The following is a 115343-nucleotide window of genomic DNA, read 5'->3' as shown; positions in this document are numbered from 1 at the left end:
ATCCTGCACCGCCTTTTGCTCGGCGCGGATAGCGTGGTTCGCCTGATTCACATACTCGCGGATGTATTGCGCGTTAAGATGCTGCTCCCCGTCGAAACGCGAGAGAATGGCATTGCGCGCAAGCGCCGCGGCGACGTCGCCACCCGGCAGGCCGGCGATCCCGTCGCACACCACGAAGCAGGCGGAGCGTTCGCCGATGGTCTCTCCGGTCTGATCCTGGTTGCTGGCGCGCTCGCCCTGTCTGGAGAGTGAGGCCGTGCTGATATTCATTCTTCTTCCGATCCGCTTTGTGAGTCTTTGTACTGATTCACTTCCATGTCATAAGCGTGCAGGAAGGCTTCGCCGAACAGGGTATGGAAATCGTCCTCGATTTCACCGGCGGTATCGCTGTAATGACGCACAAAGTAATCCCACAGCGCGGCTTTGCGGCTCGCCGGCAGCGCCAGACGAGAGATAGCGCCGTCGCGCTTCGCCTCTTCTTCCAGCTGCTCCGGGTTAAAGGATTGCAGCATGGCGGCGATGATGGCGCGGATACCGGCTATCATCCCAAGCTGGTGGGCCTGGAGATCGATAAGCGCGTCGCGCACCGATTTTTTCGGCGGCATAAAGCCCGGCATACGGGTGCCGAACATCTGCATCAGCACGGTTTTACCCGACGGCAGCAGTTTGAACGGGTTGTTCGCGTCATCCAGCACCATCGTCATGTCGGCTTTCACGCCGCGCTTGAGGATCGAGCGCGAGGAGAGCAGCGCCACGGTGCCCTGCGAGAACATGCTGAGCATCTGGCCGAGCTGGCGCATATTGTCGCGGTCGAACTGCGGCGTCGGTTGCAGCTCGCCAAGGCCCATGCCTTCCAGCAGCGCCTCCAGCAGCTCGCCGTTCAGCACGTCGCCGTTAGACGCCGTCGGCACGCCGCCCTGGCTGGTCGGCGACTGCACCGGGTCGATACGCAGGCGGCCTTTTGGCGTCTGCGCGGCGCTGCGCACCACCGTCTGCGGCGTCGGCAGTGTAATACCGGCGTAATCCTGCACGTCCGGCGGCGTCGGCTGCACTTCCACGCGCGTGACCGGATCTTCCGGCACTTCTTCCGGGAACAGCGGCGAACCGGCGAGCGAGGCCAGATCCAGCGAATCGTCGGCGTTCGGCGCGAGCGGCGAGGTCGTCATCTCCGGCTGCGGTTTTTCCGGCTGCGGTTTTTCTTGTGAAGCCTGCGGTTTAACCGGTTCAGCGTCCGGTTGCGCGGACGGCGGCGGCGTCAATGGCGCGGCGCCTGCGTTAAGCTCATCCGGCGGCGTCAGCGGCACGGCGCCGCCCATCATCAGGCCGAGCGGATCGTCGCTGCGGCTCTGTACCGGCGTGGAGCCCACGCCGCCAAACAGCGCCAGCGGATCGAGCTCTTCTTCATTCTCTTTATGCGGCGCCTGCGGCTTCGCGGCCTGACGGTTGTCAGACGGCGGCACCAGCGTGGTCGGCGTCACATCGTTGAAAATGCTGTCTTTATCGAACGGCGTGTCGTCTTTAAACAGGCTGTCCGGGTTGACCCTTTCATTGCCGAACAGCGGCTCGTTGCCGCCGCTCTGGAAGTGCGCCAGCGGATCTTCCGGGTTGCGATCCACCTCTTTCGGGGCGTTGAACGGGTTAAACGGCTGCGCTTCCGGCGTTTTCGGGCGGGCGCTCTGGGTCTGCCCCTGGCTGATGCTGTCGGAGATAGAAAACTCCTGCATCAGGCTGTCCCAGATTTCGGTCGGCACCGCCGTCGGCGCGTTGTCCTGCGCGTCGGCTTTCTGCGGCTGCTGCGATTGCGGTTGCGCAGGCTGCGGCGCCTGAGGCTGCTGCGGCGCAACGTGCGGTTTCGGCGCGGCCATCGCGATGACCGGCTGCGCGCTCAGCGCCAGATCGCTGACCTGAATGCGGTAGTCGTCAATGCCCAGCACGTCGCCGTCCTGTAGCTCAACCTGACGGCCGCGCTCCAGCGGAATATCGTTCAGCACGACGCGGGTGACGTTGCCGCGGTTGGTAATGCGGCACTCGCCGTCGGCGGAGATATGGACAATCGCCTGCAGGCGGGAAATCGTTCTTTCGTTATCCGGCAGTACCAGATTGTTATCCGTACCACGGCCAATCGTGCCGCCCGGCGGGTAGAAGTCACAGCTGCTCTGAGGAGGCTGGTGGCCGGGCTTGTTGGTAGTAATCGTGAATCGCATAGCGTATTCCTGCCTGGGGTTATTAGCGCTCAAACGTCGTGGGTCTTATCAGACGTCCGACGTTTGCGTGCTAAGGAACAGAGCCGCGCCTGCGCGCTGCCCGTGACTGCCTGTCGTGGTGCCTCGCGCCTCACAACCGGACGAGATTATTCTATTGATAAGATGTATGTAAGCGCTATTAACATCATCGCTGCGCATAAACATAGTTGCTGTCGCGCCTGGCTGTGGGACATGTTTTATCTTTTGCCGCAAAGGCTGAAACGTAGGGCGAGTAAGCGAAGCGCACCCGCCTTAACTCACCGCGCCTGCTGTGCTGCGGATTTCTGATACAGCGCCGTAATCTCCGGGCTATGCGCAATCAGCGAGCATTTCAGCACCCGGTAATCGCTTTTCGCTGTGCCGCCCGCGGGCGTTTTCAGCGCCTGGGTGATAAGCGTATCCGCTTCATTGAACGCCTCAACCGGTAACTCGCTCGCCTCCAGCCAGGCAGCGGCGCTGGCGTTGGCGTCCTCTTTCAGCGCGGCGCTGTCGGCGATGTAGCCCATGCAGCGGTTCTGTACCCACTCGGTAAAAATCTGCGGCTGCGTGAATTCGCTGACGGATGCCAGCGGTTGCGCCAGCGCGGCGTGGAAAGACAACGCGAAAACCGTGAAAGCGGCGATACGTGTTTTTAACATGATGAATTTTCTCGCAGCCCGCTTACTGGTCCGGCTGATTTTTATAACGGCGTATGAGCGCGTCCAGTTCGTGGCTGTGCATGAAATCAATGCATTTCGCGAGCGTCATCGGCTCGCCCGACTGGCTACCATACGTTTTCTCAAGAAAGGTTTTACCAAGCGCAATGACCGCCGTATGCGCCTCAAGCGAATAATCCCCGAACTCCAGATAGCCTCTCGCTGCGGCCGCCGCGTCGTTTTTCACTTCTTCAGACTGATAGCCCTGCGCAATACAGGTGCTCAGGGCGTAATTTCTTAGATACTCTTCCGGGCTGTATGTGGTGGTGCGGGCTAACGCCTGCGACACGAACAACCCTGTAAAAATAAATGCCACACAGAACTGCTTCACCATCCCTGATCCCTGAAAAGGTAAAGTGAGCCCTTGCGGGCTCACTATGATTACGCTTCTTTGTTTTCTTTGATGTTCCAGCCAGCGCTGGTTTCTGCGCCTTTACCGCCGGTCGCAGTCTGCTCCCAGTACTGCTGTTTCACTTTCGCAGCCTGGAATGCATAAGTAACGCCAACGGTGTCGCCGTTATCAGCACCGGTGTACTGAACGGAAGTCACCAGCACATCTTCCAGAGTGATACGGGTGTATTCCACCTGCTGGCCGCCCGCTTTGCAGACAGACAGCTCAACTTTGGTCAGGTGCTTACCGCTGGAGCAGTGCTTCAGGATAGCGGTGGTGGATTTGTCGATCAGCGCGTTAACGTGCAGATCGTTGAAATTCACTTTACCGGCACCGCCGCCGCCGCCCACGCTCATATTACCCGGCTGGGATGCGCCCCAGGAAAAAGAGGTGATGTCGGTCCAGCCGGTGTGGTTAGAATCTTTAGATTCGCCGGTTACACCGTCTACTTTCAGGAACATATCAATAGCCATAATATTTACTCTTCGTTAATGACGATTATTGCTTTCGAAAAAGCGCTTAATATGGCAAACAGGAAAGCATGGGGCTGAATAAAACCATCCATATTTTACCTCTGCCTCTCAGCCTGACAGCATGTTTATTCCGTCAGGCGATCTCAGCAGCCCGCCCGAAGCGAGCCGCTAAAATAGGTGATTAATTACTGCTGATATAACGGTCTTATTTGTCAGCTTTATTGCGACAAGGGAAATAATACTTAAGCGCTTCGAGCATCAGGACACTGGCTTTCTCTTTAAGCCGTTCTGGCGGTAATTTTTCAAAATAACCGTATGTCCATTCTCGAAGCGTTGATGGCATCGTTATTTTACTTTTGCACCATCCCATCCCTTCCGTCGCATCAAACAGGCCCAGCAAATAGATCTGCGCCTGTAGCGAGGCTTCTTCATCGGCCCTGTCATTCCAGGCGCTTAAGAGTTGTTCGCCTGTCACGTTGCCTCTGTCTGGATCGAAACGGTTTTTTTGGCTCTCATCGGGTTCGATAACCCAGATACCCGCCAGCGCGGGTGCGCTTAACAGCGCTACGCTCAGTAATGACGCCCGAAAAAAAGAACGTTTCATGAATTTCCTTATTCGTTATTTCCTGAAAGATCCGAGGCGATTTAATCGCTCTACCATGAGGGGTTGTCTTGTGCCCATGTATGGCGAGAGTCACCAACCAGAGCTTCTTTACTTAACTGTTCCAGCGCCTGACTGTGATAAAGACGTAAACAATTAAGCGTAACGCCCTTAATGGGACGTCCTGCTAATGCCTCCGTAGAAAAACCATTTTGCTGATCGCGATATTTCAGGATGAGCGCATTGACCTTTTCATTTCCCGTGTCGATGTCTAAAGGTATCCATTGCATTAAGGCATAAGCACTGAAGCCCGCATCGGTACTAAAAGCGCTGTCGTCAGTGGAAACCTGCGCCAGGCAGCGAGCCAGCACCATGTCTTTAAAGACCTGCTTATAAGGTAAGACTTTGATAAACGCAGCCGGATCCTGCGGCTGCGCCTGAATGCTGAGCGCCGCAGTGAGACCTGCGGCGAGACATAATACTTTCTGAATTAAAGACATATTCCGTCCCTGGAACGTACCGGGCCAGCGGCCCGGCCATTATTTATTACGCCTCATTGCTCTTCAGCGACGGCAGTTTGGAGACCAGACGCAGAGAAACGGTCAGGCCTTCCAGCTGGTAGTGCGGACGCAGGAAGAACTTGGCGGCGTAGTAGCCCGGGTTGTCCTCGATCTCCTGAACCTGCACCTCGGCCGCGGCCAGCGGCTTGCGGGATTTGGTTTCCTGAGAGGAGTTCGCCGGGTCGCCGTCCACATAGTTCATCACCCAGTCGTTCAGCCAGCGTTCCATTTCGTCGCGCTCGCGGAAAGAACCGATCTTGTCGCGAACGATGCACTTGAGGTAGTGCGCGAAACGGCAGCAGGCGAACAGGTACGGCAGGCGGGCTGCCAGACGGGCGTTCGCGGTGGCGTCCGGATCGTGGTATTCCGCCGGTTTTTGCAGCGACTGCGCGCCGATGAAGGCGGCGAAGTCGGAGTTTTTACGGTGGATCAGCGGCATAAAGCCGTTTTTCGCCAGTTCCGCTTCGCGACGGTCGCTGATGGCGATTTCGGTCGGGCATTTCATGTCCACGCCGCCGTCGTCGCTCGGGAAGGTGTGACACGGCAGGTTTTCTACCGCGCCGCCCGATTCCACGCCGCGAATGGAGGTGCACCAGCCGTACTCTTTAAAGGAACGGTTGATGTTGGCCGCCATCGCATAGGCCGCGTTGGACCAGTTGTAGTTGCTGTGGTTCGCGCCGTCGGTCTCTTCTTCGAAGTCGAAGCTGTCCACCGGGTTGGTGCGAATGCCATACGGCAGGCGCGACAGGAAGCGCGGCATGACGAGGCCCAGATAACGCGCATCTTCCGACTCGCGCAGGCTGCGCCAGGCGGCGTACTCGGTGTTCTGGAAGATTTTGGTCAGGTCGCGCGGGTTCGCCAGCTCCTGCCAGGATTCCATCTGCATCACGCTCGGCGCGGTGCCGGTGATGAACGGGCAGTGCGCCGCCGCGCCGATGCGCGCCATTTCGCTCAGCAGTTCAACATCCTGCGGGCTGTGGTCGAAGTAATAGTCGCCCACCAGGCAGCCGAACGGCTCGCCGCCGAACTGGCCATACTCTTCTTCGTAGATTTTCTTGAAGATCGGGCTCTGGTCCCAGCCCACGCCCTTAAAGCGTTTCAGGGTGCGGCCCAGCTCCTGCTTGGAGATGCTCATAAAGCGGATTTTCAGCATCTCGTCGGTTTCAGTGTTGTTGACCAGATAGTTCAGGCCACGCCAGGCGCTTTCCAGCTTCTGGAACTCGTCGTGGTGAATAATCTGGTTAACCTGCTGAGACAGCTTCTCGTCGATACCGGCAATCAGGTTCTGAATGGTGCGGTAGGTGTCGTTTGAGAAGGTGACGGTGTTTTCCAGCGCCTGCTGAGCCAGGGTTTTTACCGCGTTTTCGACGGCCGAACGCGCCTGGTCGGTTTTCGGGCGAAACTCTTTGCTGAGCAGCGCGCTGAATTCGTCCTGGCTGAACGCCTGCTGCGACTGCAGCTCTTGTTGCTGAGAAGAATTGCTCATCGATTACTCCTCGTTACCTTTCGTGCCATCGTCATTTTTCGGCATCTGGCTCAGTGATTTGAGCAGCGTCGGATCCTGAAGCACTTTCGCGATAAGCTCTTCGGCGCCGTTTTTACCGTCCATGTAGGTCAGCAGGTTAGAAAGTTGAGTACGGGCTTCCAGCAGCTTGTTCAGCGGCTCGACCTTACGCGCGACGGCGTCCGGCAGGAAGTCGTCCATGCTGTCGAACGTCAGATCGATACTCAGTTTGCCTTCGCCGGTCAGGGTGTTGTCCACCTGGAACGCCACGCGCGGCTTGAGCGCTTTCATACGCTCGTCGAAGTTATCGATATCAATCTCAAGGAATTTACGTTCGTCCACCGCAGGCTGCGGATCGACCGGCTTCCCGACCAGGTCGGCAAACACGCCCATCACAAACGGAAGCTGAATTTTGCGTTCCGCGCCGTAGATTTCCACGTCGTACTCGATCTGCACGCGCGGCGCGCGGTTACGGGCGATAAATTTCTGCCCACTGTTACTCATTGGCATGATGTTCTCCATCGAAGATGCGCGGTGAATTTCGGGCGGCGGGCCTCATGCCTGTCGCCGTAAAGGGGAACGCCGTTATTCCCGGCGTCCGATAATGTTTTCCACCTGATGCACGCTGTCAGGCGCCAGGTCGCGAATAAGATCCATGAAATTCATTTCAATCAGTCGCTGCACGCGCTCAATCATCAGCGGCGCGGGGTGGCTCGGCTCATGCCGGGCAAAATATTGCTTCACTTTCTCAAGCATTAACTGGGCGTCGTCGCGCGTTTGTAACTGCACGTTGCGCCAGTCGGTTTCCACCACGCGCGCCGGGGCGCTGGTCGTCGTGGCGGCAGGCGCGTCATCGGTCTGCGCCTGCGGGTCTTGCACATCCTGCGGCGCCTGGGTTTCGCCGCTCTGGCAGGCCAGCGCCACAATGCTGGTCAGCTTCTGGAGCTGCTCCATCTCCGGCACGCCGCTCTCACCGAGGTGGTTAACCAGAATGGTGCGGATCGTTTCCAGCCGCGTGTGGATCTGGACTATCGCCTCGATGCCCGGCTGATCGCCGCGCGCGAGTTCATCCACCAGCCGCGGGCGACCGCCCGGATAACCCGGACATTCGCTTTTGCTGTTGTCGAGCAACGACTGCGCGTCGCGCAGCGTAATTTCATCGCCGTTGCTGCGCAGCAGCGTGGCGGCGCGCAGCGTGCCGGTCAGGGCGGATTTATCGCCAAGGCCCGCCAGCGCGTTAATACGGTAGAACGGATCTTTTTCGCCGTACTCTTCCAGCAACGGATAGAGCGGCTCCCAGTAGCGCGTCAGCGCTTCCTGAATCAGCAGCAGCCCGTCGGCATAGCCCGGCAGGCCGCGGCGTTTGGCCCATGCGTGGGTTAGCGCCAGCATGACGCGCAGATCTTTGGTGCGCTCAAGCAGCGACAGGGCCAGCTTTTCAACTTTAGTCCAGTCCGCCGGCTCTGCCGGAATAATGGTGTCGCCGAACTGCTGTTCCGCCTTGCCCTGGCTTGCCTGTTCCATCGCCTGGTAATCGGCGTCGTACTCCAGGTTTTCGCCGCACGGCTGCTCCGGGCTCACCGGAGTAAGAAGGGTTTCAATATCCATCGAACTGCCTTATTCGAACATGGGCGGGTAGAGCCCGTGGCGACCCGGACGCGCACCGCCCGCCGGATCAAACAACAGCGAAAAGAGCTGCCCGGTAAAATTGCCGCTGTGCACATGCGTGTAGAGCGGATAGCCGTCGCTGCGATTAGTCCACCAGAAGCTGGTCTGACGCTGCGGTTCGAAGCACTCTGCCGCCTGACGCCAGCTCAGCGTCACTGGCGTCTCCTGATAACCAATCACATCCAGAATTTCCGAGCGATTCTCCGGCGCCGGCAGCGCGGGCGACGGAATGGCTAACACCGCCTGGTCGAGCTGTTCGGCGGAGAAGGCGTTGCGCACCGCGTGGTGCAGCACGCGACCGAGCTGCTGATACCAGTCTTCGGCCATCGCCAGATGCTGCGGCGTCCACTCGGCGGGGCTGAACGCCACCGTCGCGAGGAGCGGATACTGACGCCCTACGCTGTCGCGCCCTGGCATCAGGCAGCCCATCTGCACCTGCTGACTGCCGAGCATCGGGGGCACCACAAAATTCCAGACCGGCGCGCTGGCAAACTGCCGGTTGCCCGTCTCGCGCTGTTCATCCTCTTTCTGCCAGTTCAGCAGCCCCACCTGAAACCAGTGTGACCACTGGCGTTGCAGGGCATCGGGAAAACGGCGCTGGAGAAAGTCGCCGGCACTGGGCAGTTTCCCGTACCAGCTAATCGCAGGGTAATGACTCATTATCCGTTCCTTGCGGTTAAGGGCATGCGAAGCCAGGGAGCTGGAATGGGTTGCGGATACTGTTCGGCGTGAATTCCAGCGTCACGCTATGTCCGTCAACCGAAAACGTCGCCTGGCGGCTCAGGCTTCCTGCACCCGGCGCAATGCGGGCGCGATCGAAAAAGCGGTTCAGCGCCCAGGCGCCGTTGGTCACCAGCGTCGAGGTGGTGCCGTTGGCAAGCCCGAGCTGCATACGCACCTGATTCGTGCCGCCGCTGCCCGGCCAGCTCATCAGCTGGACCGCCTGCGGGCCGTGGCTGTAACGCAGAAGCTGACCGTCAACGTCGAGCGACAGCGTCAGGATGTCGTTATCCATTCGCACGGTGCGCACCGTCACGCGATAAGACGGCGTGGTCGCGCCGTTGGCGAAGAACGCGTCGCGAATGTATTGCGCCTGCTGGAACGGACGCAGCACCCCTTCGCTGCCCGGCAGCGTTTTCCCGTCGATGCCTGGCGTAAAGCGCCAGCGCTGCTGGGTGGTGTCGACTTTGTTAGTCAGGTTATCGCGAAAGAAACTGTCCATCAGCCCGGTGCCCGGCGCGAACATACGCGCCAGATCGTCCGGCGTCACTTCGCTGCTGGCGGAGCGCACCAGCGGATAACGGCCCGCGATCGCCTGGCGGCAGAAGCTGCCGACTTCCACGCTGATACGCTTACGGACGTTTTCCAGCTCACGCTGCTGGGTGTCGCTGCTCGCCCCTACCGCCATGCGGCTGAACATATTTTGCAGCCCGCCCGGCAGACGCCCGGCGCTCGCCTGTAAGCGGCTGATCGCCTCGCCCCCCGGCGGCGGCATACCGCTGTTGGCGGCATCCTGCACGGCGGTCAGGTAACGGTAGAGTTCATCGATTTGCTTGATGAAGTCATCAAACACGATAGCTTTGCCGCCTTTCTCCAGCGGCTGCGCCAGTTCGATGATAGGCGCGTAGTGATCGGTCACCACTTGTTCCGGCGTCTGCGGCGCGGCGGCGGCCGTGGTCGCCCCGCTTTCGCGGTCGCTGAACAGCGCTTCCAGCGTGCGGGTCGCGCGGTTGCCCTGCTCTTTCGCCTGCGCTTCGCCCGCCTGCGGCTCGGCGCGGGAGAGCGTCAGCACCTGGCTTAAGTTCATCACCAGACGGCGCAGCGGCGAGTTGCTGCTGGAGAGCACGCGGGCCGTGTTGATGCGCTGGTTCAGATCGGCGCTGTTGTTAAGCTGAATATCCGCCAGGTAGCTGTCCCACTGGCTGATAAAGTCACGCATATAGAGCTGGCGGACCGCGTTGTCCGTCTGCGTTTTATCTTCCTGCGCGGTGGTCAGCCCCAGCACCCATGCATCGTCGTCATGCAGCGAAGCCGTGACGTTATCAATCTGGCCGTTGAAGCTTTCCCAGTAGCCTTTCGGGGTGTAGAGCCCCGGCACGCCGTCGCTGACCGGCTTGCCGCTTTTGCGCGAAAAGACCAGTTCGCTCTGCGGGCCGCCAAGCGTGGCGAGCGACACCGGCTTTAAGTTTTCGTCGCGCTCCAGCAACCGTTTGAGGCGGCCATAGACGCGCAGCGACAGCGGCTTCTGGTTGATCATCGCCTGCTGGCGGCTAATCAGCGATTCGTCTTTGGCATACGGCGAGGTCTGGATTTGCGGCTCCAGCAGTTGCGTCAGGTGCCATTCGAGCTGGTTAAGCTGCGCCTGGGTGACGTTCTGCGGCAGGTTGCGCTCAAGATTGAGCATCACCCAGGAGTGCAGGAATTTGCCGTCGTAGTGCTTCGGCTGGTAAAGCATCTGGTACGCCTTCAGCGCTTCGTAGCTGTATTCCACGTCGCTGCCGTTGTCGTTGCGCACCCAGCCGGTGATGAGCTGCGCCACGGCGGGCATCAGCATCTCCTGGAGCGCTTTCTGGTAGAGCGCCTGCGAGGCGTCGTTGACGTCATCGCCGCGATAAAGCCCCATGCGATACGTTACCGGCGGCGAGTTCAGGTCAAACGCTTTACTCTTCGGCAGCTCCACCAGGCTGTTAAAGAACGGCAGCATGCTGAAGAGATCGCGCCCGGTGGTGGTTTGCAGCGCTTTGCTCTGGCGCTCGACGCCCGGCACTTTCCCTTCCACTTCCGCCAGGTAGTCTTTGTTATTGCCATAGCTCGTCAGCCACAGGCCGCCTAACACCAGTAACAGCGCTATCAGCGCCGCGTAGCCAGACCACAGCACCGCGCGGTTGCGCAGCTCCCACCAGCGGTTCTGCCCGGCGATGCCCGCTTCCTGGAAAATCACGTTCTGGAGCAGGTTTTTAATAAAGAAGCTCTGTCCTTTGCCGCCGGGGATCGGCGCCTCTTTGCTGACCGAATCCCAGTTGTCGCCCTCTTTGCCGCCTGACGGCAGCGACAGCGCGCGGTTGAGTTCGCCCATCACGCGGTCGAACGGCAGCCCTTCCTGGGTGCCGCTCGCGAGATAAATCCCGCGCGGCGAGAATTCGGTTTCAAAGTTAGAGCGGGCGAAGACGGTACTGAGGTAATCCGCGAGCAGCGGACGCAGCGCCGCAAACTCCTGCGGGAACAGATAACACTCGGCGCGCGCTTTCGGGTCGCTCTCCGCGAGCAGGGTATCCGGCAGGCCCGCGTCCAGACGCTGCTGGAGCAGCGCGAATTCCTGGGTAAACGCGCCTAAAAGGTCGAAATCGGCCTGTTTTGAGCGATCCCACGGGAACGTGAAGCCCCAGATCTGGTCGCGCTGCGCTTTATCGAAGCGCCCGAAGTAAGAACGAAAGCCTTTCAGCAGGTCGGCTTTGGTGACCAGCACATAGACCGGGAAGCGGATACCGAGCTGCTCATGCAGCTCGCCAAGACGCTGACGCAGGTTAACGGCCTGCTGTTGCGTCGCTTCCGGCGACTGGGTCAGCAGGTCAGAGACGCTGATAGTGATGATCACGCCGTTAATCGGCTGGCGGCGGCGGTATTTACGCAGCAAATCGACAAAGCTTAACCATTCACCGGCGTCCTGCGCCTGTTCGCTCTCCTGCGTGGTGTAACGCCCGGCAGTATCGAGCAGCACCGCTTCGTTGGTGAACCACCAGTCGCAGTTGCGGGTGCCGCCGATGCCGCGCAGCGCGGTTTTGCCAAAGCGATCCGCCAGCGGGAATTGCAGGCCGGAGTTAACCAGCGCCGTCGTTTTACCGGAGCCCGGCGCGCCGATAATCACATACCAGGGAAGCTGATAGAGATACTGCGTGCTGAAGCGCTGCGTCCACTGGCCGCGCTGGCCTGGCGCGTTGAAGTGCGCTTTTTTGAGGATCTGCGCGGCTTCGTCGAAACGGTCCGCCAGCACCTGATCGTCATTGCCGAGGCGCTTGAAGTCGCCGCCCTCTTCCGCTGGCTTGCCCTCGTTGAGTTTGTCCATCAGCTTGCGGTTCAGCCAGGCGTTGTAGAGCCGCGGCACGATGTGGCTATGTACCCAAATCAGGTAGATAAGCGCAATGCTGATGATACGGTTGGTTTCCGACTCCAGCGGGCGGCTGTCGACGATAGACAGCAGGGGCCCTATCATCCAGACGACCGCCGACAGCGCGGTAACGCCCATGAACCCCCACAAGATGCGGTTGGTCACTATTGAAAGGAGAATATTCAGCATCCTTAGTTTCCTTGCGGCAATCCGTTCAGCTCGGCCAGAGTGTTATCCGGCGACACCAGCAGAGTTATCTCTACACGGCGGTTGCGGGCGCGGTTTTCCGGCGTATTGTTCGGAGCGATAGGGTCCATCTCGCCACGGCCCTGCGCTCTGACGCGGCTCGGGTCGGCGAGGTGCGCCTGGAGCATTTTCTGTACCGATTCGGCGCGCGAGAGCGACAGCTCGTAGTTAGAAGCGAAACGCGCGCTGCGGATAGGCACGTTGTCGCTGTAGCCCACCACGAGGATTTTGCCGCTGACGTTGTTCATCGCCTGCGCCACGCGGTCGATAACCGGTTCATAACGGTCACGCACTACGGTCGAAGCGGACGCGAACAGGCCGTCGCCTTTCAGAATCACCACGCTGCGGTCGGCTTCGTCGCGCACCGCCACCAGACCGGCTTCAATCTCCGGACGCAGGAAACCGCGCAGGTTAAGCACTGGCGCCACTTCGCGCGCGGGCTGCTGAACGGTGACTTCCGGCAGCGGCGTCTGGTAAATCTTCGCCAGCACCGGGCTGGTGTTATCGCCAAGCCGCCAGTTGAGAATGATAAAGAACAGACACGCCAGGAAACCGGCCAGCGCCACGCAGGCCCACAGCGGCACCACAGGACGCCAGAGCTTGCGCAGCACCGGCTGATCTTCCGGGTGCGGCGAGAGCGGCGGCGGGTAGCTGCCGCGCACGCTGCGAATCATCTGCCACAGGCGCTGTTTGATGGTCTCAAGCTGCGTGCGGCCGTTGTCCATGACGCGATAGCGCCCTTCGAAGCCGAGCAGCAGGCAGTAGTTGATCATCTCCAGCAGAAAGATGTGCTCGCGCGGGTTTTGCGACAGCCGCGCCAGCAGCTGGAAGAATTTCTCGCCGCCCCAGGTTTCGTTGTGGAACGTCACCAGCAGACCACTGCCGGACCAGACGCCACGGCTGCCCCACGGCGTGAGCGCTGCCGCTTCATCGAGCGCCGTACACAGGCAGTAGCGCGCGCCGACGATCACTTCGTAAGGCAGCGCCGCCTGCTGGCAGCGCACTTCAAAGCGGCGGATCTCATCGATCAGACGCTGGCGCAGCCCGGCCTGATCTTCATGCGAAACAGAATGACGAATCTGCGGGATCGCGTTAAGCAGCGGGTTGGCCGCCGCGACCAGCGGATTGTTACTGCTGGCGCCGGAAAGAATGGCATCGCTGCCGGTGGCTTGTGGTTCCATAGTGAGCGCTCGTCGTGTTATTCATTCGTACTGCGAATGGCCCAAAACTCCATATCAAGGCCCGGGAATTCACCGGCGAGATGCAGCGCGAACGCGCCGGATTTTTCCATCTCTTTCCAGAGTTCGCCGCCCTTTTCCAGTTCGAAATAGCTGTAGCCGGCATGCCACGGGATCTGCGGCGGCGCAACCGGCATGGCGCGCAGCACCATACCCGGCAGTTGCAGCTGCACCAGATCGCGAATTTTGGTGACCGGCGCGACTTTCATCTGCGCCGGGAAGTGCGTTTGCAGCGCCTCGCCCGGCACGTTGGCTTTGACCGCCAGCACGAAACCGAACTCGCGCACCATGTTGCTTTCCGGCACGGTGGCGACGTTAAGCCCGTGCGAACGCTCGGTGAGCGGCAGCTGAATGGCGCTTTCTTCCATCACCAGCGACAGGCCCTGGCGCAGCATCAGCGTCAGTTTGCCAAAGCAGCCCGCCAGGTTGTCATGGTCGTAAACCGGCAGCGTCGCATCCGGCGCGCGCTGCGCCGTCCAGGTGGTGAGCTCGCAGGCGAACGCCAGCCAGTCGCGCCACAGGGTTTCCGGGTGCAGCAACGGCAGCGTTTTTAAATGCGTGACGTGGCCCAGATGATGGTTAATCAGCGACAGCAGCATGAACTCCACCATCTCGGAGGTATTAAACCGGCCCGGCTGGCGCAGACGCTGACTGATTTGCTGGCTGCGCTGGCCGAGCAGGCCATGCAGATCGTTGAGCATGCTGTAGAGCGGCCCGCTGTTGATGGCGTTAAGCATCGGCGGAATGTAGCTGGTGTCGAGGCGCACCTGGTTGTCGTTGCGCTTTTCGATGACCTGCGCGACGCCAATGGCGGTCCACTCGGCGGTCAGTTCGCTCTCCAGCATCAGCTTGAGACGCAGGCGGCCGAACTGCACCGTCGCCGCGCCCACCGCCAGCGCGTTGTCGTCTTCCACCTCTTCTTCAAAGGTGGCGTAGCGGGCGAGCGAATCGGCCGCCTCGCTGAAAACCACTTCTTCGCGTCCGGCGCGGCGGGCGGGCAGCGCCAGCACCACGCGCTCGTGCGTGAGGTTATCTGGGATGGCGAGCGGCGCCGGGCCGTGGCGGGCGTCGCGGAAAGAGAACGGCGTGCCGTCCGGCAGCAGACCGCTGGCGTAGCTCAGCGCCACGCGTCCCTGACGCAGCATCGCCTCGTCAAATTCCAGATCGAGAAATCCCCAGAGATACGGACGCTGCAACGAACCCCATTCGCGGATGTGATGTTGCAGGAAACTTTCCGCACGCTGGAAGTGGTGCGGACGCAGGAACATCCCTTCGGTCCAGACCACTTTTTCTGCTTTGTTCATACTGGTGTCCTGTAAGGGCGCTGATTATTCGTTGATGACGCGGATCCCGTTGACGTCAAGAAACACTTTCGCCTCAAGTTCGTCGGATGACCATTTCCAGAATTTGTAAATACTGGAGTCCGTGGGTGCGGGGAGCGGGAGCGAGATTCGCCACTTCTTGCCGTCCAGCGCCTGATATTCCGCCATCACGCCGATGTAGCGCGCGTCAAGCGAGCTCTGGCCGCTGAGGGTTTTATCCAGCTGGCCTGGCATCAGGAAGAACTCGTCGCTGTTGAGCAGGTTGGCTCCCAGCACGGTCTGAGCATTGTTTTGCAGCGAAAAGAAATCGGCAGACATAAAGTCGGCATCGGATTTCAAAAGCAGCACCCGGACTTTCAGCGGGGCGGAATTATTAATTTGCGGGTGAGCCTGAAAATGCAGGCTGTACTGGGAAGGAACGCTGCGTGAAGACGATAAGCAGCCGCTCAGTAAGGTGAGAGCGGCAATCAAAAACGCCAGGAAGCCCTGGCGTAAAACGGTACGGTTTTTCATGAGGTGTGGCTCATTGAATCAGGATTAATCAATAACCCAGGTTCCGCTTTTGGTGTTTTTACAGGCTTTGCTATTGCCATCCACCGTCACGCAGTTGGCTTTGGCTGCTTTACGGCGCAGTTTCGGGATCTGTTTATTGACGGTCGCGTCATAAAGATCGCTTTTCACTGCCGCGCGCAGCGGAACATAACCAATCAGTTGCTCTTCGCCCTGATCGGCCAGCGCCAGCCAATGGCCTTCAACCTGGCCCAGTACGTTATAGGTCTTGCCAGTTTCCAGTTGACGAACGACTTTGCCGCCGAAATCAGGGCGGGTCATGACCGACGCCGGGTACATCGCGCGGTACTCTTCGTTAACAGGCTCGAACTCTTTAGGCGGAGTCACCGCGTGGCGGTGGGTGAGCGTGACGCCATTAACCACACTGGTCACGATAGTGTCATCCGTAACGGCAGGAGGCGGCGCTTTACAACCCGCTACGCCTAACACAAACAGCAGGGCTAATACGATTCGCATATTCATCGATGGTTTCCGTTGCAAATATATTCTGTATACAAAGAAATAACGGCTTCTGGATTCAGGCTATGACTAAAAAGTTGTCATTGCCAGTGAAGATTATGCCATTTCGGTGAAGGAATTTCATTTTCTTCAGAGATAGCTACCGCACGGGCTTTACCGAAGTAAACCCGGACGTTTTACGCATATTTCTGAGGCAGAGCGAGAAAATTCTACATAACCCTGATGACAATTCAACACCAGGTCTGGCGGGCATTCTGGTGAAAACAGCTGCCTGTTTAATTCAATAGCGCATTTTTAGGAATTTTCCGCCCTTCAGCGCACGAAATAATCGGGCAAAGAATAAATATATCGAATCGAAATTATTTGTTTTGATTATATTAAGCGATTGATTTACAAGTAAAAGTAACAGCATTGCGTAACGCTTTATGAGGGGGGCATGGGGAGAGAAAGCGGGCCGGGAATGTCTTAGGATTAATCTGAAAACACATTATTAAGAAGGCGTGAATATATGAAGCTACCATATTTAGTGGGTGCGGAAATTCACGCTAAAAAACACACTGCAGGATCTTAAGTAAAATTTCATTAAATAATGATGACAGCAAATAGTGCTAATGCATTTGCGTTTTCCCAAAAACCTATTTGCCTGGAAAGCATAAATGCAGTTGATTGCGCTTTTTTGTCATCAGATTTTCCTTACAAACAGTGCGAAATATGTCGTGCATGTCGCTTTTTTACCCTGCCTTTCGCTACGGATGTGAATATTATTACGCGTGATTATTCCGGAAGGGTCAGGTCGGCTTTGCGTATAACGCTTATGAGGCAGGGATGAAAAAAAACCCCGCCGGGGCGAGGTTTTTTTCAGTTACTGTTGCGGTTGGTAGCCGCAAAGCACACTGTGTTACGTCAACAGGGTAACTATACGATGAAATGCGCGCACCCGCAATTGGCGCGCGGCGCAGCAGTGGCTTTTAATCAGTATGGTCCAGCTCTCCCTTTCTTGTCCAGAAAATACTGTTCATTTATACAGTGTTTATCTATAATGATGTTGCTGTCACAGCGTGCGATACGGGGCCGCATTTAAACGGGCGCAATAAAGAGTCCTGGCTGAAACGGGTGGTGCCGTCAGTGCCTTAACCCCGAGAGAGCACACTGTGTTACGCCAACAAAACAACTGGCAACAGGCAGCGGAGAGGTACGCCAGTTGGTGCTCCTTTTACCAGAGGAGACGCGTATGAGCGGAGTGGATTTGTTTATCCTTATCCTGAAACTCATTGTTGCAGTCCTGCAACTGCTTGATGCTGTCCTGAAGTTCCTTCGGTAACTCAGGTTCAGGCCGCACCAAAGAGGGGCGGGCAACCGCCCCTCTTTAACACGGTACATCCACCAGGAGGGAACGATGTCAGGAATCATCTCTATCAGGTCTGTCACCCCGGTCGGCATCGATTTTGACCGGCTGCGTGAAGAGAGTCAGGCGCTCGGCTTCACTATGCTGGACCGGCTCGCCGTCCACTGGATGGACGGCAGCAATGCCTTCTCCGCCCCCGGCGAACAGCTGCTCGGCGCATTTCTTGGCGACGCGCTGGTCGGCGTCGGCGGGCTGAACCGCGACCCGTTTGATACCCATCCTCGCGCCGGACGCGTGCGCCATCTTTATGTCAGCCATGCGGTACGCCGCGTCGGCGTCGGCAATCAGCTGCTGGTGACGCTTGCCCATCACGCCCACAGCGCTTTCGATTATCTTAATATCCGCGCGCCGGAATCCGCCTTCAGCTTTTATTTACAGGCTGGTTTTCTGCCGATGGATCACCCGCATATCACGCACCGGCTGACGCTGCCGTCTGCGGCCTGAGGCGCGTCGCGGCTTCCCGCCGTGGCGTCATTCACCGTGGCAATAAATCTTTCCGATAAGTGTCCGTAAAAGCTGCCTGCCATGAATCGCGATGCCGTGACAGTTGACTGGATAATCCCCGCGTATGCGGTATATTTCTCTCGCATTTAATATCCATACAGAGATATATCCTGTTTCCTTCACCTGTGCATATCGAATAACCATGATGAGAATGTTCGCTAACCGTCATTTGTTAATGATGTTGATCCTGCTTGTCGCCGTCGGGCAGATGGCGCAGACGATTTATATTCCGGCCATCGCTGATATCGCGCTGGAGATGAACGTCCGTGAAGGCGCGGTGCAGAGCGTGATGGCGGCGTATCTGCTTACCTACGGCGTGTCGCAACTGATTTACGGGCCGATTTCCGACCGCATCGGACGCCGCCCGGTCATCCTTACAGGGCTTTTGATTTTTATCCTGGCGACGCTGGTGGCGCTGGAGGCGCAAAGCCTGCCGGTGCTGATCGCAGCCGGTTGTTTACAGGGGATGGGCACCGGCGTGGGCGGCGTGATGGCGCGGACCCTGCCGCGCGATCTCTATGAAGGCCCGGCGCTGCGCCAGGCGAACAGCCTGCTGAATATGGGGATTCTGGTGAGCCCGCTGGTGGCGCCGCTGCTCGGTGGTCTGCTGGATACGCTCTGGGGCTGGCGCGCCTGCTTCGCGTTTCTGCTCACGCTTGCCGTCGTGGTCACGTTTTGCATGTTCCGCTGGATGCCGGAAACGCGCCCGGTACAGGCGCAGCGCCCTCGCCTGCTGGCGAGCTACAAACTGCTGTTCGGCACCGCCAGCTTTAACTGCTATCTGATTATGCTGGTTGCCGCGCTCGCGGGCGTGGCGGTATTCGAAGCCTGCTCCGGCGTGCTGATGGGCGCCGGGCTTGGGCTGAGCAGCCTCGCGGTGAGCGTGCTGTTTATTCTGCCGATCCCGGCGGCGTTCTTCGGCGCCTGGTTTGCGGGGCGCACGCATAAGCGCTTCACCACACTGATGTGGCAGGCGGTGTTGAGTTGCCTCTCCGCGGGCGTGCTGATGTGGCTGCCGGGGTGGCTTGGCATCATGAATATCTGGACGCTGATTATTCCCGCCGCGCTCTTTTTCTTCGGCGCCGGGATGCTGTTCCCGCTCGCCACCAGCGGCGCGATGGAGCCGTTCCCGTTCCTCGCAGGCACCGCCGGCGCGCTGGTGGGCGGCCTGCAAAACTGCGGGTCCGGGCTGCTGGCGTGGTCATCCGCGCTGCTGCCGCAAAACGGGCAGTTTAGCCTCGGGATGCTGATGACGGCGATGGGTGTGCTGATGCTGGCGTGCTGGCTGCCGCTGGCGCACCGTGAGCGGATGCCGGAGCAGACGATTTAACGCGAGCATGCCCCGGCGCGCTGTCAGGGGCGCAGGTCGGGTTCATCATCGCATCCAGCAGGGCGGCCTGCGCGGGTCGCCAGGCGCCCTCTTCCCCGTCGTAAAACTGACTGGCGGCATTCAGCGCATACGGAATGCCCGCCTTTTTCAGCTCGCAGGCCATAAAACTGGCGAAGGCGAGCGTCGCCGCCGACGGCGTGGTTTTCACCGTCTGCGCTGCCGACCAGCCTCCCACCCAACTGACGTGACCGGTTTTCTGCTGCCAGCGTCGGGCGCTGTTAATGCGCTCGCGGATCGCCGCTTTTTCCGCCGCGGTGCCGGACGTCCACGGGTATTTGCCATTCGCGCGCAGCGGCCCCCACGGGAAAATATGCCACTGGGCCAGCACGTAATGGCTGCTCTGGGGCGGCAGTTTCAGCGTCGGGAGATCTTCCGGCACGGCGCGAAAGCGTGGCGCGATAAATATCATCCGTTGCGCATCCACATGGTGAATGGTTTTGATCGCGTCGCCATACAGCCGGTTGAGCAGCTGCGGGTTGTGGTTGAGCTTGTCGGCAGGCTCATAAATCAGATCGAACCCCAGCAACGGATGTTCGCTGCCAAAGTAGTTCGCCACGGCGCTCCACCAGGCCACCACTTTCGCGGCGTTCTGCGCGCTTGGGTCTGCCTTAAACGCGTCGGCCTGATAAGAAATAATCGGGATGATGTCGTAGCGCTCGCAGGCTTCGACGATTTTGCGCAAATGGATCAGGCGCTCTTCGGTGGCGTCGCTCGCCACCCGCACCCGCACGTGGCGAATGCCGCGCTGCTGAAAATCGCGTACCGCCAGCGGATCGAACTCGCGGATGCCGCGCTCGGTGCGCGCCCAGTCGACATCCATGCCGACACCCAGCTGCGCGCTGTAGCGCTGGGCCGTCAGCGGCTCGCCGTCGCTTGCAGGCGGCGCGGCATGGGCGGAGGTAAAAAGCAGCAGGAAAGCGAGGGGGAGCAGCGTTTTCATGGCGACCGTATCGGGAACAGGAATCAGGAATATGTAGCACGGATCCGCGCAGGCCGGGTAGTCTGCGGATGTGTTATTCGGAAAGCAACTGCATCAGCGCATGGAGATGCGTCACCACAAAGAGCAGCGCCAGCGCGCAGACGGCCAGCGCAATCGCCAGTTTCGCCCGCACCTGACCGGGCGCAGAAAAATCCTCGTGCACCAGCGCGGTCAGGTGGCGTTTGCGGGCATAGACGTAAATCATCCCGGCCACCGCCGTAAGACACCCCAGCGCCAGCCAGATAAGCAGACCCGCATTATTCCACGCATGGCGCAGCGCCAGGGCCAGCAGCGCGCCGTAGCCAAGCAGCGTGCGAACCCACGCAAGCGACGTGCGCTCCGGTTGCAGGCCCGGATCGCGCGGATTACCCGGCATAAAACACCACCAGCATGACTGCCAGCGCCACCACGACCAGCACGCCGCTGATAAACGCCAGCATGCGGGTATAGGGCAGCTCCGCTTTCAGGCGCATCGCCTTTTCGTTGCGCAACCAGCGCAGATAACCGTAAATGGCGAGCGCCCCCGCGAAGAAACAGAGCAGCAGCGATACGGCCTCGCGTACCACCGGCGTGGCGAAATCCGGCGCCAGCTGATCGAGCCCGACGCCCGCGGCCAGAAACCCCAGCGCGGTGCGCACCCACGCCAGAAACGTGCGTTCGTTGGCCAGCGAAAAGCGATAGTCCGGCGCCTCGCCGAGACGGGAAATTTTCATGACGGCTCCCTGTTTTACCTGTGCACGCTCAGCATAACGTAAAACGGGCGTCGCAGAGGAGCAGAAGCGGCGCGACCGGCACCGTGATGATGCCGGTCGGTAAGGCGGGGCGTAACGTTAGTGCAGTTCCGGCCAGTAGTCTTTGTTAGCCTCAATCAGATCGTCGAGAATCGCTTTCGCGACCGACGCGCTGGGAACGGTTTTCGACAGCGTGATCGCCTGCCACAGTTTCTGCCGTGAGCGCTGCTCCCAGGCGTCCACCACCAGTTTCTCCACGGCCACCTGCTGGCTCATCAGCCCTTTCTGGAAATGCGGAATATCACCGACCGTTAGCGGCTCCGGCCCGTTTTTACCGACCAGGCACGGGATCTCGACCATCGCATCGGCGTCAAAGTTATGGATAGCGCCGTTATTCGGCACAATCAGCAACATGCGCGCCTGGGTGTTAAAGGCGATAGCGGTCGCCAGATCGACGATATACGAGGCGTGTTCGTCTATCTCCAGCTCGCCTGCCGACGAGTGGCCTGCGGTGATAATGGCGCGGCACGCGTCGAACACCTGTTTTTCGCGATGCTCCATGACTTCGTTGGCGCGGGTGTGCGTCGGGTTGGAATGCGCCACGACGTAATCCGGAAAGAGATAGTATTTCAGGTAGGTGTTCGGCATGGTGTCCGGATCCAGCGCCTGCACATCTTTCGCTTTCGCGAAGGTGTCGTTCCAGCTCGCTTCGGTATGCGCGTCCTCTGAAGGCGGTACATAGCCATGCTGCGCCACATACTCGCGCAGCCTCGGCATCAGATCGTTGCCGTCCAGGTCTTCAATCGATGTCCACCAGCCAAAGTGGTTGAGACCGTAGTAGCGCACGCGCATCTCTTTGCGGCTGTCCAGACCGACGATTTTCGCCATCCGCCCTTCAATGCCAATCGGCATATCGCAGATGTTGAGAATTCTGGCATTCGGGCGCAGGCGACGGGTGGCTTCCGCCACAATCGCCGCCGGGTTGGAGTAGTTCAGCATCCAGGCGTTCGGCGAATATTGCTCCATATAATCCACCAGCTCCAGCACGCCGCCGATAGAGCGCATCCCGTAGGCGATCCCGCCCGGGCCGCAGGTCTCCTGGCCGACCACGCCATGACGCAGCGGAATTTTTTCATCCTGTTCGCGCATCGGGTATTTGCCGACGCGAATATGCGCCATCACAAAATCCACGTCGGTGAAGGCCGTTTGCGGGTCCGTGGTGTAGGTAAACTCGATCTCCGGCGCCTGCTCCTTCAGCAGGATTTTGCACGCTTCGGCGATGATCTCCTGACGCGCGCCGTCGTTGTCATAGAATTTCAGCGCGCGCAGCGGGAAGCGATCGCGGTTAGCCAGCAGCATCAGAACAATGCCGGGCGTAAAGGTGCTGCCGCCGCCTGCGATGACAACTGAGAATTTTTTCATGATACAGCCTCCGTCATGGGGGATAGTGGGTTCGTGGAAGGGGTTTTCATCAGCGATTCAAGCTGGTCGCGCACCTGAGGAACGTGCAGGCCGACAATCACCTGGATGCCATTGCCGCGACGCACCACGCCGTGGGCGCCAAGGGCTTTGAAGGCGTCGTCGCTCTGGGTTTGCGCCATGTCGATGAGCGTGATGCGCAACCGGGTGGCGCAGTTATTGATGCTTTCGATGTTTTCCGCGCCGCCGAGCGCCTGAAGGAAACCAGCGGCCTGACCGGCAGCGGAGTGCGCCGCCGCCGTGGTCTGCCCGCGCGCGGCGCGGTAATCGGCTTTGCTGTAGAGCTTGATGTCGCTCTCGGCGCGGCCGGGCGTTTTGAGGTCGAAGCGCAGGATAAGCGCTCTGAAGACGATGAAGTAGAGCGCGGTAAATCCGCAGCCGATGCCAATTTGGGTGAACACCATCCCGGCATGGTTATGGAACATCGGGATCCAGTTCTGCGGCAGGAATTGGTCAAGCAGGCCGCCGCCCATGTTGCCCACGACGCCGAAGACATACATCAGCGTCGCCATGGTGGCCGCCAGCACCGCGTGCACCGCGAACAGCAGCGGAGAAATAAACAGGAAGGTGAACTCCAGCGGTTCGGTGATGCCCACCAGCACCGCCGTTAATGTCGCCGGGATCAACAGCCCCGCCACTTTGACGCGGTTTTCCGGCGCGGCGGTGTAACAGAGCGCCAGCGCGATGCCCACCGAGCCGAACACTTTCGAGTTGCCGTGGAGCGCAAAGCCGCCTTCCGGGAACAGCGATTTGAGCGGCGCCGTGCTCTGGCTGAATTCCTGCAAATGCTGCGCCCAGTAGACCTGAATGCCGCCTTCCACCGCCGCCGGGCCGAAGATAAACGGGCCGTAGACGAAGTGGTGCAGCCCGGTAGGGATAAGAATGCGCTCAAGGAAGGTGTAGACCCAGACGCCGAGCGCCCCGGCGGAGCGTAAAAACGCCTGTAGTGACTCAATGCCCATCTGCACTTTCGGCCAGCCCAGCAGCGTGAGCCAGGCGCAGGGGATCATCACAAAGAACGCGATAATCACCACAAACGAGGTGCCCTGAAAAATACCAAGAAAGACCGGTAACGATTTTTCGTAATAACGGTTATGAATGGCCGTCACGAGCCCGGAGATAACAATCGCGCCGATAATGCTGGTATCCAGCGTTTTAATGCCGGCAATGAGCGTTAACCCGCTGCCCGCGACAGGGTCGGCCGCGAAATTCACGCCAAAGAAATGACCCCAGGTCATGCCCATCGCGTTAATAAAGTAGTTCCAGGTCAGAAAGCTGATGAGCACAGCCAGGCAGGCCCGGCCCTGCGCCTGACGCGCCAGGCCAATCGGCAAGCCGACCGCGAAAATCAGCGGCATATTACGAAACACCGCCCAGCCGCCCTCTTCGATAATATGAATAATCTGTGCGAAGAGGTTATCGGGCGCGGTTAATGCCTCGCCCACAAACAGCGGATTTTGCAGCATGATGGCAAGGCCGACGACCATCCCGGCGAAAGGGAATAACAACACCGGGGTAAACATGGCGCCGCCAAATCGTTGTATTTGACTGAGCATTTTTACATCCTCATGTAACAACCTGTAGGGTTTGAGGCCTTAATGATTTTCTGGTGGCCTGGAGTGAGCATAAAAACTAACCCTGCCGCGAACATGGCGCGCCGCTGCGATCCGTGATCGCATTCATGGTTTTAATTTGGGCACTCAGGTCTACTTTCTCTGTTAAATCTGGACATCTTCAGGGGCTATCTCCCCGCTAACAGGCGTAAAGAGGTCTACAGGTGATCTACAAATCCATTGCCGAAAGGCTGCGTCTGCGCCTGAATTCATCGGACTACCACATCGGCAGCCCGCTGCCGGGCGAAAAAGCGCTGGCGCAGGAGTTTGGCGTGGCGCGCATGACGATTCGCAAAGCGGTCGATTTACTGGTGGACTGGGGGCTGGTGGTGCGCCGTCATGGCAGCGGCACCTATGTGGCGCGCAAAGACGTGCACCACGAAACCACCAGCCTGACGGGGCTGGCTGAGGTGCTGCGTCAGCAAGGGAAAGACGTGCACAGCAAGGTGTTGCAGTTTGAAGTGATGCCCGCGCCGCCCGCCATCGCCAGCCAGTTGCGCATCCAGATAAACGAACGCATCTACTTCTCGCGCCGGGTGCGTTATGTCGAGGGCAAGCCGCTGATGCTAGAAGACAGCTATATGCCGGTGAAGCTGTTCCGCACCCTGTCGCTGGCGCATCTGGAGGGCTCGAAGTTTGATTACATCGAGAAGGAGTGCGGCATTACCATCAGCGGCAACTATGAAAGCCTGACGCCGGTGCTGGCGGATAAACAGCTGGCGGCGATGATGAACGTGCAGGAGCAGACGCCGCTGTTGCGCATTACGTCGCTCTCCTACAGCGATAACGGCGAGTTTCTCAATTACTCGGTGATGTTCCGCAATACCAGCGACTATCAGGTGGATTACCACCTGCATCGCGTTCGCCCGCCGGTATTGTGATGATCGGACGGTTACGCATAAAAAAAGGCCCCGCTGTGGGGGCCTTTTCATGAGATGCCGTTACTGATTTTCGGTTTCGCTGTGGCTCAGCGCCGGGCGTTCGCCTTCGATGACGCGCTCGTCATCCTGGGCGCGCGGCTGGCCGATGGCGATACGCTGCGGGGCCAGCGCCTCCGGAATGTTGCGCACCAGATCGATGTGCAGCAGGCCGTTGGTGAAGGTCGCGCCGGAGACTTCCATATGCTCAGCCAGCGTGAAGCTCAGGCTGAAGGGCTGAATAACCAGTCCCTGATGGAGCCATTTCGGTTCGTTTTCCGGTTTCACCGGCGTGCCTTTCACGCGCAGCACGGTGTTTTCCAGCTCAATTTCCAGATCTTCCTGACGGAAACCGGCTAACGCAAGGGTAATGCGATAGTGGTTGTCGTCGCTTTTTTCGATGTTATAGGGCGGGAAGCTCTGGCTTTCAGCGGTGTTCATCAGCGCGTTGGCCAGTTTGTCAAAACCGATCCACTGACGGAAAAACGGGGATAAATCATAGTTACGCATAGTATCTCTCCTTCTTTGAAGCGAGTGAAAACGCCAGTACGTTAACTGGCTGTGCTCCCGTTCGGCGAGCACGGAACGACAAATGTGGGCCGCCGCGGCGACCCGGCGAAATTAGTTACCGATTTCGATACGGCGCGGTTTTTTGGCTTCCGGGATCACGCGCTCAAGCTCAATGTAGAGCAGGCCGTTCACCAGATTTGCGCCACGCACGAAGATATTTTCGGCCAGCTGGAATTTGCGCTCGAAGTTGCGCTCGGCGATACCCTGATACAGGTAGGTACGCTCTTTCTGATCCGGCGCGTGGGAGCCTTTCACCACCAGCAGGTTGTCCTGGGCGGTAATATCCAGCTCGCTTTCCGCAAAGCCTGCCACGGCAATGGCGATACGGTAGTGGTTTTCATCTACCAGCTCGACGTTGTACGGAGGGTAGCCGCCGTTGCTCTGGCTCTGGTTGTTCTCAAGCAGATTAAAAAGACGGTCAAAACCGATGGCGGAACGATACAGCGGGGATAAATCAAAGTTACGCATACATACTCCTGAAATCAGCGAGGTTTAACATCGCCCTCCTTAAAGGACAGGCGGCTGTGGCGGAAGGCCCGTTCGGCATCCTCCCTGCGACCACGATCCAAAAATGGGTGCGGCCCGACGCTTTTCAAGGGCCAATATCGGCCTTTTTTTGTCGATTTACATTTCTTTGCGTAGACTGGGAGTAACAGCATCTTATGCTAAACTGCGAGCGCTGCCACAGGACGGCAAAGGCGCGCTATTCATTCTGATTCAGGGGCGTTATATCTCATGACTGACGCCTGCGATGCGACGACATAACAGAAGAATGAAAATGAACAATACTCTCGGGAAAGTGATTTTTTGCGGCAGCGCGTTGCTGCTTGGCGGCTGTTCCAGCGTCATGTCGCACACCGGCGGCGGCGAGCAGGGGTATTATCCCGGCACGCGCGCCAGCGCGACAATGCTCGCCGATGACGACACCAGCTGGGGGCTGAAGCCGCTGGTGGCGCTCGATCTCCCCTTTACGGCGATAGCGGATACGCTGCTTATCCCGTGGGACGCCTTCCGTACCGATAAATCGGTGAAATCACGGGTGGAAGAGAGCGAAAAGAAGTCCTTCGCCATTAACGCCGTGATCCCTCCCGCGCCCTGATTACCGCCCGGTTTCCGTCATCCAGAGCTGGCGGAAACCGTCAGTCTCCTGCATCCAGGCGATGCGTTTTCCATCCGGTGATATCACTACGGCATCCGCTGAAATCGCCGCCGTTTGCGGCGGCGTGAGCGGCGTTATCTCGCCCGTCTGAGCGTCGCACAGCACAATCCGGTTGCCCTGCATAAACCCCAGCGCCTCGCCCGACGGGTGCCAGCTAAACGCCGATGCCACGCCCTGCGCGCCCTGCGTCACCTGACGCGCCTCGCCGCCCGCAGGCGAAATGAGCCACAGTTGCGCCACGCCGTTATCATCGTTCATCAAAAAGGCGATTTCCGTACCCTGCGGATTGCTGCGCACCCAGTGGCGCGGCGTGGCGGCAAGCCCAGGGAAGCGGCGATCGTGCGTGAAGGTCAGACGGCGCTGCATGACGCCCGCGGGCGGCGAGGGCATAGCATCTGGCGTGCCTTCGAGCGGCGCGTCGCCGGGCGTTTTCCACGCGGCCTCGTCTTGCGGTAAATCGACGATAAACAGCTCCGGCGCTTTCACGCCTGCCTGCGTCAGCGTATCGCCGATAAACGCCAGCGCGCGGCGCTGCCGCGTGCCGTCGGCGTTCTGATAACCGTCAAGGCCGACCCAACCCTCTTCATACGCGCGGTTGATCTCATCGCTGCCGGGGCGCGGTGCGGGCGTGGTGCGGCTTACCAGCGCGCACCAGCGGCTGCCTGCGTATTCGCGCGGATGCGTGCAGGGCGGCGTGACCGGGCCGAACGGCAGCGCCACGCCGACGTTACGCAAATCGAGCGCCGGATCGCGCTCATGCAGGACGTGATCGTTGTAGGTGAAGCTCAGCCAGGCGCCGTCCGGGCTAAAGACATGCACATGGCTGCCGCCGCGCAGCGCGCCGGGCGTAAACGGCGGCGTGATATCCATCGCATCGAGATTCTCTGCCGCGCCGTTTTCCACCACCACGCCGCGGCGGTGATGAAAATCGTAGCGCCAGGTGTCGTCCGGGTTCTCCGGGCCGTGAATGAAAACATACTGCTCCGCCACAGGGCTCACCGTCACCACGCCCACGTGCGCGCCGTCGGGCGCACGGTAGATAACCTCCACCTCGCCGGTCCCGACATTGACGCGCTCAATGGTTTTGCCGGTAAACGACGCGCCGGAGGGGCGCACATCAAACGCCAGCCACTGGCTGTCGGGCGTCCAGACGTTAATATTGGTGAGCTGATGGTGACGCGGGGCGAACGTGAGCTGTTTCATCAAGAGAAAACCCTGAAGCCAAAGAGGGCCTCAGGGTAAAAGATTCCGCGGAAAAAGCCTATCAGGGAACCGGCGTAATCAGCGGCTCGCCTGTACACCAGGCGTTGACGTTCTCCAGCACCAGCCGCGACATCTCGCGCCGCGTCTCCCACGTGGCGCTCGCCATATGCGGCGTGATGACGACGTTGTCGCGCTGTTGCAGCGCCGCGGGCACGTTCGGCTCATCCGTGAAAACATCCAGCCCGGCGCCGGCAATCGCGCCACTCTCCAGGGCCGCAATCAGCGCCGCTTCATCCACCACGCTGCCGCGCGCGATGTTAATCAGTATGCCCTGCGGCCCGAGCGCCTCCAGCACGGCGGCATTGACCACGCCGCGCGTCGCATCGCCGCCTGGCGCGCAGAGCACCAGGAAATCGCTCTCCTGCGCGAGCTGCTGTAAATCTGGTACAAAGCGGTACGGTAGCGCGCTGTGCGGCTGGCGGCCGGTATAAGAGATAGCCATATCAAACGCCTGCGCGCGGCGGGCGATGGCCTGCCCGATACGCCCCATGCCGAAAATACCAAGCCGCGCGCCGGAGACTTTCCGCGTCCACGTAAAACCGCCCTGCTGCCAGCCGCCCTGCTCGATAAACTTTTGCGCGGCGACAATACGGCGCGACGTGGCGAGCATCAGGCCAATGGCGAGATCGGCCACGTCATCCGTCAGCACGCCCGGCGTATGGGTCACGGCGATACCGCGCTCCCGCGCCGCCGCGACGTCCACGCCGTCATAACCGACGCCGAACACCGCAATCAACGAAAGCGCCGGTAGCTGCGCGATAAACGCCCGCGTCACCACCGCTTCGCCGTTGGTGACCAGCGCCGTGATGTCGCCTGCAATCGCCACGAAGTCGGCGTCAGACATCTGCGAAAATTCACGCAGATCGTAGCGCTCGCACAGTTCAGCCGTCAGCGCATCCGGCAGGTACGCGTGTTTCAGCACAATCGGTTTCATCGGGACTCCTGTTTAAGTGAGGCGGACGGTCCAGCTACGCCGGGGCGCGCCGGGCGCGAGACCAGCACGCCAATAATGCCGCCCAGGATCAGCGCCACGGCCACGATCAGCAGCCCGTAGTGGTAGCTGTCCGTCGCGTCTTTGATTTTGCCGAGCACCGGCGGCAGGCCGAGCCCAACGAAATTCGCCACGGTGTTGATAAACGCGATAGAGGCGGCAGCGGCCACGCCCGCGAGTTTTTCGGTGGTGACGGCCCAGAAGATCGGCGTGAGGGCGAAGTTAAAGCCCACCGTCAGCACCAGCAGCCCGTAGGCCACCAGCAGGTTGCTGGACCAGATAGCGATGGCCAGCGACACGCCGGAGAGGATCAGCGGCAGGCCGAGATGCCAGGAGCGCTCCTTCGTGGTGTCGGAGTGGCGACCGTTGAGATACATAAACACGCAGGCGGCGATAAATGGCACCGCAGAGAGCAGGCTCACGACGATGTTGCTCTGATCGCTCGCCATGCTTTTGATGATGAGCGGCAGAAACAGCGTAATGCCGATAGACCCAAACGCCTGGAGGAACCAGACCAGACTCAGCAGCAGCACGGTTTTGTTTTTCAGCGCGCTCAGCCAGCTGTGGTTATTACCGACTTCCACGCCCGCGTTGTCGCGCGCCAGCTGCGCCTTCAGCCAGCCTTTTTGTTCCGTCGATAGCCAGGGGGCGTGGTCCGGCGTCTGCGGCAGTCGCCACAGCACCATAATGCCGAGCACTATCGCCGGAATGCCCTCAATGGCGAACAGCCAGCGCCAGCCTGCGATATCGGCGATGCCGTGCATGTTCAGAATAGAGCCGGAGATCGGCAGGCCGATGATCGACGCCATTACCGAGCCCATGTAAAAGAACGACATCGCCCGCGCGCGGTTACTCTTCGGGAACCAGCAGGAGATGTAATAGATGATGCCCGGCGTAAAGCCCGCCTCCGCCATGCCCAGCAAAAAGCGCATGACGTAGAGCTGCGTTGGCGTCTGCACCAGCGACATCCCGGCGCTGACGATGCCCCAGGTGATCATGATGCGGGCTATCCAGATGCGAGCGCCCACCTTCGTCATGATGACGTTGCTCGGGATTTCAAAAATGATGTAGGAGATGTAGAACATCCCGACGCCGAGGCCATACATGCTGGCGCTCAGGCCGAGATCGGCGTTCATTTGCAGCGCCGCGATGGAGATGTTGGTTTTATCGAGGTTCGCGACAAAGTAGCAGAGGATGATAAACGGGATTATCTTCACGTTAAGCTGCCGCAGGGTGGTCGAGTACAGATCGGTATGCATAGCAGAACCCTCTTTTCCTGCCGTGGCAAACCCGGCAGGTTTATGGTTGTTATATGTTGATACGTAACGCGCGCCGGTGACCGGCGGCGCGTTATCTGCGCATTCCGTCGCAGGCGTCCCTGCCTTCCGTGACGGCCTCAGCCGACGCGTTTCACCTCCCCGACCAGCAGGATGTAAGAGAGCGCGCCGATGAGCGCCACGACCGAGATGTACACCAGCGCCGGGCCAAAGCCGTAATCCTGCGCCAGATAACCAATCACCAGCGGCACCGTGATACCGCCCAGCCCGCCGACGAAGTTAAACATGCCGCCGGTGAGGCCAATCAGCCGCATCGGGGCCAGCGATGACACCAGCGACCAGGTGATCGACGCAAAGCCATTACCGAAGAATGCGAGCGCCATCAGCACCACAATCCACGTCGGATCGTTGGTGTAATTCGCGCCCATAATGCAGGTGGAGATCAGCAGACCGCAGATAATCGGCAGCTTACGCGCCACGCCAAGCGAATAGCCTTTACGCACCAGACGGTCCGCCACCCAGCCGGAGAGCAGCACGCCGAAGAACGCGGCGAGGAACGGCACGGTGGTCATAAAGCCCGCTTTCAGCGCCGTGATGCCTTTCTCCTGGGTGAGATAGTTCGGGAACCAGGTCAGGAAGAACCAGAGCGTGGAGGTGACCGCAAACTGGCCGAGATAGACGCCAATCAGTTTGCGATGGAACACCAGCTTCCAGTCGGCGCGGGAGAGCGGCTGGCGCTCGGCTTTGGCAGCGGGCGCGTCGCCGTCCACCAGGCCGCCGCCGTCGCGGATGTAATCGAGCTCCGCCTGGCTGATGCCTTTGGTGAGCCGCGGCGGCTGATACACCTTAAACCAGACGAGCGACCAGATAATCCCGATGCCGCCGGTGACGATAAATACCCAGTGCCAGCTTAAAAGCTCCTGGATCCAGATAAGCAGCGGCGTGAGAAACGCGAGCCCGACGAACTGCCCGGAGGTGTAAAACCCGACCGCCGAGGCGCGTTCCTGCTCCGGGAACCAGCTGGTCACCATGCGGTTGTTGGTCGGGAACGCGGGCGCTTCGAAGATGCCGGTGATGGCGCGCAGGCCAATCAGGGACATCAGCCCGGTTGCGAAGCCCTGAAACAGCGTCGCCACCGACCAGCCGAAAATAGCGATGAAATAGGTCAGCCGCGAGCCCATGCGGTCGAGAAACCAGCCGCCGGGGATCTGGCAGAGCGTATAGAGCCAGGCGAAGGCGGAAAAGACGTAGCCCATTTCCGCTTTGCTGATGCCAAACTCCTCCTGAATATGCGCCGACGCGACGGCTAAATTGGCGCGGTCGACATAACAAATCACCACGGTAATAAAGATCATCGCCAGCGTCAGATAACGACGACGCCCCGGTTTTGCAGCAGTTACAGAAATATCCATAACGTTCTGTCTCCAGAATTAAGGCATAGCGAGGCCGCTCACCATGCCCTGTAAAATACAGAGGGTGTGTTTTTATATTCGGGTATACTGCCCGGCGAGCCGGGCTAATCTTCATTTAATCAATACGCGAAAATAATTTTCGCAAAAGCCGGAATTACATTGTCCTGAATAGTTCGTGTTCCACGAGAAGCCAATGTGCGCAACGCGCTAAATACTTCGCCTTGTGGGAAGGCGGCAAGTTAACGAATCCCCGGGAGCTTACTAAAGAAGTGACCGGGGTTAGGAAGCGCAGCCAACGCCCCCACAGCGCGAAATATGACGGACATTACCATTCGGCGACAGAGCCGTCAGGATACCGCCACAACGGATTGCGCCAGTCCGCGCACGCCTGACTGCGCGCTATCACCTGTTCTTCGTCGATCTCCACGCCAAGCCCTGGCTTCATCAACGGCTGGAAGTAACCGCCTTCCATTTTGAAATCATCTTTATTTTTAACAAAATCAAGCAGCTCGGCGCCCTGGTTATAGTGGATGCCCATGCTTTGCTCCTGGAACACCGCATTGCGCGAGATGAAATCGATATGCAGACAGGCCGCCAGCGCGATAGGCCCCAGCGGGCAGTGCGGCGCAAGGCCGACGTCATACGCCTCCGCCATCGCGGCGATTTTCGCGCACTCGGTAATGCCGCCAGCATGCGATAAATCGGGTTGCAGAATCGCCAGCCCGCCCGCTTCCAGCACGCGTTTAAATTCAAAGCGTGAGAACATACGCTCGCCCGCCGCAATAGGAATATGCGTTTGTGCGGCGAGACGCGGATAATATTCCGCCTGCTCGGCTAATACCGGCTCCTCAATAAATAACGGGCGGTACGGCTCCAGCTCTTTAATTAATATTTTCGCCATCGGCGCGCTGACGCGACCGTGAAAATCGAGGCCAAACTCGATATCACTGCCAAATTCTTCACGGATCTGCGCCACGGTATTCACCGCCGCGTCGACTTTACGCGAATCATCAATAATGCCTAACTCTTCGCAGCCGTTTAATTTAAACGTATCAAAACCTATCTGGCGCAGCGTTTTAATACCGGCGATAACGTCTACCGGACGGTCGCCGCCAACCCAGCTGTACGCTTTGATTTTATCGCGCACCAGACCGCCCATTAACTGCCACACCGGCGCGTTCAGCACTTTGCCTTTAATATCCCACAGCGCCTGGTCGATACCGGCGATAGCGCTCATCAGGATCGGGCCGCCGCGGTAAAAGCCGCCGCGATACATCACCTGCCACAGGTCGTTGATGCGCGCCGGATCCTGGCCAATCAGGTATTCGCCCAGCTCATGCACCGCCGCCTCGACCGTCCGCGCCCGGCCTTCAATGACCGGCTCGCCCCAGCCCACCACGCCTTCGTCAGTTTCAATCTTCAGAAACATCCAGCGGGGGGGTAAACGGTATGTCGTTAGTTTGGTTATTTTCATTGCACTGCCTCCCGATACGCCTTCACAAATGCTTTCGCCTGCGCGACCGTGCGCTCAACCGGCTGTCCGGCGCGATAGAGATCGCTGCCAAGCCCGGCGCCGGTGCAGCCCGCTTTCAGCCACACCGCCAGGTTCTCCGGCGTGACGCCGCCGACCGCAAACACCGGGATCTCCGGCGGCAGTACGGCTTTTAATGCTTTGATGTAATCGGGGCCGAAGGCGGCGGACGGGAAGATTTTCAGCGCCTGCGCGCCCGCCTCGATGGCGTTGAACGCCTCGGTCGCCGTGGCGCAGCCAGGGCAGACGGTCATGCCGTAGCTCACCGCGCGCCTGATAACCTCCGGCTGAATATTGGGTGTGACGATAAGCTTGCTGCCCATCTCTGCCAGTTCATCCACCTGCTCCGGCTTTAACACCGTGCCTGCGCCAATCAGCGCGCGATCGCCAAACGCCCTGACCATCGCGGCGATACTGGTGCGCCACTGCGGCGAATTAAGCGGGATTTCCACCGCGTCGAACCCGGCGTCGATGACCGCCGCAACGTGATCGTGCGCCTCGTCGGGCGTGATGCCGCGTAGGATGGCGATGAGCGGAAGTTTATTCTGCCACTGCATGAGCGAGACTCCTTATGCCTGTCTGAAATGCGCGGTCGCCTTCAAGCGCCCGGGCCGTATATCCCAGCAGCGACAGGGCGCGCTGGTAACGGCTGGCAAGCGAAGGGCTGGCGACCAGCGTGAGAGGGGGCGTGCGGCCTGGCTGCCAGTGGCGAAGCTGACTTGCCACTTCATTGCCAATCAGCAACCCGGAAAGAAATTCGGCGACGTGTTCGCGGGCAAGGCTTCCCAGCACATGGGCGGCGCGAACTTCAAACAGGCGGGTCAGCGGCGCGTCGGTTTCCGCGCCCTGTTCAAGGCCTGCGGCAAAGGCGTCGGCGTCCGGCTGCTGCTCAGGCAGGCCCGCGCCAATCAATGAATGGGTTAACAAAAGATGGTGTAGCTCGCCGGTCATCACCGTGCGGAAATCATTTACCTGCCGCGCGTCCGCCTGTACCCATTTGCAGTGCGTGCCGGGCATGATGTAGAGCGGCGCGGGGGCCAGCTCGCGGGCGCCGAGCAACTGGGTTTCTTCGCCGCGCATAACATTGCGGTTATCGTCCCGGCTCACGCACAGACCAGGGATAATAAAGACGCGTTCCGCCACCGTGGTGAGCTGGCTGCCGATTTCGGCAAAACGGGCCGGGCACGGCAGATAAGGGGCGATTTTCCAGCCTGCGTTGCTGCCGACCATGCCCGCCATGACCACGGGCGTGGCGTCATCGCGCCAGCCTTCGGTCACCTGCGCTAACACCGCTTCGGGGGTTCTGCCGTTGAGGCGGGTGACGCCCGCCTCCGATTGCCTGCTTTCCAGGCACTGCGCATCCTGGTAAAGCCAGGCGCGCAGATTGGTGGAACCCCAGTCGATAGCGATGTAGCGAGATGTCATGTGATTTCCTTAAGCCTTTTTGTCGAGCTGGCAATCATCGTTAATGCCGCCTGCTCCGCCGCCTCGCCGTCCTGATGCCGTATCGCATCGAACAACGCTTTATGCTCCTGGAGCGTTTTCGGCATGTTGGCCTCATCGCCCATCCAGGTACGCTCGAACACAGCCCGCTGCAGGGAACTGATCGCTACGCTGAGCTGTTGCAGCACCGGGTTATGCACCGCCTCCAGCACCGCTTCGTGATAACGGATGTCCGCCTCGTTGAAGGCGTCGCGATCCTGGTTGTTGGCAATCATGTCATTCAGCGCCGCCTCAATACGCGCCAGATCGCTTGAGGTGGCGCGCTCTGCCGCCCAACGGGCGATAGCGGGCTCAACCAGATTGCGCACTTCGCTCATCGAGGCAATCAGGCGCGGATCGTCGTCATGTTCCAGCACCCACTGGAGCACCTCGGTATCGAGGTAGTTCCACTGATTACGGGGCGCGACAAACGCGCCGCGATAACGCTTCATCTCAATAAGCCGCTTCGCCATCAGCGAGCGATACACTTCGCGAATGATGTTGCGCGAGGTTTCAAACTCCTCGCACAGATCCGCTTCAGCGGGCAGTGCCGCGCCCGGTACATATTTCCCGCCAACAATCTGGCGGCCCAGCGTCACAATGATGCGATCGGTTTTGGTCATGTTATGGGTTCCTTTCACGCGAGGTTTCTTCGCTTACTTTACCCTGACCGCCGATTTTCGCCGCATTTTTGAAGTACAACCGTGACGCGGGTGGCCGTGCTGATGGGTTTAATGTAGTACAATCAATATTAGTTGTACTACAATTTAGATCACAAAAACGACAAAAGGATATATCGGGAGAACGCGCAGGGTGTGATTCATCAGGTAGAGAGATGGATGCTAAAAAGACGTGATTTACGGGAAAACGTTACTCAAAAGGCGTGAAAATTCAGCAAAATGCCCGTAGGTTTTCGTTAGTCTGACGCAGGATGGACGATTTATAATGGCGGCGGCGCTTGAGGCTTTTTGCCTCATGCTGTCGGCAGAAATGCAGTGATGGTGAGGCAGAAAGAAGAAAGCCCCGAAGGTAATTTATTCAATTAACCAACGAGGCCCACTGATGCATAGACACCATCAGCGTAGCCTCTTACCCGCCGAAAGGCAAGGAGAAGAAGGCCATGAAACTGCTGCGAAGCACCCTGTTCTGGTGTGTATTAATGATATGTATAACGTTGTTAATGTTCACATTTCTGACGCGTCATTCGCTGTGCGAACTGAGGCTGAAGGACGGGCAAAGGGAGTTTGCTGCGTTTCTGGCTTACGAATCCGGTAAGTAGCAACCTGTCGGGCGGGGGCAACCCCGCTCTTTCAGGCGAGGCGAGGCTGAAGATGGCTTTGCAGCCGAAAGCGCCTTTCTGACGCGCCGCCTGTAACGGGCGGCGCGTCAACATTCCCGCTTAACGCAGGGCGAATTTCTCAATCGCGTACGCGACGCCATCTTCCAGGTTTGAACGGGTCACAAAATTAGCCGCTTCTTTTGCCGCATCAATGGCGTTTTCCATCGCCACGCCAACGCCCGCATATTCCAGCATCGCAATATCGTTTTCCTGATCGCCTATCGCCATCACTTCTTCCGGCTGGATGTTTAACACCTCCGCCAGTGATTTCACGCCGGTGCCTTTGGTGACGCGCTTATCAAGGATCTCCAGGAAATAAGGCGCGCTTTTCAGCACGGTATATTTCTCTTTGACGTCCTGCGGGATGCGCGTAATGGCTTTATCAAGGATTTCCGGCTCGTCGATCATCATCACCTTCAGGAAGGTCATGTCCGGGTCCATTTTCTCCGCCTCGCAGAACACCAGCGGAATGGTGGCGACAAAAGATTCATGCACGGTATAGCGGCTGATGTCGCGGTTCGCGGTATAGAGCGTGGTGCGATCGAGCGCGTGGAAGTGCGAACCCACCTCGCGCGAAAGCTGCTCCAGATAACGGTAGTCGTCATAACTGAGCGGGGTTTGCGCCACGGTGCTGCCGTCGCTCGCCTTTTGCACCAGCGCGCCGTTATAGGTGATGCAGTAGTCGCCCGGTTTATCCATATGCAACTCGCGCAGATAACTCTCTACGCCTGCAAACGGACGGCCGGTCGTCAGCACCACGTTAATGCCCTGTTCGCGGGCCGCGGCGATGGCGTTTTTCACGCCGGGTGAAATGGTGTGATCGGGCAGCAGTAATGTGCCATCCATGTCGATTGCAATAAGTTTGATAGCCATGAGTTCCCCTGCATAAATGAGTCTTTTCGCATGCTAACGCGATTGTGCTCAAAACACAGTAGCAGTCGGGGCGAGAAAAGGGGATGGATCCGCAGGGAAAATGCCGGTTAATGCGCCCGTGGCGAAGGGAAGGACAATGCGGTTACCGGGGTAGCAAGGGCGAGTGGCGGGTGCGCTTCGCTTACCCGCCCTACATTAGGTGGCGCTATAAATGATAAAAGGCGGGTAAGCGAAGCGCTACCCGCCATAACGGCCATCAGATATCGATATTCGCCGCTTTCAGGGCATTTTCTTCAATAAAGGCGCGACGCGGTTCAACGGCATCACCCATCAGCGTGGTAAAGAGCTGATCGGCCGCAATCGCGTCTTTTACCGTCACGCGCAGCATACGGCGGCTTTCCGGATCCATCGTGGTTTCCCACAGCTGCTCCGGGTTCATCTCGCCAAGACCTTTATAACGCTGAATAGACAGACCGCGACGGGATTCTTTCACCAGCCAGTCCAGCGCCTGCTCGAAGCTTGCCACCGGCTGACGGCGTTCGCCGCGCTCGATAAACGCGTCTTCTTCAATCAAACCGCGCAGCTTCTCGCCGAGCGTGCAGAGACGACGGTATTCGCCGCCGGTTACGAATTCGTGGTCAAGCACGTAATCGGTGTCGACGCCATGCGTACGCACGCGAACTACTGGCTCGAAACGATGTGTTTCCGCGTTTTCACGAATATCGTATTTCCAGACGCTGCCATGCTGCTCGTTTTCATTGAGCGTGGTGATAAGCGCAGAGACCCAACGGGTGACGTTCGCTTCATCGGCCAGCATCTCTTCGGACAGCGTCGGCTGGTAGATAAGCTCCTTCAGCAGCGCGCGCGGGTAGCGGCGCTCCATACGGTTGATCATCTTCTGCGCGCCGTTGTACTCAGACACCAGTTTTTCCAGCGCTTCGCCGGCGATGGCAGGCGCGCTGGCATTCGCATGCAGCGTCGCGCCGTCCAGCGCGATAGAGATCTGATACTGATCCATCGCTTCGTCGTCTTTAATGTACTGTTCCTGCTTGCCTTTTTTCACTTTATAGAGCGGCGGCTGGGCGATATAGACATGGCCGCGCTCAATGATTTCCGGCATCTGACGGTAGAAGAAGGTCAACAGCAGCGTACGGATGTGCGAGCCGTCGACGTCAGCATCGGTCATGATGATGATGCTGTGGTAGCGCAGTTTATCCGGGTTGTATTCGTCACGACCGATGCCGCAGCCGAGCGCGGTAATCAGCGTCGCGACTTCCTGGGAAGAAAGCATCTTGTCAAAGCGCGCCTTCTCCACGTTCAGGATTTTCCCTTTCAGCGGCAGGATCGCCTGATTCTTACGGTTACGGCCCTGTTTGGCAGAACCGCCCGCGGAGTCCCCTTCCACCAGGTAGAGTTCGGAATGCGCCGGGTCGCGCTCCTGGCAATCCGCCAGTTTGCCCGGCAGCCCTGCGAGATCCAGCGCGCCTTTACGACGGGTCATTTCACGCGCTTTACGGGCCGCTTCACGGGCGCGCGCGGCGTCGATGATTTTGCCGACCACGATTTTGGCGTCGCTCGGGTTTTCCAGCAGGTATTCCGCCAGCAGTTCGTTCATCTGCTGTTCCACCGCCGATTTCACCTCAGAGGAGACCAGTTTGTCTTTGGTCTGGGAGGAGAATTTCGGGTCCGGCACTTTAACGGACACCACAGCAATCAGGCCTTCACGGGCGTCATCGCCGGTGGCGCTGACTTTCGCTTTCTTGCTGTAGCCTTCTTTATCCATATAGGCGTTCAGCGTACGGGTCATCGCCGCGCGGAAGCCCGCCAGGTGCGTACCGCCGTCGCGCTGCGGAATGTTGTTGGTAAAGCAGTAGATATTTTCCTGGAAACCGTCGTTCCACTGCAGCGCCACTTCCACGCCGATGCCGTCTTTTTCGGTAGAGAAATAGAAGATGTTCGGGTGAATCGGCGTTTTGTTCTTATTCAGATACTCAACGAACGCTTTGATACCGCCTTCGTAATGGAAATGATCCTGCTTGCCGTCGCGTTTATCGACCAGGCGAATAGAAACACCGGAGTTCAGGAATGAGAGTTCGCGCAGGCGCTTCGCCAGGATCTCATATTCAAATTCAGTGACGTTGGTGAAGGTTTCGTGGCTCGGCCAGAAACGGACCTGAGTACCGGTCTGTTCGGTATCGCCGGTCACCGCCAGCGGCGCTTGCGGTACGCCGTGCACGTAAGTCTGCTGATGGATTTTGCCTTCGCGGCGAATCACCAGCTCCAGTTTCTGCGACAGGGCGTTAACCACAGAAACGCCCACGCCGTGCAGACCGCCGGAGACTTTATAGGAGTTATCATCAAATTTACCGCCCGCGTGCAGCACGGTCATGATAACTTCCGCCGCCGAAACGCCTTCTTCCGGGTGAATACCGGTCGGAATGCCACGCCCGTCATCCGATACCGAGACAGAGTTGTCGGCATGGATAGTCACGACGATATCTTTACAGTGACCCGCGAGCGCTTCGTCGATAGCGTTATCTACCACCTCGAATACCATGTGGTGCAGACCGGTGCCGTCATCCGTATCGCCGATATACATACCCGGGCGCTTACGCACCGCATCCAGCCCTTTCAGGACTTTGATACTGGAGGAGTCATAAGAATTCGACATCAACGTTTCTCGCTCATTTTAACTTGGGTTAATCCGTTATTTTACCCTGATCGACAGCGAACATCTTCGAATTTTTGTCCGTCATGTCGAGAATATGTTCAGCGCTGATCGCGCTGACAAAGACTTGCGACTGCGTAGCCTTCAGGCGCTGCGCCAGAAGCCCACGACGGGCATCGTCAAGTTCAGAGGCAAAATCATCTATCAGATAAAGGCAGCGTCGCCCGCTTTCGCGAGTCAGAAACTCGCCCTGGGCCAGACGCAGCGCGCACATCAGGAGCTTGAGCTGCCCGCGCGACAGCGTATCTTCCACCGGCGCGCCGTCGGCGCGAATACGGAAATCGGCCTTGTGTGGGCCATGCGCGGTGTAGGTCAGCATCCGGTCGCGCTCGAAACCGCGCTCCAGCACCTCGGCATAGTCGCTCTCTTTCTCCCAGCCGCGCTGGAAAGAGAAGGTAAGCGAAAATTCCGGCAAAAATTGCGCGCAGGTATCGGCCATGTCGTTAGCAATCGCCTCGCTGTAGCTGGCGCGCCACTGACTTATCTGCTCGGCCAGCGGAACCAGTTCACGGTCCCACGGACGCAGTTGTTCATAGCGGGTCACCTGTCGCAGCGCGGCGTTGCGCTGTTTGAGCAGGCGCTTTAAGTTGCTCCAGGCCACAAAGAAGCCGGGTTCGTTATGGAAGCATCCCCAGTCGAGGAACGCTCTTCTGTATTTGGGGCCGCCGCCGAGCAAAGTAAACCCCTCGGGGGTAATTAATTGCATCGGCATCAGCTGCGCCAGCTCGGCCACTTTGTGACCGTCGCTGCCGTCGATGCGCACCGTGCTGTCGCCGTTGCGATCTTTCGTCAGGCCGACCGAGACTTCGCGCTCGTCGCCCTGCAACCGCCCGTGAAGAATAAAGGCATCCTGTTCATGGCGGATCACGCGCCCGATTTGCAGACTGCGAAATGCGCGTCCGTGGCCCAGCGTGTAGATCGCTTCCAGCACGCTGGTTTTCCCGCTGCCGTTCGCGCCAACCAGAAAGTTAAAACCGGGAGAGAGCGCGAGATCCGCGTTTTCGATATTGCGGAAATCTTTGATAAGGAGACGCGTCAGTGACATTAAGAACTTTTCCGGTCCAGGGCGTGCATACTCTCAGAGACAGGGGCGTTGGTGTCGCAGCCAGTTCGGTTACCGCCAGCGCGCAGAAAGCGGAGCGTACACATCGTACGTGAGCATTTCGAGCACTGCCGGGAGGCGAAATGGCCAGTAAACCAGCCCCTTTTGGAAACTCTACAGACGCATGGGCATAACAACATAGGCCGCGGAACTACTCGCCGCATCTTCTATCTGCACGCTCGAGACTGAATCCGTCAGCAGAATGCGGACATTCTCGCATTTAAGCGCGTTCAGCACGTCCAGCACGTAACTGACGTTAAACCCGATCTCCATCTCCGTGCCCGGGTAGGTGACGTCGAGAATTTCTTCCGCCTCTTCCTGCTCAGGGTTATTCGCGGTGATTTTGAGCTGGTTTTCACTTACGTACAGACGCACGCCGCGGAATTTCTCATTGGAGAGAATCGCCGCGCGGGCAAAGGCCTGTTTGAGGATATCGCAGCCGGCTTCCAGCGTTTTGTCCGGGTTTTTCGGCAGTACGCGGCGGTAATCCGGAAAGCGGCCATCGACCAGCTTCGAAGTAAAGATAAAATCGCCGACGTGCGCGCGAATATTATTGCTGCCGATCTGGATGCGCAGCGGGGCGTCGCCGCCATCAAGCATACGCATCAGCTCCAGCACCCCTTTACGCGGCACGATCACCGAATGGTTCGGCAATGGCTGGCCGACCGGCATTGAGCAGACCGCCAGACGGTGGCCGTCGGTCGCCACCGTACGCAAATCTTCGCCTTCGGTTTCAAACAGCATGCCGTTGAGGTAATAACGGACATCCTGATGCGCCATGGAGAACTGCGTGGCTTCGATAAGGCGTTTCATGGTCGCCTGAGGCAGCGTAAATTCCACCTCGCTCTGCCAGTCGTCCAGATTCGGGAAATCCGCCGCAGGTAATGTAGAGAGCGAAAAACGGCTGCGCCCTGAACTCACGCGCATACGGTCGCCATCCAGCTGAACGGCGATTTCCGCCCCTTCCGGCAGGCCGCGGCAAATATCAAAGAATTTACGGGCCGGTACGGTCGTGGCGCCCGGCTCGTGCGGTTGCACCAACGCGACGCGCGCCACCATCTCCATTTCCAGATCGGTGCCGGTCAGCGACAGCGCGCCATCCGCGACCTGAAGCAACAGGTTGCCGAGAATAGGCAGCGTCGGACGGCCGCCCAGCGGGCCGCTGACCTGCTGGAGCGGCTTTAATAAGTGTTCACGTTCAACGGTAAATTTCATAGCGTCACGAAGATAATGTTCTGATTAAATTGGAGAAATCTTCTTTGATATCGTGGCTTTCCTCACGCAGCTGCTCTATCTTGCGGCAGGCGTGCAGCACCGTAGTGTGGTCGCGGCCGCCAAACGCATCGCCGATCTCCGGCAGGCTGTGGTTGGTCAGCTCTTTGGCGAGCGCCATCGCCATCTGGCGCGGACGCGCGACCGAGCGGGAACGCCGCTTGGAGAGCAAATCCGCGACCTTGATCTTGTAATACTCCGCCACCGTCTTTTGAATATTGTCGATAGTGACGAGTTTTTCCTGGAGCGCCAGCAGATCGCGCAGCGCCTCACGCACGAAATCGATAGTGATCGCGCGGCCGGTAAAGTTGGCGTTGGCGATCACGCGGTTCAGCGCGCCCTCAAGCTCACGCACGTTGGATCGCAGACGCTTGGCAATAAAGAAGGCCACTTCACCCGGCAGGCGGATATCGTTCTCATCCGCCTTTTTCATCAGGATCGCCACGCGAGTTTCCAGCTCCGGCGGCTCAATAGCTACCGTGAGCCCCCATCCGAAGCGCGATTTCAGACGATCCTCAACCCCGTTGATCTCTTTGGGGTAACGATCCGAGGTGAGAATGATCTGCTGATTGCCTTCCAGCAGGGCGTTAAAGGTGTGGAAAAACTCTTCCTGGGATCGCTCTTTATTGGCGAAGAACTGGATATCATCAATAAGCAGCGCATCCACCGAACGGTAGTAGCGTTTGAACTCTTCGATAGCGTTGTTTTGCAGCGCCTTTACCATGTCCTGAACGAAACGCTCAGAGTGCATGTAGACCACTTTGGCGTTGGGCTTGCGGGCCATGATGCCATTGCCCACCGCGTGCAACAGGTGCGTTTTACCCAGACCCGTGCCGCCATAAAGGAAGAGCGGGTTATACGCGCCGCCGGGGTTATCCGCCACCTGACGCGCCGCCGCGCGGGCCAGTTGGTTAGATTTACCCTCAACGAAGTTATCAAAGGTGTGTTTGACGTTGACGTTCGAGCGATAGGACGGCTCTGCAGGAGCGGGCACGTTGTCCCACGCCGGACGCACAGGCGCCGCCGCGGGCGCGGCTTGCGCAGGCCTTACGGTCTGGCTTGCGGGCGCGGTTGTCGTCTGCGTCAGGGGTTTGGTACCGACTTCAAAGCGCAGCAGCGGCGCGTCAGAGCCGCAGAAATCATTCAGTAATCCATTAATATTATTGAGGTATTTGTCCCTTACCCAATCGAGCACAAACCGGTTTGGCGCATACAAAGCCAGCGTGTTATCGCTCAGTTCCGCCTGTAGGGGGCGTATCCACATACTGAATTCAGTGGCTGGTAACTCATCCTGCAATCGGGCAAGACACTGCTGCCAAAGCGAAAGTGACACGGCGGACTCCACTCGAACAAAAGTCGATAAAAGACGAAGACTGAAACATTCATGATTGTTGACACACGCCGACAAGCCCCGAGCCGGGAGGCGTGCGAACCGCTATTTGCGGTTTTTTTACCCGAGGCTGAGATCAGGGATCCCGATCGGGACCGCGGATCATAGCCTAAAGCGAGCCAGAGATCTCCTGTTTCTCACAGATTCTTCCCGATTTATCCACAGGTCTGCGTCAGGACGCTTAAGTGTAATCGATCCTTTGATGGCTGCGGCACGTTTTACCCGGCATATCGGAAAAATTAATGACGATCCGGAAAATATCGCGTTATCGATCTAAGGAAGATCCGCGACGATCCTTGCGCTTTGGCGGCGAGCCCGTATAATTCCCCACCCGGTGCGTAAAGCGCGGTTTATCGCCTGAATTTTGCGTGTTTTTTATCCTCAAAGTGAGGGGAAAAGCGCGGGAAATAAGGAAAGTGAATTGACTCCGGAGTGTACAATTATTACAATCCGGCCTCTTTAATCGTCGATTACTTTGGCGTAAGTCGTCCGGCAGGCCGTTCGCGCATACGCAAAGTCAGTGAATTTATTCAAGTTTAGGTAGAAATCGCCATGAAACGCACTTTTCAACCGTCTGTACTGAAGCGCAACCGTTCTCACGGCTTCCGTGCTCGTATGGCTACTAAAAATGGTCGTCAGGTTCTGGCACGTCGTCGTGCTAAAGGCCGCGCTCGTCTGACCGTTTCCAAGTAATAGCTAACCCTTTAGTGGTTAAGCTCGCATTTCCCAGGGAGTTACGTTTGTTAACTCCCGCTCAATTCACCTTCGTCTTCCAGCAGCCACAACGGGCTGGCACGCCGCAAATCACCATCCTCGGCCGCCTTAATTCGCTGGGGCATCCCCGCATCGGTCTTACCGTCGCCAAGAAAAACGTTAAACGCGCCCATGAACGCAATCGGATTAAACGTCTGACGCGTGAAAGCTTCCGTTTACGTCAGCATGAACTCCCTTCAATGGATTTCGTGGTGGTGGCGAAGCGCGGGATTGCCGACCTCGATAACCGGGAGCTTTCGGAAGCTTTGGAAAAATTATGGCGTCGTCATTGTCGCCTGGTTCGCGGCTCCTGATAGCCCTCATCCGGGTCTATCAACGCTTCATTAGTCCGCTTCTCGGGCCGCATTGCCGTTTTCACCCCACCTGTTCGCAGTACGGAATTGAGGCATTGCGCAGGTTTGGGGTGTTAAAAGGCAGTTGGTTGACAGTGAAACGCGTATTAAAATGCCACCCTTTGAACCCGGGTGGAGACGACCCCGTCCCGCCAGGACCTTTTGATACCAGAGAACACTAACGATGGATTCGCAACGCAATCTTTTTGTCATCGCTTTGTTGTTCGTGTCTTTCATGATCTGGCAAGCCTGGGAGCAAGATAAAGCTCCAAAACCCCAGGTTCAGCAGACCACGCAGACTACGACCACCGCAGCGGGTAGCGCCGCAAGCCAGGGCGTACCGGCCAGTGGCCAGGGGAAACTCATTACCGTTAAGACCGATGTCCTTTCTCTTACCATCAATACCCGTGGTGGCGACATCGAGCAGGCGCTTCTGCTGGCATACCCGAAAGAGCTGGGCTCCAGCGAACCTTTCCAGCTGCTGGAAACCACGCCGAACTTCATTTATCAGGCACAGAGCGGCCTGACCGGTCGTAACGGCCCGGACAACCCGAATAACAACCAGGGTCGCCCGCTGTATAGCACCGAGCGCGACACCTATGTGCTGGCTGACGGCCAGGACGAACTGCTGATCCCGATGACCTTCACCGATGCGGCAGGCAACGCCTTCACCAAAACGTTCGCCCTGAAACGCGGTCAGTACGCGGTTTATGTGGGTTACGACGTGAAGAACGCCGGCACCCAGCCGCTTGAAGTCTCTTCATTCGGTCAGCTGAAGCAAACCATCGATCTGCCGAGCCATCGCGACACTGGCAGCAACAACTTTGCTCTGCATACTTTCCGCGGCGCGGCGTACTCCACGCCGGACGAGAAGTACGAGAAATATAAGTTCGATAACATTGCTGACGACGAAAACCTGAACGTGAACGCTAAAGGCGGCTGGGTAGCGATGCTTCAGCAGTACTTCGCGACCGCGTGGGTTCCGGCCAGCAACGTAACCAGCAACTTCTATACCGCCGATCTGGGTCATGGCGTTGCGGCTATCGGTTATAAATCTGAGCCGGTTCAGGTTCAGCCAGGCCAGACCGCCAAGCTTGCCAGCACCCTGTGGGTAGGGCCGGAAATTCAGGACAAAATGGCTGCCGTTGCGCCGCACCTTGACCTGACCGTTGACTACGGTTGGTTGTGGTTCATCTCTCAGCCGCTGTTCAAACTGCTGAAATGGATCCACAGCTTCCTTGGCAACTGGGGCTTCTCGATTATCGCCATCACCTTTATCGTTCGTGGCGTGATGTACCCGCTGACCAAAGCGCAGTACACCTCCATGGCGAAAATGCGCCTGCTGCAGCCGAAGATTCAGGCGATGCGCGAGCGTCTTGGCGACGATAAGCAGCGTATGAGTCAGGAGATGATGGCGCTGTATAAAGCGGAGAAAGTGAACCCGCTGGGCGGCTGCTTCCCGCTGCTGATCCAGATGCCAATCTTCCTTGCGCTGTACTACATGCTGATGGGCTCGGTGGAATTGCGTCACGCGCCGTTCGCGCTGTGGATCCATGACCTTTCCGCACAGGACCCGTACTACATTCTGCCGATCCTGATGGGCGCGACTATGTTCTTCATCCAGAAGATGTCGCCGACCACCGTGACCGACCCAATGCAGCAGAAGATCATGACCTTTATGCCGGTCATCTTTACGGTCTTCTTCCTGTGGTTCCCGTCCGGTCTGGTGCTGTACTATATCGTCAGCAACCTGGTCACCATCCTTCAGCAGCAGCTGATCTACCGCGGTCTGGAAAAACGCGGTCTGCACAGCCGCGAGAAGAAGAAATCCTGATTCGGTCAGGGCAACGCTAAAATGGAAGGCGGTCTGATGACCGCCTTTTTCTTTACGTGGGGCAGGCAAAACTCCCCCGCCAGACAGAGTGACAGAAAGACCATGAGCCATAACGACACCATTGTCGCCCAGGCGACGCCTCCCGGACGCGGCGGCGTGGGCATTCTTCGCGTCTCCGGCCAACAGGCGCGGGACGTGGCGCAGGCGGTGCTCGGCAAACTGCCGAAAGCGCGCTATGCCGACTATCTGCCGTTTAAAGACGCGGACGGCACCGCGCTCGATCAGGGCATCGCGTTGTGGTTCCCTGGCCCGAACTCCTTTACCGGCGAAGATGTGCTGGAGCTTCAGGGTCACGGCGGCCCCGTGATTCTGGATCTGCTGCTAAAGCGCATTTTGACTATTCCCGGCGTGCGTATCGCGAAACCCGGCGAATTCTCCGAGCGGGCGTTCCTCAACGACAAACTCGATCTCGCCCAGGCGGAAGCCATCGCCGATCTGATTGACGCCAGCTCTGAACAGGCGGCGCGCTCGGCGCTGAACTCCCTGCAGGGCGCATTTTCCGCACGCGTAAACCATCTGGTTGAAGCGCTGACCCACCTGCGTATTTTTGTCGAAGCGGCTATCGATTTTCCGGATGAAGAGATCGACTTTCTTTCCGACGGCAAAATCGAGGCGCAGCTTAACGAGGTGATAGGCGATCTCGACGCGGTTCGCGCCGAAGCGCGTCAGGGCAGCCTGCTGCGCGAAGGGATGAAAGTGGTCATTGCCGGTCGCCCGAACGCGGGCAAATCGAGCCTGCTGAATGCGCTGGCGGGCCGTGAGGCGGCGATTGTCACCGATATCGCAGGCACGACCCGCGACGTGCTGCGCGAGCATATTCATATCGATGGTATGCCGCTGCACATCATCGATACCGCGGGTCTGCGCGAGGCAAGCGATGAAGTCGAGCGCATCGGTATCGAGCGCGCCTGGCAGGAAATTGAACAGGCCGACCGCGTGCTGTTTATGGTTGACGGTACGACGACCGACGCCACCGACCCGGCGCAGATCTGGCCCGATTTTATCGCCCGCCTGCCAGCGAAACTGCCGATCACCGTGGTGCGTAACAAAGCGGACGTGACCGGCGAACAGCCAGGCTTAAGCGAAGTGAATGGTCACTCACTTATTCGTCTTTCGGCACGCACCAGTGATGGCGTGGACGTGCTGCGCAATCATCTGAAGCAAAGCATGGGGTTTGATACGAGCATGGAAGGCGGCTTCCTGGCGCGCCGTCGTCATCTCCAGGCGCTGGAAGACGCGGCGAACCACTTACAACAGGGTAAAGCGCAACTGCTGGGCGCCTGGGCCGGTGAACTCCTGGCCGAAGAGCTGCGCCTGGCGCAACAGGCATTAAGCGAGATCACCGGTGAATTTACCTCCGACGATCTGCTGGGCCGGATTTTCTCGAGCTTCTGCATCGGTAAATAACCCCGTAACACCTGCGTAAGTAAGCATCCACTAACCCGCATTAATCGCTTGTTAATGCGGGTTTTTTATTGCCCGTAGGTGCACGATGCTTATTGCCATAGTCTGAAGCCGCCAGGGTCTCGTTTATTTTTTCCCCCAACACCACCTCCTGTGAGCATGACACCGTGACGATAAACGACGTTTCCACACACTACACTTCCGCGTTAACTCAGAAACGCATTCCCGGGAAAGCGCAGAATGTCTTTGCCTGTCCGCTTACGGATAATCCGATAACCATATCTGCCATTGATTGCCCTCTTTAGTATTGCGCGCATACACGTCGCTATCACCACTAAAAGGCGGTAATTCAGCAGCTGTTTTCTGTCGGCTCTCGCCCCGTTAACCACTCTTGTTTATCCGGCGCACTGATATTATCAGTGGTTCGCATACGCATATTATTCTCCTTATTTTTAGCGCAATTTTTATATTTCACCTTCTAACCTTCATAAAAAATCCTTATTTCCTCCATTGTTTAAACCAGGAAATATTCATTCAATATGTAAATAAAAAAAGCCTTTCCAATAGACGCCCAAAACGTATAATGAGAACGATCATTCTCACTTTTTACACGATAATCGATGATGAGCTCAAAACTGGAAGCACGACAAAAACAGCGTCAGGACGAAATTATCACCGCCGCGCGCCGCTGCTTTCGCGCCAGCGGATTTCATGGCGCCAGTATGTCGCAGATCGCCAGCGAAGCGCAGCTTAGCGTCGGGCAAATTTACCGTTATTTCAGTAACAAAGACGCGATTATTGAAGAGATGATACGCCGTATCATTGACTCGCGTATTGGGGAGATGCAGGGTAAAACGCTGGTTGAAGGGATGCCGCAGGCGCTCGCATGGCGACAGACGCTTAGCGAAGATGACGACGCGCTAATGCTCGAAATGTCCGCGGAGGCTACACGCAACCCTCAGGTGGCCACCATGCTCATCGAAGCAGAAGCCCGCATGTTCGCCAACGCCTGTGTGCACCTGAAAAAACAATTCCCCCATCTGAGTGATGAACATATTCGTTGCTGCGTAGAAATTACCGCCGTGATGATTGAAGGGACGATTTACCGACGACTCACCCCCTTACAGGTCCCTTCAGAACAATTAGAGCCCATTTATCAGAGTATTTTAGATATGCTTTTCTCTGTGAAGTAATCATATGTGAATAATGAGCGGGAATAAGTAATTCCCCCTTTTTCATTTCCGGCACTGCCGGAGATGCGGTATCGCTGTGCCTTTAAATAACCCTCTTCCTTGTTAAGCCATTAACAGGGCAAGCATCGTTCACCCTGGAAAAAGATTATGAAAACCATAACAACCTCCATCGCGGCATTACTCCTCCTGACAGGGTGCGATAATGCGCAAACCTCTGCAACCCAGCCTCCTCTGCCGGAAGTGGGGATTGTCACCCTGTTAAGCCAACCGGTCTCCGTCGTCAGCGAACTGACCGGGCGCACCACTGCCGCCATGAGCGCCGAGGTGCGTCCGCAGGTGGGCGGCATTATTCAAAAACGGCTTTTTACCGAAGGCGAAACCGTAAAAGCCGGACAGCCACTGTATCAAATCGATCCCTCCAGCTACCGCGCCGCGTACGATGAAGCCGCCGCAGCGCTGAAACAGGCGCAGGCGCTGGTGCAGACCGACTGCCAAAAAGCCCGGCGCTATGCGCAGTTGGTGAAAGACGACGGCGTCTCACGTCAGGACGCCGAAGATGCGCAGTCCACCTGCGCGCAGGACAAGGCCAGCGTGGAGTCAAAGAAAGCGGCCCAGGAGAGCGCACGCATTAACCTCAACTGGACCACGGTCACCGCCCCGATTACCGGACGTATCGGCATCTCTTCTGTCACCCCGGGCGCACTGGTGACCGCCCAGCAGGATACCGCGCTTGCCACCATTCGCGGCCTGGACAGCATGTATGTTGACTTAACACGCTCCAGTGCCGATCTCCTGCGATTACGTAAACAAACGCTGGCCAGCAGTAGCGATACGCTGAGCGTGTCGTTAATTCTGGAAGACGGCAGTACCTACCGTGAAAAAGGCCGCCTGGCGCTGACTGAAGTGGCGGTCGATGAATCGACAGGATCGGTCACGCTGCGCGCCGTCTTTCCGAACCCGCAGCATCAGCTTCTGCCGGGCATGTTTGTCCGCGCCAAAGTTGATGAAGGGGTGATGAGCGAGGCTATCCTCGCCCCGCAGCAGGGCATTACTCGCGATGCCAAAGGCAACGCCACCGCGCTGGTGGTCGGGGCCGACAATAAAGTAGAAAAACGTCAGCTGGAAACCGGTGAGACCTACGGCGACAAATGGCTGGTGCTGAGTGGCCTGAAGGCGGGCGATAAGCTGATTGTAGAAGGCACCGACAAAGTCACCGCCGGTCAGAAAGTCAGCGCTGAAGAGATGAAAACCGCAGGAGGAGACGCCTGATGTTTTCCCGCTTCTTTGTGCGTCGTCCGGTCTTTGCCTGGGTGATCGCCATTTTGATTATGCTCGCCGGGGTGCTGGCGATCCGCACGCTGCCGGTGGCGCAGTACCCTGACGTCGCCCCGCCGTCTATCAAAATTTCCGCCACCTATACTGGCGCATCGGCGCAGACGCTGGAAAACAGCGTGACGCAGGTGATCGAACAACAGCTCACCGGACTGGATAACCTGCTCTACTTCACCTCCACCAGCAGCTCAGACGGTTCGGTGAGCATTAACGTCACCTTTGAACAGGGAACCGACCCGGATACCGCACAGGTTCAGGTACAGAACAAAGTTCAGCAGGCCGAGTCGCGTTTGCCAACCGAGGTACAGCAATCCGGTATTACGGTGCAAAAATCGCAGAGTAACTTCCTGCTGATCATGGGCGTATACGATAAAAACGACCACGCCAGTAGTTCGGATATCGCCGACTGGCTGGTAAGTAATATGCAGGATCCGCTGGCGCGCGTTGAAGGTGTCGGCAGCCTGCAAGTGTTTGGCGCGGAATACGCCATGCGCATCTGGCTCGATCCGGCAAAGCTCGCCTCGTACTCGCTAATGCCCTCCGATGTACAGAGCGCGATCGAAGCGCAGAACGTGCAGGTTTCTGCCGGTAAAATTGGTGCGTTACCTGCTTCAGGCAAGCAACAGCTGACGGCCACCGTACGCGCCCAGTCGCGCCTGCAAACGGTCGAACAGTTCAAAAATGTCATCGTTAAGAGCCAGTCCAGCGGCGCAGTGGTGCGCATCGGCGACGTGGCGCGCGTGGAGATGGGCAGCGAAGATTACACGGCCACCGCCAGGCTGAACGGCCATCCGGCCGCCGGTATGGCGGTGATGCTCTCACCGGGTGCGAATGCGCTCAATACCGCTACCGCGGTGAAAAATAAAATTGCCGAGTTCAAACGGGCCATGCCGGAAGGCTACGATGTGGCCTATCCGAAAGACAGTACCGAGTTCATTAAGATCTCGGTGGAAGATGTAATTCAGACGCTATTCGAAGCCATTATCCTCGTGGTGGTGGTGATGTATCTGTTTCTGCAAAACATCCGCGCCACGCTGATCCCGGCACTGGCGGTGCCGATAGTTCTGTTGGGAACGTTTGGGGTGCTGGCGCTGTTCGGCTACTCCATCAATACCCTCACGCTGTTTGCGATGGTGCTGGCGATAGGTTTGTTGGTGGATGACGCCATCGTGGTGGTAGAAAACGTCGAGCGTATTATGCGCGATGAAGGGCTGCCCGCTCGCGAAGCCACCGAAAAATCGATGGGCGAAATTTCCGGCGCGCTGGTCGCTATTGCGCTGGTGCTTTCCGCCGTGTTCCTGCCTATGGCTTTCTTCGGCGGCTCGACCGGCGTCATCTACCGCCAGTTTTCAGTCACCATTATCTCAGCGATGTTCCTCTCGGTGGTGGTGGCGCTGACCCTGACGCCCGCGCTCTGCGGCTCAGTGCTGCGCCATACGCCCCCTCACAAAAAAGGGTTCTTCGGCGCGTTTAACCGCTTCTACAGCAAGACTGAGCATGGCTATCAGAATAAGGTGCTGCGCGCCCTGCGTCGCTCCGGTGGCATGCTGGTGGTCTACGCCCTGCTCTGCGGCGCGATGGGCGTGGCGATGCTGAAATTGCCCGGCAGTTTTTTGCCAACGGAAGATCAGGGTGAAATCATGGTGCAGTACACCCTGCCAGCCGGCGCGACGGCGGTACGTACGGCGGAAGTCAGCCGTCAGGTTCGCGAGTGGTTCCTCAACAAAGAGAAAGCCAATACCGACGTGATTTTCACCGTCGAGGGCTTTAGCTTTAGCGGCAGCGGCCAGAATGCCGGGATGGCGTTTGTCTCCCTGAAAAACTGGTCCGAGCGTAAAGGCGATGAGAACACCGCTCAGGCGATTGCCCTGCGTGCCAGCCGGGAACTGGGTTCCCTCCGTGATGCTACTGTTTTTGCCATGACGCCACCTGCCGTAGAAGGCCTGGGTCAAAGCAACGGTTTTACCTTCGAACTGATGGCCAGCGGCGGCACCGACCGCGACACGCTGCTGAAGATGCGTAACCAGCTCATCGGCGAAGCGAATCAGGATGCTTCCCTGCATGCCGTACGCGCCAACGATTTGCCGCAAATGCCGCAGTTGCAGGTGGATATCGACAACAACAAAGCCGTATCGCTGGGGCTTTCTCTGAGTGACGTTACCGACACCCTCTCCAGCGCCTGGGGCGGGACCTACGTGAACGATTTTATCGATCGCGGCCGCGTGAAAAAGGTCTATATCCAGGGGGACAGCGATTACCGCGCCGCGCCTTCCGATCTCAATAAATGGTATGTCCGCGGCAGCGACGACACCATGACACCGTTCTCCGCTTTCGCGACGACACGCTGGGAATATGGCCCGGAAAGTCTGGTGCGCTACAACGGCTCGGCGGCCTATGAAATTCAGGGCGAGAACGCCAGCGGCGCCAGCTCCGGCACGGCGATGACCAGAATGGAGCAGCTGGCGAATAATCTGCCGTCCGGCACAACCTGGGCGTGGAGCGGTTTGTCGTTGCAGGAGAAGCTGGCGAGCGGCCAGGCGATGAGCCTGTATGCCCTTTCCATCCTGGTCGTGTTCCTGTGTCTGGCTGCGCTGTATGAGAGCTGGTCGGTGCCGATTTCGGTCATTCTCGTTATCCCGCTCGGGGTCCTGGGCGCGGCGCTGGCCGCCTCCCTGCGCGGGCTGAGCAACGACGTCTATTTCCAGGTGGCGCTGCTGACCACCATCGGCCTGTCGTCGAAAAACGCCATTCTGATTGTTGAGTTTGCGGAGGCGAAAGTCGCGGAAGGCTACTCCCTGACGCGCGCCGCGTTGCGTGCCGCCCAGACGCGACTGCGCCCGATAATCATGACGTCGCTGGCATTTATCGCAGGCGTAACGCCGCTGGCCGTCGCCACCGGCGCAGGCGCCAACAGCCGCGTGGCGATTGGGACCGGCATCATCGGCGGGACCCTCGCGGCGACGCTGCTGGCCATCTTCTTTGTTCCGTTATTCTTCATACTGGTGAAACGTCTGTTCTCCGGTAAGCACGCAAACCGGAGGTCATAATGTTTCGTGTATCTGTTTTAGTGTTAGCGCTGCTGAGCGCAGGCTGTGTGTCGTTAGATCCCACCTACCAGCGTCCCGACGCGCCCGTCCCGGCTACGTTGCCGGGCGCCCATGGCGAAGCCACCGCCGTGGTGAGCCAGTGGCAGCAGGTCATGAACGATGCACGCCTGAAAAGCGTGGTGACAATAGCGCTCACCAGCAACCGCGATCTGCAAAAAGCGATTGCTGATATTGATGCCGCCCGCGCCCAGTACGGCGAAACACGCTCATCTCTGTTCCCGTCGGTGGATGCCAGCCTGAGCCACACCCGCAGCCGCACGCTGGCCAACGGGGTAAGCACCAGCGATGAGGCCAGCGGGGCCGTCTCCAGCTTTGAGCTGGATCTGTTTGGTCGTAATCAGAGCCTTTCACGCGCCGCGCGTGAAACCTGGCTTGCCAGCGAGTTCACGGCACAAAACACACGCCTGACAATGGTCAGCGAGCTCACTACGGCCTGGATTACCCTGGCCGCAGATAACAGCAACCTGGCGCTGGCGAAATCCACTCAGGAGAGCGCCGCCAACTCGCTCAACATCGTGAAGCGACAGCAGCAAGTGGGCGTCGCCGCCGCCACAGACGTCAGCGAAGCCATGGCGGTTTATCAGCAGGCGCGCGCCAGCGTCGCCAGCTATCAGACGCTGGTGATGCAGGACAAGAACGCCCTCAATCTGCTGGCCGGCAAGACGGTACCGGAAAACCTGCTGCCCGGCACGCTGGAAAGCCTGAGCGATAACGCCATCACGTTGATCCCGGCGGGCGTCAGCTCCGGTACGCTACTGCGTCGCCCCGATATTCAGGAGGCTGAACACAATCTGTTGAGCGCCAACGCCAATATCGGCGCCGCGCGCGCTAACTTCTTCCCGAGCATTTCGCTGACCGCCAGCGCTGGCGTCGGCAGCGATTCGCTTTCGTCACTGTTCAGCCACGGCATGAAGGTCTGGTCTTTCGCGCCATCGATCACCCTGCCATTATTCAGCGGCGGCAATAACATGGCGCAGCTGCGTTATGCCGAAGCGGAGAAGAAAGGGCTAATCGCCACCTATGAGAAAACCATTCAGAGCGCGTTTAAAGATGTCGCCGATGCGCTGGCGCGTCGCGAAACCCTGAGCGAACAGCTGGATGCCCAACGTGAATACGTGGCAGCAGAACAAAAAACGCTGGATGTGGCGACGCGCAGTTATCAGGCAGGCGTGGACGATTATCTGACCGTCCTGACCGCGCAACGCTCCCTGTGGTCAGCCCGGACGTCATTGATTGCCCTGCAACAGACCGACTTTGAAAACCGCATTACGCTGTGGCAGTCGCTGGGCGGAGGGGTTCAATAACCGCGATGGCCGGGACGGGGCTGGAGGCGTGTAACTCTCAGATATCGGGAGTTTATACCCGCAGCCCCGTCTTTACTGAAAGGACGGTTTACACTGAACGCGCTTCTTTGATTCCTGTACTCTGACAGAAAAAGACATTAAAAAGGCGCTGAATAATTACACGCAAGCAGTCGGCAATGTATAAGGTTCCTTTTAAGGCCAGGCGGACAACCGAAGCTTAATGAAGCGACGAAATATAAGTACACCTGTCTTTTATCTCTGCTGTTAGCTATCCATAACTTTTAGTGTAAGCATTTACTAACCTGCATTAACGCTCTGTTAATGCAGGTTTTACTCTCTTATACCGCCACGTCCACGCCGCGCGCTTCGGTGAAGGTATTACGCTTCTGCGCCCAGCTATAGAACGCCAGACCGATAAACAGACACACCACGCCAGTTATCACAATACCGGTGCTGACAGGCACCAGTTCAAACAGCATACCCAGCAATAATGACCCCGCCGCGCCGCCGCAGGAGCCGATAGTAAACCAGTAGCTGATCACCTTGCCGACATGTTCGGCGGGGATCTGCTTCTGAATCACCGTCAGCAGCGGAATATCAATCGTGGCGGCTGCGATGCCAATCAAAATTACCGCCGCGAACAGCCAAAGCGATGTGAACGGCAGCCAGAGGCTCAGCGCCAGCAGCAATACGCCAGCGCCTAACAGGATCTCGCAGGAATAGGTAAACAGCAGCGGGCGCTGAAAGAACCGTTTACCTACCCACAGATTCGCCAGCAGCTCCGCCAGCCCGTTAGCGAACATCAGCGCGCCATACAGCCACGGCGGGCTTTCCAGCGTGCGCAGCACCAGAACAGGAATGCAGATTTGCAGGCTACCGCGCCAGAAAAACGTAAACGCGCCATACAGCCATACGCGGGTCCGCATCACCGGATCGATGTGCAGCACCTGATACCCGTTGCGCAGCTCCTGCCAAAAGACGCCAGCCGTTAGCCGGTTCGCTGGCGCTGCACGCTGTTCGCTTGTCGGCATCGTCCACAGCAGCAGGCTGGAAATACCGAAAACCACCCCGGTCACCACAAACAGCATATGAGACGGAATGCGGTCCTGAAGCACCGCCAGCAGGCCGGACCCGAGGAAAAACGCGGGCCATGTGACCGTCTGAATCAGCCCGTTCGCCAGTTGCAGGCGCTCAGTACCGGCAAGCGTCGGGATCAGCGCTTTCGCCGCCGGAACGGAAATCGCAAACAGCGTCGAAATAAACACGCCAATCGCCGATAACCAGTAAACGTTAAGCCAGCCCACATACCAGAACGCCGGGATCGCCAGCACGCTCAGGGTGCGTATCAGCTCAAGACAAATCACATAGCGGCGCCGGTCGAGCCGGTCGCTGATAACCCCCCCCAGCGGCCCCAGTAAGCCGCGCGTCAGCGTCACGGCGAATACGATGGCCCCAAGCGTCGCCGCCGACGAGCCCATTTTCAGCGCGTAGTAAATAAGCGATACGGAAAACAGCCCGTCGCCAAGGTTCGTCAGGATCTGGCTGTAAAAGAACGGAAAGAAGCGTTTTTCGCGCAGCAGCTCCCCGTAACCTTTTTTCTGTACCGTTGTGCTCATCTTAGGGTCCTCGCAGCAGAGTGCGTAATGCCTGTAACAAAGCGCTTTCCTGCTCCTGAAGCTGCCGGGCGCGCGCCACCAGATCGGCGATATCCAGCCGTCGGGTAATGCGGGCTTTTACCACCAGGCTTTTCAGAACAAACGCCTGCTGGCCGAGCTGGCGCGCCAGTTCAGTGATGGCGCACTGGTCGGGATGCTGAAGCGATAAATAGTGTGCGAAAAGGGTTCGCGATCCTGATAGTAAACTGAATCCGTCATGTAATAACTGCAATTTAATTTCACGTGCTTCAAAATTATCTTTCAGGTAGTCCTCAATGCCGGATAAAAAATGTTGGCTGTCCTGATAGCCGTGAATGTAATCCTGTAACGCCTGATGAAAATACTGTACCGCCTCGTCGCGATCATAATCTTCAAGCGTAAACCAGCGTGCCAGTCGGTCACCGTTATTATCAAAAAAACCGGCAACATCTTCTAATCCATACTGATACTGGCACAATACGCTCGCCGGATTGTCATCCGCGACGTGATAACGGTTGTGCGCCTCCTCCACACCATTCAGCACCACGAGATGATGTAAATGTTTCTGGCGATATTCAGGGCAGTGCGGGAAATAAAATACCGATCCCGAAATCAGCACAAATCCATACTGCCTGATAAGCGCATCGACATCCGATTTAATCTGGCCAAAACATTCGCCCCGTAATTCGTGCGGATAAATACCCAGCGCGTTTAAATCAGGTTCGCTAAAACAGCCGTTCACGAAATTATATTTCGGCTTTTTTTGTTGAATGATCTGCCGGAAAATTTCATCGCTGCTGACCAGCGCACGATAAAAAAGCAGATCGGTTTGCGCCCGGCGCGCTTTAAGAAACACGACGGCATGACGCTCGGCGCAGTTCATAAAGCGACGATCGTAGAGCTGCGCATCGTGCGGATAGAGAATATCCGTCATCATGTCACTCTCCTGTGAGCTGGTATTTACTGTGCAACAGCGAGGCGAGACGCCCCGCATGCGTAAAATGCGTCATATCCAGGTCAGCGGGGTCGAAAACAAAATCCAGCGCGCTCTCAAGCTCCGCCACCAGGATAACCACGCCTATTGAATCCACGCCCAGCGACGCGAACGAGGTGTTCGCGCCGACAGGCCCTTTGTCAGTCAGCTGTAGCGCCAGTTTTTCCAGAATGACCGTCTCCAGCGCGGCAACAGATTGCTCAGACATTCGCTCTCCTCAGGCGCCTGCTCGCGCCGTACTGGCGCGCTGGCGCGCTTTACTCACCAGATACGCATTCTGAAACGCCGGGGGAGACAGCAGCCGCCCGGTCAGATCGCGGTACTGATGCTGCAACATCGGATCCGCCAGAATCGCCTGATACAGCTGCTGCTGACGGACCTCATCTTTCGTAATGAGTGAATCGGCGATAATGCCGCGCGCATGGGCCGGGAAGTAGGCATTAAAGCGCTGCGCGTAAGCTTTCAGCGCCGCGGGCAGGCTGGCATGCTCGTCAAACGAGGCCGCAAGCATGGAGGCCGCCTGCAGCGCAAAACTGCAGCCCACGCCGCTCATCGGATCCAGCGAAAGCGCCGCGTCGCCGATAAATGCGATATCCGCATGCACTGGCTGGCGCACCAGGCTTGGGTAATCCTGATAACCGTAAACCGGCGTCTCAAAGCGCGCGTTACGCACGTCAGGCATCTGCGGCACTGTCGTGAAGTAACGCAGCAACGCCTGCTCTGCGCCTTCGTCCTGCCAGCGTTTCGCCGTCTCTTTATCAACATAGGCCGACAGCAGCGTGCGCCCGCCCGTCAGCGGGTAAAGAAACGCCATGCCGCCTGCGCTGTGCGCAAAGAGCGAACGCCCTTGTTCAGGCGCAGCGATGCCAGAGCAGTAGGCAAAAAACGTCGCACGCTGGTTTTCATGTGCCACCGCGTCGTTGCCGGTCAGGCGGGCGATAGCCGACGTGCGCCCGTCTGCGGCCACCAGCACTCTGCCTTTCACCTGGCTGCGCTGCGCGTCTTTTTCAACGGTCAGCGTCCAGCCGTCCGCCGTGCGCGCAAGGTCAGTCACACGCTCGCCGAATCCGCTTTCCACGCCCGCCTTCTCCGCCTGCTGACGCAGCGCCGGATCCAGCACAGACCGCTCCAGATTCAGCGCATACCCTTCGTTTGTCGGGCCATACCCCCCCTCCGGATCGATATAACCGGCGGCGGTAATAAAGGCGGCTTTCGTGCGCATGCTGTAAGGCGGGCTGGCAAGCGCCGCCATATTGAGCTGTTCAAGCACCGGTATCGCAGCCGGCTGAATAAAATGGGTGCAGAGTTTCTTATAGCGCTGCGCGTCAGGCATTTTTTCGATAAGGCGAACCGTCATGCCTCTCTGCCGCAGCAGGATGGCGCAGGCGCTCCCACCCACGCCGCCGCCCACTATCAAGACGTCATAGATCATGGTTGGCTCCTCATACAGCAATCGGCTGATCAAGCAGCGCGTCGGAAAGCACGGCATCCATCGCACGCTGCAGAATATCCAGTCCGTCGCGCAACTGCGCCTCGGTGATAGTCAGCGCAGGCATGAGTTTGATTACCTGATCGCGATCGCCTGCCCGTTCGATAATCATCTTCTGCTCGAAACAGGCACGCGACACAGCGCGGGCGTGCTCAGGCTGGTGAAACTCCACGCCATAAAACAGTCCGCGACCACGGGTTGCTTTAATAAAAGGCGCAAAGCGCAGATGGATTTCCGCCAGCCATTGCTTCACCACGCTTTCCAGGTGAAACACATGCTGGCTCAGGGCGTCGTCAGCCCAGAAGGCGTTCAGCGCGGCGCGGGCGGTGACAAAGGCCGTGGTGTTGCCGCGAAAGGTGCCGTTATCCTCGCCAGGACTCCACTGATCCAGCTCCGGTTTATAAAGCAACAGCGAAAACGGCAGCCCATAGCCGCTCAGGGATTTAGACAGGCAGACAATATCCGGCTCGATGCCCGCGAATTCAAAACTGAAAAACTCGCCGGTGCGCCCACAGCCCGCCTGAATATCATCCACGATCAGCAAAATATTGTGACGACGGGTCAACTCGCGCAGCCGTTGCAACCACCCGGCAGAGGCGACGTTAATGCCTCCTTCGCCCTGTACGGTTTCCAGAATCACGGCGGCAGGCAGGTCAAGACCGGAGCTATTGTCGGTCAGGAGTCTTTCGAGATACGCCACGGGATCCAGGCCATCGAAATAGCCTTCATACGGCAGGCGAAAGATATGCGCGTCAGACCATGGCTGGCGGTTATCGCGATTGCCGGTCAGGCCCAGCGCGGTCGATGACATGCCGTGAAACCCGTTAGTAAACGCCACGATAGTGGCGCGATTGCGGGTCTTACGCGCGAGCTTGATGGCCGATTCCACCACGCTGGTGCCGGTCGGAGACGTAAACTGCATCCGGTAATCCAGCGCGCGCGGCGTGAGGATCACCCGATGAAAATCGAGGATGAACGCCATTTTGGCTTCAGAATGCAAATCCAGCGCCGCCTGAATGCCGTCGTTCGCCACATAATCCAGCAGCGCCTGTTTCAGCGCGGAAGGGTTATGGCCATAGTTCACCGCGCCAGCGCAGCTTAAAAAATCGAGCCAGGCGTTATCCTGCGCGTCATAGAGATAACTTCCGCTGGCGCGCTGAAACACCACCGGAAAGTTGCGGCAGTAGCTGCGCGCCGAGGATTCGTGGCGGGCGAATACATCGAAAACTGTGTCATGCGTAGTCATATTTTTTACCATTTCCGCAGAGAAAAAGAGACATTCAGACAGGTACTTCCTGCTCCTGAAGCTGTTGCGAAAGCGACAGCCAGATATCCTTCGCCCGGAGCGACAACAGACTGAAAGATCCCGCATCGCCATAACCGTGAGAGGATTCGCACAGGCCGTTGAGGAACAGCGGCGGCAGCATGCAGCCAGGCCGGGAACTCAGGCTGTAGTCACGGTTGATTTTCAGAAAGCCGCTCTCCTGAGTGTCGATGAGCGGATAGAGCTCGCTTAACAACGGCGGGCAAAGCTCTTCGCTTTCGCCGCTGCCGAGATTGCGAAAACCGGTCGCCAGCACCACGCCGTCCAGCTCGCTCACGGTTTGCAGGCGGTGAGTATGGCTGTCGGTCAGATGCAGCGTGCAGCCGGTGTCATCCTCGCGATAACCGGTTATCTGCTGGTTAGCGAGGATCTGTACGTGTTGCTGGCCCGCCAGTTTGTCTTCATACATTCCGACATAAAGCTGGTGAATGACGTCTTTATCCGCCGAGGAGTAATTGGTGTAATGCAGATGACGGTTAATGTTTTGCTTCGCCGCCGGAGTGCTGGAGAAGTAATAGTCCACAAACTCCGGAAAATAGACATGTTCGCTAAACGGGCTGGTGTCCTTGAGGCGAAAACCATATCCGCGCTGAATATTAATGACCTCGACCTGCGGCCAGTTCTGGCGCAGATGCAACAGGATTTCCACGGCGCTCTGGCTGCCGCCGACGACCGCAATGCGCCGCAGCGGGCGGCGCGCGTTTAGCCTGGCGAGACTGTCGAGGTACGACGTCAGGTGGAAAACGCGCTCACGGTTGGCGCCCGTAAAAACGTCGGGAATCAACGGCGTGCGGCCCGGCGCCACGACCAGCGCGCGAGCGCGCCATACGCCGCCGTCGGCGGTTTCTATCTGATAGCGCTGCGGCTCAACGCTTTTATCGAGACTGATTTTTGTGACGTTCTGCCCGTATTTCACCTGATGTGAAAAAGCCTGCGCCACCCAGGTGACATATTCGGCGAACTCCCGGCGCAACGGGAATTCGAGCCCCAGATTGAGATGCTCGAACAGACGGTTTTTCTCAAACAAAAAGTTAAGGAAGGTATAGCGGCTACGCGGGTTACGCGGCGTGACCAGATCGCGTGCCGGATGGTTCTGGATATCGCTGCCCGAGAGCAACATTTGCGGCTGCCAGCAGGGGCCGTCGCGACGCTCCAGAAATAAACACTTTCCTTTAAAGCTAAATTCTTCTAACGCAATCGCCAGTGCAATATTCGCCGGCCCAAAACCGATACCGATAATATCGTATTCCATTTCATTACCGGCGGCTTCCCCGGCATAATGAGTTTGCGTGATCATAAACGCGCTCCGTTAAATAGACCAGGAAAGTACTTCTTCGCTGTGACCGATATAATCCCAGTGGGAAATGAGGTTTTCTTTAAACACAAGAATTTCAAAAATACGGCTCTGAAAAGCGACCTGCGTATTTTTATTTACAAAACTCGCGCGCACTTCAACACAGACGCGGTTACCCTCTTCCATAATGATCGTTTTATCCAGTCGATAATCGCCGAGCACCCGGTAACGCGGCGTCAGAAATTCATTCAGCGCCGCCTTACCACGCAGCGTTTCCAGCTGGTTATAATTCACCGTCACATCTTTGGTAAAACAGGACATAATGATTTCCATATCCAGCGTGCGAAACTTTTCGCACACCGCAGCGACCCGCTGAGCATTATTTGCGGACATAGCGACCCCGTCAGAATTAATGATTAATTCCTGATAAAGCGTTATTTTTAATTACGGGCGGAAAAGCGAGGCTTATCCGCCGTCAGGGAGTTATCAGCAGCCGCAGCTTACCGGCGTGCCGTCGCGGCCTTCATGGCCTTCGGTGGCGTAACCGTCGCGACGCCACCAGTCCAGCCCGCCGATAAGCTCTTTCACCTGGAAGCCCAGCGTCAGCAGCTTCATGGCGGTTTTGGTCGAGCCGTTACAGCCGATACCGTCGCAATAGCAGATATACACTTTGGATTTATCCAGTTCCGTAGTGTTGTTAAAGCACAGCGCTTTATGCGGCAGGTTAATCGCGCCCGGAATATGCTCGCGCTGGTACGCCTCTTCGCTACGGCCATCCACCACCACAATGTTTTCCCCGGCTTTAAGGGCGAGATAGAGATCCCATGAATCAGCTTCAAAGGAGAGTTTTTTCTGGTAGTACGCCAGTTGTTCAAGGTTTGACATAACGTTCTTACTCCATTCAGTGGGTTAGCGCGGCTGCTATCCGATCCACAGCACGCTGTGCGCTTGGTAGTTTCCCCGCATACAGACAGAAGTCATGCGGCATGTCAGGGTGGTGATAATGCGTCAGCGAACCTCCGTGTTCGCGGGCCCTGGCGACAAACGCCAGGCCTTCATCCTTCAGAACATCATATCCGGCGGTATGGACTGTGCAGGGCGGCAACGCGCGGTATCCGAAAGCCGGGCTGAGCGGATCGAACTGCTGCGCGCCGCACCACGGTAGCCAGTGGCTGGCGAACCCGCGCATCGTCTGGGCATCCAGCAGGTAGCCCTCGCCGAATTCGCGAAACGACGCGAAATCGTGATGGCGGGCCAGCACCGGGTAAATCAAATGCAGGCTGGAAAACGCGCCCGCGAGCGGCCCGCTGGCGAACCAGAGCGCCAGCAAGCCGCCCACGCTGTCACCGACCAGAGCCGGTCGCGGCGAAAGGGTCATCCACTGTGCCAGTTGTCTTTCAAGCGCGTCAACGCAATCCTGCATGGGAGTTTCCGGCGCTTTCGGGTAGTCGAACGCATAAATTTTCCGGCCGGTACGCTGACAAAGCGCGCTTAAAAAAGGGGCGAAAACCGCCGTCGAGTAGTAGACCAGACCGCCGCCGTGGAGATAAAAAATCGGCTGCGGATCGCGTACCTCGTCCGGATAAAAGCACCGGATGCCTTCTTCTTCACGCATCTGGCAGGCAAGCGGCGCGGAGAGTCCGGCAATCCAGCGCGCCACGCGCGCGCGCCCATAATCCGTTTCCTCTTTCACACCGGCCGACATCATGACGTTGCGTACGGCCAGCAGGCTGGCGAAATCCTTCGCGATCGGTTGCAGTTGCGTCATACCACCTCCGGAGCCGGTTGCCAGGCGATAAGCCCCTGACGCGTCACGCGCCAGAGTCGGAAACTGGACGGACGGCTTTCCCGCCGATCGTCGAACCGTAACGGCCCCAGTACAGTCTGTGCAGGCAGTTCGGGGTAACGCGCCGCGGTTTGCAGCGCCGCCAGCGTTTCCCACAGATAAGTGCCCGGCTCGCCGCCCCAGCGGCGTCGCCATATCTCGCGCACGCGCCGCGCGGTTTCACCCGCCGGGTGCGGACAGATACCCGCAATCAGAATGTCGTGCCGATCAGGGTTGATGCCGTGCGCCAGCAAATCCGGTGCCAGCGCCGTTGAGCCCGCGTCATCGGTCAGGATCAGCCTGCCCGGCAGATCGGTATGCGCCCAGCGAATCGCGTAACGAACCGATGCCGCATAGCGCCCGGAGAACAGGCGGGTCGTGCCATAAGGCGTCAGCCTCAGTCTCGCCGCCAGTTGTTCCGCCACGCTGATGCCATGCAGCGAACCGTCATGTTCCGGCGGCGCGACACACCACTGCGCCAGTTCTGTCTGTTCGCTCAGCCATGCCACGTAATCCGCGTCGTTATCGCAAAGTCGCCAGGTGGTGGCGTTACGCGTCAGATGGCTGGCGGTCGCGGCAGGTAAAAACAGCGGCACGTTGTGGGCGGCATATTCCGGCGCGGCGGCGTCGGCGGCGGCGGACGCGAAATGCCCCACGACGGCGTCCGGCGACCAGGCCAGGATATCTCGCGCCGCGCGTAAGGCGCCTTCACGGCTGGCGTTGTCATCAAACAGGCGGATCTGTACGCTCGGCCCCAGCAGACAATGCCGCGCCAGCACTACCGCACGTAAAAAAGTGTGTGTATGAATAGAAAATTTCGGATCGAGACAGGCCACGCAGGCGATACGTTTCATGCGTACAGTCGCTCCTTTATCTGTTCGCTGAAGCGGCGGGCGGCGGCGGGGATGTATTTCGCGCCGCGACCGGAAAAACCGCAAAACAGGGCAATGGCCTTGTCTTTCTCAAGGCGGATCTCGGGCAGAAGATCTGCGGTATAGCCGTCATAACCGTCACGCCCGTCAACTACATGTAAATCACTGCCGGGCAGCAGATGTTGCGTCAGCTTCTGGTGATAGCGCTGATTCGCTTTGCTCCATTGCAGTTGCTCTGGCCGCGCCGCATCATGCTGCGGCGCGCCGCCGACAAACGCGACATCACGGCCATCGGGACGCAGATAACCGCCGCTGCGCTCATCGAGCAGACAAACGCCTGGCGCTTCACCGGTTGGGCTGTACAGGCTGCTGAGTGGAATTGTGCGACTAAAAACCGGGCAGTCGGCGGCAAGCGTGACGCTATTCGCCCCTGCCGCCACCACCGCCAGCCGGGCGGTAAACGTCTGGCTTCCCGCCGTGACGCTGGCGCCTTCTCTCGTCTGGTTGACCGCGCTGACGCGGGTGCCTTCCAGAACCTGCGCGCCGTGCTGGCGCGCCTCCGCGATAAATGCCTGACAGGCGAGACGCGGGTTAACATATCCGCCCAGCGGCTCCCATAAAATGACGTCGCCCGCATCCGGCGTCAGCGCAGGCAGCATCTCTCGTGCTCGCGCCGGTTCGATAAAAGCCATCGGATAATCATCGTCGGAAAAATCATCAATCGCGCTACGGGCGTTATCGCGATGTTCGTCTTTCAACAGATACAGAACGCCGCAGCGGGTAAAGACGCCGGGCCAGCGCTGCGCCGTACGCGCCCACTCCGTCACGCCGTCGCGATTCATCTCCATCAGAACGGGGTGCTGATCGTAGACTCGTACAATGCCGCGCGAGTGCGCCGTCGCTCCACCGGCGCCCGGCGTGGTGACGTCCAGCACCAGCACGCGCAGGCCGAGGCGGCTCGCGAACGACGCCAGTGCGCTGCCCGCAAGCCCCGCGCCGATGATGATGAGATCCCGCATCGGGTTCATGCGCGCGTGCCTGCGCCGGTTTCGCGATCCAGATAATCTCTGGCGCCCGCCTGGTTCCACCAGACCGTGAAAAAATGGAACGGCGCATCGCCATCGTTACGCACAAAATGGCTGCTGCCACGCGGAATAAATATCTGATCGCCTTTGGTAAACGGGTACTCCCGGTCATCGATAATGACCGTGGCGCGCCCTTCAATGCCGATGAACAACTCGTCTTCATCGGCAGGCTGGTTCACATGACGAAGCGTTTCGGTCATTGGCCGCACGATGCAGTATCCGGAACCTATCGGCGTGTTGACGCCCTCCCACGGGAACGTGCGGATGCCATCCAGCCCATATTCATAATGCAAAGTTTGCTCGCTGAAAAACTTCACCTGCGGGCCCGGCGCAGGTACGGCCGCTGCGGCGAACTTCCCGGCCAGCGCCGTTAAATCGCCCACCGTCGCCAGCGTGCCGATATCATCGACAAACTGCTCAAGCGACACCTGATACGCCTCCGACAGCGCCAGCAGAATGTTGATGGTGGTCAGTGAGTCGACGCCCAGCGTATACAGCTCGGTCTGCGCCTCCAGCGAAATGGCAGGCATCGCCGTAACGCTTGCGCGGATTGCCTGCTCTACGTGTTCAAAGGGGGATTGCTGATTCATAGCCCACTCCGTTTAACGGGATAAAAGTGTCGCCCTCCGGGCGCTGAAAATAGCGGCACGGGTTCTGCATCGCGGCGCTGAAAAGTTGATCGAGCAGCGTTCGCTCGTCGGTTTTACCGGTAGAGCTCAGATTGACGTCATCTGCCCAGCCCCAGATTGTCGGCAGCATGTAATGCGGTAGTTCGCTTCGCAGGTATTCTTCGATTTGCGGCAACCGCGCCACGTTTTTGCCAGTCAGCACGACGGCTATCTGCGCTTTGCCACGGATCTCCATTACCCGGACGGCAGCGCGCTCCACGCCGACGCCTGAAAGGCATTTCTGTCGGATTTCGCCCAGGTGAATACGACGCCCGGCAATTTTCACTTCATCGTCGCGACGCCCGATATAGCGCACGTTGCCATCCGACTGCATCAGGCAGATATCGCCGGTGCGGTAATAGCGCACGCCATCGCGCACGAAAATGACCTTGTCGGTTTCCTGCGGCTGATCGAGATACCCTTTCATGACCAGCGGGCCGCCGATGCACAACTCACCGGGCGCCTCCGGCAACGCGGGCTCGCCGTTATCGCCCAGCACCAGGCATTCAACATCCCGCAGCGGTATCCCGATGGGCCAGCTGGTGGCGCGCCGCGGATCCGCCTGCGCAATGGTGTAGCAAAGGCAGACGATGGTGGTTTCCGTTGGGCCGTAGGCATTGATAAGACGAATACCCGGCAGGTTTTGCTTCCACAGGTTAATGATTTTCGGATCGCAGACTTCCGCGCCGGTCATCACCATTTGCAGCGATGAGAAGTGCTCAGGAGCTATCTGTTTTCCGCCTTCCGTAATCAGCGTCAACAGCGTCGAAACGGCAATCAGGTGCGTTATCTGCTCGCGGGCGATGGCCGCGCGCATCACCGGCCCGGCGTGCAGGCTAGCGAATTGGTAAACATACGCGCCAAGCGAGAGCGGCAGCAGCGTGTCTTCAATTGAGACATCAAAATGAAACGGCGACAGGCTGAAAACGCGTGAGTCGGGCGTGAAACGCAGCACCTCGTTGTGCGCGCGGAAATAGGTTTTCATGCTGCCAACGCTGATTTCCACCCCTTTCGGCTCGCCGGTCGAACCCGAGGTAAAAATGATGTACGCCGTGTCATCGTCATGCGGAATGGCGCAGGCCAGCGGCGCGGTATTTCCTGTTTCGCACACCTGCGCCAGCGCATCCCCGCTAAGCCACGGGCCAGTTTCCGCCAGCGGCGTGCGGCTGAGAGACAGCGTCACTCGCCCGGCAAGACGTGCCAGCAGCTTGCGCAAGCGGTTTTCGGGCAACTGCCCGTCGAGCGGCACATAGACCGCGCCGAGTTTCCAGCAGGCGGCAGCGATAACCGGCATCAGCGCATGTTTTTCCGCCAGCACCGGCACCCTGGTGCCCGCGCTGACGCCATGGTCCGCCAGCCAGTGGCCAAGACGCATCGCCATGGCTTCCAGCTGGGCGAAGGTATAGTGGCGCTTGCCGTCGCTAATCGCGGTTTTATCCGGGTGAAGGGCAACGCCGCACGCGAATAATTCGCCAGGCGCATAGTCGCGTGTCTGCCCGGCCTCGGCCTGGTAAGCCCAGTAAGGTAAAACTGGCATCGTCTTAATGCTCTCCGTGAAGGTGGATAACGCGGCGCGGCAGCGACGAGCGCTGACCCTGCCGGGCATGGTTAAGTAGGGCCATCAGCCAGGGGAACTGTAAATCCTGTGGAACATGCCCCGCACCGGTTATCTGAAACGTCTCGAAAGCGGTTAACTGCTCACGCAGCCAGCGTATCGCCTGTGAATTAGAAACAACCGGGTCATCCGCGCCCTGAATCAGATACACCGGCATCGGCAAATGGCGGTAATCACGTCCCCGGGCGAATGCTTCATCTTTCGCGGTGCGCCGGGCGTAATTCAGCAGTGAATCAGCATCCTGCATCGGCACGCTCAGCGCGCCCGCCATAGAACGGCGCGGCAGCCCGCCAAGCGCGGCAAGATACTCCGCGCCCGTCAGGCGCGAGGTGTCCGGCGCCGCCAGAAGTTTACCGGCCATCATGGCGACTGACGGCGCCGCTTTCGGGTTGCCGAGCACCAGGTTAAACAGTTGCTGTAGTTTGTTTTCATACACGCTCCCGTCGTCGGGAGCGCTGGCGTCACGCAGCGTCGGACAAAGCAAAAAGACGCCCTCGACGCCCTCGCGCAGGCGGCGCGCCAGCTCAAGCGCGATACGCCCGCCGTTGCACCAGCCGAGCAGCCAGGGCCGTGCGGGAAGCGCCAGAGCGGCCAGTTGGGTCCCGATAATATCGGCGTACTCATGCACATCCGCCGCGCTGCGCATACCGCCTTCGAGCAGCGTGCCGCACGGCAATTCAGGCAGGATCAGTCGCCAGCCCTGAGGGTCCGCAACCAGGCGCTGCCACGCCTGCAACGGAATGCCCAGCGCGCCGGTCACCACCAGCGGCGTTCCCTGCCGTTTGCTGACATACACCGCGCCGCGCGCGGTCTCATGGCGATCAAAGTCAGTCTCCAGCGCATGCGGCAGCGAGAAACCCGCTACGTCCGGCGCGGGCTTGAGCGTATTCAGCCCGGCATCCGCCAGCAGCGCGTCGGCCAGGCCATCCAGCAGTAACGAAAACAGCGCGGTATCAGCAATCTCTTCGCCCTGCGGCGCCTGAAGCCGCGCATGCAGATAGGCGATGCCTTCCCTGCGCGCCAGCTCAGGCAGTTTGCGCATCACCGGGCTTCGCGTGAGCAGCGCCGCGTCGATATCCTGCGGCGACCGCGAGAGGCGCAGGCGGTGTAACGCCTGCGCGTCGCGGGCGGTCAGCTCTTCCAGCAGGTTATCGATAAGCGACACGCTTAACGTTCCCATAGCCCGACGCCTTTATTGAGATGAAACCGGCTTTTTGGCAGCGCCTGCGCGCCGATAGTCTGATAAAAACCGATGCCCGAGAGATTATCCGGCGGCGTCTGCCACTGGATCTGACGGCAGCCATTGGCTTCAGCGAACGCCGCCAGCGTCGCCAGCAACTGGCGACCAAAGCCTTTGCCGCGCATCGGCTCCTGTAAATAGAGGCAGTCCATATATGCAAAGGGCGCTGCGGACCAGGTGGAATAATCCAGGGTGGCGGAAAGATAGCCGTGCAGCTGTTGCCCGTCGGCCAGCACCCAGACATAAAGCCGCGCCGGTTCGCCGAACACGGCCTGTTGAAGTCGCTCCGCCTGATACTCCAGCACGTACTCCAGCTTTTCATAGGCGGCATGATCGGCGCACAGCGCCGTCAGTTGCGTGAGATCGTCCGGCTGCAACCGGCGAATGATCAGACCCATCCTTCATATCCTTGCGTGAGGTAGCGCTGAACGCCTGCAGGATCAAGCGTGGCTTGCGCCATCACCTCCTGGATCCAGAGGTTGCGCTCGTGCCAGATAATCGCGAGTTCCCAGACGCAGGCGACGATGCGGCTTGCGTCCAGCGGCGCCAGATGTCCCTGCGGCGACAGCATGAAAACCCGGTGACGCAGCATATTCGCGTCGCACCAGCTGCTGACCAGCAGGTAAACGCCATCGTTCGCGAAGTGAAAAATCGCGAATCCCGTCTGATGATCGGTCGGCCAGTGGTCATCCCTCAGCGCCTCGCGCAACAGGACGCGCTGGCGCTCGCTATCGGGCAACGACTGGTGCGCCTGCGACTGGCTGGCGATGCAGTAAATTTTTAGCCGCCGGGCGTCGAGCTCCAGCACGCCGTGAAATACGGCGTTACGCGGCTGATAGAGAAACGTATTCATGCCGCCACGCTCCGCTGAACGGAATGCCGCATGTTCTGCGCAAGCCCGGGGCAGAGCGGCGAGGCCATTTCCGACAGCACGTCCCATGCCTGCGCCGATGCCGAAAACGCAGGCGTGGCCTGAATAAACGCCGCCAGTTCCAGCAGAGCTTCCGCCATGGCGGAGATAGAGAATGCGTTCAGTGAAGAAGCCTCAACCCATCGACGCCGCGCCGGATGTTCAAGAAGTTGCGCCTCTTGCTGTGCGCTAAGCGCAGCGGTGAAAGGCGTCGCGTCGGCGATATGCGCGGCCAGCGGCAGGAAAACCGACTGATACCAGTGCTGAAAATCGGTACGGCTGAAGTTTTTCACTTCGGTTTCCGGCGCATAGCGCGCGCAATAAAGGCGAATCGCATCGGCAGGATAAAGCCCTGTCAGATCTTTTATCCAGATAGCGTGCCCGCGGCTGGTGGAGAAATCTTCGCCATCCAGCTTCAGAAAACGGTTGGTCAGAAACGCGCCAGGGCGCGGCCCGGTGTCATCCGCCAGCAGCTGACTGCTGTAGGCGACCGCGTGGCTGTAGGAACAGTCGAACCCAAGGAAATGCACCAGCGCCGTCTGCGGCGACCACCACTCGGCAAAGCTGCCGCGCGACGGGTTTTCTTCAAGGAAAGACATGACGCTTGCCCGGTAGCCAGCCATCCCTAAAAACCAGGTGTGGAGCGGGTAATAATCGAGCGCGGCGACCGGCAGCCCCGCATCGCCGGGACGCGTTATCTGCCATTGCGCGCGCGTGTCCGCCAGCACCTCGTCGAGAAATTGCGTCAGGCAGGCGCGTTGAGGCTGGTTACGCAACGCCGCGGCCACCGCCGGATAGTTCTGACCAATATCCCAGACGTGAAGGTTCACGCTGACGGGTGACATCGGCCCCTGACATGACATACAGGTCATCGCCGTTATCTGCTCGACATCCGGCACGCGGGCGCAGTGTTCGCACTGGCTGGTGTCGGAGGATGTCCCGCACCAGTTACAGTGGGTGCGGCCAAAACCTTCGTACCCATAGAGATCGCAGGCGCTGCAATGAAAGGTTTTCGCCGGGCGCAGCGAGACCTGATGAGACACGCAGGCCGCATAATGCTCGCCGGAAAGCCGGTAAGCGCGACTGTCGGCGGCCTGCATAAAGTGGTCGAGATGGATATCCGCCAGCTCCAGCGACAGGTTCATGGCGCGACGCATCAGGCGGCCATAATCGAATGGCTGGCGCATCAATACACGGGTCTTACGGGGTAAATAACTCTGGTAATCATCGCTATAGCAGACAAATAAGACGTCATGTCCCCTGTCACGCAGCGTTCTGCGCATCACATCCGCGGCCAGAAACGGTCCGGAAAGATGCCCCAGATGCAGATCGCCGTTCGGCGTTGGCGGGGTGATCGTCACAATATATTTCGCCATCGGGAATTATCCTGAATCCGTGGTAAAGCAAGCCTGAATACATCGCCCGTAACTACCGGGCGACATCGTGATAACTGCTGAAAAACGAAACCGAATTACCCAAAAATAAAATGGCTGGCGAGCACCTGACAGATAACGCCCACCACCACGCTGACAATTAAATTCTTCGTAAACCAGGCGGTGAATACGACGGGAAGCGCCGCCAGAACGCTGGCGTTATATAAACTGAACCCCGCGTTTTGTGGAAAGAACAACGCCGGGATCGTAATGCTGGAAATCACCGCTGCCGGAATGTACTCAATCACCGCGTTAATAAAGCGCGGCGTGCGCTCCGGGCTCAGATGCAGCGGAATAAGCCGGATGGCAAACGTCACCGCCATCATGGAGAAGATGACAATCAGGAGGAAGATTTCTTGAGACATACGCCGACTCCGCAACCGACCGCCGTCGCCACGAAGACGTTTAACGGTGAAATATGGATGAAGTTCATACCGATCGTGGTCGCAATTGAGACCAGCGCGACGAGGCGCTTACCGGCGGTATTACAGAGCGCGACCAGCACGAACAGCATCATGGCCGTCAGTGCATAATCGAGCTTAAAGCTGATGAATTTCGCCAGATACTCCGAGGCCACGGCGCCCGCGAACCCACCCGCAATCCATGAGAGGTGGCAAAAGGCGTTAAAGCTCAGCAGATAACTCGCTGTCGTGGCGATACGGCTTTCCAGGCGCTGGCTGTGCATTGCAAAGGATTCATCGGTGAGCCCGAATGCGTAGAGGGATTTTTTCAGTCCAGACATGCCGACATTCCCGAGTTTCTTCGACATATACATCGACATCAAAATATGCCGGGAATTGATAAGCAGCGTCGAAAGCACGATGGGCAACAGCGAAGCGCCAGACGTAAGCAGCGCCAGCGCAGCAAATTGCGCCGTACCCGCGTAAACAAACAGGCACATTGCCGCCGGGAACCAGACCGGCAGCCCGGCGTTCAGACACATCACACCAAACACAAACGCGACGACAAAATACCCCGCCATAATTGGCGAGGCGTTCAACAGGCTCTCTTTAAAATCGCTACGCTCGGCGTAATTCAGGTTTTTTAAAGATCCAGTTCGCACGTCGTTTCTCCTGTGGTCGGTTGAAATCCCTGGGAGCGCCAGAAATTGAACGCGACCTGGTTTTTATCTTCAATAAACAGAAAGACACGTTTAATACCGCTGAGATAAAAATCGTTCAGAATGGTTTTCGTCAGTACCGTACCAATTTTGTTATTTCTGAAAATGGGCGATATGGCGATATGATTTAACGTGGCGCGCGTACCCATAATACCGCCGATAATAGCGCCCACCAGAGCGCCATTTTCATCTTTAGCGACATAACAGCGGGCATTATCCGCAGCGACGATTTTGCGAATATGATCTTCATCCTGCCATTCGCAAAAGGCCACCTCTTTAAAGAATTTTAAAAAACTAACGATATCGCACGCGTCATTTAATGTGGCTTTAGAAATAACCAGCCCTTCCGGCGCAGCGCTTTTATCAGCATCAGAGGAAATAATCTGAAGATTATTTGATGATATCATATTCCGTCCCCGGTCTTGAAAACGACACCGCAATAATCTGACGAAAACCCATCTTGTCCTCTGTCGGATTAAACGCGCTGGTCACATAGTGCAGCATTTCACGATCAAGGAAGAATGTGGTATCCAGAATATTGCGATAAGTGCCGGAATCCACCAGCGTGCCATCTTTTTTAAAGACCTGGCTCATGGCGCCTTCGACGTTATGGCGGCCCCAAAAGTGTACGCCGCTGAACGGGTAACCGTCGCAGTGAATACCTTCCGGCGTAATCTCCAGCTCGCACCCCGGTTTAATCTCAATGCGAATTTGATGAATCTGGCACTGCCAGACTTCATTATGCAGCTCCGGCGGCAGGACTTCTTTATACACATTGAAATCGAGCTCTACCAGCGAGCGTAATACCGGCGAATCTAATACCTCAGTGGTAATATCATCAAAATGACGTTCAATACCACCGACATATTTATTGTGTTCTACCGATTGCTCATATGCGCGATGGCCGAGTGGGGTTAATAGTTTGGTTACCGGGTTGTAATCAAAATCGCTGTAACGGCGATAGCGCGTGCCGCGATCGGCCTGACCATAAAATTTATCCACGCCCATGGTTTCCCAGCTTTGCGTAAATTTAACGAAATCGCTAAATCCGCCAACTAGTGAGAAATCAGAACCCAGAACATTTACCGCTTTATTTTTTCTCAGGTCATCGCCGATGTTTTTATTGAGCTGTAACATATATTCTATATTCATCCGAGGGGTTAGGTTGATTTCGATTTAACCTACCAGTTAATTAAGTTATTTATATTCAATTCTTTTTCAGGCGCCTTCATAACCATTTTAAGCAAGGGTGTTTGAGGACTATCCGACTAAAAACGAAGCCAAAGCTGGAGTTTTCAACCAACATAGCGGCTGGCGATCAATTGATAATTCTTATGGCCATTGATATAAAGGAAGGACCGGCACGTCACGAGGTGACATATGGATATTAAAGTATTGAGAAACCTGCTAAAAACTGCACAGCTGGGTTCGTTAACCTGCGCTGCGGAAGAGGCCAACCTTACCATTCAGGCGCTGGCGGCACAGCTCAACAAAGCGGAAGAATATTTCGGATTTAAAATATTCAACCGCACCAATAAAGGCGCGGTGCTGACGCCAGAGGGAAAACATTTACTGCCCTATATTATGAATGTCGTCAAAACCTCCGAACATCTGCGTCTGAAAGCCGAACAGCTTAAAAAAAGCACCACAACCCCCATCCGAATTGCCCTCAACAGCACCTTCTCTGTCGATACCAACAAGAAAATCATTAACTTTATGATCGACAAGCTGAGCGATTACAGCGTGATTTTCAGCACGTCGGAATCACCGGAAAATCTGGTGAAAATCGCGAAAGACGAAACGGACATTGCGGTAGTGCTGGGCGGAAACGTACCGCCTGGCTTCTACAGCATTAAATTGACCGGACTGCACATCAAAGTGATTGCGGCCTGCTCGGCGGAAAGCGCAGCGACCGCCACCACGCTGGTGCAGCCGCTGGCGGAGTGCCCCTATTCGGCGAGTTTTGATAAGTTCACCGCCCGGCATAAGCCGCTCCTTCAGGAGGCGAGCGTGATTTTTTCCGGGAGCGAGCTGATTACCGTCTCCCTGATGAAAAGCTTTAACAGCATCGGGATTATTTCGCAGGACCTGGCGCTGGCGAACGGCCTGAACATTTTGCCGGGCTTTGAGGATATCCTTGATGTGCATCTGATAATGAAAGAGCCGATTCTGACCGAACACGATCTGGAATCGTTCTATAACAATGTGGTGCATCTGCCAGAGATCCCACTGACCGCTTAAGTCGCCGCTACCGTAAAGGCGCAGGATGGCGCCTTTTTACCCGTGCGTTGCCTTACGTTGTGCGATAATTTTGTAAAAGTCCTGACAGAGTACTTTTCAGCGTCCGGATTAGGCATTAAAACCTAAACACTATCGGGCTGATGAGTTGCAGATTACGCATTTACCAATTCGATAATTAACCGTTACTGACCATTATCATGGAGTGAAAAATGGCAACGCATTTTGCAAGAGGGACGCTTGGCCCCGAATTCAGTCTCTCTCCCAGGCTTTCCGCCGACGCGCTGAAAGCCGCGCAGCACCTGCCGGAGCACCGCCGCGGCCGCTTTCTGGCATCGCGCTCGCTACTGGCCGAACTGGTGTTTATGCTTTACGGCATTCCGGTACTGCCTGAAATCGTGGTGAATGAGCAGGGCCGTCCGCGCTTTACCGACGCCGGGCTGGCCGATTTCTCGCTCGCCCATACCGGCAATATGCTGGGTGTGGCGATCACCACAGAAGGCTGTTGCGGGCTTGATATGGAACTGCAGCCCGCCACCCGCTCCTTTACGCATCCGCTCGCGCCGCAAACCGGCCACACCCTCAGCAAAAATGAAACCATCTGGATAGATAATCAAAACGATCCGCTGGAAGCGCGCACGCAACTGGTGACGCTGCGCCGCAGCCTGCTAAAGCTGACGGGGCTGCAGCACGATGACGGCCAGCAATTTCAGCTGTTGCCGGGCTCCGGCAAGCTGCGCGTGGCGCAGCTTCCGCTGGTCGAGGCCGCCTGTGACGCCGAAGATGTGCTGATCTGGACGGTCGCGGTATCGCCCGCCATTGAAAAGCTCTATCTGTGGGAATATGACAGCGCGCAGGGCTGGCGCAGCCTGCCGGATATGCGCAAACGCAGCACCAGTCCGGATACGCGTTTGATGCGCTTTACCAGCCTGCCCTCGGAAAAAGCGATGATTATCAACTAATCTGCTTTAACTATCCTGGAGGTTTCTATGTCTGACACGCTAAAAGTAGTGACGCTGATTGGCAGCCTGCGCAAAGGCTCCTTTAACGCGATGGTGGCCCGCACGCTGCCGAAACTGGCACCCGCCGGTATGACGGTCGCTGAACTGCCTTCCATTCGCGATATCCCGATTTATGATGCCGACATCCAGCAGGAAGAAGGCTTTCCGCAAACGGTGAAAGCGATAGCCGCGCAGATCCGCGAGGCGGACGGCGTGGTGATTGTAACGCCGGAATATAACTATTCGGTGCCAGGCGGGCTGAAGAACGCCATTGACTGGCTGTCGCGTCTGCCCGACCAGCCGCTTGCGGGCAAGCCGGTGCTTATCCAGACCAGCTCAATGGGCGCCATCGGCGGCGCGCGCTGCCAGTATCATCTGCGCCAGATTCTGGTGTTTCTCGATGCGATGGTGATGAACAAACCGGAGTTTATGGGCGGGGCGATTCAGAACAAAGTCGATACGCAGACCGGCGAGGTGGTGGATCAGAGTACGCTGGATCACCTGACCGGCCAGCTGACCGCGTTTGCGGAGTACATCAGGCGGGTGAGTCGCTGATAATAAAAAGGCCAGCGATTCGCTGGCCTTTTTGATTAATGCGCGTCGATAAAGACGATTTTCAGCAGGAACAGCAGCGCCACGACCAGCACGCAGGCGTTCAGATCGCGCAGGCGACCGGTGAAAATTTTCATCACGCAGTAAGAGATAAAGCCCAGCGCGATGCCTTCGGTGATGGAGAAGCTAAACGGCATCATGACGGCGGTGATAAACGCCGGCACGGCTTCGGTCAGGTCATCCCACTTCACGCGCGACAGGCTGGACGTCATCAGTACGCCGACGTAAATCAGCGCGCCAGCGGCAGCATAGGGCGGCACCATGCCCGCGAGCGGCGAGAGGAAAATCACCAGCAGGAACAGCAGACCGACCACCACGGCGGTAAGGCCGGTGCGCCCGCCAATAGAGACGCCGGACGAAGATTCGATATAGGCGGTCACAGACGACGTCCCGATAAACGAGCCCGCTACAGAGGAGATACTGTCCACATACAGCGCCTGCTTCATGCGCGGGAATTTGCCGCTTTCATCCGCCAGCCCGGCTTTATCGGTCACGCCAATCAGCGTGCCGGAGGAGTCGAACAGGTTGACCAGCATAAACGAGAAAATCACGCCGGCGAGGCCGATATCCAGCGAGCCCGCGAGATCGACATGGCCCAGCACCGTCATCACGCTCGGCGGCTCTGATACCACACCTTTAAAATGCACATCGCCAAACGCCAGGCCCAGCAGCGTGGTCACGACGATGGAGACGAGCACCGCCGCGTGAATGTTGCGGGAGGCGAGAATCGCGATGATAAAGAAGCCCAGCACGCCAAGCAGCGTAGTGTGGGAAGTGAGATTGCCGATAGTCACCAGCGTCTCCGGGTTCGCGACGATAACGCCCGCGTTTTTAAGCCCCATCATGCCGATAAACAGACCGATGCCACTGGTGATGCCGATACGCAGGCTCACCGGAATGTTAGCGATCATCCAGTAGCGCACGCGGAAAATAGTCAGCAGCAGCAGACCCACCGCGCCCCAGAAAATCGCGCCCATGCCTACCTGCCACGAGAGCCCCATCGCGCCAACGACCACAAACGCGAAAAAGGCGTTCAGGCCCATCGCAGGCGCCAGCGCGACCGGCAGGTTTGCCAGCAGGCCCATCAGAATGCTGCCGAACGCGGCGATAAGACAGGTGGTTACAAATACTGCGCTGGTATCCATCCCAGCCGCGCCGAGGATCTGCGGGTTTACAAAAACGATATACACCATCGTCAGGAAGGTGGTTACCCCGGCAATGACCTCGGTGCGGGCCGTGGTGCCGTGCGCACGTAACTTAAACACGCGCTCAAGCAATCCCTGCCCTTCGGCCTGGGACGTCGGTTGTTGGCTCATTCTCTAATTCCGTACAAGGAGGGGAAAAATTCGTCGCTATCCTATACCAAAACGGCGCAGTATTGACGGTCGTCACAGACTTTTTTTCATTGAATTTGCTTATACGGCATCGATTGCGTGACGCAAAGCGCTTAGAGTAATCGTTCAACTTGCAACAACAGGAAACGGCATGTCCCGAATTGAAGCGGTATTTTTCGACTGCGACGGTACGCTGGTGGATAGCGAAGTTATCTGCTCCCGCGCTTATGTGCACATGTTCGCCCGGGCGGGTATCACCCTTGAGCTGGAAGAGGTCTTTAAACGCTTTAAGGGCGTAAAGCTTTACGAAATCATTGATACGATCAATGCCGAATATGGCGTGCAGCTTGAGAAAGCCGAACTCGAACCGGTGTATCGCGCGGAAGTGGCGCGCCTTTTTGACGCAGAGCTGGAAGAGATCCCGGGTGCCGCAGCGCTGCTTGAGAAAGTGACGGTGCCGATGTGTATCGTCTCAAACGGTCCGGTCAGCAAAATGCAGCAGTCGCTCGGTAAAACCGGCATGTTGCGCTATTTCACCGACAAACTGTTTAGCGGCTACGATATTCAGCGCTGGAAGCCCGATCCAGCGTTGATGCATTTCGCAGCCGATGCCATGCAGGTGGCGGTGGATCGCTGCATTCTGGTGGATGACTCCGCCGCAGGCGCAAAAGCTGGCATCGCCGCCGGGATGCAGGTGTTTTATTTGTGCGCCGATCCGCATAACCCGCCGCTGGAGCACCCGAATGTGACGGTGTTTACCGATTTGGCGCAATTGCCTGCGCTGTGGCGGGCGCGCGGCTGGGATGTGACGCGCTGATCTCTGGGTGATGATGATGATGATGGCGGGTGCGCTACGCTTACCCACCTACGAAGTTGATGCAGAATTTTATGGGGTGGGTAAGTGCCAGCGCAACCACCTACGAAGTGGCTGCAGAGTTTTGTAGGGTGGGTAAGCGTCAGCGCACCCACCGCCCCATATCTGCCTCGTTAAAAAATCTTCTGCACCCACTCGGCATAGGCCGGACGCCATACGGCCATCTCATGGCCCAGCCCCGGGTAAACGTGATACTCAAATTTCACGCCGTCGCGCTCAAGCTCGGTTTTCAACCCGGCGATATCGCGGCCCGTCACGCTGTCTTTCTCGCCCACCACCAGCGTAAAGTTCCGCAACTGGCTGTTCACTTCATCCGCGCGGGAGAGCTGTTTCGTCACGTCGTCATTCGGCACCGTAGCGGTGGTCACGCCGCTCAGCGACGCCAGCCAGCCGAAGCTTTGCAGATGCGTCATGCCGGACACCAGCGCCTGGTAACCGCCCTGCGATAACCCCGCCAGCGCGCGCCCCTGCGCATCCTGACGCACATTAAATCGCTGCCCGATCAGCGGAATGATATCGTTCATCAGCTCTTTATCCGCCGCGCGGGCGTTAATCGGGTAGAAATCTTTGCGTCGCTCGGCGGGCGGGAAGTTCTCCGGCACCGCATCGGCGATATCCGTTTCGGTATCCGGGATAACCACCAGCATCGGTTTGATTTTGCCCTCCGCCAGCAGGTTATCCATCATCTGCGGGATACGGCCCTGAGTGACGGCGGAAAGACCGGTATCGCCAAAGCCGTGATAGAAGTAGAGCACCGGCAGCGGTTCGCTTTCGCGGCTGTAGCCCGGCGGCGTCCAGACATACACCCGCCGCTCCGATTTCAGCGCGCCGGAGTGGTACGTCAGCGTGCGCAGATCGCCATGCGGCACCGCCCGGTCATCAATAATGCTGCCCGGCACCAGAATCAGCGAGGTATTCGGCTGGCGCTGCGGTTTCACATACGGGTTGCCGGTATCGATGGAGCGAAACCCGTCAATATCGTAAAAATATTCGTGCAGATCCGGCGCCATCGGCGCGCTTTTCCAACTCCAGACGCCGTTCGCCTCTTTGCGCATCTCATGCGATACCTGGCTGTCCGCCGTCGCGCCGAGCACTACCGCCACGCGCTGCGCATTGGGCGCGAACAGGCGGAAGGTGATGGATTTATCCGGGTTGACCTGGGTGATGTAATGACTGACCGGAACAGACGGATCGGGCGTTGCCGGCAGCGGCGCGCTGAAGACGGGCAAACTGGCGCAGCCAATCAGGGCGGCGAGGGCGAGAGCGGTACGGGAAGATAATTTCACGGATTCATCCTTTTATAACGGGCTCGGTAACCCCTTATAGTATTGAGTAAAATCCGCAAAAGGGGCGACGCGCGCCCCAAAATTGCCCTCGCGCGCGGCGAGGGCGACAGGCTTATTCTTTCGGATCTTTACCGGCGAGCAGTTTATCCAGCTCGTCGCCGCCCACGTGGCGGAAATCCTGACCTTTCACGAAATAGAAAATGTATTCGCAAATATTCTGGCAGCGGTCGCCGATGCGCTCAATGGAACGGGCGCAGAACAGGGCGGTCAGCACGCTCGGGATCGTGCGGGGATCTTCCATCATGTAGGTCATCAGCTGGCGCACAATGCCTTCATATTCCTGGTCGACTTTTTTATCTTCGCGGTAGATACGCACAGCCTCGTCGAGATCCATACGTGCGAAGGCGTCCAGCACATCATGCAGCATTTGTACCGTATGGCGGCCGAGCGACTCCAGGCTCACCAGCAGCGGCTGATGCTGATGCGAGAATTTTTCCAGCGCGGCGCGGCAGATTTTATCCGCCACGTCACCGATGCGCTCCAGCTCCGCGATGGTTTTAATGATGGCCATCACCAGACGCAGATCGCTCGCGGTCGGCTGGCGTTTGGCGATGATGCGCACGCAGGCTTCATCAATCGCCACTTCCATCATGTTGACCTTTTTGTCGCCGTCGATAACGCGTTTGGCCAGTTCGCTGTCCTGGTTGTGCATGGCGGTGATCGCATCGGAGAGCTGCTGCTCCACCAGCCCGCCCATGGTCATCACCTGGGTGCGAATGTATTCCAGCTCAGCGTTGAACTGACCGGAAATATGTTTATTCAGATTCAGATTATCCATTTAGCACTCCACATGCCCGATAAATTCAAAAGCGGCCCACATGAGAAATCCGGGCATATCAACCGTAGCGACCGGTAATGTAGTCTTCGGTTTGTTTCATTTTCGGCTTGGTGAAGAGATCGTCGGTGTTGCTGTACTCGATCAGCTCGCCAAGGTACATAAACGCCGTGTGATCGGAACAGCGCGCCGCCTGTTGCATGTTGTGCGTCACGATAACCACGGTGTAATCCTGCTTCAGCTCGGTGATGAGCTCTTCGATACGGCCGGTGGAGATGGGATCCAGCGCCGAACATGGCTCGTCCAGCAGCAGTACTTCCGGACGGATAGCGATGCCGCGGGCGATGCACAGACGCTGCTGCTGACCACCAGAGAGAGAGTATCCGCTCTGGTGCAGTTTATCCTTGGTTTCGTTCCATAATGCGGCCTTGGTCAACGCCCACTGCACGCGCTCGTCCATATCGGCGCGGGAGAGTTTCTCAAACAGACGCACGCCAAACGCGATGTTGTCGTAAATCGACATCGGGAACGGCGTCGGCTTCTGGAACACCATGCCCACTTTCGCGCGCAGCAGCGCGATATCCTGGGAGTGGTTCAGAATGTTCTCGCCATCCAGCAGGATTTCGCCTTCCGCGCGCTGCTCCGGGTAGAGTTCATACATTTTGTTGAACGTGCGCAGCAGCGTGGATTTACCGCAGCCAGACGGGCCGATAAACGCCGTCACTTCGTTTTTGGCGATATCCAGGCTGATGTTTTTCAGGGCATGGAATTTCCCGTAGTAAAAGTTCAAATCGCGAACCTGAAGCTTGCCCGGGGTCGTGTTAACCATACTCATCTCAATCGTTCCTTATCCGGCGTCGCGAAGCGCCACGCCGTCAAAAAATTAACCTTGTTTACCTTTGGCGAACAGTACGCGCGCCAGGATGTTCAGCAGCAGTACGCAAAGGGTGATAATCAGCACGCCTGCCCAGGCCAACTGTTGCCATTCGGCGAACGGGCTCATGGCGAATTTGAAAATCGTTACCGGCAGGTTGGCGATAGGCTGCATCATGTCCGTGCTCCAGAACTGATTAGAGAGCGCGGTAAAGAGCAGCGGCGCGGTTTCGCCCGCGATACGCGCGACCGCCAGCAGCACGCCGGTCAGGATGCCCGACACGGAGGCTTTCAGCGTAATGGCGGAGATCATCTTCCACTTTGGCGTGCCGAGCGCATAGGCCGCTTCACGCAGGCTGTCCGGCACCAGCTTGAGCATGTTCTCGGTGGTGCGGATAACAATCGGCACCTGCAATAGCGCCAGCGCAATCACGCCCGCCCAGCCGGAGAAGTGTTCCATCTGCGCCACGACGATGGTGTAGACGAACAGCCCGACCACGATAGACGGCGCCGAAAGCAGAATGTCGTTAATAAAGCGAATAACTTCCGCGAGAAACGACTTGCGGCCATATTCCGCCAGATAGATACCCGCCATGATGCCAAGCGGCGTACCGATAACCGTCGCCCACAGGATAAGCAGCCCGCTGCCCGCCAGCGCGTTCGCCAGCCCGCCGCCCGCGGTATTCGGCGGCGGCGTCATTTCGGTAAACAGCGCCAGCGACATTCCGTCAAACCCGCGCGATACCGTGGAGATTAAGATCCAGATAAGCCAGAACAGGCCGAACGCCATCGTCGCCATAGAAAGCGTGAGGGCGATGCGGTTTTTCATACGCCGCTTCGCCTGCATTTTACGGCGCGATTCGGCAAGCTCCGTGGTATTTTGCAGTTCCATCGTCGCCATTAGCGCGCCCCCTCGTTTTTCGCCAGACGCATAATCATCAGCCTGGAGATAGCCAGCACGATAAAGGTGATCACAAAGAGGATCAGGCCCAGCTCCATCAGCGCCGCCACATGCAGCCCGGATTCCGCTTCGGCGAATTCGTTGGCGAGCGCCGAGGTGATGCTGTTGCCCGGCATATAGAGCGACGGGCTGTCGAGCTGGTAAGTGTTGCCGATGATAAACGTCACCGCCATGGTTTCGCCGAGCGCGCGGCCCAGGCCGAGCATGACGCCGCCGATCACCCCATTTTTGGTAAACGGCAGAACGATGCGCCAGATAACTTCCCAGGTGGTGCAGCCGATGCCGTAGGCGGACTCTTTCATCATCACCGGGGTTTGTTCGAACACATCACGCATCACTGCGGCAATGTAAGGAATTATCATGATGGCGAGAATGACGCCCGCCGCCAGAATGCCGATGCCGAACGCCGGGCCCGAGAAGAGCGAGCCGACAAACGGAATAGTGGAGAGCACGTTGCCCACCGGCTCCTGAAAATAGGTTGCAAACAACGGGGCGAAAATAAACAGGCCCCACATGCCGTAGACGATGCTCGGGATAGCCGCCAGCAGCTCAATGGCGATGCCAAGCGGACGTTTGAGCCAGCCCGGAGCCAGCTCCGTCAGGAACAGCGCGATGCCAAAGCTTACGGGAACCGCGATCAGCAGCGCGATAAACGAGGTGACCAGCGTGCCGTAAATCGGCACCAGCCCGCCGTATATATCGTTAGGGGCATCCCACTCTTTGGTCCAGAGGAAGGAAAAACCAAATTTCTGGATGCTTGGCCAGGAGGAGATGATAAGGGAGACGATAATGCCGCCCAGCAGCAATAGCACAATCAGCGCAGCCAGACGAACCAGCGCGCTGAAAATCATATCGCCCTTTTTACCGGGGGGGTTAAATACCGGCTTGGTAGCAGCCATATTTCACTCTTCAGTTAAACTCTGTTTTGAATGACGCCCGGCAGCGTGTTGCGTACCGGGCCTACAAAAAACAGCATGTTACCGGATTTTTGTAGGGCGGATAAGCGAAGCGCCATCCGCCATCATCGGTAAATCTCGATCAGTACAGCGCTTTACCGCTGCTGTCTTTCACGTTGGTCTTCCATGCAGCGCGAACCTGCTCAACCACGCTGTCCGGCAGAGAGGCGTAATCCAGGTCATTAGCCTGTTTCGCGCCTGACTTGTAGGCCCAGTCGAAGAACTTCAGCACTTCGGCGCCCTGCTCAGGTTTCTTCTGCTCTTTGTGGACCAGAATGAACGTGGTGGAGGTGATTGGCCACGCGTCGTCGCCTTTCTGGTTGGTCAGGTCCTGCGCGAAGGATTTGCTCCAGTCAGCGCCTTTGGCGGCGTTGGCGAAGCTCTCTTCGGTCGGCGCGACCGGTTTGCCGTCAGCGGAAACCAGTTTGGTGTAGGTCAGGTTGTTCTGCTTGGCATACGCGTATTCCACGTAACCGATAGAGCCCGGCAGACGCTGTACGAACGCGGCGATACCATCGTTACCTTTACCGCCGAGACCGGTCGGCCAGTTAACGGTAGAGCCAGAGCCGATTTTAGATTTCCACTCGTCGTTTACTTTCGCCAGGTAGCTGGTGAAGACGAAGGACGTACCGGAACCGTCAGCGCGGCGCACCACGGCGATGTTCTGAGAAGGCAGTTTCTTGCCCGGGTTCAGTTTGGCGATAGCCTCGTCATCCCACTTCTTGATTTTGCCAAGGTAGATGTCGCCGAGGGTTTTGCCATCCAGCACCAGCTCGCCAGACTTGAAGCCCGGCAGGTTAACCGCCAGCACCACGCCGCCGATCACGGTCGGGAACTGGAAAAGACCTTCTTGCTGTAATTTTTCGTCAGAAAGCGGCGCGTCAGAAGCACCAAAATCAACAGTGTTAGCAATGATTTGTTTCACGCCACCGGAGGAGCCGATACCCTGGTAGTTTACCTTGTTACCCGTTTCTTTCTGGTAGGTATCCGCCCATTTGGCATACACCGGCGCCGGGAATGTTGCGCCCGCGCCAGTCAGACTTGCTGCCGCGAATGCGGAAAAAGCGCTCAGAGATAAGGTCGCGGCGACAACAGTTGCGACGGTGGTACGCATAACTTTCATAATGTCTCCTGCTGGTGTTCGTAATTTATTGTTTCGTGGCTACGGTGAGCAAAGTAGGACAGTTTGGTGACAGATAAATGTACGAATTATGACAGTTTTATGACAGCGTCAGACCTGCAAGTTTTACGCAAATAAAGGTATTTTAATTCAACTAGTTAAATAGATTTATGACATCTGGATGAAAGAAAAATTTTCTTTTTATGACAGGGTAAAGGTAGGCCAAAATGAGGATTTGTCACAAACACGATTATCGTAACTGCTCCGTCGTTCACGATTTTTTTCTTCGTTTTACGGCGCGTTTTTCAGAGGGCCGCTGAAGTTCTTTGGTATGGACGCGACGCATTTTTATCGCCAGGCACCAGTGGACCAGCCTGAACATTTCCTGGCTGTTCATCATTCGCCAGGCCAGCCATATCAGCAGCGCGCCGCCGCCCCAGCATAACCAGAACCCCCACGAAAAAGGCCAGCGCGCCAGCCCGACGCACAGCGCAACTACGCTTAACGCCAGATGGAAAAACCAGCTGTACAGGAGCAATACCAGCCCGCTGCGACGCCCTTTTTCAACCATAAACGCAATGACCATCAGCAGTATCAGCCAGAGCACGCCGCCGAAAACCCAAAGCGGCGCAAAGGGCGGGCGCAGCGCAGCGACATTCAGCGCCGCGCTAAAGAGCATCAGGTAATTGCTGCCCACCAGCACATGATAAAACGAGGAGGTGCCGATAAAGCGGGCCTTTGGCAGCTCACGCTGCTGCGCCATTTTGAGCTTTAGCTGATGCAGCCGGCGGTGGGCGATATCGTCATCCACCTCTGCGCTGTAAGTGATGAGCTGATAAAAACGCGAACCGGTCAGAAAGGGCTTTAGCGACATAAAAATCCATTTCCGTGACGTTAAAAAAAGAGGCTGCCGGGCGGCAACCTCTTGAGAGCATAACACGGGCAGAAACGCGTTATTCCACCGTGACGGATTTCGCCAGGTTACGCGGCTGGTCAACATCGGTGCCTTTGATCAGCGCGACGTGATAGGCCAGCAGTTGCAGCGGAACCGTGTAGAAGATCGGCGCGATAACGTCTTCAACATGTGGCATCGGGATGATGTTCATGTTGTCGCTGCTGGTGAAACCGGCGTCCTGATCGGCGAAGACATACAGCACGCCGCCACGGGCGCGAACTTCTTCGATGTTGGACTTCAATTTTTCCAGCAGTTCGTTGTTCGGCGCCACCACGATAACCGGCATATCGGCGTCAATCAGCGCCAGCGGGCCATGCTTGAGCTCGCCCGCCGCATAGGCTTCGGCGTGGATGTAGGAGATCTCTTTAAGCTTCAGCGCGCCTTCCAGCGCGATCGGGTACTGATCGCCGCGGCCCAGGAACAGCGCGTGGTGCTTGTCGGAGAAATCTTCCGCCAGCGCTTCGATGCGTTTGTCCTGAGAGAGCATCTGCTCGATACGGCTCGGCAACGCCTGCAGGCCATGCACGATATCGTGCTCAATGGCGGCGTCAGCGCCTTTCAGGCGACCCAGCTTCGCCACCAGCATCAGCAACACGGTCAGCTGCGTGGTGAACGCTTTGGTGGACGCCACGCCGATTTCCGTACCGGCTTTGGTCATCAGCGCCAGCGACGACTCACGCACCAGCGAAGAGCCCGGTACGTTACAGATGGCCAGCGAACCAAGATAACCCAGCTCTTTGGACAGACGCAGCGCCGCGAGGGTATCGGCGGTTTCGCCGGACTGCGACAGCGTGATCATCAGGCTGTTGCGACGCACGGCGGATTTGCGATAGCGGAATTCCGAGGCGATTTCGACATCGCACGGCACGCCTGCCAGCGCTTCAAACCAGTAGCGGGAGACCATACCGGAGTTATACGAAGTGCCGCACGCGACAATCTGGATATGCTCAACCTGAGAGAGCAGTTCGTCGGCGTTCGGACCCAGCTCGCTTAAATCCACCTCGCCGTGGCTGATGCGCCCGGCCAGCGTGTTTTTAATCGCGTTCGGCTGTTCGTAGATCTCTTTTTGCATGTAGTGGCGGTAGATGCCTTTATCGCCGGCGTCATACTGCACGTTAGATTCGATTTCCGGGCGGGAAACGCTTTCGCCCTGGGTGTTGAAAATCGCGACGGAGCGGCGGGTCACTTCGGCGATATCTCCCTCTTCGAGGAAGATAAAGCGACGGGTGACCGGCAGCAGCGCCAGCTGATCGGAGGCGATAAAGTTCTCGCCCACGCCGAGACCAATCACCAGCGGGCTGCCGGAACGGGCCGCCAGCAGAACGCTCGGATCGCGGTTATCCATGATGACGGTGCCGTAAGCGCCGCGCAGCTGAGGAATGGCGCGCAGCACCGCTTCACGCAGCGTACCGCCTTGCTCCAGCTCCCAGTGCACCAGATGCGCGATCACTTCGGTGTCGGTTTCGGTGACGAATTCGTAGCCGCGCGTTTTCAGCAGTTCGCGCAGCGGTTCGTGGTTTTCGATAATGCCGTTATGCACCACGACGATATGTCCGGAGACATGCGGGTGCGCGTTGCCTTCTGACGGTTCGCCGTGGGTCGCCCAGCGGGTGTGCGCGATACCGGTGCCGCCGTGCAGCGGATGTTCTTCCGCCGCCTGCACCAGCATCTGCACTTTGCCCAAACGGCGCAGGCGGGTCATATGCCCTGCGCTGTCCACGACGGCGAGACCAGCGGAGTCATAGCCGCGGTACTCCAGACGACGCAAACCTTCGAGAAGGATTTCAGCAATATCACGTTGCGCTACAGCGCCAACAATTCCACACATAATTAATTTCCTGACAATGGCATTTCGCCATGCGTTGTCGCCGACCTGTATGTGCCCGTTTTCCGGGCTCCCCGAGCCTTGTAGAGAGTGGGGTTATCGTTTTGGTACTGCCTGTGGGCGGAAGATTATGTTATCCCCTCATCCCGCGTCTGCCGGAGACCTTAACGTTTATCCGGCTGACAAAAGCGTGTGGCGGGCAACCAAAGCGCGCCCGCCATCAGCGTTACTTATTTTTTCTTCACCGGGCGACGCCAGCCCTGCTTGTGCACCTGCGGCACGCGGGTGAGCACCAGCTCGTTTTCCGCGATGTTGCGCGTCACCGTTGTGCCTGCGGCGATGGTCGCGCCTTTCGCCACCGTGACCGGCGCGACTAATTGGGTATCGGAGCCAACAAACACATCGTCGCCAATGATGGTCTTGTGCTTGTTAGCGCCATCATAGTTGCAGGTGATGGTGCCCGCGCCGATGTTAACGTTATCGCCGATCTCCGCGTCGCCAAGATAAGTCAGGTGACCCGCTTTCGAGCCTTTACCCAGACGCGCTTTTTTCATCTCAACGAAGTTGCCGACATGCGCGCCTTCGAGAAGCTCCGCGCCCGGACGCAGACGCGCAAACGGCCCGATAGTACAGGCAGCGTCAAGACGAGCGTCTTCCACCACGCTGTAGGGGCTGACTTCGCAGTCGTCGCCGATGACGCTGTTTTTAATCACGCAGCCCGCGCCGATTTTGACGCGATTGCCCAGCACAACATCGCCTTCAATAATCACGTTAGCGTCGATCTCGACATCGCGCCCGTGTTTCAGGGCGCCGCGCAGATCAAAACGCGCCGGGTCACGCAGCATCACGCCCGCCAGCAGCAGTTTCTCGGCCTGCTCGGCCTGGTAAACGCGCTCAAGGCGCGCCAGCTGCAGGCGATTGTTCACGCCTTCCACTTCGCTTAAACGCTGCGGATGCACGGCGGCAATCTCACGGCCTTCGTTCCAGGCCATCGCGATGATGTCGGTGATGTAGTATTCGCCCTGGGCATTGTTATTGTCGAGCTTCGCCAGCCAGCGCTTCAGATCCGCGCCGTTGGCCACCAGGATGCCGGTGTTGATTTCGTTAATCTGCCGCTGCTCGTCGCTGGCATCTTTATGCTCAACGATCCCGGAGACTTTTCCGTTCTCACGGGTAATGCGGCCATAGCCGGTCGGGTCGTCGAGCTTCACGGTTAACAGGCCAATGCCGCCCTGCGGCTTCGCCGCGCAGAGCTGTTGCAGAGTCTCGACCGAGATCAGCGGAACGTCGCCGTAGAGCATCAGCACATCTTCATCATCGCTGAAGAACGGCGCCGCCTGCTGCATCGCATGGCCGGTGCCGAGCTGTTCTGCCTGTAATACCCAGTTGAGCGAGGCGTCTTTGAGGGTGCTTTGCAGCAGATCGCCGCCATGACCGTAAACCAGATGAACATGTTGCGCGCCGACATGCTTTGCGGCGTCAATCACGTGTTGCACCATCGGCTTCCCGGCCAGAGTGTGCAGCACTTTGGGAAGATCGGAGTACATGCGCGTGCCTTTGCCAGCGGCAAGGATCACAACGCTCATAGCATGGCTAGACATAGTCGTCCTGTCTTATGAAAGTGAATGAAGTAAAGCGATTTAGCGCCCGGAATTCTACATATTTTTCAGCATAAAACGGGGTGATGGCAAATCGCCGCTTTTAACATCTTTTACCATGTTATACCGGTGCGTAATGCACGCAGAAAGGCGCAAAAAGAGAGAGTAAACGCCTGCATCCACAGTATCATTCATAAAAACAATGAGATGCTGTTTTTTTGCGACTGGAATAAAGCGGCGAACACGCAGATAAACGTTCAACATTCGTCTTCAGCGAGCCTGATAAACAGCCATAAAAAAAGCCAGCCGGGTCGCCCAGGCTGGCTTTTTAACTTTCAAGCCGGTGTTACATCGCTTTTTTGGTCAACTCGATAACGCGCAGTTTGGCGATCGCCTTGGCCAGCTCAGCAGAAGCCTGAGCGTAGTCCACGTCACCGTGGGAGCTACGGATATGGTCTTCCGCTTTACGTTTCGCTTCCAGGGCTCGCGCTTCGTCGAGATCCTGGCCGCGAATCGCAGTGTCAGCCAGCACGGTTACGGTGCCCGGCTGCACTTCCAGCACGCCGCCGGAGAGATAGATATACTCTTCGTGGCCGTGCTGTTTCACGATGCGGATCATACCAGGCTTAATGGCGGTGAGCAGCGGTGCGTGGCCCGGGTAGATACCCAGCTCGCCTTCGCTACCCGTAACCTGGATTTTCTCGACCAGACCAGAGAACATTTGTTTCTCTGCGCTGACGACATCCAGGTGGTAAGTCATTGCCATATCACCCTCCGATTAAGGCGTTAAAGTTTTTTGGCTTTTTCCACGGCTTCATCAATGGAGCCAACCATGTAGAACGCCTGCTCCGGCAGGTGATCGTATTCACCTTCCATGATGCCTTTAAAGCCACGGATGGTGTCTTTCAGCGATACGTATTTGCCCGGCGCGCCGGTAAAGACTTCTGCCACGAAGAACGGCTGGGACAGGAAGCGCTGAATTTTACGAGCACGCGCAACGACCAGTTTGTCTTCTTCAGACAGCTCGTCCATACCGAGGATGGCGATGATGTCTTTCAGCTCCTGGTAACGCTGCAGGATGGACTGCACGCCGCGAGCGGTGTCGTAGTGCTCCTGGCCTACTACCAGCGGGTCCAGCTGACGGCTGGTGGAATCCAGCGGGTCAACGGCCGGGTAGATACCCAGGGACGCGATCTGACGGCTCAGTACCACGGTTGCGTCAAGGTGCGCAAAGGTGGTGGCTGGTGACGGGTCAGTCAAGTCATCCGCCGGTACGTATACCGCCTGTACGGAGGTGATAGAACCGGTTTTGGTGGAGGTGATACGCTCCTGCAGAACGCCCATCTCTTCCGCCAGGGTCGGCTGGTAACCTACCGCTGAAGGCATACGGCCCAGCAGCGCGGATACTTCAGTACCGGCCAGGGTGTAACGGTAGATGTTATCGACGAACAGCAGAACGTCACGACCTTCGTCACGGAATTTCTCAGCCATGGTCAGGCCGGTCAGCGCAACGCGCAGACGGTTTCCCGGCGGCTCGTTCATCTGGCCGTAAACCAGGGATACTTTATCCAGTACGTTAGAGTCGGTCATTTCGTGGTAGAAGTCGTTACCTTCACGGGTACGTTCGCCCACGCCCGCAAACACGGAGTAACCGGAGTGCTCGATCGCGATGTTACGGATCAGCTCCATCATGTTTACGGTTTTACCTACACCAGCACCACCGAACAGACCAACTTTACCGCCCTTCGCGAACGGACACATCAGGTCGATAACTTTGATGCCGGTTTCCAGCAGTTCCTGAGAGCTGGACAGCTCTTCATAGGACGGCGCCGCGCGGTGAATCGCCCAACGCTCTTCTTCGCCGATGTCGCCTTTCATGTCGATAGGCTGACCCAGGACGTTCATGATACGACCCAGCGTCGCTTTACCTACCGGCACTTCGATCGGGTGCTCAAGGTCTGCAACAGGCAGACCACGACGCAGACCGTCGGAAGAACCCATCGCGATGGTACGTACGATACCGCCGCCGAGCTGCTGCTGAACTTCCAGCACCAGTCGCTCATTACCATTCGTTACCTCAAGGGCATCGTACACTTTCGGTACAGCATCCTGAGGGAACTCGACGTCCACCACGGCGCCGATTACCTGGACAATCTTTCCAGTAGCCATCTTGAATCCTCTACGAAATAACCTGGTTAAACCGCGGCGGCCCCCGAGACGATCTCGGTGAGTTCCTGAGTAATGCTGGCCTGACGAGCTTTGTTGTATACCAACTGCAGCTCTTTAATCAGGCTGCCGCCATTATCGGTTGCGGCTTTCATCGCCACCATTCGTGCGGCCTGCTCGCTGGCCAGGTTTTCAACCACTCCCTGATAAACCTGCGATTCGACATAGCGACGCAGCAGGGTGTCCAGCAGCGCCTTCGGATCGGGTTCGTACAGGTAATCCCAGGATTTGTGCTTCAACTCATCGTCTTCTGATGCCGGCAGCGGCAGCAGTTGAGTGATGGTCGGAGCCTGAGACATGGTGTTAATAAATTTGTTGCTGACAACGTAAAGCTTGTCCAGACGGCCTTCATCATAAGCCTGCAACATCACTTTGACCGGGCCAATCAGATCGGACAGGGAAGGGTTGTCCCCCATGCCGGTGACCTGCGCCACAATGTTGCCGCCTACTGAATTGAAGAAAGAAACGCCTTTAGAGCCGATCATTGCGATATCGCTCTGAACGCCTTTATCGGACCATGCTTTCATATCCGCCAGCACTTTCTTGAACAGGTTAATGTTCAAGCCGCCGCACAGACCACGGTCAGTCGACACCACCAGGTAGCCCACGCGCTTAACGTCGCGTTCTTCCAGGTAAGGGTGTTTGTATTCCAGATTACCGGTAGCAAGGTGACCAATCACTTTGCGCATGGTATCTGCATAAGGACGGCTGGCCGCCATGCGATCCTGCGATTTACGCATTTTGGAAGCGGCGACCATTTCCATCGCTTTAGTGATCTTTTGCGTGTTCTGGACGCTTGCGATCTTACTACGTATCTCTTTTGCGCCGGCCATGAGCTTCTCCTCAATGCCTTGCGGCTTGCCTTACAGCAAGCCGCCAGACGTTACCAGGACTGGGTTGCTTTGAAGGAGTCGAGGAGGCTTTTCAGCTTGCCTTCGATCTCATCGTTATAGCCACCGTTCTGGTTAATCTCTTGCATCAGCGGAGCGTGATCACGGTCAGCGTAAGCCAGCAGAGCGGCTTCGAAGCTACCGATTTTCGCCAGTTCCACATCTTCGAGGTAACCGCGTTCCGCCGCGAACAGGACCAGGCCCTGCTGTGCAACGGACATCGGCGCGTACTGTTTCTGCTTGAGCAGTTCAGTGACTTTCTGGCCGTGGCTCAGCTGTTTACGGGTTGCTTCGTCCAGATCGGAGGCGAACTGAGAGAACGCCGCCAGTTCACGATACTGCGCCAGCGCGGTACGAATACCACCGGACAGTTTCTTGATGATCTTGGTCTGAGCAGCACCACCTACACGCGATACGGAGATACCCGGGTTAACTGCCGGACGAATACCGGAGTTAAACAGGTTGGTTTCCAGGAAGATCTGACCATCGGTAATAGAAATTACGTTGGTCGGAACGAACGCAGAAACGTCACCCGCCTGGGTTTCGATGATCGGCAGCGCAGTCAGGGAGCCGGTTTTACCTTTCACTTCACCTTTGGTGAAGTTCTCAACGTATTCCGCGTTAACGCGGGATGCGCGCTCCAGCAGACGGGAGTGGAGGTAGAACACGTCGCCCGGGAATGCTTCACGTCCTGGCGGACGACGGAGCAGCAGGGAAACCTGACGGTAAGCCACAGCCTGTTTAGACAGGTCATCGTATACGATCAGCGCGTCTTCGCCGCGGTCGCGGAAGTATTCGCCCATCGCGCAACCGGCGTACGGCGCCAGGTATTGCAGCGCAGCGGATTCAGAAGCCGTCGCGACGACAACGATGGTGTTAGACAGCGCACCGTGCTCTTCCAGTTTACGAACCACGTTAGAAATGGTGGACGCTTTCTGGCCGATAGCCACGTACACGCATTTGATGCCGGAGTCACGTTGGTTGATGATGGCGTCGATAGCCATCGCGGTTTTACCGGTCTGACGGTCGCCGATGATCAGTTCACGCTGACCACGACCGATTGGGATCATGGCGTCAACGGACTTATAACCGGTCTGTACAGGCTGGTCTACGGACTGACGATCGATAACGCCCGGTGCGATAACTTCGATTGGCGAGAAGCCATCGTGTTCAACCGGACCTTTACCATCGATCGGCGCGCCGAGGGTGTTAACCACACGGCCCAGCAGGCCACGGCCAACCGGCACTTCAAGAATACGGCCAGTACACTTCACCTTCATGCCTTCGGCGAGGTCAGCGTACGGACCCATAACCACTGCACCTACGGAGTCACGCTCCAGGTTCAGTGCGATAGCGTAACGGTTACCCGGCAGGGAAATCATCTCACCCTGCATACAATCGGCCAGGCCGTGGATGCGGATAACACCGTCGCTTACAGAAACAATAGTACCTTCGTTATGAGCTTCGCTCACAACATTGAACTGAGCAATGCGCTGCTTGATCAGTTCGCTGATTTCGGTGGAATTCAGTTGCATGCTCCAGTCCCCTTAAGACTGCAAGACGTCTGCGAGGCGCTCAAGACGGCCGCGCACGCTGCCGTCAATGACCGTATCACCCGAACGGATGATGACGCCCGCCATTACAGACTTATCAATTTTGCAATTCAGCTTCACTTTGCGTGACAGACGTTTTTCCATCGCGGCGCTGATCTTCGCAAGCTGTTCATCGCTCAGCGCGCTGGCAGAAGTCACTTCGACTTCAACGGTAGCCTCAAGGGCTGCGCGTAACTGAATGAACTGCTCAAGAACATCAGGAAGTACCTTCAGACGACCGTTTTCCGCCATCACCTTGATCAGGTTCTGGCCGTTGGCGTCTAACTGGTCACCACAGATTGCGATAAACGACTTAGCGAGCGTTTCTGGCGCCAGGGCGCCAGAGAGGAGCTCAGCCATCTGTTCGTTTTTGGCCACTTCAGCGGCAAACGCCAGCATATCCTGCCAGCGGTCAAGGCTTTGGTGTTCGACGGCAAAGTCAAAAGCTGCTTTGGCGTAGGGGCGAGCTACCGTTACAAATTCAGACATCAGCCCCTCCCTCCTTACAGTTCAGCGACCAGTTTATTCACGATGTCGCTGTTAGCAGCTTCATCCACGGAACGTTCAATGATCTTCTCGGCGCCAGCAACAGCCAGGATAGCAACCTGCTTGCGCAGCTCTTCACGGGCACGTTTACGCTCGGCTTCGATTTCGGCCTGGGCCTGCGCCACGATTTTGTTACGTTCCTGCTCTGCTTCAGCTTTCGCTTCGTCCAGGATCTGAGCGCGGCGTTTGTTCGCCTGCTCAATAATCACCTGGGCTTCCGCTTTCGCTTTTTTCAGCTGGTCGGTCGCGTTGGACTGTGCAAGCTCCAGATCCTTTTTAGCGCGTTCTGCAGAAGACAGACCGTCAGCAATTTCTTTCTGACGTTTTTCGATGGCAGCCATAATTGGCGGCCATACGTACTTCATACAGAACAGAACGAACAGGACAAACGCGATGGCCTGGCCGAGGATTGTTGCGTTAAGATTCACAGCACAATGCCTCTTATCTGGTTAATGTTCTGATATTGTCTGGAAATTCAGACAACTTCGTTTACTACGCGACGGCGAACATCACGTACAGACCCAGACCCACAGCGATCATCGGGATTGCATCCACCAGACCCATTACGATAAAGAACTGAGTACGCAGCAGAGGAATCAGATCAGGCTGGCGCGCAGCGCCTTCCAGGAATTTGCCCCCGAGGATGCCGATACCGATCGCAGCACCGATTGCCGCCAGACCCATCATCACAGCGGCAGCCATGTACAGCAGATCCATATTCAGGTTTTCCATGACAGTCTCCAGTTTGTTTCAGTTAAAACGCAGTAGTGTTGAGTAAAAAATCAATGCTCTTCAGATGCCATCGACAGATAGACAATCGTCAGAACCATGAAAATGAAGGCCTGCAACGTAATGATCAGGATGTGGAAAATGGCCCAAGGCACATTTAATAACCACTGTGACCACCACGGCAGAAGACCCGCAATCAGAATGAAAATCAGCTCACCGGCATACATGTTGCCGAACAGTCGCAGACCGAGAGAAACCGGTTTGGACAGCAGGCTCACACCTTCCAGGATCAGGTTGACCGGGATAAATACCGGGTGATTGAACGGCTGCAGCGTCAGCTCTTTAGTAAAGCCGCCAACGCCTTTCATTTTGATGCTGTAGAAAAGAATGAGGATAAACACACCAAGCGCCATGGAGAGGGTGATGTTCACGTCCGCAGACGGCACCACGCGCAGGGCAGGCAAACCAAATACGTGCTCGCCGATGTACGGCAGCAGGTCGATAGGCAGTAAATCCATCAGGTTCATGAGGAATACCCAGACGAAAATCGTCAGGGCCAGCGGCGCAATGAGCTTGCTTTTGCCGTGGTACATGTCTTGTACGCTACCATGCACAAAGCCGATAACCAGCTCTACCGCTGTCTGGAATTTGCCCGGCACGCCGCTGGTCGCATGTTTAGCGACTTTACGGAACAGAACCAGGAATAACAGGCCCAGCACCACTGAGAAAAACATCGAGTCGATGTTGAGCGTCCAGAAGGTGGCCGGGGGGTTATGCGGATCCACCAGCGAGAAGGTACGCAGGTCAATCTGAAGGTTATTCAGATGGTGGCCTATGTACTCCTGCGGCGTCGAGATTTCTCCTGCAGACATGATGCCTCTTACCCTTTGTTGTTAATTACAGCTGGCGCCAGTATCTGCACAACCAGCACCGAAACCCACGTCACGATCAGCGGTAAGAAAACCGCCTTGAAACACGCCAGCGCCACCACCAGCAGGGTAAAGGTCGCAACCACCTTGAACGCTTCGCCGAAGGCGAAAGACCAGGCCACGCGGCCTTTAGCGGGTGTATGCGCCTGATGACGCCAGGCAAAATTCATAAACAACACATTCGGCAGCCATACTGCCAACCCTCCGCATACAGCGGAGAAGCCCCAGAAAGGATCGTTGAGGCAAAACAGCAATCCTGCCACCAGAACCGCGATGAACTGGATGAGCAGAAGCTTGCGGGCCACTTTTTTGCTCATGAGCGACGCAGACATTTTTTGCCACTGCTCCCTTCGAGGTATGTCGCGTGTCGTATAAAACGTTCTTTGACGCTCTGAGTCAAGCCTCAAAAAGCGCTCAAATTATACGGGGCGAGCACGTGATTTCAAACTATAAGTAGCCAAAAGGTGAATAAATGTTTAAATAATTTTCAGAACGCGTTTTTTTCAAGTTTCTCTTAAACCTGAAAAGAAATGCAAAAACTGCAAATTGCGCGTAAACCTTGCGAATAAAGCGTGCACGAGATCACATTCTAAACAATTTATGCTCAAGGTTTGTCATATCCTTTAGGAATGCGCCTCTTATAACCATTTGAATTTAAATTGCTTTAAACCCTAAATTTTTTAAAACACCCCGAAACACGATTAATACCTTTCATTGACATCTACCGGAAACAATTTACGCCCCGTTATCATAGCGCCGCCTGAATATAGCACCCTTATATTTTCATAGGTGACTATTAAATTTTTAGCGCAAATGATGCTTCGTTATACTCAAGCTGCAACAAAGTTAACAAAAAGTGAAATAAGGGGTTGTTAATGCGGCACAGTTTTCTTTTTGGCCATGTGAAAGGCCCGCCCCTTATTTCTACTTTTTTTGATAAATATTAAGTTCTGTTTGCTTTAAGGATAACCAGATGGCGTTCGCCGTCGAGACGCGGAACCGACAGCCTGACGATTTCTTCAACAGCAAAGCCTTCAGACAGCGCACTTATCTCATCATCAGGACGCTGGCCTTTGAGGGCATAGAAACGCCCCTGCTCGCCCGGCAGATGATGACACCAGTTCACCATATCGGAGAGCGACGCGAACGCGCGGCTGATAACGCCATCGAACGGCGGCTCGGCGGGGAAGGCTTCAACACGGCTTTGTACCGGCGCGATATTGTCGAGCTTCAGCTCATGCTGCACCTGGCGCAAAAAGCGCACGCGCTTGCCAAGGCTATCCAGCAGCGTGAAATGGCTCTCCGGACGGACAATCGCCAGCGGAATCCCCGGCAGGCCCGGGCCAGTGCCGACATCGATAAAACGCGAACCCTTTAAATGCGGCTCTACCACGATGCTGTCCATGATGTGGCGCACCAGCATCTCGTTCGGGTCGCGTACGGAGGTGAGGTTGTAGGCCTTGTTCCACTTGTTCAGCATATCGACATAGGCCACCAGCTGCGCTTTCTGGTGTTCGGGCAGCGTAATCCCTGCGTCATCAAGCAGGCGGGACAGTGTATTCAGCACGGCGGTTTTTCCATATAAAAAGGGCCAGACAAGGCTGGCCCGAAGCGCGTTTTAACTCAGGCACTGCGGCGCAGTAGCCCCTGTTTTTTCAGCCAGACCAGCAGAATCGAGATAGCGGCAGGCGTGATCCCGGAGATACGGGACGCCTGGCCAATCGATGCCGGTTTATGATCGTTAAGTTTGGCGATCACCTCATTGGAGAGGCCATTCACCTGGCGATAATCCAGCGTCGCCGGCAGCAGCGTGCTTTCGTTACGCTGCTGTTTTTCTATCTCATCCTGCTGGCGGGCGATATAGCCTTCGTATTTCACCTGGATCTCAACCTGCTCTGCCGCCTGTACATCGTCCAGCGCCGGCGCGAAAGCCGACAACTTGGTCAACTGAGCATAGGTCATCTCCGGACGACGCAGCAGATCTTCACCGCTGGCTTCACGGGAGAGCGGCGCGGTAAGCACCGTGTTGATCTCTTCCACCGAGGCGGTAGACGGCGTCACCCAGGTGCTTCTCAGACGCTGGCGCTCACGTTCGATATTTTCCAGCTTCTCGTTGAAACGCGCCCAGCGCGCATCATCGACCAGCCCCATTTCGCGACCGGCTTCGGTCAGGCGTAAATCGGCGTTATCTTCACGCAGCATCAGACGATATTCCGCGCGAGAGGTAAACATGCGGTACGGCTCTTTGGTGCCGAGCGTGCAGAGGTCATCAACCAGCACGCCAAGATACGCCTGTGAGCGACCTGGCGCCCAGCCCTCTTTCTCCGCCGAATAACGGCCCGCGTTAAGGCCAGCCAGCAGGCCCTGGGCGGCGGCTTCTTCGTAACCGGTAGTGCCGTTGATCTGGCCTGCGAAGAACAGCCCCTGGATGTATTTGCTTTCGAGCGTCGGCTTCAGGTCGCGCGGATCGAAGAAATCGTACTCAATCGCGTAGCCCGGGCGAACAATCTTCGCGTTCTCCATCCCTTTCATGGAACGGACGATTTGCATCTGCACGTCGAACGGCAGGCTGGTGGAGATGCCGTTCGGGTAAATTTCGTTGCTGGTCAGCCCTTCGGGCTCCAGGAAAATCTGGTGCGCGTTGCGATCGGCGAAGCGCATTACTTTGTCTTCGATAGAAGGGCAGTAGCGCGGGCCGATCCCCTCAATCACGCCAGCGTACATGGGGCTGCGATCGAGGTTATTGCGGATCACGTCGTGGGTTTTCTCGTTAGTGTGCGTGACATAGCACGGCACCTGACGCGGATGTTGATCCGCGGATCCCATGAACGAGAAGACCGGCATCGGGTTATCGCCATGCTGCTGATCGAGCACGCTGAAATCGATGGTACGCGCGTCGATACGCGGCGGCGTTCCGGTTTTCAGGCGGCTGACGCGCAGCGGTAGTTCACGCAGGCGACGCGCCAGCGGTACGGAAGGCGGATCGCCCGCACGGCCGCCGCTGTAGTTATCAAGCCCGATATGAATTTTGCCGTCGAGGAATGTACCAACCGTGAGGACGACCGCTTTTGCGCGGAATTTCAGCCCCATCTGCGTGACGGCGCCCACCACACGATCGTTTTCCACGATCAGATCGTCAACGGCCTGCTGGAAGATCATCAGGTTCGGCTGGTTCTCCAGCGCAGTACGCACGGCCTGCTTGTACAGCACGCGATCCGCCTGAGCACGGGTAGCGCGAACCGCCGGGCCTTTGCTGGCGTTTAGTATCCTAAACTGAATACCCGCCTGGTCGATCGCTTTCGCCATAAGCCCGCCGAGGGCATCCACTTCCTTAACCAGATGTCCTTTACCAATACCGCCGATCGCCGGGTTGCAGGACATCTGTCCAAGCGTGTCGATATTGTGTGTCAAAAGCAGGGTCTGTTGACCCATGCGTGCAGCGGCCATTGCGGCCTCGGTACCTGCATGACCCCCGCCAATGATAATGACGTCAAAAGGATCCGGATAAAACATGTTGGTATGACCTCGCGGTTGTGCGAAAGAGGGTTAGCTAGCCCGGGGCGTGGATTCTACTCAACTTTAGCCTGGTGAGAAAGCGCCGGGATCGTTGGTATTAAAAAGAAGATCTTTTATTTAAAGGATCTGTTTTATTATGATCTCTTATTAGGATCGACATCCCTTGTGGATAACCCGGATCGCCCATTTGGGATCAAAAGGTTATCCGAGATCGCTTGCTGTGAATGATCGGTGATCCCAGACCGTATAAGCTGGGATCAGAAATGCGGGTTATGCACAACTCAAAAAGCGAACAACACTTATACCTTGGATAACTACGGGTTGATCCAAGCTTTTAAGCACATTTATCCACAGCTGAATGGCGATCTTTTCGCCGATCAGAGCAAATTTTTCCAGGATCCGAGCCACACTTCGGCCGGATCCTCCGGAATATCATGATCGAGAATGTTGATCTTAAGCGGTTCACCGACCCGTTTCGCACCACACGCGATCAATTGTGCGTCCAGCTTTTCTATCGCGCCGCAAAACGTATCGTATTCGCGACTCCCGATACCGATAGCGCCGTAGCGAACCTGGCTCAGATCGGGGCGCTGCTCTGCAAGCGCATCATATAAAGGTTGCAGATTGTCCGGCAGATCGCCTGCGCCATGCGTGGAGGTGATAATCAGCCAGGTGCCTTCAGGCTTAAGATCCTCAAGAAGCGGGCCATGCAGCGTTTCGGTGCTAAAACCGGCGTCTTCCAGCTTTTCAGCCAGGTGTTCCGCCACATATTCCGCGCCGCCAAGAGTGCTGCCACTGATCAGGGTAATGTCTGTCATGGATGTCCGCCTTGAATAAACGACGCGTATTGTACGCTGTGCAGGGGCTGGGATCTACCTGTGGATAATATGGGTATTAAAAAATCCGGTTATGGCCGGATGGTGCGCATGATCGGGTTCTGCAGGGAGATCAACGTCTCGGTGGACTGAATTTCATCAATTGTTTGGATCTTGTTGATAAGCACCTGCTGCAATGCATCTATCGATCGACACATTACCTTTATAAAGATGCTGTAGTGGCCCGTGGTGTAATAGGCTTCAGTCACTTCATCGAGACTTTCCAGCTTCTCAAGCGCGGCCGGGTAATCTTTCGCGCTCTTGAGAATGATGCCGATAAAGCAGCAGACGTCGTAACCGAGCTGTTTCGGGCTGATATCAATACGCGCGCCGGTAATGATCCCAGCCTGTTTCATCTTCTCCACGCGCACATGGATAGTGCCCGGGCTGACGCCGAACTGCTTGGCAAGTTCGGCATAGGCAGTACGCGCGTTGGCCATCAGCGCTTCCAGAATGCCGCGGTCCAGATTATCGATCTGATAATTTTCCATACGTTTTCCTTATGATTATTCAGTAATCGTCAGTTTCATGCCGTCTATATTATCGGATTAAAAGGCATACGGCCTTTTTTATTGATGATTATTGAAATGGTGGGCTTTTTTATTGCTTAATCGAAAGCAACAGAGGTACAGGAGCCCTAAAAAAATGAAAACCGCATACATCACACGCCAGCGTCAGATTAGCTTTGTGAAAGCCCATTTTTCCCGCCAGCTTGAGGAAAAGCTCGGTCTGCTTGAAGTGCAGGCGCCGATCCTGAGCCGCGTTGGCGACGGGACGCAGGATAACCTTTCCGGCTGTGAAAAAGCGGTGCAGGTCAACGTCAAAACGCTGCCGCAGGCGCAGTTTGAAGTGGTGCACTCGCTGGCGAAATGGAAGCGTAAAACGCTGGGCCAGCATGACTTCAGCGCTGGCGAAGGGCTCTACACCCATATGAAAGCGCTGCGTCCTGATGAAGACCGCCTCTCGCCGGTGCACTCGGTGTATGTGGATCAGTGGGACTGGGAGCGCGTGATGGGCGACGGCGAACGTCATCTCGGTACGCTGAAGCAGACCGTAGAGAGCATCTGGTCAGCGATTAAGGAAACCGAACTGGCGGCCGCGGAGCGCTTCGGGCTGACGCCGTTCCTGCCGGACGCCATTCACTTTGTGCACAGCGAAACGCTGCAACGCCGCTTCCCCGATCTGGATGCGAAAGGGCGCGAGCGCGCCATTGCGAAAGAGCTGGGAGCGGTCTTTCTGATTGGTATCGGCGGTAAGCTTGCCGACGGCAAACGCCATGATGTACGCGCGCCGGATTATGATGACTGGACCACACCGACCGAAAGCGGCTTTGCCGGTCTTAACGGCGATATCCTCGTCTGGAACCCGCTGCTCGAAGACGCGTTTGAGATCTCCTCCATGGGGATCCGCGTGGATGCCGACGCGCTTAAACGTCAGCTGGCGCTCACCGGCGATCAGGATCGTCTGGCGCTGGAGTGGCACCAGGCGCTGCTTAACGGCGAAATGCCGCAGACGATCGGCGGCGGGATCGGGCAGTCGCGTCTCACGATGCTATTGCTGCAACTGCCGCATATCGGTCAGGTGCAGTGCGGCGTCTGGCCGGAACAGGTTCAGTCCGCGGTCGCTGAGCTGCTGTAACGTCAGCGGCGTAAACGGCGCACCAGACGGCTGCGCATCCCGGTATCAAAGCGCCAGATATGATCGAAAATGCGCATGATGCCGGGTTTGCCATGCGCGGACATCGCCACCGCATGAAAGCGGTGCTGATGAACGCGCTGCAACTCCTTTACCTTGTTAACCACCTCATCCGGCAGCCGCTGGGCGATAAAATCGGACACCACCACCGCGTCGGCGTCGAACCACTCGCCGCCCTGAAGCTTTTCCGCTATCGCGCGAAAACAGCTCGCCAGATCGGTGCCGCCGCGAAAGCGCTGGCTCAGAAAGCGGATCGCCTGATCAATGCCGTCGCGGCCGCACAGCTCATAGCGCACCACTTCGCTGGAAAACAGCATAATGAAACAGCGGCGGTTATCGGCCAGCGCAATACGCATCAGCGCCAGGCAAAAGGCCTTGGCGCACTGCTCGTTAAAGCCGCCCATTGAGCCGGACGTATCCACGCAGACGATAAATGGCCCGCGCGGCTGTTCGTCATAATCCTGACGCGTCACCGGACGCTGCATGACTTTCTCGCGCCACGCGTCGCCCTGTAGCCGGTAGGTCAGTAGCTGCTTCTCCACCAGCCGCCGGTAAAACTCATATTCCAGCTCAGTGATGCCAAGCGTCGCCAGCTCCGGGGGCAGCAGACGCAGAATATCGTCGCTGCGCTGTAAGCCGTCGACCTGTTCCGGCACTGAAGCGGGCTCGCGCACCAGCGTGCGGAACGTTTCCAGCGGCGCCTCTTTTTTCGGCACCGATTTCGCTTCGCGCGAACGCCCAAGCTGTTCGGCAAGCTGCATCAGTTCCGGCTGATCGGCCAGGAAATCGCCATATTTCACGATGAGCTGGTAATCGCCGCGCCGCAGTTTGCCGTCGCTCATGTCCCACAGGCGACCGGCGGAATCTTCATTCTCCACCAGCACCTGCTCAAGCTGGCCGCTCAGGGTCATGCGCTCCTGAACCTCGCTCAGCAGCTGCTCGCGTTCTTCCTCCAGCAACTGCTGATTAAAAGAGGTCGCCTGTACGATAAGGCTCAGCCGCCAGCGCTGTAAAAAGAGCGTATGCAGGGCGGGCGTGAAATGGGGGTTGTCGGCGATAAGCCGCTGCGCCTGGTCGGCAAACGGCGAGCCGACGCGGCGCAGCAGCGCGCTGATTTGCGGCAGCTGAACGATAAACTGGCTGGTGGAGAGCAGCTGGCTTTTCTGATAGCCGATCACCTCTTCTTCCAGCTCCGGCGGGACGTGCGCCTCTTTCAGCCGGGTTTTAAGCTGTTCGCGCCAGCGCGGAATATCCTGGGTCAGCGCGTGCTTCAGGCGGGGAAATTTCTCGAAAAATACCGCCAGCTGCGGCGAGGCCAGCAGCGCAATGACGATCTCTTCTACCAGCTCGCCTTCGCTGATAGCCAGAATGAGGTTCAGCGAATCCGCTGTCAGCATTGGCGCGCCTGTTTAATCTGCTCGCCCACGTCCTGAAGGCTGGCCTCAATGCGTCCTAACCAGTCGCTTTCAACAAACAGGCATTTTTGCTGTTCGCTGAAGCGCGTATGTTGTTGGTGCCATTCGTTATCCAGCTCTTCCAGCTGCTGTTTGATTTCATCGGGTATCCCGTTGGTCGACGCGGCGCCAGGCAGCGCAAGGCGCGTACCCTGGAGGCTGACATCGCGCAGCACCAGATGCTGGCTTGCATCCACTTCCAGATTCAGCGCCTGGGCAAAGCCGATACCGTTCAGCTTGCCGCGGATCTCGCCGCCTTTTTGCAACCATGTCTCCAGCGCCTCGCGCGCAAACGCCACGTGAATGACGTCGATATCATGCAGCTTCAGCGGCTTTTGCAGCAACAGCGTCAGGGTGGGATCCGTGAGTGTGGCGGGCAGCTGATATTGCGGACGACGGCTGAACATACCGCTCTGCTTCTCAAGGCGCAGCGCCGTTTTATCACTGTGCTGCTGCTCTAACTGCATCCGGCGCTGGGTGATCGCGCCGAGACGGTTAAGCATCGCGTACTGGCCCCATGCATGAGAGGTCATCAGCTGCGCGATTTGCTGCTGCATCAGCGTCATGGCGCTGGCATCATGCCACAGGCAATCTTTCAGCAGGATGACATCGATGGGCGCCACCACATCGCGCCCGCTGAAAAAGGCGCTGGCCTGCAACAGGCGAATGGCTTTCTTCCAGCGGCGATCGGAAACATAGGGCGCGTTCGGCAGCGCGTCAAGCTGCTGGCGCAGGGTGAAAATCAGCTCGAATACCGCGTCCGGCAGTTTGACGTTGCCGATGCCGGTCTGCCACTGCTGATATTCCTCATCGCTCACCTGAAGTCCCGGCGGCACCGGGTTTTCATTTTCATCCTGCTGGCTTACCAGCATCGCGCGAAAGCTGTTTTTCTCCTGCACCCGGTCGAGCCACAGCCGTATCAGCATACGGTCATAGAGCGCCTCAAGGCTGCTGTCCGCTTCGGGCAGTTCGTTGGATGCCGTGACCAGCAGGCGCATCGGAATTTTTTCTTCATGCGCGCCGTTGCGAAAACGTCGTTCGTTGATAGCGGTCAGCAGAGTATTCAGGATGGCCGGGCCCGCTTTCCAGATTTCATCCAGAAACACGATTTCTGCTTCCGGCAGATAACCTGCGGTCAGACGTTCATAACGCCCTTCATCTTTTAAAGCCTGAATAGACAGCGGCCCGAAGACCTCCTCCGGCGTGGAGAAGCGCGTCATCAGGTATTCAAACGCGCGCGCGTGCTGAAACGCGAATTTCAGCCGCCGGGCTATCAGGCTTTTCGCAATGCCGGGCGGGCCGAGCAGGAACACGCTCTCGCCGCTCAGCGCCGCCAGCAGGCACATCCGGATAGCGTGGCTGCGTTCAAACAGCCCTTTTTCCAGCGCTGCGCTGAGACGTGAAATTCTTTCCGCCAATAAATTGGGTTGAGCCATAATAGTTACTCTGCATTCTGACTACGCCGCCTGGTTTCTGGTGCGAGTATAGACGTTTCATATTCATGCTGATAATGGATTGATGCCATTATCTATTTGGCTTGATTTGGGTAAAGACTCGGTGATTGAGGGGTACGATTTTTTAACGAATCGTGCATACTGTGCGCTTTTTGTGGGCCCAGGGACGAAGCGCACACGGGATTTCAACGAAGACTAGTCTATGAGCACTGAGAATAAGCAGTCGTTGCCTGCGATTACGCTGGCGGCTATCGGGGTGGTGTACGGCGATATCGGCACCAGTCCGCTTTATACATTACGAGAGTGTCTTTCCGGCCAGTTTGGGTTTGGCGTGGAGCGGGACGCCGTTTTTGGCTTTCTTTCTTTAATTTTCTGGCTGTTGGTTTTTGTTGTTTCCTTTAAATACCTGACCTTCGTAATGCGGGCCGATAACGCCGGCGAAGGCGGTATTCTGACGCTGATGTCGCTGGCCGGGCGCAATACCTCGGCGCGTATGACGTCGGTGCTGGTGATCCTCGGCCTTATCGGCGGCAGCTTCTTTTATGGCGAAGTAGTGATTACGCCCGCGATTTCAGTGATGTCAGCCATTGAAGGCCTGGAAATCGCCGCGCCGTCGCTCGACCCGTATATCGTTCCGCTCTCTATCGTCGTGTTGACGCTGCTGTTTATTATCCAGAAGCACGGCACCGGCATGGTGGGGAAACTCTTCGCGCCGATTATGCTCGTCTGGTTTTTGATTCTGGCGGTGCTGGGCGCGCGCGGCATTATGAACAACCCGGAAGTATTGCAGGCGCTGAACCCGGTCTGGGCCGTGCATTTCTTCCTGGAATATAAAGCGGTTTCCTTTGCGGCGCTGGGCGCCGTGGTGCTGTCTATTACCGGTGTTGAAGCGCTGTATGCTGATATGGGGCATTTCGGGAAGCTGCCGATCCGCGTGGCGTGGTTCTCGGTGGTGCTGCCGTCGCTGGTGCTGAACTATTTCGGCCAGGGCGCGCTGCTGCTGAAAACGCCGGAAGCGATTAAAAACCCCTTCTTCCTGCTGGCGCCGGACTGGGCGTTGATCCCGATGCTTATCCTGGCGACGCTCGCGACGGTGATCGCGTCACAGGCGGTGATTTCCGGCGTCTTCTCCCTGACCCGTCAGGCGGTGCGCCTGGGGTATCTGTCGCCGATGCGCATTATCCATACCTCAGAGATGGAATCGGGCCAGATTTATATCCCGGTGGTGAACTGGATGCTCTATTTCGCGGTGGTGATTGTCATCGTGAGCTTCGAGCACTCCAGTAACCTGGCGGCAGCTTACGGCATCGCGGTAACCGGCACGATGGTGCTGACGTCGATTCTGTTTGCGACCGCGGCGCGTAAAAACTGGCACTGGAACCGCATTCTGGTGGGGCTGATGGTGGTGGCGTTTCTGTGCGTCGATGTGCCGCTTTTCTCCGCGAACCTGGAGAAACTCTTCTCCGGCGGCTGGTTGCCGTTAAGTCTGGGTCTGGTGATGTTCATCATTATGACGACCTGGAAGAGCGAGCGCTTCCGCCTGCTGCGCCGGATGCACGAGCACGGCAATTCGCTGGACGCCATGATCACCTCGCTTGAGAAATCGCCGCCGGTCCGCGTGCCGGGCACCGCGGTGTATATGTCCCGCGCGCTGAACGTGATTCCGTTCGCGCTGCTGCATAACCTGAAGCACAACAAAGTACTGCATGAGCGCGTGATCCTGCTGACGCTGCGCACCGAAGACGCGCCTTACGTCCATAACGTGAAGCGCGTGACGCTCGAACAGCTGTCGCCGACATTCTGGCGCGTGGTGGCCAGCTATGGCTGGCGCGAGACGCCGAACGTGGAAGAGATATTCCATCGCTGCGGGCTGGAAGGCTTAAGCTGTCGGATGATGGAGACCTCCTTCTTCATGTCGCACGAGTCGCTTATTATTGGCGATAATCGCCCCTGGTATTTGCGTCTGCGCGGCAAGCTGTTCCTGCTCTTACAGCGCAACGCGCTACGCGCGCCAGACCAGTTTGAGATCCCGCCGAACCGCGTCATTGAACTGGGAACGCAGGTCGAGATTTAATCCTTAAGTTAAACGCCTTCCGGCCACCGGGAGGCGTTTTTTATTGGTGGTCGCGCTCTCTTTTTTCCCTCAGTTTTTCCTTAAGCGAAACGTTTCGATGGCGATCACAGTTTCGCAACGTCATGTTTGTTTATTGTTCATTCCGCCGGATAAACTCCTTGTTAGCGAAACGTTTCGCTGATGGAGCAAAAAATGAAAAAAGGCACCGTTCTTCATTCCGGCATTTCATCCGTCATCTCGCGTCTAGGCCACACTGACACCGTTGTGGTGTGCGACGCCGGGCTGCCGATTCCGTCCACGACTGAACGTATCGATCTCGCGCTGACCCAGGGCGTGCCGGGATTCTTACAGGTGGTTGATGTCGTGACGCGCGAAATGCAGGTCGAAGCGGCGATCCTCGCAGAAGAGATTAAACAGCATAATCCACAGCTCCACGAAACGTTGCTCGGGCAGATCGAGCGGCTGCAGCAGCACCAGGGAAATACCATCGCTGTTCACTATGTTTCACATGAACAGTTCAAACAAAAAACCGCGGACAGTCAGGCGGTCATTCGCAGCGGGGAGTGTTCCCCGTATGCGAATATCATTCTCTGTGCCGGCGTCACGTTCTGAGGCCGCCATGGAACCTTTACTCCAGCTCAAAGGCATTGATAAATCCTTCCCCGGCGTTAAAGCGCTTTCCGGCGCGACGCTGAATGTCTACGCCGGACGCGTAATGGCGCTGGTGGGGGAAAACGGCGCCGGTAAATCCACGCTGATGAAAGTACTGACCGGCATCTATACCCGCGACGCCGGTTCGCTGCTCTGGCTCGGCCAGGAGACAACCTTCAGCGGGCCGAAGGCCTCTCAGGAAGCCGGTATCGGTATCATCCATCAGGAACTGAACCTGATCCCGCAGCTTTCCATCGCGGAAAACATCTTTTTAGGGCGCGAATTTGTCAGCCATTTCGGCAAAATCGACTGGAAAAAGATGTATGCCGAAGCGGACAAACTGCTGGCGAAGCTCAACCTGCGCTTTAACAGCCGTCGGCTGGTGGGCGAGCTGTCGATAGGCGATCAGCAGATGGTGGAAATCGCCAAAGTGCTGAGTTTTGAATCGCGCGTCATCATTATGGATGAACCCACCGACGCCCTGACCGACACCGAGACCGAATCCCTGTTTCGCGCCATCCGCGAGCTGAAAGCGCAGGGCTGCGGGATTGTCTATATCTCCCACCGCATGAAAGAGATTTTTGACATCTGCGACGACGTGACGGTGATGCGCGACGGCCAGTTTATCGCCGAGCGTGAAGTCAGCTCTCTGACCGAAGAGACGCTTATCGAGATGATGGTGGGCCGCAAGCTTGAAGATCAGTATCCGCATATCGATAAAGCGCCGGGCGAAATCCGTCTGAAAGTCGACAACCTGAGCGGTCCTGGCGTGAACGGCGTGAGCTTTACGCTGCGTCAGGGGGAAATTCTGGGCGTGTCCGGGCTGATGGGCGCGGGCCGCACCGAACTGATGAAAGTGCTGTACGGCGCGCTGCCGCGCACCGGCGGCAGCGTCACGCTGGATAACCGCGAAGTAGTGACGCGCTCCCCGCAGGACGGGCTTGCCAACGGCATCGTCTATATCTCCGAAGACCGCAAGCGTGACGGGCTGGTGCTCGGCATGTCGGTGAAAGAAAACATGTCGCTGACCGCGCTGCGCTATTTCAGCCGTGACGTCGGCAGCCTGAAACATAAAGATGAGCAGCAGGCGGTGAGCGATTTTATTCGCCTCTTCAATGTTAAAACGCCGTCGATGGACCAGCCCATTGGGCTGCTGTCCGGCGGCAACCAGCAGAAAGTGGCGATCGCCCGCGGATTAATGACGCGCCCGAAAGTGCTGATCCTCGACGAGCCGACCCGTGGCGTGGACGTTGGCGCCAAAAAAGAGATTTATCAGCTCATTAACCAGTTCAAAGCCGAAGGGCTGAGCATCATTCTGGTCTCGTCTGAGATGCCGGAAGTACTGGGAATGAGCGATCGCATCATGGTGATGCATGAAGGGCATCTCGGCGGTGAATTCACACGCGAGCAGGCCACCCAGGAACTGCTGATGGCCGCGGCCGTCGGCAAGCTCAATCGCGTGACCCAGGAGTAAAAGACGTATGACTACCCAGACCGTTGCGACTCGTCGCTTTTTCACCAAAGCGTGGCTGATGGAGCAAAAGTCGCTGATAGCCCTGCTGGTGCTGATTGCGATTGTCTCCACCCTGAGCCCGAATTTCTTTACCGTTAACAATATGCTGAATATTCTCCAGCAGACCTCGGTGAACGCCATCATGGCGGTCGGGATGACGCTGGTGATCTTAACCTCGGGTATCGATCTGTCCGTCGGTTCCCTGCTGGCGTTAACCGGGGCGGTCGCCGCTTCGCTCGTCGGCATTGAGGTCAACGCGCTGGTGGCGGTCGCTGCCGCCCTCGCGCTTGGCGCGGCTATCGGCGCGGTGACCGGCGTGATTGTGGCGAAGGGCCGCGTTCAGGCGTTTATCGCCACGCTGGTTATGATGCTGCTGCTGCGTGGGGTGACGCTCGAATACACCAACGGCAGCCCGGTCAGCACCGGTTTTAACGATAATGCCGATCTGTTTGGCTGGTTCGGTATCGGCCGCCCGCTGGGCATCCCGACGCCGGTGTGGATCATGGCGCTGGTGTTCCTGGTGACCTGGTATGTGCTGCACCATACCCGCCTGGGCCGCTATATTTACGCGCTGGGCGGCAATGAAGCGGCGACGCGTCTGTCTGGCATCAGCGTTAACAAAATCAAAATCATCGTGTATTCGCTGTCGGGCTTGCTGGCGTCGCTGGCGGGCGTGATAGAAGTGGCGCGTCTCTCTTCGGCGCAGCCGCTGGCGGGCGCGGGCTATGAGCTGGACGCCATCGCGGCGGTCGTGCTTGGCGGCACCAGCCTTGCTGGCGGTAAAGGTCGCATTGTTGGGACGCTGATCGGCGCGCTGATCCTCGGTTTCCTGAATAATAGTCTGAATCTTTTAGGTGTTTCTCCCTATTACCAGATGATCGTCAAAGCAGTGGTCATTTTGCTGGCGGTGCTGGTGGATAACAAAAAGCAGTAACTCATTACTCAACAGGACATCTGATTATGAATATGAAAAAGCTGGCTACACTGGTTTCCGCCGTGGCGTTAAGCGCGACCGTCAGCGCCAACGCGATGGCGAAAGACACGATTGCTCTGGTGGTTTCAACGCTGAACAACCCCTTCTTCGTCTCGCTGAAAGATGGCGCGCAGAAAGAAGCGGAAAAACTGGGTTACGAACTGGTAGTGCTGGATTCCCAGAACAACCCGGCGAAAGAGCTGGCGAACGTGCAGGATCTGACCGTACGCGGCACCAAACTGGTACTGATTAACCCGACCGATTCCGACGCGGTGGGCAACGCCGTGAAGATGGCGAACCAGGCGAAAATCCCGGTGATCACGCTCGACCGTATGGCGGCGAAAGGTGATGTGGTTAGCCATATCGCGTCTGATAACATCGCGGGCGGTAAAATTGCCGGTAACTATATTGCGAAGCAGGCCGGTGACGGCGCGAAAGTGATCGAACTGCAGGGCATCGCAGGCACCTCTGCCGCTCGCGAACGCGGCGAAGGCTTTAAGCAGGCCGTAGAAGCGCACAAGCTGAACGTACTGGCCAGCCAGCCGGCGGATTTCGATCGCACCAAAGGTCTGAACGTCATGCAGAACCTGCTGACCGCGCATCCTGATGTGAAAGCCGTGTTTGCGCAGAACGACGAAATGGCGCTGGGCGCCCTGCGTGCGCTGCAAACCGCAGGCAAAACCGATGTGATGGTGGTTGGCTTCGACGGCACCGCTGACGGCGTGAAAGCGGTTCAGGATGGTAAGATGACCGCGACCGTGGCGCAGCAGCCGGAGCAGATCGGCGTTATCGGCGTACAGACCGCGGATAAAGTGCTGAAAGGCGAGAAAGTGCGCGCCCGTATCCCGGTCGATCTGAAGCTGGTTATCAAATAAAACCTTCATAAAGAAAAGCAGGGCAACGCGCCACAGGACGTGGCGCTTTTACAGGGATACACATCATGAAAAGCGCTGGCCATCTCGTCGTTCTCGGCAGTATCAATGCCGATCATATCCTTAATCTTGAAGTCTTCCCCGCGCCGGGCGAGACCGTGACCGGCAGCCAGTACCAGGTGACGTTCGGCGGTAAAGGCGCCAACCAGGCCGTCGCGGCCGGGCGCAGCGGCGCGGAGATCGCGTTTATCGCCTGTGTGGGCGAGGATGATATCGGCGAGCGCATTCGCCAGCAGCTTTCACGCGACAACATTGATGTCTCGCCTGTCAGCGCCGTTGCGGGAGAATCGACCGGCGTGGCGCTGATTTTCGTCAATGGCGAAGGTGAAAACGTCATCGGCATTCATGCTGGCGCGAACGCGGCATTAACGCCCGCGCGTGTTGACGATCAACGGGAGAACATCGCCAACGCCCGCGCGCTGCTGATGCAGCTGGAGTCGCCAGTGGAAAGCGTTATCGCCGCCGCGCGCATCGCGCATGAACATCAAACCACCGTTATTCTTAACCCGGCGCCTGCCCGCGCGCTTTCTGACGAGCTGCTGGCGCTGGTGGATATCATTACCCCCAATGAAACCGAAGCCGAAAAACTCACCGGCGTGAAGGTGTCGGATGACGACAGCGCGGCGCAGGCGGCGGCTGTGCTGCACCAGAAAGGCATTGAAACGGTCATTATTACGCTCGGCAGCCGCGGCGTATGGCTGAGCATCAACGGCGAGGGGCAACGCGTGCCCGGCTTTAGCGTGAAAGCCGTCGATACCATCGCCGCAGGCGATACCTTTAACGGCGCGCTGATGACGGCGCTGCTGGAAGGCACGCCGATGCTTAAGGCTATTCGCTTCGCCCATGCTGCTGCGGCAATCGCCGTGACGCGTCCTGGCGCGCAGCCTTCCGTTCCGTGGCGCGACGAGATTGACGCCTTCTTACAAGCGCAGGGGTAAGCCATCGTGGCGACAATGAAAGATGTCGCCCGCCTTGCGGGTGTCTCCACCTCCACCGTCTCGCACGTCATTAATAAAGACCGCTTCGTCAGCGAGGCGATCCGCCTGCGGGTGGAAGACGCCATCAGAACGCTGAATTACGCGCCGTCAGCGCTGGCGCGCAGCCTGAAGCTGAACCAGACCCGCACCATTGGCATGCTGATCACCGCAAGCTCAAACCCCTTTTTCTCCGAGCTGGTGCGCGGCGTGGAGCGTAGCTGTTTTGAGCGTGGCTATAGCCTGGTGTTGTGTAATACCGACGGCGATGAACAGCGCATGAACCGCAATCTGGAGACGCTGCTGCAAAAACGGGTCGACGGGCTGCTGTTGCTCTGCACCGAAACGCATCAGCCCTCTCCCGCCATTATGAAGCGCTATCCGGCTATTCCTACCGTGATGATGGACTGGTCGCCTTTCGACGGCGACAGCGATGTGATTCAGGATAACTCGCTGCTGGGCGGCGATATCGCCACGCGATATTTAATCGATAAAGGCTATACGCGCATTGCCTGTGTGACTGGCCCGCTGGATAAAACGCCTGCGCGCCTGCGCCTGGAAGGGTATCGCGCCGCGATGCAGCGCGCGGGCCTGCCAGTGGCGGAAGGTTATGAGGTGATCGGCGATTTTGAATTCGCGGGCGGCCTGCGGGCGATGCAGTCGCTGCTGGCGCTGCCCGAGCCGCCGCAGGCGGTATTTATGGGAAATGACGCTATGGCGGTCGGCGCCTATCAGGCGCTCTACCAGGCCGGGCTTCGCATTCCGCAGGATATCGCGCTGGTGGGTTACGACGATATTGAGCTGGCAAGCTATATGACGCCGCCGCTCACCACCATTCATCAGCCTAAAGATGAACTGGGCGAGCTGGCCATCGATGTGCTGATTCATCGTATGGCGCAGCCTGAGCTCCAGCAGCAGCGCTTGCAATTAACGCCGGTGCTGATGGTACGCGGATCCGCTTAGGCTTTATGGCGCTCTTTGATAAGGTTACGGCCATCTTTAGGGCGTAACAGCATAAAGACCAGCGACGACACCACGGTAATCACGCCCATCGTAATAAAGGTGTAGTGGAACTGCTCAACGGTGTTGGCGTTGTCGAACCCTTCATAGAAGCGCAGCACCGCAGCGCTGACTGCAACGCCAAGGCTTATCGACAGCTGCTGCGTCACTGCCAGCATACTGTTGCCGCCGCTGGCGCTTTCATCCGTCAGATCCGCAAGCGTAATGGTATTCATCGCGGTGAATTGCGTGGACATCGCAAGGCCCAGCACAAACAGCGGCAGGATCAGCAACCAGACCTGGTTATCCGGCGACTGCAGCGAGAACTGCGCAATCATCAGCCCGATAAACAGCGTGACGCCGACCAGCGTTTTTCGATAGCCAAACCAGCGCAATACCTGCGTTACGCCAGATTTCGCGATAATCGACCCGACCGCCGTGGGCGCCATCATGCAACCGGCGATAAACGCCGGATAGCCAAAGCCCACCTGCAGCATCAGCGGCATCAGAAACGGTACGCAGCCGGTACCGAGACGGGAGGCAATATTCCCGGCGATGCCGACGGAAAAGGTGCGCGTTTTAAACAGAGAGAGCGAAATGAGCGGCGCGCTGTGCCGGCGGGCGTGCCAGATATAACCCATCATCAGCAATAACCCACCGGCAATGACGGCGAGCGCCATCCAGGTAGCCACGATGCGTTCGCCAAACAGCTCCATTCCGCTGGAGAACAGCACCAGGCTCAGGCCGAACAGAAAGAAACCCGGCATATCAAAGCGGCGACGCGGCGTGGTGAAGTTCGGCATATATTTACGCGCATAGAACAGGCCCGCGACGCCAATCGGAATATTAATCAGGAAAATCCAGTGCCAGCTCGCCCAGGTGACCAGCACGCCGCCGAGCAGCGGCCCAAGAATGGGGCCGACCAGGCCTGGCATCGTCACAAAATTCAGCACCGGCAGAAGTTCGCTGCGCGGGTAGGCGCGCAGCAGCGCGAGACGCGCCACCGGCATCATCATGGCGCCGCCGATACCCTGCACAATACGGAAGATAACCAGTTCGCTTAGCGATCCGGACATGGCGCAGGCGAGCGAACCGAGGGTAAACAAGGAGACGGCGGTCATAAAGACGCGTCGGGTGCCGAAGCGGTCGGCCAGCCAGCCGCTGACGGGGATTAACATCGCGACAGTCAGGGTGTAGCTGATAATCGCGGACTGCATCGCCAGCGGCGAGCGGTTAAGACTTTGAGCGATAGCCGGCAGAGCGGTATTGAGAATGGTGGCATCCAGTGCCTGCATAAAAAAGGCCATCGCCGCTATCCACGGCAGGCCCGCCATACTGCGCGCTTTTTTAGTCATGCGGATCCTGTTGTTATATGTCCTGCGATGCGGTTGCCTGCAAAAGCGCCTGACAGGCGCGATACGCCTCTTCGCTTTGGGACGAGAGAATGGCGTCCGCGATCGCCTGATGAATGTCGGGCTTGATAACCTGGTTGTGCGTTATCGACGTGAAATAATTGTAATAGATGGAGCGAAACAGGCTGGCGAAAGCGGTCATAAAGGGATTGCCGCTCATTTCATAGATAAGCTCATGGTAGGCCATATCGGTTTCTATCCAGCGTTCGCGGTTAAACGCGACCTGGAGCGCAGCCATCTCATCGAGCGTGTTTCTGAATCGCTGCTTTTGCTCATCGGTACCGTTTAGCGCGGCCAGCGCGCAGGCCTGAGGCTCAAGACTGTGGCGCATTACCAGAAAATGATTAACCACGGTCGTGAACGTTTCGATGCCCATCCACCACGTCAGCAACTCTTTATCCAGGAAGTTCCACTGGCTCTGGGGCAGCACGCGCGTGCCGATACGCGGGCGCGGTAAAACCAGCCCTTTGGCGGTCAGCGTTTTAACGGCTTCTCTTACCGCCGTGCGGCTGACGCCGAACTGTTCGCCCAGCTCCATCTCGCCAGGTAAAATCTCGCCTGGCTTAAACTCTCCTTTAAGGATGCGTTGCGCCAGCTTTTCGGCCAGGACATAAGAAAGGTTCTTTTGGGCGGCCTGTTGATGCGCCAGTAACGACATAATGGCAATTCCTTCAGCTGTACATCGCGCAGTAGTATGCCACCGCAGGGCATGATCTGATGTAAAAAACAGCAAATAACAGGCTATATGGCGGTTTTACGTGATATATGGTGAAAAAAAACGCGCTTAGAAAGTTTTTTTAAATTTCCTCTTGTCAGCGGAGAAGAACTCCCTATAATGCGCCTCCACTGACACGGCACAACGGCGAATGAGCCGGCCCGTCAGGCAGACGAAAGCGAAAATAAACGCTTGACTCTGAAAGAGGAAAGCGTAATATACGCCACCTCGCGACAGCAGGCCGAAAGGCGCGTCGCACCGCTCTTTAACAATTTATCAGACAATCTGTGTGGGCACTCGGGGCACTGATATCTTAACGTCCTCGGACGATAAATGAATATCAAGTCTCAAGTGAACAACAGTTAATTCATTACGAACTAACAGTTTAATTCTTTGAGCAT

General features: G+C 57.5%; 111 protein-coding genes and 1 pseudogene (1 of these 112 running past the window's edge). 28 read left to right on the top strand and 84 right to left on the bottom strand.

Annotated features, from left to right (window positions below):
- The 16 genes from AACV31_RS05780 to AACV31_RS05705 all read right to left on the bottom strand — a co-directional run.
- Window positions 1-270: the beginning of a PP2C family protein-serine/threonine phosphatase gene (locus AACV31_RS05780; RefSeq protein WP_038858490.1), read on the bottom strand. 525 nt of this gene lie to the left of the window's left edge; only the first 270 of its 795 coding nucleotides appear in the window; it begins with the start codon at window positions 268-270; its stop codon lies beyond the left edge, outside the window.
- Complete coding sequence (gene tagH, locus AACV31_RS05775) at window positions 267-2204, bottom strand: type VI secretion system-associated FHA domain protein TagH (protein ID WP_165156513.1); 1938 nt, start codon at window positions 2202-2204, stop codon at window positions 267-269. The genes AACV31_RS05780 and tagH overlap by 4 nt, the downstream gene beginning before the upstream one ends.
- 296 nt (window positions 2205-2500) lie before the next feature.
- Window positions 2501-2881 (bottom strand): T6SS amidase immunity protein Tai4 family protein, encoded by a 381-nt coding sequence (locus tag AACV31_RS05770; protein WP_175572648.1) that lies wholly within the window; start codon window positions 2879-2881, stop codon window positions 2501-2503.
- Window positions 2882-2903: 22 nt separating this feature from the next.
- Window positions 2904-3272, bottom strand: a complete 369-nt coding sequence (locus tag AACV31_RS05765; RefSeq protein ID WP_165156511.1) for a T6SS amidase immunity protein Tai4 family protein — start codon at window positions 3270-3272, stop codon at window positions 2904-2906.
- A gap of 47 nt (window positions 3273-3319) precedes the next feature.
- Window positions 3320-3802, bottom strand: coding sequence for an Hcp family type VI secretion system effector (locus AACV31_RS05760; protein WP_004386969.1), 483 nt, complete (start codon window positions 3800-3802; stop codon window positions 3320-3322).
- 205 nt (window positions 3803-4007) lie between these two features.
- A complete protein-coding gene (locus AACV31_RS05755; protein WP_165156509.1) occupies window positions 4008-4406 on the bottom strand; it encodes a Rap1a/Tai family immunity protein in 399 nt (132 codons plus the stop codon).
- A 50-nt stretch (window positions 4407-4456) separates the two neighbouring features.
- Window positions 4457-4903, bottom strand: coding sequence for a T6SS amidase immunity protein Tai4 family protein (locus AACV31_RS05750; RefSeq protein ID WP_165156507.1), 447 nt, complete (start codon window positions 4901-4903; stop codon window positions 4457-4459).
- 46 nt (window positions 4904-4949) lie between these two features.
- Window positions 4950-6449, bottom strand: coding sequence for a type VI secretion system contractile sheath large subunit (gene tssC / locus AACV31_RS05745; RefSeq protein ID WP_007765912.1), 1500 nt, complete (start codon window positions 6447-6449; stop codon window positions 4950-4952).
- A gap of 3 nt (window positions 6450-6452) precedes the next feature.
- Window positions 6453-6977 (bottom strand): type VI secretion system contractile sheath small subunit, encoded by a 525-nt coding sequence (gene tssB, locus AACV31_RS05740; RefSeq protein ID WP_007713494.1) that lies wholly within the window; start codon window positions 6975-6977, stop codon window positions 6453-6455.
- A gap of 75 nt (window positions 6978-7052) precedes the next feature.
- Complete coding sequence (tssA, locus tag AACV31_RS05735; protein WP_161589933.1) at window positions 7053-8075, bottom strand: type VI secretion system protein TssA; 1023 nt, start codon at window positions 8073-8075, stop codon at window positions 7053-7055.
- Window positions 8076-8084: 9 nt separating this feature from the next.
- Entirely contained in the window at window positions 8085-8795 is a 711-nt protein-coding gene (gene tagF / locus AACV31_RS05730) for a type VI secretion system-associated protein TagF (RefSeq protein WP_007765908.1), read from the bottom strand.
- 16 nt (window positions 8796-8811) lie between these two features.
- Window positions 8812-12429, bottom strand: coding sequence for a type VI secretion system membrane subunit TssM (gene tssM / locus AACV31_RS05725; RefSeq protein WP_165156505.1), 3618 nt, complete (start codon window positions 12427-12429; stop codon window positions 8812-8814).
- Window positions 12430-12431: 2 nt separating this feature from the next.
- Window positions 12432-13667, bottom strand: coding sequence for a DotU family type VI secretion system protein (locus AACV31_RS05720; RefSeq protein ID WP_007703845.1), 1236 nt, complete (start codon window positions 13665-13667; stop codon window positions 12432-12434).
- 17 nt (window positions 13668-13684) lie between these two features.
- A complete protein-coding gene (gene tssK, locus AACV31_RS05715) occupies window positions 13685-15028 on the bottom strand; it encodes a type VI secretion system baseplate subunit TssK (protein ID WP_165156503.1) in 1344 nt (447 codons plus the stop codon).
- Between the two features lie 24 nt (window positions 15029-15052).
- Window positions 15053-15559, bottom strand: a complete 507-nt coding sequence (gene tssJ / locus AACV31_RS05710) for a type VI secretion system lipoprotein TssJ (protein ID WP_007765905.1) — start codon at window positions 15557-15559, stop codon at window positions 15053-15055.
- A gap of 24 nt (window positions 15560-15583) precedes the next feature.
- Window positions 15584-16078 (bottom strand): hypothetical protein, encoded by a 495-nt coding sequence (locus tag AACV31_RS05705; RefSeq protein WP_105582349.1) that lies wholly within the window; start codon window positions 16076-16078, stop codon window positions 15584-15586.
- A gap of 1228 nt (window positions 16079-17306) precedes the next feature.
- Here AACV31_RS05705 and tisB point away from each other — a divergent pair.
- From tisB to emrD, 3 genes are all read left to right on the top strand, one after another.
- Window positions 17307-17396: a type I toxin-antitoxin system toxin TisB gene (tisB, locus tag AACV31_RS05700; RefSeq protein ID WP_032803729.1), complete on the top strand. Its 90-nt coding sequence runs from the start codon at window positions 17307-17309 to the stop codon at window positions 17394-17396.
- A gap of 75 nt (window positions 17397-17471) precedes the next feature.
- Window positions 17472-17924: a GNAT family N-acetyltransferase gene (locus tag AACV31_RS05695; RefSeq protein WP_165156491.1), complete on the top strand. Its 453-nt coding sequence runs from the start codon at window positions 17472-17474 to the stop codon at window positions 17922-17924.
- A 211-nt stretch (window positions 17925-18135) separates the two neighbouring features.
- Entirely contained in the window at window positions 18136-19314 is a 1179-nt protein-coding gene (gene emrD / locus AACV31_RS05690; RefSeq protein WP_165156527.1) for a multidrug efflux MFS transporter EmrD, read from the top strand.
- Here emrD and AACV31_RS05685 read toward each other — a convergent pair.
- The 5 genes from AACV31_RS05685 to AACV31_RS05665 all read right to left on the bottom strand — a co-directional run bounded on the left by AACV31_RS05685 (window position 19217) and on the right by AACV31_RS05665 (window position 24119).
- Entirely contained in the window at window positions 19217-20314 is a 1098-nt protein-coding gene (locus AACV31_RS05685) for a cellulase family glycosylhydrolase (RefSeq protein ID WP_165156489.1), read from the bottom strand. The two genes, emrD and AACV31_RS05685, sit on opposite strands and share 98 nt — an antisense overlap.
- Window positions 20315-20387: 73 nt before the next feature.
- Window positions 20388-20729 (bottom strand): DUF202 domain-containing protein, encoded by a 342-nt coding sequence (locus tag AACV31_RS05680; protein ID WP_075199354.1) that lies wholly within the window; start codon window positions 20727-20729, stop codon window positions 20388-20390.
- Complete coding sequence (locus tag AACV31_RS05675; protein WP_007765897.1) at window positions 20719-21066, bottom strand: YidH family protein; 348 nt, start codon at window positions 21064-21066, stop codon at window positions 20719-20721. The genes AACV31_RS05680 and AACV31_RS05675 overlap by 11 nt, the downstream gene beginning before the upstream one ends.
- 117 nt (window positions 21067-21183) lie before the next feature.
- Window positions 21184-22506, bottom strand: coding sequence for a 6-phospho-alpha-glucosidase (locus AACV31_RS05670; protein WP_007765894.1), 1323 nt, complete (start codon window positions 22504-22506; stop codon window positions 21184-21186).
- Window positions 22503-24119 (bottom strand): alpha-glucoside-specific PTS transporter subunit IIBC, encoded by a 1617-nt coding sequence (locus AACV31_RS05665; protein ID WP_165156487.1) that lies wholly within the window; start codon window positions 24117-24119, stop codon window positions 22503-22505. Before AACV31_RS05665 ends, AACV31_RS05670 begins: the two co-directional genes overlap by 4 nt.
- A 221-nt stretch (window positions 24120-24340) precedes the next feature.
- Between AACV31_RS05665 and AACV31_RS05660 the strand changes: the two genes are divergently transcribed.
- Entirely contained in the window at window positions 24341-25057 is a 717-nt protein-coding gene (locus AACV31_RS05660) for a GntR family transcriptional regulator (protein ID WP_012814743.1), read from the top strand.
- A gap of 60 nt (window positions 25058-25117) precedes the next feature.
- On the opposite strand, the gene ibpB is transcribed toward AACV31_RS05660, so the two are convergent.
- Together ibpB and ibpA are read right to left on the bottom strand one after the other, a co-directional pair.
- A complete protein-coding gene (gene ibpB / locus AACV31_RS05655; RefSeq protein ID WP_007765888.1) occupies window positions 25118-25603 on the bottom strand; it encodes a small heat shock chaperone IbpB in 486 nt (161 codons plus the stop codon).
- A 111-nt stretch (window positions 25604-25714) separates the two neighbouring features.
- The gene (gene ibpA / locus AACV31_RS05650) at window positions 25715-26131 is read right to left on the bottom strand and encodes a small heat shock chaperone IbpA (protein ID WP_007765875.1); all 417 of its coding nucleotides are present in this window, start codon (window positions 26129-26131) and stop codon (window positions 25715-25717) included.
- A gap of 304 nt (window positions 26132-26435) precedes the next feature.
- Here ibpA and AACV31_RS05645 point away from each other — a divergent pair, with 304 nt between their 5' ends.
- On the top strand, window positions 26436-26762 hold the full coding sequence (locus AACV31_RS05645; RefSeq protein WP_032806975.1) for a YceK/YidQ family lipoprotein: 327 nt from the start codon (window positions 26436-26438) through the stop codon (window positions 26760-26762).
- Here AACV31_RS05645 and AACV31_RS05640 read toward each other — a convergent pair whose 3' ends face one another.
- From AACV31_RS05640 to dgoR, 8 genes are all read right to left on the bottom strand, one after another.
- Window positions 26763-28025: a DUF3748 domain-containing protein gene (locus AACV31_RS05640; protein ID WP_165156485.1), complete on the bottom strand. Its 1263-nt coding sequence runs from the start codon at window positions 28023-28025 to the stop codon at window positions 26763-26765. It lies immediately after the preceding gene.
- Window positions 28026-28086: 61 nt separating this feature from the next.
- On the bottom strand, window positions 28087-29019 hold the full coding sequence (locus AACV31_RS05635; protein ID WP_165156483.1) for a 2-hydroxyacid dehydrogenase: 933 nt from the start codon (window positions 29017-29019) through the stop codon (window positions 28087-28089).
- Window positions 29016-30335, bottom strand: a complete 1320-nt coding sequence (locus AACV31_RS05630) for an MFS transporter (RefSeq protein WP_165156481.1) — start codon at window positions 30333-30335, stop codon at window positions 29016-29018. Before AACV31_RS05630 ends, AACV31_RS05635 begins: the two co-directional genes overlap by 4 nt.
- A 137-nt stretch (window positions 30336-30472) precedes the next feature.
- On the bottom strand, window positions 30473-31765 hold the full coding sequence (locus AACV31_RS05625; RefSeq protein WP_007765850.1) for an MFS transporter: 1293 nt from the start codon (window positions 31763-31765) through the stop codon (window positions 30473-30475).
- A 325-nt stretch (window positions 31766-32090) separates the two neighbouring features.
- The gene (gene dgoD, locus AACV31_RS05620) at window positions 32091-33239 is read right to left on the bottom strand and encodes a galactonate dehydratase (protein ID WP_165156479.1); all 1149 of its coding nucleotides are present in this window, start codon (window positions 33237-33239) and stop codon (window positions 32091-32093) included.
- Window positions 33236-33853, bottom strand: a complete 618-nt coding sequence (locus AACV31_RS05615; protein WP_165156477.1) for a 2-dehydro-3-deoxy-6-phosphogalactonate aldolase — start codon at window positions 33851-33853, stop codon at window positions 33236-33238. The genes dgoD and AACV31_RS05615 overlap by 4 nt, the downstream gene beginning before the upstream one ends.
- Window positions 33837-34721, bottom strand: a complete 885-nt coding sequence (locus AACV31_RS05610) for a 2-dehydro-3-deoxygalactonokinase (protein ID WP_165156475.1) — start codon at window positions 34719-34721, stop codon at window positions 33837-33839. The genes AACV31_RS05615 and AACV31_RS05610 overlap by 17 nt, the downstream gene beginning before the upstream one ends.
- Window positions 34718-35401 (bottom strand): D-galactonate utilization transcriptional regulator DgoR, encoded by a 684-nt coding sequence (gene dgoR, locus AACV31_RS05605; protein WP_007765843.1) that lies wholly within the window; start codon window positions 35399-35401, stop codon window positions 34718-34720. The genes AACV31_RS05610 and dgoR overlap by 4 nt, the downstream gene beginning before the upstream one ends.
- 439 nt (window positions 35402-35840) lie before the next feature.
- Here dgoR and AACV31_RS05600 point away from each other — a divergent pair.
- Both AACV31_RS05600 and AACV31_RS05595 read left to right on the top strand, forming a co-directional pair.
- Window positions 35841-35990 (top strand): annotated as a pseudogene (locus AACV31_RS05600) (DUF5431 family protein); the annotation flags it as partial.
- Complete coding sequence (locus AACV31_RS05595) at window positions 35938-36057, top strand: type I toxin-antitoxin system Hok family toxin (protein WP_108695446.1); 120 nt, start codon at window positions 35938-35940, stop codon at window positions 36055-36057. The pseudogene AACV31_RS05600 and the gene AACV31_RS05595, both read left to right, overlap by 53 nt.
- Window positions 36058-36177: 120 nt before the next feature.
- On the opposite strand, the gene yidA is transcribed toward AACV31_RS05595, so the two are convergent.
- The 5 genes from yidA to dnaA all read right to left on the bottom strand — a co-directional run bounded on the left by yidA (window position 36178) and on the right by dnaA (window position 43425).
- The gene (gene yidA / locus AACV31_RS05590; protein ID WP_007765840.1) at window positions 36178-36990 is read right to left on the bottom strand and encodes a sugar-phosphatase; all 813 of its coding nucleotides are present in this window, start codon (window positions 36988-36990) and stop codon (window positions 36178-36180) included.
- A 256-nt stretch (window positions 36991-37246) separates the two neighbouring features.
- Entirely contained in the window at window positions 37247-39661 is a 2415-nt protein-coding gene (gene gyrB / locus AACV31_RS05585) for a DNA topoisomerase (ATP-hydrolyzing) subunit B (protein ID WP_007765837.1), read from the bottom strand.
- 28 nt (window positions 39662-39689) lie between these two features.
- Window positions 39690-40763, bottom strand: coding sequence for a DNA replication/repair protein RecF (gene recF / locus AACV31_RS05580; RefSeq protein WP_075199345.1), 1074 nt, complete (start codon window positions 40761-40763; stop codon window positions 39690-39692).
- A 171-nt stretch (window positions 40764-40934) separates the two neighbouring features.
- Window positions 40935-42035 (bottom strand): DNA polymerase III subunit beta, encoded by a 1101-nt coding sequence (gene dnaN / locus AACV31_RS05575; protein ID WP_007765832.1) that lies wholly within the window; start codon window positions 42033-42035, stop codon window positions 40935-40937.
- Window positions 42036-42039: 4 nt separating this feature from the next.
- Window positions 42040-43425 carry a chromosomal replication initiator protein DnaA gene (dnaA, locus tag AACV31_RS05570; protein WP_041923031.1) on the bottom strand — a complete coding sequence of 462 codons (1386 nt, stop codon included), beginning with the start codon at window positions 43423-43425 and terminating at the stop codon, window positions 42040-42042.
- Window positions 43426-44034: 609 nt separating this feature from the next.
- Between dnaA and rpmH the strand changes: the two genes are divergently transcribed.
- From rpmH to AACV31_RS05525, 9 genes are all read left to right on the top strand, one after another.
- Window positions 44035-44175, top strand: a complete 141-nt coding sequence (gene rpmH, locus AACV31_RS05565; protein ID WP_000831330.1) for a 50S ribosomal protein L34 — start codon at window positions 44035-44037, stop codon at window positions 44173-44175.
- Between the two features lie 14 nt (window positions 44176-44189).
- Window positions 44190-44549 carry a ribonuclease P protein component gene (rnpA, locus tag AACV31_RS05560; RefSeq protein ID WP_012814728.1) on the top strand — a complete coding sequence of 120 codons (360 nt, stop codon included), beginning with the start codon at window positions 44190-44192 and terminating at the stop codon, window positions 44547-44549.
- Entirely contained in the window at window positions 44513-44770 is a 258-nt protein-coding gene (gene yidD / locus AACV31_RS05555; protein WP_004386003.1) for a membrane protein insertion efficiency factor YidD, read from the top strand. Before rnpA ends, yidD begins: the two co-directional genes overlap by 37 nt.
- 2 nt (window positions 44771-44772) lie before the next feature.
- Window positions 44773-46422 (top strand): membrane protein insertase YidC, encoded by a 1650-nt coding sequence (gene yidC, locus AACV31_RS05550; protein WP_165156473.1) that lies wholly within the window; start codon window positions 44773-44775, stop codon window positions 46420-46422.
- Window positions 46423-46524: 102 nt separating this feature from the next.
- Complete coding sequence (mnmE, locus tag AACV31_RS05545) at window positions 46525-47889, top strand: tRNA uridine-5-carboxymethylaminomethyl(34) synthesis GTPase MnmE (protein ID WP_165156471.1); 1365 nt, start codon at window positions 46525-46527, stop codon at window positions 47887-47889.
- Between the two features lie 620 nt (window positions 47890-48509).
- Complete coding sequence (locus AACV31_RS05540) at window positions 48510-49079, top strand: TetR/AcrR family transcriptional regulator (RefSeq protein ID WP_165156525.1); 570 nt, start codon at window positions 48510-48512, stop codon at window positions 49077-49079.
- 147 nt (window positions 49080-49226) lie between these two features.
- Window positions 49227-50348 carry an efflux RND transporter periplasmic adaptor subunit gene (locus AACV31_RS05535; protein ID WP_105537599.1) on the top strand — a complete coding sequence of 374 codons (1122 nt, stop codon included), beginning with the start codon at window positions 49227-49229 and terminating at the stop codon, window positions 50346-50348.
- Complete coding sequence (locus tag AACV31_RS05530) at window positions 50348-53458, top strand: efflux RND transporter permease subunit (protein ID WP_075199341.1); 3111 nt, start codon at window positions 50348-50350, stop codon at window positions 53456-53458. The genes AACV31_RS05535 and AACV31_RS05530 overlap by 1 nt, the downstream gene beginning before the upstream one ends.
- Window positions 53458-54822 carry an efflux transporter outer membrane subunit gene (locus AACV31_RS05525; RefSeq protein ID WP_165156470.1) on the top strand — a complete coding sequence of 455 codons (1365 nt, stop codon included), beginning with the start codon at window positions 53458-53460 and terminating at the stop codon, window positions 54820-54822. The genes AACV31_RS05530 and AACV31_RS05525 overlap by 1 nt, the downstream gene beginning before the upstream one ends.
- A 338-nt stretch (window positions 54823-55160) precedes the next feature.
- Here the strand turns inward: AACV31_RS05525 and AACV31_RS05520 are convergent, their stop codons facing one another.
- From AACV31_RS05520 to AACV31_RS05420, 21 genes are all read right to left on the bottom strand, one after another.
- Entirely contained in the window at window positions 55161-56438 is a 1278-nt protein-coding gene (locus AACV31_RS05520) for an MFS transporter (protein WP_165156469.1), read from the bottom strand.
- A gap of 1 nt (window position 56439) precedes the next feature.
- A complete protein-coding gene (locus AACV31_RS05515; protein WP_165156468.1) occupies window positions 56440-57393 on the bottom strand; it encodes a hypothetical protein in 954 nt (317 codons plus the stop codon).
- A 1-nt stretch (window position 57394) separates the two neighbouring features.
- Entirely contained in the window at window positions 57395-57658 is a 264-nt protein-coding gene (locus AACV31_RS05510) for an acyl carrier protein (RefSeq protein ID WP_105581499.1), read from the bottom strand.
- Window positions 57659-57667: 9 nt separating this feature from the next.
- A complete protein-coding gene (locus AACV31_RS05505; protein ID WP_075199336.1) occupies window positions 57668-58882 on the bottom strand; it encodes an NAD(P)/FAD-dependent oxidoreductase in 1215 nt (404 codons plus the stop codon).
- Window positions 58883-58892: 10 nt separating this feature from the next.
- Entirely contained in the window at window positions 58893-60185 is a 1293-nt protein-coding gene (gene ectB, locus AACV31_RS05500) for a diaminobutyrate--2-oxoglutarate transaminase (protein WP_075199367.1), read from the bottom strand.
- Window positions 60186-60219: 34 nt separating this feature from the next.
- Window positions 60220-61560, bottom strand: a complete 1341-nt coding sequence (locus AACV31_RS05495) for a SidA/IucD/PvdA family monooxygenase (RefSeq protein WP_075199335.1) — start codon at window positions 61558-61560, stop codon at window positions 60220-60222.
- 12 nt (window positions 61561-61572) lie between these two features.
- On the bottom strand, window positions 61573-61950 hold the full coding sequence (locus tag AACV31_RS05490) for a nuclear transport factor 2 family protein (RefSeq protein ID WP_075199334.1): 378 nt from the start codon (window positions 61948-61950) through the stop codon (window positions 61573-61575).
- Window positions 61951-62043: 93 nt separating this feature from the next.
- Window positions 62044-62442 carry a rhodanese-like domain-containing protein gene (locus AACV31_RS05485; RefSeq protein WP_075199333.1) on the bottom strand — a complete coding sequence of 133 codons (399 nt, stop codon included), beginning with the start codon at window positions 62440-62442 and terminating at the stop codon, window positions 62044-62046.
- 16 nt (window positions 62443-62458) lie between these two features.
- Window positions 62459-63325 carry an alpha/beta hydrolase fold domain-containing protein gene (locus tag AACV31_RS05480; RefSeq protein WP_075199332.1) on the bottom strand — a complete coding sequence of 289 codons (867 nt, stop codon included), beginning with the start codon at window positions 63323-63325 and terminating at the stop codon, window positions 62459-62461.
- Entirely contained in the window at window positions 63322-64236 is a 915-nt protein-coding gene (locus AACV31_RS05475) for an amino acid ABC transporter substrate-binding protein (protein WP_161589917.1), read from the bottom strand. The genes AACV31_RS05480 and AACV31_RS05475 overlap by 4 nt, the downstream gene beginning before the upstream one ends.
- Window positions 64233-65282 (bottom strand): NAD(P)/FAD-dependent oxidoreductase, encoded by a 1050-nt coding sequence (locus tag AACV31_RS05470; RefSeq protein WP_234006169.1) that lies wholly within the window; start codon window positions 65280-65282, stop codon window positions 64233-64235. Before AACV31_RS05470 ends, AACV31_RS05475 begins: the two co-directional genes overlap by 4 nt.
- Complete coding sequence (locus AACV31_RS05465) at window positions 65279-65929, bottom strand: cupin domain-containing protein (protein ID WP_075199330.1); 651 nt, start codon at window positions 65927-65929, stop codon at window positions 65279-65281. Before AACV31_RS05465 ends, AACV31_RS05470 begins: the two co-directional genes overlap by 4 nt.
- Window positions 65907-67544: an amino acid adenylation domain-containing protein gene (locus AACV31_RS05460; RefSeq protein WP_165156467.1), complete on the bottom strand. Its 1638-nt coding sequence runs from the start codon at window positions 67542-67544 to the stop codon at window positions 65907-65909. Before AACV31_RS05460 ends, AACV31_RS05465 begins: the two co-directional genes overlap by 23 nt.
- Before the next feature lie 4 nt (window positions 67545-67548).
- Entirely contained in the window at window positions 67549-68802 is a 1254-nt protein-coding gene (locus AACV31_RS05455; RefSeq protein WP_165156466.1) for an alpha/beta fold hydrolase, read from the bottom strand.
- Window positions 68790-69260 (bottom strand): GNAT family N-acetyltransferase, encoded by a 471-nt coding sequence (locus AACV31_RS05450; RefSeq protein WP_105537589.1) that lies wholly within the window; start codon window positions 69258-69260, stop codon window positions 68790-68792. Before AACV31_RS05450 ends, AACV31_RS05455 begins: the two co-directional genes overlap by 13 nt.
- Window positions 69251-69715 carry a hypothetical protein gene (locus tag AACV31_RS05445; RefSeq protein WP_165156465.1) on the bottom strand — a complete coding sequence of 155 codons (465 nt, stop codon included), beginning with the start codon at window positions 69713-69715 and terminating at the stop codon, window positions 69251-69253. Before AACV31_RS05445 ends, AACV31_RS05450 begins: the two co-directional genes overlap by 10 nt.
- Window positions 69712-71148, bottom strand: coding sequence for a methionine--tRNA ligase (locus tag AACV31_RS05440; RefSeq protein WP_165156464.1), 1437 nt, complete (start codon window positions 71146-71148; stop codon window positions 69712-69714). Before AACV31_RS05440 ends, AACV31_RS05445 begins: the two co-directional genes overlap by 4 nt.
- A gap of 95 nt (window positions 71149-71243) precedes the next feature.
- On the bottom strand, window positions 71244-71570 hold the full coding sequence (locus AACV31_RS05435) for an AzlD domain-containing protein (RefSeq protein WP_007765791.1): 327 nt from the start codon (window positions 71568-71570) through the stop codon (window positions 71244-71246).
- A complete protein-coding gene (locus AACV31_RS05430; RefSeq protein WP_075199324.1) occupies window positions 71546-72268 on the bottom strand; it encodes an AzlC family ABC transporter permease in 723 nt (240 codons plus the stop codon). Before AACV31_RS05430 ends, AACV31_RS05435 begins: the two co-directional genes overlap by 25 nt.
- Entirely contained in the window at window positions 72250-72732 is a 483-nt protein-coding gene (locus tag AACV31_RS05425) for a GNAT family N-acetyltransferase (protein WP_075199323.1), read from the bottom strand. Before AACV31_RS05425 ends, AACV31_RS05430 begins: the two co-directional genes overlap by 19 nt.
- Window positions 72716-73462: a 2OG-Fe dioxygenase family protein gene (locus tag AACV31_RS05420; protein ID WP_075199322.1), complete on the bottom strand. Its 747-nt coding sequence runs from the start codon at window positions 73460-73462 to the stop codon at window positions 72716-72718. The genes AACV31_RS05425 and AACV31_RS05420 overlap by 17 nt, the downstream gene beginning before the upstream one ends.
- Window positions 73463-73705: 243 nt before the next feature.
- On the opposite strand from AACV31_RS05420, the gene AACV31_RS05415 reads away from it, so the two are divergent.
- The 3 genes from AACV31_RS05415 to AACV31_RS05405 all read left to right on the top strand — a co-directional run bounded on the left by AACV31_RS05415 (window position 73706) and on the right by AACV31_RS05405 (window position 76119).
- Window positions 73706-74566 carry a LysR family transcriptional regulator gene (locus AACV31_RS05415; RefSeq protein ID WP_075199321.1) on the top strand — a complete coding sequence of 287 codons (861 nt, stop codon included), beginning with the start codon at window positions 73706-73708 and terminating at the stop codon, window positions 74564-74566.
- A gap of 209 nt (window positions 74567-74775) precedes the next feature.
- The gene (locus AACV31_RS05410; RefSeq protein WP_161589910.1) at window positions 74776-75525 is read left to right on the top strand and encodes a 4'-phosphopantetheinyl transferase family protein; all 750 of its coding nucleotides are present in this window, start codon (window positions 74776-74778) and stop codon (window positions 75523-75525) included.
- A 27-nt stretch (window positions 75526-75552) separates the two neighbouring features.
- A complete protein-coding gene (locus AACV31_RS05405; protein WP_105537585.1) occupies window positions 75553-76119 on the top strand; it encodes an NADPH-dependent FMN reductase in 567 nt (188 codons plus the stop codon).
- A 35-nt stretch (window positions 76120-76154) separates the two neighbouring features.
- Here the strand turns inward: AACV31_RS05405 and AACV31_RS05400 are convergent, their stop codons facing one another.
- The gene (locus AACV31_RS05400) at window positions 76155-77492 is read right to left on the bottom strand and encodes an NCS2 family permease (protein WP_007732944.1); all 1338 of its coding nucleotides are present in this window, start codon (window positions 77490-77492) and stop codon (window positions 76155-76157) included.
- Window positions 77493-77661: 169 nt separating this feature from the next.
- On the opposite strand from AACV31_RS05400, the gene yieH reads away from it, so the two are divergent.
- Window positions 77662-78327: a 6-phosphogluconate phosphatase gene (gene yieH, locus AACV31_RS05395; RefSeq protein ID WP_075199318.1), complete on the top strand. Its 666-nt coding sequence runs from the start codon at window positions 77662-77664 to the stop codon at window positions 78325-78327.
- A gap of 170 nt (window positions 78328-78497) precedes the next feature.
- On the opposite strand, the gene AACV31_RS05390 is transcribed toward yieH, so the two are convergent.
- From AACV31_RS05390 to asnC, 22 genes are all read right to left on the bottom strand, one after another.
- Window positions 78498-79631 (bottom strand): esterase, encoded by a 1134-nt coding sequence (locus tag AACV31_RS05390; RefSeq protein ID WP_165156523.1) that lies wholly within the window; start codon window positions 79629-79631, stop codon window positions 78498-78500.
- A gap of 151 nt (window positions 79632-79782) precedes the next feature.
- Entirely contained in the window at window positions 79783-80508 is a 726-nt protein-coding gene (gene phoU, locus AACV31_RS05385) for a phosphate signaling complex protein PhoU (RefSeq protein WP_007765774.1), read from the bottom strand.
- Window positions 80509-80566: 58 nt separating this feature from the next.
- Window positions 80567-81340 carry a phosphate ABC transporter ATP-binding protein PstB gene (pstB, locus tag AACV31_RS05380; RefSeq protein WP_007765773.1) on the bottom strand — a complete coding sequence of 258 codons (774 nt, stop codon included), beginning with the start codon at window positions 81338-81340 and terminating at the stop codon, window positions 80567-80569.
- A gap of 48 nt (window positions 81341-81388) precedes the next feature.
- On the bottom strand, window positions 81389-82279 hold the full coding sequence (gene pstA / locus AACV31_RS05375) for a phosphate ABC transporter permease PstA (RefSeq protein WP_007765771.1): 891 nt from the start codon (window positions 82277-82279) through the stop codon (window positions 81389-81391).
- Entirely contained in the window at window positions 82279-83238 is a 960-nt protein-coding gene (gene pstC, locus AACV31_RS05370; protein WP_007765768.1) for a phosphate ABC transporter permease PstC, read from the bottom strand. Before pstC ends, pstA begins: the two co-directional genes overlap by 1 nt.
- A 139-nt stretch (window positions 83239-83377) precedes the next feature.
- Entirely contained in the window at window positions 83378-84418 is a 1041-nt protein-coding gene (gene pstS / locus AACV31_RS05365) for a phosphate ABC transporter substrate-binding protein PstS (protein ID WP_004387547.1), read from the bottom strand.
- A gap of 268 nt (window positions 84419-84686) precedes the next feature.
- Window positions 84687-85289 carry a hypothetical protein gene (locus tag AACV31_RS05360; RefSeq protein ID WP_007765766.1) on the bottom strand — a complete coding sequence of 201 codons (603 nt, stop codon included), beginning with the start codon at window positions 85287-85289 and terminating at the stop codon, window positions 84687-84689.
- A gap of 79 nt (window positions 85290-85368) precedes the next feature.
- Window positions 85369-87198, bottom strand: a complete 1830-nt coding sequence (gene glmS / locus AACV31_RS05355; RefSeq protein WP_105537580.1) for a glutamine--fructose-6-phosphate transaminase (isomerizing) — start codon at window positions 87196-87198, stop codon at window positions 85369-85371.
- Window positions 87199-87425: 227 nt separating this feature from the next.
- Complete coding sequence (gene glmU / locus AACV31_RS05350) at window positions 87426-88796, bottom strand: bifunctional UDP-N-acetylglucosamine diphosphorylase/glucosamine-1-phosphate N-acetyltransferase GlmU (protein ID WP_165156463.1); 1371 nt, start codon at window positions 88794-88796, stop codon at window positions 87426-87428.
- A 343-nt stretch (window positions 88797-89139) separates the two neighbouring features.
- On the bottom strand, window positions 89140-89559 hold the full coding sequence (locus tag AACV31_RS05345; protein WP_007703646.1) for a F0F1 ATP synthase subunit epsilon: 420 nt from the start codon (window positions 89557-89559) through the stop codon (window positions 89140-89142).
- A 20-nt stretch (window positions 89560-89579) separates the two neighbouring features.
- Window positions 89580-90962, bottom strand: a complete 1383-nt coding sequence (atpD, locus tag AACV31_RS05340; protein ID WP_004386167.1) for a F0F1 ATP synthase subunit beta — start codon at window positions 90960-90962, stop codon at window positions 89580-89582.
- A 26-nt stretch (window positions 90963-90988) separates the two neighbouring features.
- A complete protein-coding gene (gene atpG, locus AACV31_RS05335; RefSeq protein ID WP_007765754.1) occupies window positions 90989-91852 on the bottom strand; it encodes a F0F1 ATP synthase subunit gamma in 864 nt (287 codons plus the stop codon).
- Between the two features lie 50 nt (window positions 91853-91902).
- Window positions 91903-93444, bottom strand: coding sequence for a F0F1 ATP synthase subunit alpha (gene atpA / locus AACV31_RS05330; protein WP_024556857.1), 1542 nt, complete (start codon window positions 93442-93444; stop codon window positions 91903-91905).
- Between the two features lie 12 nt (window positions 93445-93456).
- The gene (gene atpH, locus AACV31_RS05325; RefSeq protein ID WP_007703636.1) at window positions 93457-93990 is read right to left on the bottom strand and encodes a F0F1 ATP synthase subunit delta; all 534 of its coding nucleotides are present in this window, start codon (window positions 93988-93990) and stop codon (window positions 93457-93459) included.
- A 14-nt stretch (window positions 93991-94004) separates the two neighbouring features.
- A complete protein-coding gene (gene atpF / locus AACV31_RS05320) occupies window positions 94005-94475 on the bottom strand; it encodes a F0F1 ATP synthase subunit B (RefSeq protein WP_004386171.1) in 471 nt (156 codons plus the stop codon).
- A 64-nt stretch (window positions 94476-94539) separates the two neighbouring features.
- Window positions 94540-94779: a F0F1 ATP synthase subunit C gene (gene atpE, locus AACV31_RS05315; protein ID WP_000429386.1), complete on the bottom strand. Its 240-nt coding sequence runs from the start codon at window positions 94777-94779 to the stop codon at window positions 94540-94542.
- A 50-nt stretch (window positions 94780-94829) separates the two neighbouring features.
- On the bottom strand, window positions 94830-95648 hold the full coding sequence (atpB, locus tag AACV31_RS05310) for a F0F1 ATP synthase subunit A (RefSeq protein ID WP_007765736.1): 819 nt from the start codon (window positions 95646-95648) through the stop codon (window positions 94830-94832).
- Window positions 95649-95656: 8 nt separating this feature from the next.
- Window positions 95657-96037, bottom strand: a complete 381-nt coding sequence (gene atpI / locus AACV31_RS05305; RefSeq protein WP_007765734.1) for a F0F1 ATP synthase subunit I — start codon at window positions 96035-96037, stop codon at window positions 95657-95659.
- Between the two features lie 611 nt (window positions 96038-96648).
- Complete coding sequence (rsmG, locus tag AACV31_RS05300) at window positions 96649-97272, bottom strand: 16S rRNA (guanine(527)-N(7))-methyltransferase RsmG (protein ID WP_007765732.1); 624 nt, start codon at window positions 97270-97272, stop codon at window positions 96649-96651.
- A gap of 56 nt (window positions 97273-97328) precedes the next feature.
- A complete protein-coding gene (mnmG, locus tag AACV31_RS05295; RefSeq protein WP_165156462.1) occupies window positions 97329-99218 on the bottom strand; it encodes a tRNA uridine-5-carboxymethylaminomethyl(34) synthesis enzyme MnmG in 1890 nt (629 codons plus the stop codon).
- A gap of 380 nt (window positions 99219-99598) precedes the next feature.
- The gene (mioC, locus tag AACV31_RS05290; RefSeq protein WP_075199309.1) at window positions 99599-100039 is read right to left on the bottom strand and encodes an FMN-binding protein MioC; all 441 of its coding nucleotides are present in this window, start codon (window positions 100037-100039) and stop codon (window positions 99599-99601) included.
- An 89-nt stretch (window positions 100040-100128) separates the two neighbouring features.
- Window positions 100129-100587, bottom strand: coding sequence for a transcriptional regulator AsnC (gene asnC, locus AACV31_RS05285; RefSeq protein ID WP_004386178.1), 459 nt, complete (start codon window positions 100585-100587; stop codon window positions 100129-100131).
- A 154-nt stretch (window positions 100588-100741) separates the two neighbouring features.
- Here asnC and asnA point away from each other — a divergent pair, with 154 nt between their 5' ends.
- Window positions 100742-101734 carry an aspartate--ammonia ligase gene (gene asnA / locus AACV31_RS05280; protein WP_075199308.1) on the top strand — a complete coding sequence of 331 codons (993 nt, stop codon included), beginning with the start codon at window positions 100742-100744 and terminating at the stop codon, window positions 101732-101734.
- Window positions 101735-101736: 2 nt separating this feature from the next.
- Here asnA and viaA read toward each other — a convergent pair whose 3' ends face one another.
- Window positions 101737-103188: an ATPase RavA stimulator ViaA gene (gene viaA, locus AACV31_RS05275; RefSeq protein ID WP_007765717.1), complete on the bottom strand. Its 1452-nt coding sequence runs from the start codon at window positions 103186-103188 to the stop codon at window positions 101737-101739.
- Window positions 103182-104681: an ATPase RavA gene (gene ravA, locus AACV31_RS05270; protein WP_165156461.1), complete on the bottom strand. Its 1500-nt coding sequence runs from the start codon at window positions 104679-104681 to the stop codon at window positions 103182-103184. The genes viaA and ravA overlap by 7 nt, the downstream gene beginning before the upstream one ends.
- A gap of 220 nt (window positions 104682-104901) precedes the next feature.
- On the opposite strand from ravA, the gene kup reads away from it, so the two are divergent.
- The 7 genes from kup to rbsR all read left to right on the top strand — a co-directional run bounded on the left by kup (window position 104902) and on the right by rbsR (window position 112779).
- Entirely contained in the window at window positions 104902-106773 is a 1872-nt protein-coding gene (kup, locus tag AACV31_RS05265; RefSeq protein ID WP_075199306.1) for a low affinity potassium transporter Kup, read from the top strand.
- Window positions 106774-106965: 192 nt separating this feature from the next.
- Entirely contained in the window at window positions 106966-107385 is a 420-nt protein-coding gene (rbsD, locus tag AACV31_RS05260; protein ID WP_007765695.1) for a D-ribose pyranase, read from the top strand.
- A gap of 7 nt (window positions 107386-107392) precedes the next feature.
- Window positions 107393-108898 carry a ribose ABC transporter ATP-binding protein RbsA gene (gene rbsA / locus AACV31_RS05255; RefSeq protein ID WP_165156460.1) on the top strand — a complete coding sequence of 502 codons (1506 nt, stop codon included), beginning with the start codon at window positions 107393-107395 and terminating at the stop codon, window positions 108896-108898.
- Between the two features lie 7 nt (window positions 108899-108905).
- A complete protein-coding gene (rbsC, locus tag AACV31_RS05250) occupies window positions 108906-109871 on the top strand; it encodes a ribose ABC transporter permease (protein WP_007765689.1) in 966 nt (321 codons plus the stop codon).
- A 26-nt stretch (window positions 109872-109897) separates the two neighbouring features.
- Window positions 109898-110785: a ribose ABC transporter substrate-binding protein RbsB gene (rbsB, locus tag AACV31_RS05245; protein WP_007765686.1), complete on the top strand. Its 888-nt coding sequence runs from the start codon at window positions 109898-109900 to the stop codon at window positions 110783-110785.
- A 65-nt stretch (window positions 110786-110850) separates the two neighbouring features.
- Window positions 110851-111780 carry a ribokinase gene (gene rbsK, locus AACV31_RS05240; protein WP_165156459.1) on the top strand — a complete coding sequence of 310 codons (930 nt, stop codon included), beginning with the start codon at window positions 110851-110853 and terminating at the stop codon, window positions 111778-111780.
- A gap of 15 nt (window positions 111781-111795) precedes the next feature.
- Window positions 111796-112779: a ribose operon transcriptional repressor RbsR gene (rbsR, locus tag AACV31_RS05235; RefSeq protein ID WP_007765680.1), complete on the top strand. Its 984-nt coding sequence runs from the start codon at window positions 111796-111798 to the stop codon at window positions 112777-112779.
- Here rbsR and mdtD read toward each other — a convergent pair.
- Both mdtD and AACV31_RS05225 read right to left on the bottom strand, forming a co-directional pair.
- The gene (mdtD, locus tag AACV31_RS05230; RefSeq protein WP_165156458.1) at window positions 112776-114170 is read right to left on the bottom strand and encodes a multidrug transporter subunit MdtD; all 1395 of its coding nucleotides are present in this window, start codon (window positions 114168-114170) and stop codon (window positions 112776-112778) included. The two genes, rbsR and mdtD, sit on opposite strands and share 4 nt — an antisense overlap.
- A 13-nt stretch (window positions 114171-114183) precedes the next feature.
- Window positions 114184-114885: a FadR/GntR family transcriptional regulator gene (locus AACV31_RS05225; RefSeq protein ID WP_007765671.1), complete on the bottom strand. Its 702-nt coding sequence runs from the start codon at window positions 114883-114885 to the stop codon at window positions 114184-114186.
- Window positions 114886-115343: the final 458 nt, after the last annotated feature.

This window comes from Cronobacter sp. EKM101R (assembly GCF_963888145.1).
Taxonomy (GTDB): Bacteria; Pseudomonadota; Gammaproteobacteria; order Enterobacterales; family Enterobacteriaceae; genus Cronobacter; species Cronobacter turicensis.
This window is presented reverse-complemented; position numbering and strand designations above follow the sequence as displayed.

Coding starts and splice junctions, on each gene's coding strand:
- tagH (WP_165156513.1), bottom strand. CDS start 2,204: ATGCGATTCACGATTACTACCAACAAGCCCGGCCACCAGCCTCCTCAG.
- AACV31_RS05770 (WP_175572648.1), bottom strand. CDS start 2,881: ATGTTAAAAACACGTATCGCCGCTTTCACGGTTTTCGCGTTGTCTTTC.
- AACV31_RS05765 (WP_165156511.1), bottom strand. CDS start 3,272: ATGGTGAAGCAGTTCTGTGTGGCATTTATTTTTACAGGGTTGTTCGTG.
- AACV31_RS05760 (WP_004386969.1), bottom strand. CDS start 3,802: ATGGCTATTGATATGTTCCTGAAAGTAGACGGTGTAACCGGCGAATCT.
- AACV31_RS05755 (WP_165156509.1), bottom strand. CDS start 4,406: ATGAAACGTTCTTTTTTTCGGGCGTCATTACTGAGCGTAGCGCTGTTA.
- AACV31_RS05750 (WP_165156507.1), bottom strand. CDS start 4,903: ATGTCTTTAATTCAGAAAGTATTATGTCTCGCCGCAGGTCTCACTGCG.
- tssC (WP_007765912.1), bottom strand. CDS start 6,449: ATGAGCAATTCTTCTCAGCAACAAGAGCTGCAGTCGCAGCAGGCGTTC.
- tssB (WP_007713494.1), bottom strand. CDS start 6,977: ATGCCAATGAGTAACAGTGGGCAGAAATTTATCGCCCGTAACCGCGCG.
- tssA (WP_161589933.1), bottom strand. CDS start 8,075: ATGGATATTGAAACCCTTCTTACTCCGGTGAGCCCGGAGCAGCCGTGC.
- tagF (WP_007765908.1), bottom strand. CDS start 8,795: ATGAGTCATTACCCTGCGATTAGCTGGTACGGGAAACTGCCCAGTGCC.
- tssM (WP_165156505.1), bottom strand. CDS start 12,429: ATGCTGAATATTCTCCTTTCAATAGTGACCAACCGCATCTTGTGGGGG.
- AACV31_RS05720 (WP_007703845.1), bottom strand. CDS start 13,667: ATGGAACCACAAGCCACCGGCAGCGATGCCATTCTTTCCGGCGCCAGC.
- tssK (WP_165156503.1), bottom strand. CDS start 15,028: ATGAACAAAGCAGAAAAAGTGGTCTGGACCGAAGGGATGTTCCTGCGT.
- tssJ (WP_007765905.1), bottom strand. CDS start 15,559: ATGAAAAACCGTACCGTTTTACGCCAGGGCTTCCTGGCGTTTTTGATT.
- AACV31_RS05705 (WP_105582349.1), bottom strand. CDS start 16,078: ATGAATATGCGAATCGTATTAGCCCTGCTGTTTGTGTTAGGCGTAGCG.
- tisB (WP_032803729.1), top strand. CDS start 17,307: ATGAGCGGAGTGGATTTGTTTATCCTTATCCTGAAACTCATTGTTGCA.
- AACV31_RS05695 (WP_165156491.1), top strand. CDS start 17,472: ATGTCAGGAATCATCTCTATCAGGTCTGTCACCCCGGTCGGCATCGAT.
- emrD (WP_165156527.1), top strand. CDS start 18,136: ATGTTCGCTAACCGTCATTTGTTAATGATGTTGATCCTGCTTGTCGCC.
- AACV31_RS05685 (WP_165156489.1), bottom strand. CDS start 20,314: ATGAAAACGCTGCTCCCCCTCGCTTTCCTGCTGCTTTTTACCTCCGCC.
- AACV31_RS05680 (WP_075199354.1), bottom strand. CDS start 20,729: ATGCCGGGTAATCCGCGCGATCCGGGCCTGCAACCGGAGCGCACGTCG.
- AACV31_RS05675 (WP_007765897.1), bottom strand. CDS start 21,066: ATGAAAATTTCCCGTCTCGGCGAGGCGCCGGACTATCGCTTTTCGCTG.
- AACV31_RS05670 (WP_007765894.1), bottom strand. CDS start 22,506: ATGAAAAAATTCTCAGTTGTCATCGCAGGCGGCGGCAGCACCTTTACG.
- AACV31_RS05665 (WP_165156487.1), bottom strand. CDS start 24,119: ATGCTCAGTCAAATACAACGATTTGGCGGCGCCATGTTTACCCCGGTG.
- ibpB (WP_007765888.1), bottom strand. CDS start 25,603: ATGCGTAACTATGATTTATCCCCGTTTTTCCGTCAGTGGATCGGTTTT.
- ibpA (WP_007765875.1), bottom strand. CDS start 26,131: ATGCGTAACTTTGATTTATCCCCGCTGTATCGTTCCGCCATCGGTTTT.
- AACV31_RS05645 (WP_032806975.1), top strand. CDS start 26,436: ATGAAAATGAACAATACTCTCGGGAAAGTGATTTTTTGCGGCAGCGCG.
- AACV31_RS05640 (WP_165156485.1), bottom strand. CDS start 28,025: ATGAAACAGCTCACGTTCGCCCCGCGTCACCATCAGCTCACCAATATT.
- AACV31_RS05635 (WP_165156483.1), bottom strand. CDS start 29,019: ATGAAACCGATTGTGCTGAAACACGCGTACCTGCCGGATGCGCTGACG.
- AACV31_RS05630 (WP_165156481.1), bottom strand. CDS start 30,335: ATGCATACCGATCTGTACTCGACCACCCTGCGGCAGCTTAACGTGAAG.
- AACV31_RS05625 (WP_007765850.1), bottom strand. CDS start 31,765: ATGGATATTTCTGTAACTGCTGCAAAACCGGGGCGTCGTCGTTATCTG.
- dgoD (WP_165156479.1), bottom strand. CDS start 33,239: ATGAAAATAACCAAACTAACGACATACCGTTTACCCCCCCGCTGGATG.
- AACV31_RS05615 (WP_165156477.1), bottom strand. CDS start 33,853: ATGCAGTGGCAGAATAAACTTCCGCTCATCGCCATCCTACGCGGCATC.
- AACV31_RS05610 (WP_165156475.1), bottom strand. CDS start 34,721: ATGACATCTCGCTACATCGCTATCGACTGGGGTTCCACCAATCTGCGC.
- dgoR (WP_007765843.1), bottom strand. CDS start 35,401: ATGACCAAAACCGATCGCATCATTGTGACGCTGGGCCGCCAGATTGTT.
- AACV31_RS05595 (WP_108695446.1), top strand. CDS start 35,938: ATGATATGTATAACGTTGTTAATGTTCACATTTCTGACGCGTCATTCG.
- yidA (WP_007765840.1), bottom strand. CDS start 36,990: ATGGCTATCAAACTTATTGCAATCGACATGGATGGCACATTACTGCTG.
- gyrB (WP_007765837.1), bottom strand. CDS start 39,661: ATGTCGAATTCTTATGACTCCTCCAGTATCAAAGTCCTGAAAGGGCTG.
- recF (WP_075199345.1), bottom strand. CDS start 40,763: ATGTCACTGACGCGTCTCCTTATCAAAGATTTCCGCAATATCGAAAAC.
- dnaN (WP_007765832.1), bottom strand. CDS start 42,035: ATGAAATTTACCGTTGAACGTGAACACTTATTAAAGCCGCTCCAGCAG.
- rpmH (WP_000831330.1), top strand. CDS start 44,035: ATGAAACGCACTTTTCAACCGTCTGTACTGAAGCGCAACCGTTCTCAC.
- yidD (WP_004386003.1), top strand. CDS start 44,513: ATGGCGTCGTCATTGTCGCCTGGTTCGCGGCTCCTGATAGCCCTCATC.
- yidC (WP_165156473.1), top strand. CDS start 44,773: ATGGATTCGCAACGCAATCTTTTTGTCATCGCTTTGTTGTTCGTGTCT.
- mnmE (WP_165156471.1), top strand. CDS start 46,525: ATGAGCCATAACGACACCATTGTCGCCCAGGCGACGCCTCCCGGACGC.
- AACV31_RS05540 (WP_165156525.1), top strand. CDS start 48,510: ATGAGCTCAAAACTGGAAGCACGACAAAAACAGCGTCAGGACGAAATT.
- AACV31_RS05535 (WP_105537599.1), top strand. CDS start 49,227: ATGAAAACCATAACAACCTCCATCGCGGCATTACTCCTCCTGACAGGG.
- AACV31_RS05530 (WP_075199341.1), top strand. CDS start 50,348: ATGTTTTCCCGCTTCTTTGTGCGTCGTCCGGTCTTTGCCTGGGTGATC.
- AACV31_RS05525 (WP_165156470.1), top strand. CDS start 53,458: ATGTTTCGTGTATCTGTTTTAGTGTTAGCGCTGCTGAGCGCAGGCTGT.
- AACV31_RS05520 (WP_165156469.1), bottom strand. CDS start 56,438: ATGAGCACAACGGTACAGAAAAAAGGTTACGGGGAGCTGCTGCGCGAA.
- AACV31_RS05515 (WP_165156468.1), bottom strand. CDS start 57,393: ATGATGACGGATATTCTCTATCCGCACGATGCGCAGCTCTACGATCGT.
- AACV31_RS05510 (WP_105581499.1), bottom strand. CDS start 57,658: ATGTCTGAGCAATCTGTTGCCGCGCTGGAGACGGTCATTCTGGAAAAA.
- AACV31_RS05505 (WP_075199336.1), bottom strand. CDS start 58,882: ATGATCTATGACGTCTTGATAGTGGGCGGCGGCGTGGGTGGGAGCGCC.
- ectB (WP_075199367.1), bottom strand. CDS start 60,185: ATGACTACGCATGACACAGTTTTCGATGTATTCGCCCGCCACGAATCC.
- AACV31_RS05495 (WP_075199335.1), bottom strand. CDS start 61,560: ATGATCACGCAAACTCATTATGCCGGGGAAGCCGCCGGTAATGAAATG.
- AACV31_RS05490 (WP_075199334.1), bottom strand. CDS start 61,950: ATGTCCGCAAATAATGCTCAGCGGGTCGCTGCGGTGTGCGAAAAGTTT.
- AACV31_RS05485 (WP_075199333.1), bottom strand. CDS start 62,442: ATGTCAAACCTTGAACAACTGGCGTACTACCAGAAAAAACTCTCCTTT.
- AACV31_RS05480 (WP_075199332.1), bottom strand. CDS start 63,325: ATGACGCAACTGCAACCGATCGCGAAGGATTTCGCCAGCCTGCTGGCC.
- AACV31_RS05475 (WP_161589917.1), bottom strand. CDS start 64,236: ATGAAACGTATCGCCTGCGTGGCCTGTCTCGATCCGAAATTTTCTATT.
- AACV31_RS05470 (WP_234006169.1), bottom strand. CDS start 65,282: ATGAACCCGATGCGGGATCTCATCATCATCGGCGCGGGGCTTGCGGGC.
- AACV31_RS05465 (WP_075199330.1), bottom strand. CDS start 65,929: ATGAATCAGCAATCCCCCTTTGAACACGTAGAGCAGGCAATCCGCGCA.
- AACV31_RS05460 (WP_165156467.1), bottom strand. CDS start 67,544: ATGCCAGTTTTACCTTACTGGGCTTACCAGGCCGAGGCCGGGCAGACA.
- AACV31_RS05455 (WP_165156466.1), bottom strand. CDS start 68,802: ATGGGAACGTTAAGCGTGTCGCTTATCGATAACCTGCTGGAAGAGCTG.
- AACV31_RS05450 (WP_105537589.1), bottom strand. CDS start 69,260: ATGGGTCTGATCATTCGCCGGTTGCAGCCGGACGATCTCACGCAACTG.
- AACV31_RS05445 (WP_165156465.1), bottom strand. CDS start 69,715: ATGAATACGTTTCTCTATCAGCCGCGTAACGCCGTATTTCACGGCGTG.
- AACV31_RS05440 (WP_165156464.1), bottom strand. CDS start 71,148: ATGGCGAAATATATTGTGACGATCACCCCGCCAACGCCGAACGGCGAT.
- AACV31_RS05435 (WP_007765791.1), bottom strand. CDS start 71,570: ATGTCTCAAGAAATCTTCCTCCTGATTGTCATCTTCTCCATGATGGCG.
- AACV31_RS05425 (WP_075199323.1), bottom strand. CDS start 72,732: ATGATATCATCAAATAATCTTCAGATTATTTCCTCTGATGCTGATAAA.
- AACV31_RS05420 (WP_075199322.1), bottom strand. CDS start 73,462: ATGTTACAGCTCAATAAAAACATCGGCGATGACCTGAGAAAAAATAAA.
- AACV31_RS05415 (WP_075199321.1), top strand. CDS start 73,706: ATGGATATTAAAGTATTGAGAAACCTGCTAAAAACTGCACAGCTGGGT.
- AACV31_RS05410 (WP_161589910.1), top strand. CDS start 74,776: ATGGCAACGCATTTTGCAAGAGGGACGCTTGGCCCCGAATTCAGTCTC.
- AACV31_RS05405 (WP_105537585.1), top strand. CDS start 75,553: ATGTCTGACACGCTAAAAGTAGTGACGCTGATTGGCAGCCTGCGCAAA.
- AACV31_RS05400 (WP_007732944.1), bottom strand. CDS start 77,492: ATGAGCCAACAACCGACGTCCCAGGCCGAAGGGCAGGGATTGCTTGAG.
- yieH (WP_075199318.1), top strand. CDS start 77,662: ATGTCCCGAATTGAAGCGGTATTTTTCGACTGCGACGGTACGCTGGTG.
- phoU (WP_007765774.1), bottom strand. CDS start 80,508: ATGGATAATCTGAATCTGAATAAACATATTTCCGGTCAGTTCAACGCT.
- pstB (WP_007765773.1), bottom strand. CDS start 81,340: ATGAGTATGGTTAACACGACCCCGGGCAAGCTTCAGGTTCGCGATTTG.
- pstA (WP_007765771.1), bottom strand. CDS start 82,279: ATGGCGACGATGGAACTGCAAAATACCACGGAGCTTGCCGAATCGCGC.
- pstC (WP_007765768.1), bottom strand. CDS start 83,238: ATGGCTGCTACCAAGCCGGTATTTAACCCCCCCGGTAAAAAGGGCGAT.
- pstS (WP_004387547.1), bottom strand. CDS start 84,418: ATGAAAGTTATGCGTACCACCGTCGCAACTGTTGTCGCCGCGACCTTA.
- AACV31_RS05360 (WP_007765766.1), bottom strand. CDS start 85,289: ATGTCGCTAAAGCCCTTTCTGACCGGTTCGCGTTTTTATCAGCTCATC.
- glmS (WP_105537580.1), bottom strand. CDS start 87,198: ATGTGTGGAATTGTTGGCGCTGTAGCGCAACGTGATATTGCTGAAATC.
- glmU (WP_165156463.1), bottom strand. CDS start 88,796: ATGTCTAGCCATGCTATGAGCGTTGTGATCCTTGCCGCTGGCAAAGGC.
- AACV31_RS05345 (WP_007703646.1), bottom strand. CDS start 89,559: ATGGCAATGACTTACCACCTGGATGTCGTCAGCGCAGAGAAACAAATG.
- atpD (WP_004386167.1), bottom strand. CDS start 90,962: ATGGCTACTGGAAAGATTGTCCAGGTAATCGGCGCCGTGGTGGACGTC.
- atpG (WP_007765754.1), bottom strand. CDS start 91,852: ATGGCCGGCGCAAAAGAGATACGTAGTAAGATCGCAAGCGTCCAGAAC.
- atpA (WP_024556857.1), bottom strand. CDS start 93,444: ATGCAACTGAATTCCACCGAAATCAGCGAACTGATCAAGCAGCGCATT.
- atpH (WP_007703636.1), bottom strand. CDS start 93,990: ATGTCTGAATTTGTAACGGTAGCTCGCCCCTACGCCAAAGCAGCTTTT.
- atpE (WP_000429386.1), bottom strand. CDS start 94,779: ATGGAAAACCTGAATATGGATCTGCTGTACATGGCTGCCGCTGTGATG.
- atpB (WP_007765736.1), bottom strand. CDS start 95,648: ATGTCTGCAGGAGAAATCTCGACGCCGCAGGAGTACATAGGCCACCAT.
- atpI (WP_007765734.1), bottom strand. CDS start 96,037: ATGTCTGCGTCGCTCATGAGCAAAAAAGTGGCCCGCAAGCTTCTGCTC.
- mnmG (WP_165156462.1), bottom strand. CDS start 99,218: ATGTTTTATCCGGATCCTTTTGACGTCATTATCATTGGCGGGGGTCAT.
- mioC (WP_075199309.1), bottom strand. CDS start 100,039: ATGACAGACATTACCCTGATCAGTGGCAGCACTCTTGGCGGCGCGGAA.
- asnC (WP_004386178.1), bottom strand. CDS start 100,587: ATGGAAAATTATCAGATCGATAATCTGGACCGCGGCATTCTGGAAGCG.
- asnA (WP_075199308.1), top strand. CDS start 100,742: ATGAAAACCGCATACATCACACGCCAGCGTCAGATTAGCTTTGTGAAA.
- viaA (WP_007765717.1), bottom strand. CDS start 103,188: ATGCTGACAGCGGATTCGCTGAACCTCATTCTGGCTATCAGCGAAGGC.
- ravA (WP_165156461.1), bottom strand. CDS start 104,681: ATGGCTCAACCCAATTTATTGGCGGAAAGAATTTCACGTCTCAGCGCA.
- kup (WP_075199306.1), top strand. CDS start 104,902: ATGAGCACTGAGAATAAGCAGTCGTTGCCTGCGATTACGCTGGCGGCT.
- rbsD (WP_007765695.1), top strand. CDS start 106,966: ATGAAAAAAGGCACCGTTCTTCATTCCGGCATTTCATCCGTCATCTCG.
- rbsA (WP_165156460.1), top strand. CDS start 107,393: ATGGAACCTTTACTCCAGCTCAAAGGCATTGATAAATCCTTCCCCGGC.
- rbsC (WP_007765689.1), top strand. CDS start 108,906: ATGACTACCCAGACCGTTGCGACTCGTCGCTTTTTCACCAAAGCGTGG.
- rbsB (WP_007765686.1), top strand. CDS start 109,898: ATGAATATGAAAAAGCTGGCTACACTGGTTTCCGCCGTGGCGTTAAGC.
- rbsK (WP_165156459.1), top strand. CDS start 110,851: ATGAAAAGCGCTGGCCATCTCGTCGTTCTCGGCAGTATCAATGCCGAT.
- rbsR (WP_007765680.1), top strand. CDS start 111,796: ATGAAAGATGTCGCCCGCCTTGCGGGTGTCTCCACCTCCACCGTCTCG.
- mdtD (WP_165156458.1), bottom strand. CDS start 114,170: ATGACTAAAAAAGCGCGCAGTATGGCGGGCCTGCCGTGGATAGCGGCG.
- AACV31_RS05225 (WP_007765671.1), bottom strand. CDS start 114,885: ATGTCGTTACTGGCGCATCAACAGGCCGCCCAAAAGAACCTTTCTTAT.